81 protein-coding genes, 3 tRNA genes and 3 rRNA genes (1 of these 87 running past the window's edge) are annotated in these 82,692 nt (G+C 54.8%); 61 read left to right on the top strand and 26 right to left on the bottom strand.

Annotated elements, in window-relative coordinates:
• From K8Q93_00730 to K8Q93_00685, 10 genes are all read left to right on the top strand, one after another.
• Nucleotides 1-4,345: hypothetical protein (locus tag K8Q93_00730; protein MCE9643763.1), on the top strand; the 4,345-nt coding region annotated here is incomplete at its 5' end.
• A gap of 40 nt (nucleotides 4,346-4,385) precedes the next feature.
• On the top strand, nucleotides 4,386-5,168 hold the full coding sequence (tatC, locus tag K8Q93_00725) for a twin-arginine translocase subunit TatC (GenBank protein MCE9643762.1): 783 nt from the start codon (nucleotides 4,386-4,388) through the stop codon (nucleotides 5,166-5,168).
• Nucleotides 5,169-5,218: 50 nt separating this feature from the next.
• The gene (locus tag K8Q93_00720; GenBank protein ID MCE9643761.1) at nucleotides 5,219-5,407 is read left to right on the top strand and encodes a twin-arginine translocase TatA/TatE family subunit; all 189 of its coding nucleotides are present in this window, start codon (nucleotides 5,219-5,221) and stop codon (nucleotides 5,405-5,407) included.
• Nucleotides 5,408-5,413: 6 nt separating this feature from the next.
• Nucleotides 5,414-5,677 carry a twin-arginine translocation signal domain-containing protein gene (locus tag K8Q93_00715; GenBank protein MCE9643760.1) on the top strand — a complete coding sequence of 88 codons (264 nt, stop codon included), beginning with the start codon at nucleotides 5,414-5,416 and terminating at the stop codon, nucleotides 5,675-5,677.
• A 14-nt stretch (nucleotides 5,678-5,691) separates the two neighbouring features.
• Nucleotides 5,692-6,084 carry a hypothetical protein gene (locus K8Q93_00710; GenBank protein MCE9643759.1) on the top strand — a complete coding sequence of 131 codons (393 nt, stop codon included), beginning with the start codon at nucleotides 5,692-5,694 and terminating at the stop codon, nucleotides 6,082-6,084.
• A 71-nt stretch (nucleotides 6,085-6,155) separates the two neighbouring features.
• Nucleotides 6,156-8,099: a sulfotransferase gene (locus K8Q93_00705; protein ID MCE9643758.1), complete on the top strand. Its 1,944-nt coding sequence runs from the start codon at nucleotides 6,156-6,158 to the stop codon at nucleotides 8,097-8,099.
• 32 nt (nucleotides 8,100-8,131) lie between these two features.
• Nucleotides 8,132-8,716 carry a hypothetical protein gene (locus K8Q93_00700; GenBank protein ID MCE9643757.1) on the top strand — a complete coding sequence of 195 codons (585 nt, stop codon included), beginning with the start codon at nucleotides 8,132-8,134 and terminating at the stop codon, nucleotides 8,714-8,716.
• Complete coding sequence (locus K8Q93_00695) at nucleotides 8,716-9,315, top strand: sulfite oxidase-like oxidoreductase (protein MCE9643756.1); 600 nt, start codon at nucleotides 8,716-8,718, stop codon at nucleotides 9,313-9,315. Before K8Q93_00700 ends, K8Q93_00695 begins: the two co-directional genes overlap by 1 nt.
• Nucleotides 9,275-10,042, top strand: coding sequence for an oxidoreductase (locus K8Q93_00690; GenBank protein MCE9643755.1), 768 nt, complete (start codon nucleotides 9,275-9,277; stop codon nucleotides 10,040-10,042). The genes K8Q93_00695 and K8Q93_00690 overlap by 41 nt, the downstream gene beginning before the upstream one ends.
• 4 nt (nucleotides 10,043-10,046) lie before the next feature.
• Nucleotides 10,047-10,868 (top strand): A/G-specific adenine glycosylase, encoded by an 822-nt coding sequence (locus tag K8Q93_00685; GenBank protein MCE9643754.1) that lies wholly within the window; start codon nucleotides 10,047-10,049, stop codon nucleotides 10,866-10,868.
• Here the strand turns inward: K8Q93_00685 and K8Q93_00680 are convergent.
• The 4 genes from K8Q93_00680 to secG form a co-directional block, all read right to left on the bottom strand.
• A complete protein-coding gene (locus tag K8Q93_00680; protein MCE9643753.1) occupies nucleotides 10,848-12,014 on the bottom strand; it encodes an MFS transporter in 1,167 nt (388 codons plus the stop codon). The two genes, K8Q93_00685 and K8Q93_00680, sit on opposite strands and share 21 nt — an antisense overlap.
• 73 nt (nucleotides 12,015-12,087) lie before the next feature.
• Complete coding sequence (locus K8Q93_00675; GenBank protein MCE9643752.1) at nucleotides 12,088-14,088, bottom strand: ribonuclease J; 2,001 nt, start codon at nucleotides 14,086-14,088, stop codon at nucleotides 12,088-12,090.
• A gap of 38 nt (nucleotides 14,089-14,126) precedes the next feature.
• Entirely contained in the window at nucleotides 14,127-15,863 is a 1,737-nt protein-coding gene (locus K8Q93_00670; GenBank protein MCE9643751.1) for a hypothetical protein, read from the bottom strand.
• 65 nt (nucleotides 15,864-15,928) lie between these two features.
• Nucleotides 15,929-16,159, bottom strand: a complete 231-nt coding sequence (gene secG, locus K8Q93_00665) for a preprotein translocase subunit SecG (protein MCE9643750.1) — start codon at nucleotides 16,157-16,159, stop codon at nucleotides 15,929-15,931.
• Between the two features lie 110 nt (nucleotides 16,160-16,269).
• On the opposite strand from secG, the gene K8Q93_00660 reads away from it, so the two are divergent.
• From K8Q93_00660 to K8Q93_00635, 6 genes are all read left to right on the top strand, one after another.
• On the top strand, nucleotides 16,270-16,632 hold the full coding sequence (locus K8Q93_00660) for a co-chaperone GroES (protein ID MCE9643749.1): 363 nt from the start codon (nucleotides 16,270-16,272) through the stop codon (nucleotides 16,630-16,632).
• 18 nt (nucleotides 16,633-16,650) lie between these two features.
• The gene (groL, locus tag K8Q93_00655; protein ID MCE9643748.1) at nucleotides 16,651-18,297 is read left to right on the top strand and encodes a chaperonin GroEL; all 1,647 of its coding nucleotides are present in this window, start codon (nucleotides 16,651-16,653) and stop codon (nucleotides 18,295-18,297) included.
• Between the two features lie 121 nt (nucleotides 18,298-18,418).
• The gene (locus tag K8Q93_00650) at nucleotides 18,419-18,973 is read left to right on the top strand and encodes a LemA family protein (protein MCE9643747.1); all 555 of its coding nucleotides are present in this window, start codon (nucleotides 18,419-18,421) and stop codon (nucleotides 18,971-18,973) included.
• 93 nt (nucleotides 18,974-19,066) lie between these two features.
• Entirely contained in the window at nucleotides 19,067-19,906 is an 840-nt protein-coding gene (locus K8Q93_00645; protein MCE9643746.1) for a M48 family metalloprotease, read from the top strand.
• 97 nt (nucleotides 19,907-20,003) lie between these two features.
• Nucleotides 20,004-20,387 carry a hypothetical protein gene (locus K8Q93_00640; protein ID MCE9643745.1) on the top strand — a complete coding sequence of 128 codons (384 nt, stop codon included), beginning with the start codon at nucleotides 20,004-20,006 and terminating at the stop codon, nucleotides 20,385-20,387.
• Between the two features lie 183 nt (nucleotides 20,388-20,570).
• Nucleotides 20,571-20,756: a hypothetical protein gene (locus K8Q93_00635; protein MCE9643744.1), complete on the top strand. Its 186-nt coding sequence runs from the start codon at nucleotides 20,571-20,573 to the stop codon at nucleotides 20,754-20,756.
• Between the two features lie 89 nt (nucleotides 20,757-20,845).
• Here the strand turns inward: K8Q93_00635 and K8Q93_00630 are convergent, their stop codons facing one another.
• Nucleotides 20,846-21,670 (bottom strand): hypothetical protein, encoded by an 825-nt coding sequence (locus K8Q93_00630; protein MCE9643743.1) that lies wholly within the window; start codon nucleotides 21,668-21,670, stop codon nucleotides 20,846-20,848.
• A 58-nt stretch (nucleotides 21,671-21,728) separates the two neighbouring features.
• Here K8Q93_00630 and K8Q93_00625 point away from each other — a divergent pair, with 58 nt between their 5' ends.
• The 5 genes from K8Q93_00625 to K8Q93_00605 all read left to right on the top strand — a co-directional run bounded on the left by K8Q93_00625 (nucleotide 21,729) and on the right by K8Q93_00605 (nucleotide 24,242).
• Nucleotides 21,729-22,469 (top strand): endonuclease/exonuclease/phosphatase family protein, encoded by a 741-nt coding sequence (locus K8Q93_00625; GenBank protein MCE9643742.1) that lies wholly within the window; start codon nucleotides 21,729-21,731, stop codon nucleotides 22,467-22,469.
• A 68-nt stretch (nucleotides 22,470-22,537) separates the two neighbouring features.
• Nucleotides 22,538-22,622 (top strand) — tRNA-Ser (locus K8Q93_00620).
• An 81-nt stretch (nucleotides 22,623-22,703) separates the two neighbouring features.
• Nucleotides 22,704-23,324 (top strand): heme-binding protein, encoded by a 621-nt coding sequence (locus tag K8Q93_00615; protein ID MCE9643741.1) that lies wholly within the window; start codon nucleotides 22,704-22,706, stop codon nucleotides 23,322-23,324.
• Between the two features lie 130 nt (nucleotides 23,325-23,454).
• Nucleotides 23,455-23,823, top strand: coding sequence for a response regulator (locus K8Q93_00610; protein ID MCE9643740.1), 369 nt, complete (start codon nucleotides 23,455-23,457; stop codon nucleotides 23,821-23,823).
• Between the two features lie 29 nt (nucleotides 23,824-23,852).
• Nucleotides 23,853-24,242 (top strand): response regulator, encoded by a 390-nt coding sequence (locus tag K8Q93_00605; protein MCE9643739.1) that lies wholly within the window; start codon nucleotides 23,853-23,855, stop codon nucleotides 24,240-24,242.
• Between the two features lie 56 nt (nucleotides 24,243-24,298).
• Here K8Q93_00605 and K8Q93_00600 read toward each other — a convergent pair whose 3' ends face one another.
• From K8Q93_00600 to K8Q93_00585, 4 genes are all read right to left on the bottom strand, one after another.
• A complete protein-coding gene (locus tag K8Q93_00600; GenBank protein MCE9643738.1) occupies nucleotides 24,299-25,957 on the bottom strand; it encodes a PspC domain-containing protein in 1,659 nt (552 codons plus the stop codon).
• 2 nt (nucleotides 25,958-25,959) lie between these two features.
• A complete protein-coding gene (locus tag K8Q93_00595; protein ID MCE9643737.1) occupies nucleotides 25,960-26,292 on the bottom strand; it encodes a PadR family transcriptional regulator in 333 nt (110 codons plus the stop codon).
• Nucleotides 26,293-26,411: 119 nt separating this feature from the next.
• Nucleotides 26,412-26,888 carry a hypothetical protein gene (locus K8Q93_00590; protein MCE9643736.1) on the bottom strand — a complete coding sequence of 159 codons (477 nt, stop codon included), beginning with the start codon at nucleotides 26,886-26,888 and terminating at the stop codon, nucleotides 26,412-26,414.
• 123 nt (nucleotides 26,889-27,011) lie between these two features.
• Complete coding sequence (locus K8Q93_00585; GenBank protein MCE9643735.1) at nucleotides 27,012-27,173, bottom strand: hypothetical protein; 162 nt, start codon at nucleotides 27,171-27,173, stop codon at nucleotides 27,012-27,014.
• 94 nt (nucleotides 27,174-27,267) lie between these two features.
• On the opposite strand from K8Q93_00585, the gene K8Q93_00580 reads away from it, so the two are divergent.
• Nucleotides 27,268-27,630, top strand: coding sequence for a GFA family protein (locus K8Q93_00580; protein ID MCE9643734.1), 363 nt, complete (start codon nucleotides 27,268-27,270; stop codon nucleotides 27,628-27,630).
• Nucleotides 27,631-27,857: 227 nt separating this feature from the next.
• Here K8Q93_00580 and K8Q93_00575 read toward each other — a convergent pair whose 3' ends face one another.
• The 3 genes from K8Q93_00575 to K8Q93_00565 all read right to left on the bottom strand — a co-directional run bounded on the left by K8Q93_00575 (nucleotide 27,858) and on the right by K8Q93_00565 (nucleotide 29,404).
• Nucleotides 27,858-28,283 (bottom strand): hypothetical protein, encoded by a 426-nt coding sequence (locus K8Q93_00575; GenBank protein MCE9643733.1) that lies wholly within the window; start codon nucleotides 28,281-28,283, stop codon nucleotides 27,858-27,860.
• A gap of 183 nt (nucleotides 28,284-28,466) precedes the next feature.
• Complete coding sequence (locus tag K8Q93_00570; GenBank protein ID MCE9643732.1) at nucleotides 28,467-28,889, bottom strand: hypothetical protein; 423 nt, start codon at nucleotides 28,887-28,889, stop codon at nucleotides 28,467-28,469.
• Between the two features lie 152 nt (nucleotides 28,890-29,041).
• Nucleotides 29,042-29,404, bottom strand: a complete 363-nt coding sequence (locus K8Q93_00565) for a hypothetical protein (protein ID MCE9643731.1) — start codon at nucleotides 29,402-29,404, stop codon at nucleotides 29,042-29,044.
• 98 nt (nucleotides 29,405-29,502) lie between these two features.
• Here K8Q93_00565 and K8Q93_00560 point away from each other — a divergent pair, with 98 nt between their 5' ends.
• The 3 genes from K8Q93_00560 to K8Q93_00550 all read left to right on the top strand — a co-directional run bounded on the left by K8Q93_00560 (nucleotide 29,503) and on the right by K8Q93_00550 (nucleotide 32,468).
• Nucleotides 29,503-30,039, top strand: a complete 537-nt coding sequence (locus tag K8Q93_00560) for a hypothetical protein (GenBank protein ID MCE9643730.1) — start codon at nucleotides 29,503-29,505, stop codon at nucleotides 30,037-30,039.
• Between the two features lie 124 nt (nucleotides 30,040-30,163).
• Nucleotides 30,164-31,333: an adenine-specific methyltransferase EcoRI family protein gene (locus K8Q93_00555; protein MCE9643729.1), complete on the top strand. Its 1,170-nt coding sequence runs from the start codon at nucleotides 30,164-30,166 to the stop codon at nucleotides 31,331-31,333.
• 1 nt (nucleotide 31,334) lies between these two features.
• A complete protein-coding gene (locus K8Q93_00550; protein MCE9643728.1) occupies nucleotides 31,335-32,468 on the top strand; it encodes a DUF262 domain-containing protein in 1,134 nt (377 codons plus the stop codon).
• 98 nt (nucleotides 32,469-32,566) lie between these two features.
• On the opposite strand, the gene K8Q93_00545 is transcribed toward K8Q93_00550, so the two are convergent.
• On the bottom strand, nucleotides 32,567-34,321 hold the full coding sequence (locus K8Q93_00545) for a tetratricopeptide repeat protein (protein MCE9643727.1): 1,755 nt from the start codon (nucleotides 34,319-34,321) through the stop codon (nucleotides 32,567-32,569).
• Nucleotides 34,318-35,235, bottom strand: a complete 918-nt coding sequence (locus K8Q93_00540; protein ID MCE9643726.1) for a protein kinase — start codon at nucleotides 35,233-35,235, stop codon at nucleotides 34,318-34,320. The genes K8Q93_00545 and K8Q93_00540 overlap by 4 nt, the downstream gene beginning before the upstream one ends.
• A 165-nt stretch (nucleotides 35,236-35,400) precedes the next feature.
• Here K8Q93_00540 and K8Q93_00535 point away from each other — a divergent pair, with 165 nt between their 5' ends.
• Nucleotides 35,401-36,270 carry an NAD(P)-dependent oxidoreductase gene (locus K8Q93_00535; protein ID MCE9643725.1) on the top strand — a complete coding sequence of 290 codons (870 nt, stop codon included), beginning with the start codon at nucleotides 35,401-35,403 and terminating at the stop codon, nucleotides 36,268-36,270.
• A gap of 2 nt (nucleotides 36,271-36,272) precedes the next feature.
• Here K8Q93_00535 and K8Q93_00530 read toward each other — a convergent pair whose 3' ends face one another.
• The 3 genes from K8Q93_00530 to K8Q93_00520 are packed head-to-tail and all read right to left on the bottom strand — an operon-like array spanning nucleotide 36,273 to nucleotide 38,586.
• The gene (locus K8Q93_00530) at nucleotides 36,273-36,899 is read right to left on the bottom strand and encodes a hypothetical protein (GenBank protein ID MCE9643724.1); all 627 of its coding nucleotides are present in this window, start codon (nucleotides 36,897-36,899) and stop codon (nucleotides 36,273-36,275) included.
• A 46-nt stretch (nucleotides 36,900-36,945) separates the two neighbouring features.
• Nucleotides 36,946-38,061: a peptidoglycan bridge formation glycyltransferase FemA/FemB family protein gene (locus K8Q93_00525; GenBank protein ID MCE9643723.1), complete on the bottom strand. Its 1,116-nt coding sequence runs from the start codon at nucleotides 38,059-38,061 to the stop codon at nucleotides 36,946-36,948.
• A gap of 3 nt (nucleotides 38,062-38,064) precedes the next feature.
• Entirely contained in the window at nucleotides 38,065-38,586 is a 522-nt protein-coding gene (locus K8Q93_00520; GenBank protein ID MCE9643722.1) for a DUF192 domain-containing protein, read from the bottom strand.
• A 105-nt stretch (nucleotides 38,587-38,691) separates the two neighbouring features.
• Here K8Q93_00520 and K8Q93_00515 point away from each other — a divergent pair, with 105 nt between their 5' ends.
• Entirely contained in the window at nucleotides 38,692-38,889 is a 198-nt protein-coding gene (locus tag K8Q93_00515; protein ID MCE9643721.1) for a DUF1653 domain-containing protein, read from the top strand.
• Nucleotides 38,890-39,164: 275 nt separating this feature from the next.
• Nucleotides 39,165-41,507 carry a ribonucleoside-triphosphate reductase gene (locus tag K8Q93_00510; protein MCE9643720.1) on the top strand — a complete coding sequence of 781 codons (2,343 nt, stop codon included), beginning with the start codon at nucleotides 39,165-39,167 and terminating at the stop codon, nucleotides 41,505-41,507.
• A gap of 46 nt (nucleotides 41,508-41,553) precedes the next feature.
• On the opposite strand, the gene K8Q93_00505 is transcribed toward K8Q93_00510, so the two are convergent.
• Together K8Q93_00505 and K8Q93_00500 are read right to left on the bottom strand one after the other, a co-directional pair.
• Entirely contained in the window at nucleotides 41,554-41,706 is a 153-nt protein-coding gene (locus tag K8Q93_00505) for a lmo0937 family membrane protein (protein MCE9643719.1), read from the bottom strand.
• A gap of 12 nt (nucleotides 41,707-41,718) precedes the next feature.
• Entirely contained in the window at nucleotides 41,719-41,982 is a 264-nt protein-coding gene (locus tag K8Q93_00500; protein MCE9643718.1) for a hypothetical protein, read from the bottom strand.
• A gap of 82 nt (nucleotides 41,983-42,064) precedes the next feature.
• Here K8Q93_00500 and K8Q93_00495 point away from each other — a divergent pair, with 82 nt between their 5' ends.
• Nucleotides 42,065-43,495: a hypothetical protein gene (locus K8Q93_00495; GenBank protein MCE9643717.1), complete on the top strand. Its 1,431-nt coding sequence runs from the start codon at nucleotides 42,065-42,067 to the stop codon at nucleotides 43,493-43,495.
• A 34-nt stretch (nucleotides 43,496-43,529) separates the two neighbouring features.
• Here K8Q93_00495 and recA read toward each other — a convergent pair whose 3' ends face one another.
• From recA to K8Q93_00480, 3 genes are read right to left on the bottom strand one after another with little or no spacing between them, the layout of a single operon-like run.
• Nucleotides 43,530-44,579 carry a recombinase RecA gene (recA, locus tag K8Q93_00490; GenBank protein ID MCE9643716.1) on the bottom strand — a complete coding sequence of 350 codons (1,050 nt, stop codon included), beginning with the start codon at nucleotides 44,577-44,579 and terminating at the stop codon, nucleotides 43,530-43,532.
• A gap of 6 nt (nucleotides 44,580-44,585) precedes the next feature.
• Nucleotides 44,586-44,933, bottom strand: a complete 348-nt coding sequence (locus K8Q93_00485; protein ID MCE9643715.1) for a hypothetical protein — start codon at nucleotides 44,931-44,933, stop codon at nucleotides 44,586-44,588.
• The gene (locus K8Q93_00480; GenBank protein MCE9643714.1) at nucleotides 44,930-47,143 is read right to left on the bottom strand and encodes a DNA translocase FtsK; all 2,214 of its coding nucleotides are present in this window, start codon (nucleotides 47,141-47,143) and stop codon (nucleotides 44,930-44,932) included. Before K8Q93_00480 ends, K8Q93_00485 begins: the two co-directional genes overlap by 4 nt.
• 139 nt (nucleotides 47,144-47,282) lie before the next feature.
• Here K8Q93_00480 and K8Q93_00475 point away from each other — a divergent pair, with 139 nt between their 5' ends.
• The 12 genes from K8Q93_00475 (at nucleotide 47,283) to rodA (ending at nucleotide 62,002) form a co-directional block, all read left to right on the top strand.
• Nucleotides 47,283-48,044 (top strand): hypothetical protein, encoded by a 762-nt coding sequence (locus K8Q93_00475; protein MCE9643713.1) that lies wholly within the window; start codon nucleotides 47,283-47,285, stop codon nucleotides 48,042-48,044.
• A gap of 609 nt (nucleotides 48,045-48,653) precedes the next feature.
• Entirely contained in the window at nucleotides 48,654-52,154 is a 3,501-nt protein-coding gene (locus K8Q93_00470) for a peptidoglycan-binding protein (protein MCE9643712.1), read from the top strand.
• Nucleotides 52,155-52,270: 116 nt separating this feature from the next.
• Nucleotides 52,271-53,074: a tetratricopeptide repeat protein gene (locus tag K8Q93_00465; GenBank protein MCE9643711.1), complete on the top strand. Its 804-nt coding sequence runs from the start codon at nucleotides 52,271-52,273 to the stop codon at nucleotides 53,072-53,074.
• A 15-nt stretch (nucleotides 53,075-53,089) separates the two neighbouring features.
• A complete protein-coding gene (locus K8Q93_00460) occupies nucleotides 53,090-53,245 on the top strand; it encodes a hypothetical protein (GenBank protein MCE9643710.1) in 156 nt (51 codons plus the stop codon).
• Between the two features lie 218 nt (nucleotides 53,246-53,463).
• The gene (gene rplJ / locus K8Q93_00455) at nucleotides 53,464-54,042 is read left to right on the top strand and encodes a 50S ribosomal protein L10 (protein ID MCE9643709.1); all 579 of its coding nucleotides are present in this window, start codon (nucleotides 53,464-53,466) and stop codon (nucleotides 54,040-54,042) included.
• Nucleotides 54,043-54,076: 34 nt separating this feature from the next.
• On the top strand, nucleotides 54,077-54,472 hold the full coding sequence (gene rplL / locus K8Q93_00450; GenBank protein ID MCE9643708.1) for a 50S ribosomal protein L7/L12: 396 nt from the start codon (nucleotides 54,077-54,079) through the stop codon (nucleotides 54,470-54,472).
• A gap of 80 nt (nucleotides 54,473-54,552) precedes the next feature.
• On the top strand, nucleotides 54,553-55,176 hold the full coding sequence (locus tag K8Q93_00445; GenBank protein ID MCE9643707.1) for a hypothetical protein: 624 nt from the start codon (nucleotides 54,553-54,555) through the stop codon (nucleotides 55,174-55,176).
• A gap of 72 nt (nucleotides 55,177-55,248) precedes the next feature.
• Nucleotides 55,249-55,935, top strand: a complete 687-nt coding sequence (locus K8Q93_00440; protein MCE9643706.1) for a hypothetical protein — start codon at nucleotides 55,249-55,251, stop codon at nucleotides 55,933-55,935.
• Between the two features lie 360 nt (nucleotides 55,936-56,295).
• Nucleotides 56,296-59,618 (top strand): 23S ribosomal RNA (locus K8Q93_00435).
• Between the two features lie 293 nt (nucleotides 59,619-59,911).
• Nucleotides 59,912-60,017: ribosomal RNA gene (rrf, locus tag K8Q93_00430) — 5S ribosomal RNA — on the top strand.
• An 86-nt stretch (nucleotides 60,018-60,103) separates the two neighbouring features.
• Nucleotides 60,104-60,856, top strand: a complete 753-nt coding sequence (locus K8Q93_00425; protein ID MCE9643705.1) for a hypothetical protein — start codon at nucleotides 60,104-60,106, stop codon at nucleotides 60,854-60,856.
• 3 nt (nucleotides 60,857-60,859) lie between these two features.
• Nucleotides 60,860-62,002, top strand: a complete 1,143-nt coding sequence (gene rodA, locus K8Q93_00420; protein MCE9643704.1) for a rod shape-determining protein RodA — start codon at nucleotides 60,860-60,862, stop codon at nucleotides 62,000-62,002.
• Here rodA and K8Q93_00415 read toward each other — a convergent pair.
• Nucleotides 61,999-63,117 (bottom strand): glycosyltransferase, encoded by a 1,119-nt coding sequence (locus tag K8Q93_00415; protein ID MCE9643703.1) that lies wholly within the window; start codon nucleotides 63,115-63,117, stop codon nucleotides 61,999-62,001. The genes rodA and K8Q93_00415 overlap by 4 nt on opposite strands.
• Before the next feature lie 116 nt (nucleotides 63,118-63,233).
• On the opposite strand from K8Q93_00415, the gene K8Q93_00410 reads away from it, so the two are divergent.
• Genes K8Q93_00410 through secF form a run of 4 tightly spaced genes read left to right on the top strand, consistent with a single transcriptional unit; the run spans nucleotide 63,234 to nucleotide 67,799 of the window.
• Nucleotides 63,234-64,568 (top strand): sugar transferase, encoded by a 1,335-nt coding sequence (locus K8Q93_00410; GenBank protein MCE9643702.1) that lies wholly within the window; start codon nucleotides 63,234-63,236, stop codon nucleotides 64,566-64,568.
• 15 nt (nucleotides 64,569-64,583) lie between these two features.
• Nucleotides 64,584-65,498, top strand: a complete 915-nt coding sequence (locus K8Q93_00405; protein MCE9643701.1) for an NAD-dependent epimerase/dehydratase family protein — start codon at nucleotides 64,584-64,586, stop codon at nucleotides 65,496-65,498.
• A 53-nt stretch (nucleotides 65,499-65,551) separates the two neighbouring features.
• Nucleotides 65,552-66,889, top strand: a complete 1,338-nt coding sequence (gene secD / locus K8Q93_00400; GenBank protein MCE9643700.1) for a protein translocase subunit SecD — start codon at nucleotides 65,552-65,554, stop codon at nucleotides 66,887-66,889.
• A 1-nt stretch (nucleotide 66,890) separates the two neighbouring features.
• A complete protein-coding gene (gene secF, locus K8Q93_00395) occupies nucleotides 66,891-67,799 on the top strand; it encodes a protein translocase subunit SecF (GenBank protein ID MCE9643699.1) in 909 nt (302 codons plus the stop codon).
• Between the two features lie 59 nt (nucleotides 67,800-67,858).
• On the opposite strand, the gene K8Q93_00390 is transcribed toward secF, so the two are convergent.
• A complete protein-coding gene (locus tag K8Q93_00390) occupies nucleotides 67,859-68,161 on the bottom strand; it encodes a hypothetical protein (GenBank protein ID MCE9643698.1) in 303 nt (100 codons plus the stop codon).
• Nucleotides 68,162-68,542: 381 nt separating this feature from the next.
• On the opposite strand from K8Q93_00390, the gene K8Q93_00385 reads away from it, so the two are divergent.
• Nucleotides 68,543-70,039, top strand: a 16S ribosomal RNA gene (locus K8Q93_00385).
• A 254-nt stretch (nucleotides 70,040-70,293) separates the two neighbouring features.
• The gene (locus tag K8Q93_00380) at nucleotides 70,294-70,524 is read left to right on the top strand and encodes a hypothetical protein (protein ID MCE9643697.1); all 231 of its coding nucleotides are present in this window, start codon (nucleotides 70,294-70,296) and stop codon (nucleotides 70,522-70,524) included.
• 123 nt (nucleotides 70,525-70,647) lie between these two features.
• Here K8Q93_00380 and K8Q93_00375 read toward each other — a convergent pair whose 3' ends face one another.
• The gene (locus K8Q93_00375) at nucleotides 70,648-70,905 is read right to left on the bottom strand and encodes a hypothetical protein (protein ID MCE9643696.1); all 258 of its coding nucleotides are present in this window, start codon (nucleotides 70,903-70,905) and stop codon (nucleotides 70,648-70,650) included.
• An 82-nt stretch (nucleotides 70,906-70,987) separates the two neighbouring features.
• Nucleotides 70,988-72,232: a type III PLP-dependent enzyme gene (locus K8Q93_00370; GenBank protein ID MCE9643695.1), complete on the bottom strand. Its 1,245-nt coding sequence runs from the start codon at nucleotides 72,230-72,232 to the stop codon at nucleotides 70,988-70,990.
• A gap of 194 nt (nucleotides 72,233-72,426) precedes the next feature.
• Between K8Q93_00370 and K8Q93_00365 the strand changes: the two genes are divergently transcribed.
• The 14 genes from K8Q93_00365 to K8Q93_00300 all read left to right on the top strand — a co-directional run.
• Nucleotides 72,427-72,501 (top strand) — tRNA-Ile (locus tag K8Q93_00365).
• A gap of 1 nt (nucleotide 72,502) precedes the next feature.
• A complete protein-coding gene (locus tag K8Q93_00360; GenBank protein MCE9643694.1) occupies nucleotides 72,503-72,916 on the top strand; it encodes an NUDIX hydrolase in 414 nt (137 codons plus the stop codon).
• Between the two features lie 64 nt (nucleotides 72,917-72,980).
• Entirely contained in the window at nucleotides 72,981-74,054 is a 1,074-nt protein-coding gene (locus tag K8Q93_00355) for a hypothetical protein (protein ID MCE9643693.1), read from the top strand.
• A gap of 50 nt (nucleotides 74,055-74,104) precedes the next feature.
• Entirely contained in the window at nucleotides 74,105-74,494 is a 390-nt protein-coding gene (locus tag K8Q93_00350) for a hypothetical protein (GenBank protein ID MCE9643692.1), read from the top strand.
• A 6-nt stretch (nucleotides 74,495-74,500) separates the two neighbouring features.
• Nucleotides 74,501-75,040 carry a disulfide bond formation protein B gene (locus K8Q93_00345; GenBank protein ID MCE9643691.1) on the top strand — a complete coding sequence of 180 codons (540 nt, stop codon included), beginning with the start codon at nucleotides 74,501-74,503 and terminating at the stop codon, nucleotides 75,038-75,040.
• 49 nt (nucleotides 75,041-75,089) lie between these two features.
• A tRNA-Leu gene (locus K8Q93_00340) sits at nucleotides 75,090-75,173 on the top strand.
• Nucleotides 75,174-75,209: 36 nt separating this feature from the next.
• Entirely contained in the window at nucleotides 75,210-76,424 is a 1,215-nt protein-coding gene (locus K8Q93_00335; protein ID MCE9643690.1) for an MFS transporter, read from the top strand.
• Between the two features lie 423 nt (nucleotides 76,425-76,847).
• On the top strand, nucleotides 76,848-78,179 hold the full coding sequence (gene murD, locus K8Q93_00330; GenBank protein ID MCE9643689.1) for a UDP-N-acetylmuramoyl-L-alanine--D-glutamate ligase: 1,332 nt from the start codon (nucleotides 76,848-76,850) through the stop codon (nucleotides 78,177-78,179).
• Nucleotides 78,180-78,202: 23 nt separating this feature from the next.
• Nucleotides 78,203-79,495 carry a UDP-N-acetylmuramate--L-alanine ligase gene (locus K8Q93_00325; protein ID MCE9643688.1) on the top strand — a complete coding sequence of 431 codons (1,293 nt, stop codon included), beginning with the start codon at nucleotides 78,203-78,205 and terminating at the stop codon, nucleotides 79,493-79,495.
• Nucleotides 79,496-79,499: 4 nt separating this feature from the next.
• A complete protein-coding gene (gene rsmI, locus K8Q93_00320; protein ID MCE9643687.1) occupies nucleotides 79,500-80,186 on the top strand; it encodes a 16S rRNA (cytidine(1402)-2'-O)-methyltransferase in 687 nt (228 codons plus the stop codon).
• 32 nt (nucleotides 80,187-80,218) lie between these two features.
• Entirely contained in the window at nucleotides 80,219-80,473 is a 255-nt protein-coding gene (locus tag K8Q93_00315) for a hypothetical protein (protein MCE9643686.1), read from the top strand.
• 3 nt (nucleotides 80,474-80,476) lie between these two features.
• Entirely contained in the window at nucleotides 80,477-81,697 is a 1,221-nt protein-coding gene (locus K8Q93_00310) for a putative glycoside hydrolase (GenBank protein ID MCE9643685.1), read from the top strand.
• A gap of 130 nt (nucleotides 81,698-81,827) precedes the next feature.
• A complete protein-coding gene (locus K8Q93_00305; protein MCE9643684.1) occupies nucleotides 81,828-81,980 on the top strand; it encodes a hypothetical protein in 153 nt (50 codons plus the stop codon).
• Between the two features lie 69 nt (nucleotides 81,981-82,049).
• Nucleotides 82,050-82,692: the start of a type IV secretion system DNA-binding domain-containing protein gene (locus tag K8Q93_00300; protein ID MCE9643683.1), read on the top strand. 1,373 nt of this gene lie beyond the right edge of the window; only the first 643 of its 2,016 coding nucleotides appear in the window; it begins with the start codon at nucleotides 82,050-82,052; the stop codon falls past the right edge of the window.

Here is an 82,692-nt window from a genome sequence, read left to right as displayed (position 1 = left end):
CACGGGCTGGGCAAATCTGCAGGCGAACACGGTCATCCTCGGTAACGGCACGGGTGCGGTAGCCACCACGTCTGCTGGTACTAATGGCCAGGTACTCACGCTCGTCGGGGGAGTGCCTACCTGGCAGTCCACTACTACGCTTGCGAATATTAGCGGGACGCTGGGCGTAACGAGCGGAGGTACCGGGCTCACCTCCTACACTCCGGGAGATATTACGTACGCTTCTTCCCCGAATACTCTCAGTAGGATAGCTTCGAGTACGAACGGCTTTGTTCTCGCTCTCTCAAATGGTATTCCATCGTGGGTTGCTTCTACGACTCTGGCAACGATTTCCGGTACTCTGAATGTCGCTTCCCAAGTGGCGGGCATCCTCTCAACTTCGAACGGAGGTACTGGCTGGGGTGCCTTCCAGGCTAATTCAATTCTGATAGGTAATGGTACTGGAGCTATTGCTACTACTTCTGCTGGTACCAATGGCCAGGTGCTGGCTCTTGTTGGTGGCATACCAACTTGGCAGTCCACTACTACGCTTGCGAATATCAGCGGCACTCTGGGTGTGACGAGTGGAGGTACAGGACTTACTACAGTAACCACGGGCGACACCTTCTATGGATCCGGCACTAACGCAATTTCAAAATTAGCGGCCTCCACTAACGGCTTTGTTCTCGCTCTCTCAAATGGTATTCCATCGTGGGTTGCTTCTACGACTCTCTCTACAATCTCAGGTGTCCTTAATCTTGCCTCGCAGGTGACCGGGGTTCTTCCTGTGGCCAATGGTGGCACTGGCTGGGCTTCGCTTGCGAGTGGGTTCATTCCGTTCGGGAATGGTTCCTCGGCTATAGCAACCTCCTCGAATCTCTTTTGGGATGCGATAACCGGTAGGTTGGGTATCGGCTCTACTACTCCTGGGGCTAAGCTCGCTGTTCATGCTAATAATGGCGAGACTAATACCAAGCTTTTTGAGGTCGCTTCTTCTACGGCAAGCGCGACAACCTCGCTTTTTGTCATCAATAACGTGGGGAACATCGGCGTTGGCACTAGCACTCCTGGGGCTCTGGTCGATATCTACAACGGAGTACTACGTGTCGGAGACACTACCAATACCTTCACCACCTCTCTCACGAGCGGCCCCCGCCTTCTCTTGGGTACTCCTTCCGCCGCTAATAGTTACTTGGAATTAGGTGCGTATGGTTCGACTAATAATATCGATACCAAGACTCGCAACTTCCGCATATTCGGCACTTCGGACACTAACGGCCTCAACTATATGGCGGCCACAGGTCTCTTTGGTGTAGGTACTACCACCCCTTGGGCCAAGCTCGCCGTGAACCCAGTAGCGGGAGATACCAATCAGTTTGTCGTCGGCTCTTCGACGGCGACGGCGTTCCTCATTGACTCTGCTGGTAACGTGGGTATCGGAACTACTTCGCCCCCTGCAAAATTGGCAGTGCAAGGCTCTAATACTGGAAGCGTGCTTCTGGGAGAATGGGGTGGCGGTACTACGTATGGTGCCATATCTCTAAACGGCTCTCTCTCTTCTACCCAAGCTAACTTTTATAGCGGCCCTGCCGATGGGACTTTGTACATCAACAGACCCCTAAACTCGCAAATTAATTTCCGAATAGGGGGAACAGACCAAATGGTCCTTAGGGCCAGTGGTTCTTTCGGTATCGGTTCCACCACTCCTTGGGCCAAACTCGCAGTGAACCCAGTAGCAGGAGACACCAACCAGTTTGTAGTCGGGTCGTCTACTGCAACGAGTTTCTTGATTGATAACGCTGGTAAGGTGGGTATTGGCCTCACCTCTCTCTTTGGTAAATTCAACATAAACAGCAGTGGTATTCCGGCTGTGTCTGGCTCCATAACTAGCGGTTTGGTGATTTCAAACGGACTTACGGGGACAGCTGCAAATCTGGGTACCTATGATTCTGGTTCCACTGCTACCTCCTACTCTTACTTTAAGTCTACTTATGTAAATAGTGCTGGTACCGCTCTGGCGCTCGTATTACAGCCGACAGGCGGTAATGTTGGCGTCGGTTCTACTACTCCTCTTGCTAAGTTTGGGGTACACGCGAATAACGGAGACACTAATACGCTTCTATTTGATGTTGCCTCCTCTACTGCAAGTGCAACTACTTCACTGTTCAACATTTCAAATACAGGTACAGCAACCTTCGCCTTTCCGGGCAACACATCCTCGCTTATCATCGCTGGTTCAAATACGAACCAGGTTCTAATTAGTGGCCCGTCGCACTTACGCTTCTCTGCTCCACTTGTTCCTAATACCACTAATGGCTATGACCTGGGTGCCTCTGGTACGGCGTGGGGCAAACTTTATTTGTATGCCGGTGCTTCTATAGGATCTATCTTCTCTGCTGTTACTCCTCCTACTAATGGCCTTATCGTACAAGGGAACACAGGTGTGGGTAGTTCTTCTCCTTTAGCCAAGCTCTCTGTGCACGGTCTCAATGGGGACACCAACACTCTTCTCTTTAACGTAGCCTCTTCTACTGCGGGCGCCACCACCTCTCTCTTTAGTATTTCTAACACTGGCGTAATCACCTCGGTTGCATCAGCTACTTCCACCTTCTCCGCAGGTATCCAGACCACCGCGCTTAATGTGACCGGCGCCACCTCCACCTTCGCAAACGGCATCCAGCTTGCGGCAGGCTGCTTCCGTGGCTTGGATGGATCGTGTATCGGCGGTGGCTCCTCGCTCACTGGTACGACTGGTCAACTGGCGTACTTCAGCGGTACTAACGTGGCGGCTGGCACCTCCGCCATCTTCCTCTCCGGTAGTCTTGTGGGTATTGGCTCCACCACTCCCTGGGCAAAGCTCGCGGTAAACCCAGTAGCAGGGGATACCAACCAGTTTGTGGTGGGTTCTTCGACCCGAACCAGCTTTATTATCGATAACGCAGGGAAGGTGGGTATTGGTACGACTTCTCCTAGTGGCATCCTGACGGTATCTGCTTCCACTTCTTTGGCCACCTTCTTCTCCTCTTCTACGCCGATAATTAACTCTCAGGGCACGACGCGCTCTGTTATGAATTACGAGAGCTATTCCTTGACGGATACTACGTATCTGCAGGCTCCGAAATATATCGCTGTGTCAAATGATTTTGCCAGCACCGCAACGCCGGCTAATGCGGCTCTTCTATTGGATATGTTTACCCCGTCGACCAATACGACTGCTGTCGGCTCTCTCCGGGGTGGTATGTTCCAATCCATTCATAACGGAACTGGTGCGTTGACAGCTGCGATTGCAATCACTGGCACGTCTCTGAATCGTGGGAATGCCACCGCCACCACCCTTTTAGGAGTTTTTGGTTCTGCGACAAACGGTGTTTCGGGAGGATTGCAGAGTGCGACCACGACTACTGCGGAAGGTGTGCGCGCCGCTATAGCCAACTTGGGGGTGAATGATCTTATCACCTCTGCCTACGGAGTGCGTGTCAATACCCTGTCTAACGCGGGCACCATTACTAATACGTACGGTGTACATGTGGGGGATATTACTACCGGTACGCAGACCAATACCCCATACTCGTTCTATGCCTCTGATACGGGTGCGTATAACTTCTTTGCTACAAGTACCGCTATCGGTAGTGGCCTGGCTCTCGGCAACGGCGTGCCTGACGCACTCCTCCATATTTATTCTGGTAATACTTCTGGTAACACCATTCGTCTTGGCCAGACGTCGGGTAACGAATACTCGGATATTGATTACAACCGCTCGGGCGCGACTACTTTGAATATACGGAATGCCTATGCCGCCGTTGGCTCTCGCTTCAACCTCGGTATCGGCTCATCTCCGGCGCTCGTTATGTACTACGCTGGTATCAGCGGAGTAGATGTGGCGCACGTAGGTATCGGCACAACCACTCCGTGGGCCAAACTCGCAGTGAACCCAATAGCCGGGGATACGAACCAGTTTGTAGTCGGCTCTTCTACTGCCACTTCCTTCATCATCAATCCTGCGGGCAAGGTGGGCCTCGGTCTTACCGCCCCTGCTACCAGACTCGATGTTTTTGAAGCCAACGCTGCTCCTCAGTTGCGCCTCACCAAATCCGCCTCTCTCTACTCTGAGCTCACGGTGGATAGTACGGGCGACCTGACCATGTCTGCTGCGGGCGGAGATATCTATGCGGTCACTGAGAACCTCTGGATCTGTGACGGCGGCTCTTGTCCGGCGCTCACCGCCACCTCGACTGCGGGTAACATCTTCGTAGAGAACGCGGTCACCTTCGGCAACGGCTTCAGCTTCCGCCAGATCTCGGTCAACGAACTCGGTCTCTACAATGCTTCTTCAAGCCTCCTCCTGATCTTTGACCAGGGAAACTAGGGGTGGTGTAGGGAGGGGAGTGTAGTAGTATGCGGTCATCATGGATGGGGTACTGAGGGAGCTTTCCTTGCTTGTTAGGGCGTTAATCGGCTGGCTCTGCCTTTTTGCATTCTTGGCCCTGTTCCTCTTCTCCTTCGGTTTCCAGGATACCCAGATGTGGGGCACGCTCCTTCCGGTACCTTCCCTCCAGAGTACCCCGGCTGCGGTGGAGATATTTGCCCAGATCCGCCAGGATCTCCTTCCCGAGGAAGTGCGTCTCATCTCGCTCAGTCCTTTTGCGGGGTTTGCGACGCGGGTAATGGTGGCACTCCTCGCGTCCTTCATTCTCACTCTTCCGATCCTGCTGTATCGCATCCTCGCCTACCTTTCTCCGGCTCTCCATCAGAGCGAGCGGCGCTTCGCCTTGGTCATACTGCTGCCCGCGATGCTCCTCTTCCTCGGGGGTGCCGCCTTTGCCTACTATATCCTCATCCCGGCGACTTTTAAGATTCTGTACTCCTTTACTCCGGAACTCGGCGCACAGCCCTACTTCCTGGTGGATGAGTTCCTCTCTACTATTGCCTTCCTCATGATCTCGGTCGGGCTCATGTTCCTCCTCCCGGTGATGATGGTCTTCCTCGCTTGGATCGGCCTGGTCCAGGCAGGATTCTGGAGAGCGTGGTGGCGACATGCTCTCTTGGGGTTCTTGGTCTTTGCCGCCTTCGTCACGCCGGATGGGAGCGGGGTCACCATGCTCATGCTCTCTCTCCCTATGGCGGCGCTCTATGGAGGGGGTCTCTTGGTGGCAAATTACATAGAGAGGAGGCGGGTTGGTAGGGGATAGGGTGGGTGGTACACTGGGAGGGTAATTGCTAGACTAGCTGTAATACTTTTATGTTCGGATTAGGCATACCTGAAGTTCTCGTCATCCTCGTCGTCTTTGCGCTTCTCTTCTTCGGAAGCGGCAAGGTGGTGGAGTTCGCTCGCTCTCTCGGCAAGGTGGCCGGGGAGTTCAAGAAGGGGAAGAAGGAGATGGAGGACGAACTGCGTGACTCGGAGAAGTCTTCTGGCCACAAGAGCTAGAGCCATATGCAGGAGAAATTTCTTTCACTATTCAAAGGCGAGTCTAAGATAGACGTCTCTCGCCGTAACGTACTCAAGTTCCTGGCTGTGGGCGGGGCGGCGTTCACCTTGGGTAAGTTCGCAGGTCCCATCACCTCGCTCTTCAGTGGAGAGAAGGTGCTCCATGAGGCGCTTTTTAATAATTTCAAGGTGACGGAGACTAATAAGTCCCTCACCTTCGCGGATCGCGACGGCAACGCCATTTTTATCATCGATAAGGACGCGTTCTGATATAATCGGAGGTAATGGCGATCAAACTCTCTGCTGCCCGATTTGATCTGGGGGGCGCACGTGTCGACAACGCGGTGCTCAAGGTCAAATACGCTACAGTGAATGCCCGCGGCTCCGTCTCGGGTTCACAGGCGATGGACTTCTCTCTGGGGAACGTAGTTTCGATCACAGCGAGCGGCAACCTCACCCTCTCCATCACCAACCCTCCTGTCTCGGGGAAGACTGGTACGCTCACCCTGCTCCTCACCAATGGTGGTGCCGTCTCGGTGGCCTGGCCTTCTGGTACCACCTGGCTTACGGGCTCCGCGCCCTCTCTTACGTCCTCCGGTCTCGACGTGCTCTCTTTTACCACTACTGATGGCGGCACCACCTGGCGGGCCCATCTTTTGATGCTTAATAGCAGCTAGTTTTCATACCGTAACGTCTGAAATCCGCAAGTTCCCTGAGGGGGGTCTCTTTGTTACCATTGCTCCTGCCTATGGAGCCTCATGAGATGACCATTGTCGCCCAGCTTCGCGCCAATCTGCGCGGGGATTTCGAGACCGGTTGGAAGATCGCTCAGCATCTTGAGAAGACTATGCCGCATAACAATCGGGTAGCCTTCAACCGTGGCTGGCACCTCCTGCAGCAGGGCGATCTCCAAGGAGGAATGGCGCTTCTTGATCGCGGACGCTTTGAAAAAGTATTCGGCTCTCCCGCGCTTCCGTGCGGTACACCCATCTGGAATCCGGATCTCGGTACTGCAGGCAAGACTATCCTGCTCCGTAGCGAAGGCGGCCTCGGGGACGAGATGATCAACGTGCGCTTCGCAACGCTTCTCGCCGAGCGCGGAGCGCGCGTCATCGTCGCCTGCGATAAAGGGCTTGCGCCGCTCTTCTCTCGGGTGAAGGGAGTAGCAGAGGTGATCGAACACAAGGATGTGTGCAATACCAAACACGATTCTTGGGTCCCGGCGATGTCCGCAGCGCGACTCCTTGGTCTTACTTATGGCACTCTTTCGGGTAAGTCGTATCTCTCCGCTGATCCAGCCTATGCAGAAAAGTGGAAGGGGATCATCAACGGTCCCGAGCTCAAGATCGGCATCCGTTGGTCGGGCAACCCTCAGTTTGAGCATGAGCAGTACCGTCGCTTTGATCCCTCTCCGCTCATCGCGCTAAGCCAAATCCCGGGAGTGAAAGTGTACAGCCTCCAGCGAGACGCTGATCTGCGCGAGTTGCCACCGGAAGTTGTTGATCTTAAGGATAAGCTCGAGACCTGGGAGGATACGGCGGGAGCGATTGCTAATCTCGATCTGGTCATTACCTCCTGCACCTCCATCACGCACCTTGCTGCAGGGATGGGCAAGGAGACCTGGGTCATCGTGCCCATCCTTCCGTACTATATGTGGGCGCTGCCTGGCGAGCGTTCCCCGTGGTACGAATCCGTGCGCGTCTTCCGACAGGAAGCCTTCGGTGATTGGAGTGCTCCGCTCCAGAGAGTATTCAGAGCGGTTTCAGAACGGGTGGGTGCCGCTTCCTCTGAGACGGTGATGCCGACAGTTGCTCCCACGCCCGCGCCTGATATCTCCTACCTACCTAAAGAGCCTGCTGCTCCCGGACCTTCTTCCTCTCTTCTGGTGGCGGCTCCCTATACGCTCCACTTCATTGCGGGACTTCCGCGCTCCGGCTCTACCATGCTCACGAGCCTCCTTTCTCAGAACCCGCGCCTCCATGGTGCGCCGGTTTCTGGTCTCGTCGATATTCTCACCGGTATCTATTCCAACTGGGACAAGATCGGCTCGCACATGGAGTCTCCTAACAAGGAAGCCAAGCGCGCCGTGCTCCTCTCCGCACTCAACTCATACCATGCTCCTGCAGGGAAGCCGGTAGTGGTGGACAAGAGCCGTGGCTGGATCTCGCACATCCCGCTCCTCGAGGAGCTTCTTGGACGGAAGGTCAAGATCCTGGTGCCAGTGCGCCCGGTGGTGGAGATCCTCGCTTCCTTCGAGAAGCTCCGGAATAGGGATCCTCTCGAGCTTACGGGTGCGGATGAAGCGCTGGGTGCAGGTTCGAACGTAGCGAGTCGCGCACAGTATTTTGCGGGCCCCGGTGGCCCCGTCGGTATTGCTTACAACGCCACTAAGGAGGCAGTGCAGCGCGGCTACATGGACCGGCTCCTCTTCATTGATTACAACAAGCTAGTCACGGACCCGGAGCGGGAGATGCGCCGCATCTATGAGTTCTGGGGAGAGCCGTACTTTGCGCATGATTTTAATAACATAGAGCAGCAGGGTACGTATGATAGCTATCAGCCGCACCGCTTCGTGGGACTTCACGATATCCGCCCCAAGATCGAGCGGCAGTCTGCCTCTCCGGTAGAGATCCTCGGCGGGGAAGTGGTGGCTATCTATGCTCATCCGGAGCCGTGGGAGCCGTGGGTTTGACGGGTTGGAGGGGGGTAGTAAACTGAACTTATATGAACTGGAATTCGCTTACGGTTTCGCAGAAGACGGTTGCCACATTCGGTACGGTGGCAGTCGTCTTTGGACTCGTGGCCCTCGTTGCTTACGCCATGGGTGTGCGCTGTACCACGGAAGGGAGCTTCATCGCCTGCAGCCGTGAGGTAGCCTCGGAGACCCCTATGGTCGAGAATGAAAACACCTCCGCGCCTCTCGAGACTGGCTCGAACGTCTCGCCGCTTTCCGAGTCTGATGATCGGCCGGAACCGATTTCCGTGGACGGGGATGTCATCGTAGTGAATGATCAGCCGGCGGGCCCCATTGTGGAGGTGACTATGCTCACACTCTCGCAGCCTGGCTGGGTAGCGGTCTACGAAGATCGTGATGGTACCCCTGGCAACGTACTCGGTGCGGCGCGATTCGAAGAGGGGATGCATCTCGGCGAGATATCCCTCCTCCGCTCTACCGAGGCGAATCACCCCTATTACGTGATACTCCATGGGGATACCGCAAGCCGGGATTTCGACCTTAAGAAGAACCCGCTCGTCATCGGCATGGATGGAGTCTCCATCCGCTCTACCTTCCGTACCTTCAGCGACTAATGATCATCAACGAAGATTTCGAACCGACGCGAGGTCGCGACAAGCGTCTCCCGCCGGGGCAGTACGAGACGCGCGATTTCCCTGTGCTCTCGCTCGGGCCTACTCCGGAAGTCACGACCGAGGGATGGAAGCTCGAGATTACGGGCTTGGTCCAGAACCAGCTCTCGTTCTCCTGGGAAGAATTCCTGAAGCTTCCTATAGAAAAGGTGAAGAAGGATATTCATTGTGTGACCAAGTGGTCCAAGTTCGATACGGAGTGGGAGGGCGTCTCGCTCGATGAGTTGATGAAGCGCGCAGGAGTGGGCGAGAGTGCGACGCATGTCATCGCGTACTCTCATGACGGATACAGCACCAACCTGCCGATAGAGGATGTGCGGGATGGGAAGGCCTGGGTAGCTGTGCGCTACGAAGGAGAAGATATCTCGGCAGAACACGGGGGCCCGGCGCGCCTTCTGGTGCCGCATCTCTACTTCTGGAAGAGCGCGAAGTGGCTTAAGAGGATAGAATTCATTGATCGCGACGTTCCCGGATTCTGGGAAGTGCGCGGCTATCATAACTATGGAGACCCCTGGCAAGAACAACGCTACACCTTCGACTGATTTGCGCCGTCTCTGGCAAGCTGCAACCTTGGTCCGCTTTGGTTTCGCTGCGGGGAACGTGAAGTCTCTCGTCTTCAAAGTGCCGGAGTGGGTCAAACACCTTCCGGGGCAGCACTACGATATCAGGCTTACCTCTGCTACTGGCTATCAGGCAGAGCGCAGCTACTCAGCTGCTTCCGCGCCTGAGAGCGAAGGGGTGATCGAGCTCGGTGTAGAATTTTTAGAAAAAGGAGAGGTTTCGCCGTATCTTTGGAACCTAAAGGAAGGAGGGAAGATCGAGATTCGCGGTCCTATTGGGGGCCATTTCATCTGGACCAGCGAGATGCCGGGGCCCTTGGTACTCATCGGGGGAGGAAGCGGCATGGTGCCGCTCATGAGCATGTTGCGGCACTATCATCTGACCGATACTTCAAGGCGCCCTATCGTCTTTCTCATCAGTGCGCGCAGCTTGGATCGGGTTTTGTATAAAGAGGAGCTGGAAGAGCTCATGGGTAAGCATCCGAATCTCTCCGTAGTCATCACTCTCACTGACGAAGCGCCATCGGACTGGGTGGGGTATAAGCGGCGCGTGGATAGCGAGATGCTGCAAGAGGTATTGGCCAAGGTGAGCGGAGGGATGCCCATGACCTACATCTGTGGACCTACCGGCTTCGTGGAGGCGGTCTCACGTAATCTGGTAGCTGAGGGCGCAGCGCCCCACCTCATCCGCACGGAGCGCTTCGGCTAGAATCATGGAGAAGTGGGAGATAGGAGCGTTTCAGAAGAAAGTACTCGCGCATTTTCGCACGCACGGTCGCGTCTTGCCCTGGAGAGAGACACGTGATCCGTACCGCATCCTCCTCTCGGAGATCATGCTGCAGCAGACGCAAGTGGAGCGTGTGCGTAGCTATTACACGCGCTTTCTCAAGGCGTTTCCCACGATACAGAAACTTGCTGCCGCACCGCTTCGGGATGTGCTCGTGCTCTGGCAGGGTCTGGGCTACAACCGCAGAGCGAAATATCTGCACGAAGCCGCTATCGCTCTTTCGAAGAATAAAGCTGGGTTTCCTAAAGATGCTGCGGCGCTACGAGCGCTTCCTGGGGTAGGACCGTATACCGCCTCTGCAGTAGCTGCCTTTGCGTATGGCGCTCCAGAGATCCTTATCGAGACCAATATCCGTACGGCATACCTCCATCATTTCTTCGCTGAGAGGAAGGACGTGTCGGATACAGAGATCCTGCCACTCATAGAGCAGACGCTATACAAAAAAGACCCGCGCATCTGGTACTACGCGCTCATGGACTACGGCGCACATCTGAAATCCATTCTCCCGAATCCGAGTCGCCGCAGCGTACATCATAAGAAACAGGCGGCTTTCAAGGGATCGAATAGGGAACTGCGTGGGGCCATTCTCAAGCATCTCGCTTTACAGAAATCTCTCTCGAAAGCCGATCTTTTTAAAAAACTGCTCCCGCTCAAGCGGAGCAGAGCAGAGACAGGAGCTGTGCTCGAAGCTTTGTCCAAGGAGGGGCTTGTGCGGGTTTCAAAGGATTCACTTGCACTTGCCTCCTAAGGCTTCCGGACAGAGAGCGCGCGCGAAGAATATGCCGATAAGCATGATGAAGCCTAGGATCACGAAGAGCCCCTGAAGAGAGACGAAACAGAGGAGCAGAGCTCCCAAGAGAGGTCCTGCGATATAGGAGATGCTGCGAGTGGCTCGGAAGAGCGCCACAAGTGAAGCGTCGCCGCCCTGCACCTGCTTGAAGAAGTAGCTTTCGCTGGCTGCTTCCACGAAAGAAGCGCCGACGCGCGTCATGAAGAGGACACCCGCAAACCAGACGAAGGAATAGGTTGCGGAGAGGCCGAAGAGGAGGCTGAATATGCCGATCAAGCAGAGTCCGACGAGGATGATGCGCCGCTCACTGATCCGGGTGTCTGCAAGCTTCCCCACAGGAAGCTCGAAGAGCAGGAAGGGTATCAGCATGATGCTGAAGATGAGACCAATCTCGCTCCAGCCAAGCCCAAGACTTCGCAAGAAGAGTGGCGCATACACCACCATCCAGGCGTAGAAGAACTGCAGCAGGAGATTCACCACGTAGACGGCTCGCAGAGAAGGGCTTCGCCAGACTCTCTGCAGAGTTTCTTTGAATTGGAGAGCGCCATACGGCGGATCATTGAAGGAGCGGAAGAGGGTGGCAGCAAGTGCTAAGACAGGGAAGATGAAGATGAGCGCGGCCGCATAGACTGCTTGCTCCCCGTAGGCTTCGATGAGGAAGGCAGCTAGAAGCGGAGAGAGGATGAGGGTGGCGTTCGCTATGGTGAGGTAGGTCCCGCGTACGGTACCGGTGGAGCGCTCGCTCACGGTCGCTTTCTCCAGGTAGAGATCAAGAGAGAAGAGGATGAGGGGTCCGAGCGTCTGGTGGGCGAGGAAGCCGAAAATTACCGCAGCAGGATTGGAACTGAAGGCGAGGAGGGCCACCGCAAGTGCATCAAGGAGTCCATAGGAGAGGAGAAGTCGGGCGTTCCCGTAACGGGCGAGCAGCGTACCGGAGCGGAGCAGGAGAAGGAGAGAGACGGCAGAGGCGAGTGCGTAGTAGAAGCCGACGCTGCTCTCCCTTACGAAGAAGGAGAGGTACGCGGAGTTCACGTACGCGGGAATAAAGTAGTGGAAGGAGAGGAACAAGTTCGCGACGTAGGTCGCGATGAGGAGGCCGCGCATCGCCGTATTATAACCTATCCCAAAACGAAGAATCCCCCGCGCTCGGAGAGCGCGGGGGATTCTTCCTAGCTTGCTATACCCCTATAAGCACCGGAATGACCAGCGGTCGCTTGTTGGTCTTCTGGAAGAGGAAGCGTCCGACATTGTCCACGATGACGGTCTTGGTGTAATCGAGGTCCGGAGGATTCTGGCCTGCGGTGGTGTCCTCGATGGTCTTCTTGATGATATTACGGGCGTCCTGGAGGAGGTTCTGCGATTCGCGGAGATACACGAAACCGCGGGAGATGATGTCCGGGCTCTTGCGGAGCTTGCCGGTCTTCGGGTTCACGCTGGCGATGATCACGAACATGCCGTCCTTGGAGAGGAGTGTGCGGTCACGCATGACTACTTCCTGTACGTCGCCTACGGAGAAGCCGTCCACCAGTACGAGATTGGAAGGAGCCTTCTCCTTGAGTACGCGGATCTTCTCGCCCTTGTCGGTGATCTCGATGATCATACCGTTGTCTGGGATGACGATGTTGCTCTCGGGCATGCCCAAGGAGCGCTCGATCTCGCCGTGGACGCGGAGCATGTGGTGGTAGCCGTGGATGGGGATGAAGAAGCGAGGGTTCACCTTCTTGTGGATCCAAGCCATCTCATCGCGATTGGCATGCCCCGAGGCGTGCACGTCCTGCACCTTGTAGTGGATGATCTTGGCTCCCTGGCGCGCGAGGTTGTCCTTCAACTTCTGCACGGCGCGCTCGTTGCCGGGCACGATGGAGGAGGAGAGGAGGATGGTATCGAACTTGGTGATCTTGAAGTACTTGTGCTTCTTGGTGGCCATGCGGGAGAGTGCGGCGAACTCGTCCGCCTGGGCGCCGGTAGAGATGGCGATGATGCGATCCGGAGGATATTGCTCCATCTGCTCGGCGGAGATGAAGGTCTCTTCCTTAGCTTCGAAGAGCTTGAGGTAGCGGGCGATCTCTACGTTCACCTTCATGCTGCGTCCCTCGATGACAACTTTCTTGTTGTACTTCTCAGCGATCTCGATGATGCGGATGATTCGGTCGAGGAGGGAAGCGAAGGTGCCGATGATGAGGCGCCCCTTCACGTTCTTGACGATCTCCTCGATGTTTTTGTGCGCGACGCGCTCCGGCATGGAGAAGCCGGGGTTCTCGGTGTTCGTAGAGTCGGCAAGGAGAGCGAGCACTTTCATATCCTTGAAGCGCGCGTAGATCTCTTCCTCTTCCTTGGTCGGTACGCCGTCGTCATGATCCACCTTGAGGTCGCCGGTGTGCACGATGTTGCCGTGCGGCGTCTCGATGATGAGACCCATGGAGTCAGGGATGGTGTGGGTCACCGCGAAGAAGCTCACTGCGAGGGAGCCGAAGGTGACGCGTTCGTTCTTCTCTACCACGCGAATGTCGAAGGGGGGATTGTTAGGGAACTCCTCTTGGCGCTTCTGGATCATCACTGTGGTGAGCATGCGGGAATAGAGCGGGGGATTGCCGATCTTCGGCATGACGAAGGGGATGGCGCCGATGTGGTCGAGGTGGCCGTGGGTGATGATGACTGCGCGGATCTTGTCCTTGCGGTCCTCGAGGTACTTGGTGTTTGGCAGGATGTAGTCGATGCCCGGCGTCTCTTCCTCGCGGAACTGGAATCCGCAGTCGACGACGATGATGTCGTCCTTGTACTCGAACACGGTCATATTCTTGCCGATCTCCTCTACGCCGCCGATCGGGATGATGCGGATATTGTCTCCTGGGGGTGGAATCTTGCGGCTCTCTGCGTGCGCTTCGGTGATCTGCTCATCGCGCTGCGGGGTCATGTCGGGAGCAGGGTGCGTCTGGCGATCGCGCCCGCGTCCGCCGAAGGGGCGACGCATGCCGCCACGACCACGTCCTCCTCGTCCGCCACGTCCTCCTGTGCTACCTGTGCGCTCAGGGTGTATTCCCTGTGGCTGGTTATGCGCTCCTTGTGGCGCGCCGGCTGCGTGTGCGACCTGCTGGCCGCTTCCGCGGTTGCCCGCGTGTCCTCCGCTGTGCATCGGGCGTCTCGGGGGGTGCTGCTGGTCTCTCGGTTGGTCGTTCATACGGTTACATTAATTATTTTTAATACGAAAATGTGGGACTAGCGCTTCGTCAGGAACTGCCAGACGCTCTCTGTCTCGATGTACCACTTCTCCACCCCGAGGAACCGCTCCGACGGTGTAGTGAGGCGCTCCGTCTCCACTCCCTTCAGTCCTTTCGGCACGAGATATATGAAGTCGGGGGAGTAGAGGAAGACCGCTGGTACATCCTTCTCTACCTCGGTAGCTACGGAGCGGTAGAGCGAGAGGCGCTCGCGCAGATCTGCTGCAGTGCGCGCGGAAGAGAGAAGGCGGTCGGCTTTGATATTGGTGTAGAGCGCGATGTTCAGTCCTGGGTCATTGCGCTGGGAAGAGTGCCAGAAGGCGAAGAGGTCCAGGTCGCGCCCGATGATCTGCCCGAAGAGGAGCGCGTCGTAGCGGCGAGGGCGGATGACGTTCTGGTTGAGATCGCCTGTCTCGAATATCTGCAAGGTGACCTTGGCACCGAGCTCTTCCCAGGCCGCTTTGATCATCTCGGCGCTCTGCTTCAATTCCGGTGCGTTCGAGGTGGAGAGGGAGAGGGCGAGCGTCTCTACCGCTTTCTTGTTGCGCTTCTCCAGAACCTCCTCTGCCGCGTTCCAGGTCCAACCGGCGTCCTCTAAGAGTGCACGAGCTTCGGCGACTCTCGCGGTCGTACTCGCAGCAGTCTTCGCTTTTGTGAGTACGCCGGAAGGAAGCGGCCCCCCGGCTACCACGCCGAAGCCGTGAAGTACGGTGTCGATGATGGCCTGCTTGTCCACTGCTTTGTCGAGCGCTACGCGTACTTCGCGGTTTAAGAGCACCGGGTTCTGGTTCTGGTTGAAGAACACCGCGAAAATACGGGGGAGCGGCGTGCGTATGATCTCGGTGTCCGAGAGCTTCAGCTTGAGCGCCTCATCCGGCGGCAAGCTGTTGGCGCTCGTGATATCTCCCTTCTTCAGAGCATCGATGACTGCTCCCTCGTTGGGGTAGAAGAGGAAGGAGATGGTGGCGACGTAGGGCTCGCCGAGAGCGTAGCCGCTAAAACTTGAGAGGTCGTAGCGCTCGGGAAGACCTGAAGGGTTACGAGCGATACTCTCTACTTGATATGGCCCGCTCCCCACCGGCTCTATATTAAGGAAGGAGAGTGCGAACTCTTCCGGAGAAGCGTTCTTCCAGAGATGCTTCGGCAGAATACCCAAGGTGGCGTTCTCGAGGAAGGGTGCATAGGCCTGCTTGAGGATGAAGCGGATCTCGCGTTCGTTGACTCGCTCTACCTGTACGGAATCCCAGTTGGCGCGCTTCGGGCTCTTGAGAGAAGGATCCTGTGCGCGCAGCACGGTGAACTCAACGTCCTCCGCGGTCACCGGAAAGCCGTCATGGAAATGGATATCCTCACGTAGCTTGAACGTGTAGGTGAGCCCGTCTTCCGAGATGGTGTAGCTCTCTGCGAGGTCGCTCTCCAGGCGTCCCTCGGGAGTCGCACGGAGGAGCCCTGAGTAGACGATGGCCGAGATGTCGCGGTCGGCGTCAGAGACGGCAAGCAGGGGATTGATGAAGCGCGGAGAGCCGATGATCCCTTCCGTGAGCGCTCCGCCTCGTACCGGCACGTCCACCGTGATATATGCATTGATTGCCGCGAGGATGGAGAGCAGCGCACCTATGCAGAGCGCGAAGAGCCCGAGGAAAATGACCCGCTCCGCGAGGGAGAAGTGTTCATAGGCTCGCTTCCAGTCTTCGGCTTTGGGGAGGTGGAAGCGTTTACGGGCAATGGTAAGCAAACGTTCTTTCACAAGGAGATGCCCTGACCCTTACGGGGCGGGCAAGCGGGGAAGACCCGTGTAGATTACTTAATAATGAGTGCGATGAGGGTAGAGGCTACGAAGAAGACCGCTGTAACGATGGATGCGTTAAAGAGGATCTTTTCTGCGCCGCGACGGGTGTTGTACCCGAAGCCATCGCCGCCGCCTAATGCGCCGCCAAGGCCAGCTCCACGCTGTTGGAGAAGTATGAAGCTCGCGAGGAGAACGGCGAGCGCTATCTGTACGTACGGCAAGACCGTAGACACTACCTGCATGCGGAAATGCTAGCAGAAACCTATACCTTTTGCAATTGACACCCCCTAGTGGCTCAATTACTATACAGGCGCTTTTAAGCCATATTTATCAACGAATTCCTTAAAAAATCATGAAGAAAAAAGCTTCAAAGAAGAGCCCGAAGAAACCAGCAGCCAAGGCTGCGAGGGAGGCCATCCAGAGCTTCGGCCTCCGACCGCTTGCGGACCGCGTGATCATCAAGGAACAGGCCAAGGAAGAGACCAAGAAGACCGAGGCCGGCATCATCATCCCGGATAACGGGGAGAAGGACGCAAGCAGCCGCCGCGGAGAGGTGGTCGCGGCAGGTCCCGGCCGCTATGACGACGGGGATCTCCTCCCCATGACCCTTAAGGTGGGGGATACGGTCCTCTTCCAGTGGGGCGAGAAGGTAAAGATCGATGGAGTGGAGTACTTCATCGTCCGCGAAGGCGATATCCTCGGCGTTCTCAGCTAATCCTCTTTATACAAAGCTATGGCCAAGAAAATCCTCTATAACGAAAAGGCACGCGAAGCGCTCCGTAGGGGCGTGGATGCAGTAGCGAACGCGGTCAAGATCACCGTGGGCCCGCGTGGTCGCAATGTGGTGCTCGACAAGGGCTACGGCGCGCCGATGATCACCAACGATGGCGTCTCCATCGCCAAGGACATCTCCCTTTCCGACAAGTTTGAGAATATGGGTGCAGAGATCGCCAAGGAAGTCGCTACCAGAACTAACGACATCGCGGGAGATGGCACCACTACCTCCCTCATCCTCATGCAGGCCATCGTCTCCGAAGGCCTCAAGCAGACGGCTATGGGCATCAACGCCATGGGCATCCGCCAGGGTATCGAGAAGGCAGCGGAGGAAGTGACGGCCGCGCTCAAGGTGATCGCTAAGCCCATCAAGACCAAGGCAGAGACCATGCAGGTGGCCACCATCTCTGCAGAAAACGAAGAGATCGGCCAGAAGATTGCTGAGACTGTGGATCGCGTGGGTAAGGACGGCGTGGTCACGGTGGAGGAATCCCAGTCCTTCGGCATCGAGACTGAATTCGTGGAAGGTCTCGAGTTTAAGGATCGCGGCTACGTCTCACCGTATATGGTCACTAACGGCGAGCGCATGGAGGCGGAGTACAAGGATCCCCTCATCCTCATCACCGACGGGCGCATCTCTTTCGTGAAGGACATGCTGCCCATTCTCGAGAAGGTCGCGGCAAGCGGTAAGAAGGAACTCGTCATCATCGCCGAGGATGTGGATGGCGAAGCGCTCACCACCATCGTGCTCAACAAGCTCCGCGGCGCCTTCAGCGTGCTCGCAGTTAAAGCTCCTGGCTTCGGCGAGCGCCTCAAGGAATTCGCGGGCGATATCGCGGTCACCATCGGTGCCACCGTCATTTCCGAGAGCGCTGCGCTCAAGCTCGAGAATGCGGAACTCTCTCATCTTGGACGCGCGAGCCGCTTCGTCGCCACTAAGGACACCTTCACCATCGTGGGAGGGAAGGGCAAGAAGAGCGAGATCGACGCGCGCATCAAGACCATCCGCAATCAGCGCGAGAAGACCGATTCTAAATATGACAAGGAGAAGCTCGATGAGCGCATCGCCAAGCTCTCTGGCGGCGTCGCCGTCATCAAGGTGGGCGCAGCTACCGAGACAGAGATGAAATACCTCAAGCTCAAGATCGAGGATGCAGTGAACGCTACCAAGGCGGCCATCGACGAAGGTATCGTCGCAGGAGGCGGCGTAGCTCTGGTCAAAGCTGCAGAGAAAGTGCGTGCTAAAGGCATCAAGTCTCAGGGCTACTTCGAGAGCGAGTTCGCGGTGGGCGTGAATATCGTGCTGAAGGCGCTCGAGATGCCGCTCCGCCAGATCGCCATCAATGCCGGTAAAGATGACGGCTCCGTCATCGTGGAGCGTGTGCGTGGAGGGAAGGGCAATGAAGGCTATGACGCACTCAAGGATGTGTTCGTACCCGACATGCTCGCGGCAGGCATCATCGATCCGGTGAAAGTCACCCGCAACTGCGTGCAGAACGCAGCCTCTGCTGCTGCTATCCTCCTTACTACTGAGGTAGCGATTGCGGATGAGCCGGAGAAGAAGGAGGAACCCGCAGCGGGCGGCCGGGGCGGCATGGAATACTAAACGATTTTCTTCGTAGTGGAGAAACACCTCGCCTTTTGGTGAGGTGTTTTCGCTAAAAACCCTTGACTTTCAACGTAAAAACGCTATAATACACGCATTAATCGCTCTCTATTCAACTGATATGTCTGTTACGTATGTCACTCTGGGAATAGTCGCCGCTTTCGGAATCTGGGTGATCTTCGCCTACAACCGTCTGGTCACTCTGGTGAACCGCGCCAAGGAAGCCTGGGCCGACATCGATGTGCAGCTGAAGCGCCGCTACGATCTCATCCCGAACCTGGTGAACACGGTCAAGGGCTACGCCGCGCACGAGCAGGCTACGCTTGATCGCATCACTACCGCGCGCACTGTCGCCATGAATGCGCAGGGCACTGCGGAGAAGGGTGCAGCCGAGAATCAGCTCACCGGCGCGCTCAAGTCTCTCTTTGCTGTCTCTGAAGCGTATCCCGATCTCAAGGCCAACCAGAACTTCCTGGAGCTCCAGCGCGAACTCTCTGATACCGAGAACAAGGTGCAGGCTGCTCGCCGCTTCTATAACCAGAACGTGATGGCACTCAACACCATGGTGGAGTCCGTGCCTTCCAATCTCGTCGCGGGCATCTTTAACTTCGGCAAGATGGAACTCTTCGCACTCACTGAGGCAGCTGCAGCGGAGCCGGTGAAGGTTAACTTCTAAATTCCTCCGCGCGGATAGGGAAAGTCTGCTCATATAACGATGGCCACCCTTTACACCCACAAGGACTCCAATATACGGAAGACTTGGTTCCTCATGCTCACGTTCCTCATCGTGGTCATAGGCCTCGGCTGGTTCCTCTCGGGCTACTTCGGGAACCCCGTCATTCTCTATGGGGCTGTGGCTTTTAGTTTCGTGATGAACTTCGCGAGCTATTGGTACTCCGACAAGATTGCGCTCGCGAGCGCAGGAGCGCATGCAGTCTCTATGCAGACTCATCCCGAGCTCTGGCGGATTGTGGAGAACCTCGCCATCACCGCAGGTATCCCTATGCCGGCGCTCTATGTGATCGAGGATCCTTCTCCGAACGCTTTCGCTACTGGTCGCAATCCCGAGCACGCGGCGGTGGCAGTGACCACTGGCCTCCTGCGGATACTCGAGAAGAACGAACTTGAGGGGGTGATTGCGCACGAGCTCTCCCATATCGGTAATCGCGACACTCTGGTGATGACCGTAGTGGTAGTGCTCTTAGGCTTCGTCACGCTCGTCTCCGATTTCTTCTTCCGCGCGCATCTCTTCGGAGGTAGCCGGGATAATGACAATCGCGGGAATGCGATTGTCATGGTCATCGGCATCGCGCTCGCGATATTGGCTCCCATCATCGCCACCCTCATCCAGCTCGCCATCTCCCGTAAGCGCGAGTTCCTCGCAGATGCTTCCGGCGCGCTCCTTACCCGTTACCCGGAGGGTCTCGCTTCTGCGCTCCAGAAGATCAGTCACTATGGCCGTCCCCTCCAGAGAGCTAATCACGCTACGGCTCATCTCTTCATCGCCAATCCTTTTGGTGGGGAAGAGGAGCAGAAGACCGGCTTCATGGAGAAGCTTTTCATGACGCATCCTCCGGTAGAAGAGAGGATCAAGGCGCTACGGGGCTGATATTCAGGCTTATTGACTTTGCATATAAAAGTGGCATGCTAGAAAAGTAGTCTGGTCTTTAATCAAATCAACATCTAGCTGGCCCTGGGAGGGGACAATGCCTTCGTCTGAGAAAGTCGCCGTCACCGGTTTCTTCGTATACGGAATGTCGCACCCCATGCTCTGCGGGCTCGTCCTCGATCCCCGGTCATTCGGGAAGTATCGGGGGCCTGACCTCGCCAATCGGCCGGAGCCCCGGTCTCCCAAGAAGGGGCAGACCCTCGTCATCGATGAGGAGCTGGCCACGGAGGATCTTCCGCATCAGATCGGCTGCCGTAAGGCAGCTCAGGTCCAGAAGGAGGCTCGCTTCGACGACAAGAAACCTCGGTCGCCGAAGCTCGGCAAGGCTGATCGCCGGAACGCCGGTCGCAGGGGGCTTCGCTTCCGCACCCGTCTTCGGCGGACGATCGCCCAAGCGAAGGCTCCCTATCTGTTCGCCTAGGTCTCCTTAAGGAAGACCGTTTCTAAACCAGACGACATCTAAAACGGATGTCGTCTTCTGCTTTTTAATATTGACCACCCCGTGCTTGCTTTTTGTCCGAGAATTTTGCTATATAAAAAGATCCCGAATGGTTCGGTAAGTTCTTCAATCTCCTAGCTTACTGGGGGCGGCACTATGTCGGATATGATATTCGTCAATGGGATTCTCAGGAAGGTCGGACCTCTGACTCTGGAGCAGGAAGCTCTGCTCCAGAGGCGCAAGAGTGACCAGGAAAAGGCGAATAAGTATTTCGAGAATCTCCCTCCTCCCTCTGCGGCCATGGGCTCCATCGGCAGTCGCAAGATGGGTGCTGGTCTGGGTAAGAAATAGGAAGGGGGCGGCAGACTAGGGCGGCGCTACTTCGGTAGCGACCGCCCTCTCGTTTTCGAGCGGTTTTTTCTCAAAAGAGAACGGCCTAGTCAGAGACTAAGCCGTAGCGATAGCTGTCGTGCTGTTTCGATCGTTTTTGTGAGGCGTTTGCGGAAGGAGATAGAGAACTTCTCTGAGCGCATGACCGCGTCAATGATGGCGGAAGTCTCGAGGGATGGATGCTGCGCGAGGCATGCCTGTACGAAGCTCTTCCACACCTCTTCGAGGCCCTGAGAGAGGTGGCTTGTCGGGTCGTGAACAACCGTACAGGTTAGGAGTTTTCGACCCAAGGCTCCGAGTCGTTCGCCTCGCGGGGAGAAGACGTGGTGGAGGACGACAATTGACTCATCTCCTTCTTCCTTTATCGTGAAGTGATCAAGTTCTGTTGAGATATATTTCCATTCTGGAAGAGACCACTCCACGTCAGCGATGATCCTTGAAGACCCCAGCTTAGCGACGTTCAAGATGCTGCCCTGCATTCCTTGTGGGGAAGAGATGTGGTCGAAGACATCCCGACAGAGAAGACGGAATCCTAGCTTTACGTCTCCCTTCTTTCCATACATTCGGCACATATCCCACTTGCCGGCGAGCATTTGCTCCATGTGCAGGAGGGAGAGGTCGAATTCCGTCTGGAAGACCTCCTTGGCTGCATCCAGGATGTTCTTGGCTGAGAGGACCCTGGGTACAATGAGGAAAAGATCGATGTCGTCGAGCTTTCCGTAATGCAGGCCGTTGAACCCGTAGGACACGCTGCCGTAAGCGAGTATTCCGAAAGGGGCGCTCGTTTCGACCGCGCGTTGTTTGAAGTTCTGGAGCAGCTGGCGCATGCGCTGGAAACGCTTTTTTGGTTCCAGCGAGAGGAAGAGCGTAGACATCTTACCTCCTTCTGGTTGAAGTTTTTTCTGTTGTGTAATAGACTATATTGCACAGATTATGTCAATGATTACCTCGGAATCCTCCCTGCCTTCCCTGACTATAGCGAGCGTCAATCTCTGGTGCTTTTATGAATGGAACGAAAGGTCTCCTCACCTCCTCTCTCTTCTTAAGGAGATGAAACCGGACGTGGTCTTTACTCAGGAGACCCAGCAGAATATGGAGATAGACTCCCGTAATCAGATAGAGATGCTCAATGCCGAGCTCGAATATCCTTATTCGGTCTTTGAGCCTATAGAGATGAGGTCGGAGCAGAAAGGCAAGGTCTATGCCCGGCCAATCGCGCACGGGTTAGGTGTTCTCAGTCGCTACCCCCTAGAGAAGGAAGTGGTATTTCTGACAAAAGCCGAAGGCGACAAGGAAACAAGAGGAATTCTTATTTGCCGGATAAAGATTGGGGAGAAAACTTTCACGGCGGTTAATCTACATTTCTCGAATTCGGATGAATGGGCAGAAGCACATTTCAGAGAGACGCTCGCCCTCTTGAAGCAGAGAAAGATAGAGAATCCTATCCTTATGGGGGATTTCAACATCTTTAACATCGCGAGATACAAGGCTGAGTATGGAGATGAATTTGTGTCTTCGAGCGAACGCTATAATTACATTTCTTACCCCAAGGACAACGATACTCTTGATTATGTGCTTCTCCCTCGCTTATTTGATTTCGAATCCTTCGTTTGTCGGGATGAGTATGTTTCCGACCATCGACTGATCACGGCCCGTATTGGGTTTAAGGAATAACTCCTGGCAGACTGCCTCTTATGGAAGAGTCGGGAGCTCTGTGCTAATCTAGGCCAGTTCTACAAAGAGGAGGGTTCGCATAGTGGTCTAGTGCACAGTCCTGGAAAGACTGCGTGGGGCAACCCACCGAGAGTTCGAATCTCTCACCCTCCGCCCTTAGGAAATAGCCCCTCTCTGGTTTCAGCTGCCACGTCTTTCTGTCGGCCTCGGTTGTAAAATGGTAGACTGCATGTAATGAAAATCTTCCTTGTCGTCCTCGTTGTAGTGATTCTCTGGTCCGTCTGGGGGTATTTCTCTTCTAATGTGGAACAGGCTCAGTACTCGGTCGTTAAGAAGCTTGGTGGATATGAGGTGCGTGAATACGCCGCCCATATTGAAGCTCAAACCACGGTAGAAGGCTCGTATGATGAAGCGCTGAACAAGGGCTTTACGATAATCGCTGGGTATATTTTCGGCGGCAATACCAAAAAAGAAAGCATCGCTATGACCGCGCCGGTGCGAGAGCAAAAGCAGCCGTCGGAGAGGATAGCGATGACCGCGCCGGTCGTTGCGCACACAGAAGGGGATGCGCGCGTGATTGCGTTCGTCATGCCCAAAAGCTACTCGCTTGCGACGCTTCCGACCCCGAACGATTCCCGGGTAAGGCTCGTCGAGGTGCCAGCAAAAAAGATGGCAGTACTCCAGTTCTCCTGGTTTAGGAGCAGCGAGCGCATACAGAAAAGGGAAGAGCAGCTGCTCTCCATGCTTTCTCGCGACAAGGTGGAAGTGATAGGCGGTCCTTCGTATGCCGGGTACAACGCCCCGTGGACTCCGCCGTGGATGGCGCGCAATGAAGTGATGGTGGAGATCCGCTAGAGCGCTAGTGAAAAGAAGAGGCCGGTTCCCGACTGACGTTCTTCTGGGACAGGAGTCGGGAGGTGTATGTTGCAAAAGAGGGGTTTTTGATGGAACATCGGGTAAACGCAATTGTACACAGGGGTTTCTGATGAAAAGGATACTCGTCGTCGAGAGCGAAAAAGCGATCGCTGATCTCTTGAGCTCGCTTCTCCGGGTCCGCTACCGGCTTCTTTTTGCCTCGGATGCAGAGCAGGCTGCTGCCTTGCTTCGGAGCGGCGGGTCGGCGGACCTCATCCTCGCTGATCAGCATATTCCCAAGGGGAGCGGCTACGGGCTCCTCTGTCTGGTCCGGGATGAGCTGAAGATGCCGAATCTTCCATTCGTCCTGTGGGGCGAGGGGGTGGATACGGAGGTCCATATAGCTGCTCAAGGCAGGGGCGCCAGCGTCCTCTTCAAGGGGATGAGCGGCTGGGAGAAGCGGCTCCTCGGGCAGATCGAAAAGGATATTGGACGCTAACGCAACTGTTCTTACCGAGGGAGAGACGAATGGCTCGGATACTGGTCGTCGGGAGTAATCCCGGATCCTTCCGCGTCAGGAAGTGGCTCGAGAGTCGCGGACACGAAGTCGAGGTGGTGGCAGGTGCGCGCGGCGCCTACGCTCATCTCGCCGATCAAAACGTCGATCTGATCATTTCCGGTTACGACCTGGGAGGGGAGAATGGTCTTCAGTTCCTGCGCAAGCTCAAGATGGATCGGGAGAGAAGGGGGCTTCCTTTCATCCTCCGGAGTGGCGCCCTCGCTAAGGAGGTGAGGGAGGAGATCGTAGAATTGGGCGGGCAGTTTCTCCGCGAAGATTCACCCTCTTGGGAGCAGACGCTCGAGCAGAAGATGAGGGCGATGCTCCAAGCGCCGCGAGTGTGCAGGGCGGCGGAATAAAACGGGCAGCGAGGAGATTCTCCTCGCTGCCCGTTCCTACTTCCCAATTCTTATCCCTACATCTCCGTCACTTCTGGCTCCCCTCGGTAGATGACCTGGCTGTCATTCTCCTTGAGGCGGAGCGTTGTCATTTCTCCAAGCTGTACGAAAGAGTCTTCTGCGCGTACCTCGGCCTCCGCGATGGAGAAGCGCTCGCCAGAGAGATTGGAGCGGTAGAAGGAGAGGATGCTTGTGTCTGCGCTACCCTCGAGGTCGAGGTGGGAGTTGGCGCTCTTCACTGTCAGCGATTCTGTCTCAAGGCGGAGGCGCAGGCTGGAGCTCTCCATATCGACAGCGAGAGTTTCTGTGGCCAGCGTCCCGTACGCGTTTCCGCTCCTGATCTTGAGCGCGAGGTCTTTTGCCGCAAACTCGTCGAAGGAGGCGCTGCCATTCTCAAGTGTCACATTGGCTATCTCCGGAGAGGTGACGACCACGGTGGGGAGGGAGTGGTGGCAGAACAGCACGCAGGTGCTGGTAGCGGTCCGGGTAGAGATGCTGAGTACGCCATCTTCTGTCTCTGCGACGATCCTCTCCATATCCATCATCTGGCCTTCAAGGGAGACGCTCTGCTCATCCCCGTGCCGGAAGGTTACGCGGGCGTTCTCTACGCTCACGCTCTGGAATGGTGCGATCTCGAGCGTACGGGTCACGTTCTGGTAGTCGGGGTGGTTCGAAGTGTATTCATAGTAGTCGCCGGCGATACGGGTGGCTGCGGCTCCTGAAGCGATGACTGCGAGGCACCAAATGCCCACCAGGCCGAAGCCTACCCCGCTTCCGATCGTGCTCCGGCCGCGTACCAGGCGGAAGCCTAAGAGGAGGATGAAGAGGAGAGGAATGAGGAGTACCACGTAGCCTGCACCCACTGAGAAGGAGAGGATCGATTCGGGAATCGCCGCTCTTATGGCTGGATCGATATACGGCTTATTCCAATTGGCGATGATGACGGAGAGGAAGCCAGTGAGGCCGAGGATGGCGAAGAAGGAGCCGAAGGCGAAGAGTGCGCCGAAGAGCTTGCCGAGAAGAGGGAAGGCTTTGAAGCGCAGGAAGCGGACCAAGGCGCTGATGATCTCGGCGGGGAAATAGAGGATCTTCTTGAGCGTGCCGCGCTCCTTGGTCTCGCTGAGGCGGTCCTTCACTGTGCGCTTGATGCTCTCCAGGGTCACGCGACTCCCACGCATCTCGAGCTTCTGGCTCGCGGTTTCTGCTTCCGGTATCAGGAGCCAGAGGAGGAGGTAGACGGCGATGCCGGTGCCGCCGAAGAAGATGGAGACGGCGAAGATGGAGCGGATGATGATCGGCTCGATGTTGAAATATGCGGCGATGCCTGAGGCGACGCCTGCGATGATGGCGTCATCGGTATTGCGATAGAGCTTCTTGGTGCCATGCGCCGTGCGCACGGGCTCTTCTGGAGAGTCCGAGGATCCCGCCTCAAAAGCGGAAGCGTCGCCGATCTCCGCGATGACCGCGGTTACGTCCTCTGTGGTGACCAGGCGATGCTTCTTCTCGAGGAGCTTCTCGGCGATGCGCGACTCGATGTCCCGGATGATCTCCTCGCGATCGGCTTCGGCCGCGAAGTGGACCTTCAAGGAAGAGAGATAGGAGGACAGCTTCTCGTAGGCGCTCTCTTCAAGCTGGAAGAGGGTTTTGCCGATATGGATGTGAATCGTTTTTTCCATGATTAATTCGTTAGCGAGCTGAGCGAGGCTGATAATCCCTTCCAGGTCTTCTTGAGTTCCGCGAGTGTCTCTTTTCCTTTCTTGGTGAGTCCGTAGTATTTCCGCGGTGGACCCGATTTGGATTCTTCCCAGTCATACTCCACTAGCCCTTGGCTCTTGAGGCGGGAGAGCAGGGGATAGAGCGTACCCTCCACCACTAGGAGGTCTGTTTCTTTTAGTTTCTTGAGGATGTCCGTCGAGTACGTACGGTCTTCGGAGATGACGAGTAGGATGCAAAACTCCAACAGTCCTTTGCGCATCTGCGAGCGTTTTTGTTCCAGGGATTCTTCGTGCATGAAAGAGAGTATAAGGCATAGTACCTTGCGATACAAGGTACTATGTGGATAAGTTGATGGGCGAGAGGGTAAATGCAAGAGGCCCGCCGGATTCGATCCGGCGGGCCCAGGTTGAGGCTTCAGCTACAAGCTTTGAATTGGCAGATCTTCAGCACCTCTGCCCCAGTGAAGAACGTCCCCTTTCCGCTGCTAAAAGCGTTCTCAGAGTCGAAGAGGCTTTGGGTGCAGCGGGGGATGTATTGATGGAGGATTGCGGTCCATAGCTCGCTACGGACTCCTTCTTCGTATTTCCCGTGCCGCGCTTCGTGTACTCCGAAGCACGCTATGGGCGAGATGCAAAGATTGTCCCCTCGCTCTCCTCCCCAGGCGAGGTAGGCGATCGCAGAGCTTGCGTAATAGCCGCGGATCTCTTTTTTCTTACCCGTGGCACGCTCGCGGCTGACCTGCTCTAGGATATTCGGTAGGTTTCCACCAGGATGGTAGTCTCCTGTGGTCATACACGATGCTGGCGGAACCTCCCTGTTCAGGGGGAGGTTGTGGGCGCATCCGCTGAGAGCGACGAGTGCGATGAGCACGTAAAAGATCTTTGACGGCATTACGTCCTCCCGTCATTAAGTTCGCTCGGCATTATACAATGTAATATTTTTTATGTAAAGAGCGCAGATAGCAAAAGGGTGGACCACGTGGTCCACCCTTTTGCTATCTGCGCATTCCTCTCCTTACTCGCTGGTGCCGAGATTGATCTCCAGGCCGTTGTTCTCTTCGACGGGCATGCCTGGGCCGTAGGTCTTGTACCACCAGACGCCGCCGCCTACCAAAAGGAGAAGTACTACGACGATGAGGATCGTATTTATACCACTACCACTATTGTTGTTATCCATACGTAAAAGGTTACTGATATGGCTGTCTCCTAAGTATACCCCTACCTATGTAGACGTCTGCGGGAAGCCAGACTTACTTTGATATACTGAGGCTATGCAAGGAATACTCTCTACTCACAAAGGAGGCTGCCATTGCGGAGCAGTGCGCTACGAAGTTGAGACAGATCTCGCCACGGTCATCTCCTGCAACTGTTCGCATTGTGCCATCAAGGGACTCCTGCTTGCCTTCGTTACGGCGGAGAGGTTCACCCTGCTCGCGGGAGAAGAGGCGCTCACGGAATATCGTTTTAACAAGAAGAAGATTGCACATCTCTTTTGTAAGATCTGCGGCGTGCAGTCTTTTGGTCGGGGCACCAACAAGGAGGGCGAACCCACTGTAGCTATTAATATACGCTGCTTGGATGGTGTCGAGCTCGAGAAGCTGAACGTCACTCCTGTCGATGGGAAGAGCTGGTAGGGAAAAAGAAAAGCCGACCTGTAAAGAATACGAATGTATTCAGGGTCGGCGGGCAAGAGGGGTGTACACACAGGGGAGGAGTGTACGAGATGAGAGAAAGAGCGAAGGATGGTGGGGCGGAGTGGTCTATCTGAATAACTGCTGGTAGAGGGAAAGGTTACAGAAAAGGAAGACCGCCGACGCTCCAGGAGGGGGAGAGCGTCGGCGGGGCGGCTATGTGCGAGGGGTCACGCGCTGAATTGGACGAGATCTCCTTGTGTGAGTTTTTCTTGGAGGTAGCGCAGGATCGTGGAGGGTGAAGGAGTGGGAATGCGTCCCGGGCTGCTCCGGACCCTCTTGTCCGTCAGACGATTCGAAGCGTTTGCGTAGAACGCCGCTATGAGTGTCTTCAGGATGTAGCGCTCCTCGCCGATGTTCGGAAGGAATTCCCCCTGGAATCCTTCCTTTCGGAACCGGAGGTATAGCGTGCCAAATTGGCCTGGGTTGTCGTTCGCGAATTCCTTGTCGAAGACGACGACCGCGAGCCTGACTCCTTGTTCTCTGAGGAGCTGCAGGCCTTCGCTTCCGGTCTCGCGGTGAACGAAGGTGCGTCTCGGAAATGCTTTTCGCCAGCTTTCCGGAGCCTCGAAACCTAGAGTGAGGATGATCCGCATGAGGGTGTCCTCTCGGGAACTGGTTGGAGAAAGATCGATTGGAGCTCGTGATATCACGTCCAAGCCAGCGAGGCAAGGCGCGCAGTGAGAGCTGCTATTGTACTGAACCCGCAGGAAGCGAAAAGGATACATGCGAAGAAGGAACGGCCGGCGCATCAAGCGCCGGCCGTTAATTTGCTCGCCTCAGGCGCTCATTAGTTCGGGTTGGACTACGGGGGTCCCGCCGATGCGCTGGTGCGCGAGGGCGATGCTTAAGGCAGTGAGAAGCTCCTGTTCGCTCTCGAAGACGCGGTCTCCTTTCCTGGGGTCGAGCTCCTTGAGGAACTCAGGGTCCGTAGCGGTAGTGAAGATGACACCTGTGAATTCCTTGTCGCGGCGGATCCTGCGGGCAAACTCGATTGTGCATCCGTCTGCGCCTCGCCGAGGAAGCACCGCTACCTTGAGGTGCTTGGCGTCCCAGACGAATTGGTTGAATGCATGCACCACCTTCTGGGCAGTGATGACGCCGATGCCTGGGAAGAGTTCCCGCAGCGACCAGGCCCATCCTCCCAAGGTCTGGGAGTCGGCATGGACGAGGAGGACTTCCGGTCCTGACTCCGTATTCATTGCACGCTCCTTTGCTGGGAGTGGAGGAAAGATCAGTCGTTGCGGCTTGTAATGACGCGCAGCTGCTGTAGTAACAGCTCGAGAAGAGGGAAGGTTATAAAAAAGAGCCGGCCAGTGCCCGAAGGGCGCTGGCCGGTGATGATAGGGATGCGCTACGCGTGGGCCCTGATCTCGAGGGTTGCGTCGATGGCTATGAAAGGGTTTTCCCAGTCCGCCTCGATGCACCCCGTGGCGATGAATTCAGCCTGCAGGTTGGGGTTTCTGAAGGCGGTGAACACGGAAATATTGAGCGCAACCCCCTTGAGCCACCGAACCATCTCCCTGGCCTCTTCTTCTTGAGGGTTCTCCAGGATGACCGCGAATATTTTCAGATCCTTGTTGATCCGACGGTCGGCGATTTCATTTTTCGCCGACTCAGCTTCTTCGTGCATGCTGAGTTCCCACCGGTCGTCCTGCCCCTGTGGATTGCTAAACTTCTTCCACAGATTACGCTCTATTACCAAGGTGATCGGCATCGGATCCCTCGCTCGCTGAATGTGCCAGGCTACACCATATCATCGGTTTTTGAGCGGGTCTACGGGAGTAAGAAGGGGAATTCGACTATACTAAGGGGATGAATAAAGTGATCATCCTCTCTGTAACGCTTCTCTTGTTTGTTATCGGCGTCGTGTATCTGACCTACGAGCCTGCTCCAGGCTCCACCACAGGACCTGCCTATGCCGCAGACTACCGTGACGGCACTTACGAGATCTTTGGCGAGAAGGTCAAACTCACAGGAGGACTCTCGGAGATAAAGATAGATACGGATACGGCGGCTACGGTGACTACTCGCTATTTCGGGAATGAGGCGAGAGGAGACCTCAATGGGGATGGTAAGGAAGACGTAGCCTTCCTTATGACCCAGAACGCGGGCGGCTCTGGCACTTTCTATCTCGCCGCAGTAGCGCTCGGCAGCGAGAAGGGCTACCTCGGTACCAACACTATCCTCCTAGGGGATCGCATTGCTCCGCAGACGACGGAGATCAGGGATGGCCAGGTCATTGTGAACTTCGCTGTGCGAAAGGATGGCGAGCCTATGGTTGCTCAGCCTTCCGTTGGTGTTTCTGCTTATCTCAAGGTAGTAGGTGGTCAGCTTGTGGCGGTGGAGTAGGGCCTAACCCCGGCTCCTCGACTCCTCCCCAAAACCCGCTAGAATGGGAGTACTTTTGAGCTGATTGCAAAGTTTACATCTAATCTGCCCCGCTCTGTTTCCAAGTTTGAATCATGTAAAAAACATGGCACACAGTAATCTTTCTAAAGCAAAAAAGGCAAAGAGCGATGAGTTTTATACCCAGATGAGCGACATCGCTAACGAGCTTAATCATTATCGCGACCAGCTCAGAGGCAAAGTCATTTTTTGCAACTGTGACGATCCGTTTGAAAGCAATTTCTTCCGCTTCTTCGCAGAAAACTTCAACGCACTTGGCATCAAGCGACTCATCGCTACGAGCTACAAGCCCTCGCCCATAGCTAACACCCAGCTCGGCCTCTTTGGTGATGACAAGACCCTCGAGCCGAAAAAAGGCCGCCCAAAGGTGAACGCCAACGCCTTTCTTATTAACGAAGTAGAGGATCTCAATGGTGATGGTGCAATTGACCGGCGCGATATCGCCGAGAAGCTGAAAGAAAACAAAAAAAACGAATGGCGGCCGCTCCAGGGCGATGGAGACTTCCGCTCACCCGAGTGCCGTGAACTCCTAAAGCAGGCAGATATCGTTATTACCAACCCGCCGTTCTCACTCTTCATTGAGTACGTTGCCCAGCTCGTTGAACACGACAAGAAGTTTTTGATTATCGGCAACACGAACGCTATTACTTACAAAGAAATTTTCAAACTCATTAAAGAAAATAAATTCCGCACCGGCTATACTAAGTTCAATGTCGGCATGTTTTTCGAAGTTCCGAATTATTTCACGCAGTATCATCATATTGACGAGAAAAGCGGTAAAAAAATCGCGCGTGTTTCTACCTCGTGCTGGTATACAAACATGGATGTGGCGAAACACCACCAAAATATTCCTCTCTACAAAAAATACACGCCGGAAGAGTATCCACACTATGACAATTACGACGCCATTGAGGTCGCCAAAGTTGCGGAGATCCCAGCTGACTACGGCGGTGCTATGGGCGTGCCCATTACTTTCCTGGATAAATACAATCCTCAGCAGTTTCAACTACTAGGCGCATCTCAAAGGGGTTGTCATGATGAACTTCCCGACACAAAGAAATACGATGATTACTGGGAAATGAGGCAGGATGGCACGAGGACTGGATCGTCCGGTGGTAAAACAAATGAAAATGCAAATTTACTTGGCAACGACGGAAAGAAGAACTATTTTATCAATAAGGATGGTCGAGTAATACAATCTGCCTATCAGCGGCTGTTCATTCGACAAAAAAACTAATATGAAAATAAGACTTTCCGGGAAAGATGTGCCGAAAATAACCATTCGCGATTTGGTGGATGGTTACCAAGACGACGGTGAGAACGGTGTCGTCGGGTATGGAAGCAAGCTCAACATTCGTCCTGCGTTTCAGCGCGAGTTTATCTATGGCGACAAGGAGCGCGACGCGGTCATTAAAACCGTGCGGCAAGGTTTTCCGCTTAACACAATGTATTGGTCGGTTGATGAAGATGGTAACTACGAATTGATGGATGGGCAACAGCGCACTGTTTCCATATGCCAATACGTGACGAAAATCATCCCCATTAAGTTTGACGACGATCATGAGCTTGCTTTTACAAGCTTACCCAAAGATCAGCAGGAAGAGATTTTGAACTACGAACTCTCGGTGTATGTGTGCGAAGGGACACCAAGTGAAAAACTCGCCTGGTTTCGTACGATCAATATTGCAGGTAAGCCCTTGACCGATCAAGAGCTTTTGAATGCCCAACATACAGGAAAGTGGCTCACCGACGCGAAACGATGGTTTAGTAAAACGGGTGCCCCCGCGGTGCAAGATGGGCGAGAGAAATTAGTAAGTGGCTCACCTATACGACAGGAGGTTTTGGAAACGGCCTTGAGATGGATTTCAAGCGATCACATTGAGCAATACATGAACGAGCACAAGGACGATACAAACGCACAAGAACTCTGGCAATACTGGCAGGCAGTATTTGACTGGGTGCAGAAGACATTTACGACGTATCGCAAAGATATGAAGGGGGTAGAATGGGGGCTCTTGTACAACAAATATAAGGATGCCAGGTACGACTCTAGGGACATTGAAAAGGAGACTTTGAAGCTGATTGATGACGACGAAGTTCAGAGCCTGAGAGGAATTTATCCATACATCCTTACGCGTGAGGAAAAATACCTCAATTTGCGTGATTTTGATGACAAAACGAAGAGGAAAGCATACGAACACCAAGGCGGTGTATGCTCGTTCTGCAAAAAGGAGAGGCGTGAAAAAATGAAGTGGGAATTTGCCGAAATGGAAGCTGACCACATTACTCCTTGGCACGAAGGAGGGAAAACCACCGCCAAAAATTGTCAGATGTTATGTAAAACACACAACCGAGTAAAGGGTGGTCTCTAGAGGTTATTGTAAGATAGTCAGGTTATCGTGATCTCCACCAGCGTCTCCGGGTCCTCAACGGCCAACTCGTCGCAGTGGGGTAAGGTTTATTGTTAACACTAATGACGGTTATTTGAGCTAGCTACTTGTTCGTTAGCTTCTATCTCCAAGAGTTCTATTTGGGGCGTCAAGTAAGAGGTAATAACATCCTTTGCTTCTCTGAGTAGTTTTTGTGCCTTCCCGGCGCTATTTCTTTTTAAGAAATAGCGAGCTTTTTCTAAGAGATGTATTTGTGTGCAAATTTTTCTATTTTTACCTTCAAAAAGAGATATGGCTTTTGTGTAAAGAGCTTCGGCTTCCTCAAGATTTCCTCTCCGCATTTCCAACAATCCTCTGGTAGCCAAGATGACGGGAATAGGCTCTGTGTACCTTCGCAAGATTCTCTCAGCTTTATCAAGTTGGTTTAATTGGATATATGCAAAAGCCAAATTGTTATTAATAAGAATCTTATCGAACCCTAACGCAATACCTTTTTCAAGTAGATCAGCTGCCGCTTGCGCATTTCCATCGATGCACTCATGGATAAAGGCATAATCAGGATATACATCTGAAATTGTTTCGTCTAATGCAAGTGTTCGAGAGAAAAATTTCTTAGCTTCTTCGTATTCTTCATTAATGACCTTTGATACACCTGCTAAATAAATAGAAAAAGCATCTCCCGGGTTAAGTTCGGAAATTCTATTTGAGATTCTCTCAACCTCTTTGAAATCACTCGCAGCAGCTCTTACTCTACCCAAATTATAATAACCACGAAGGGCGCGCATATCGAAGAGACGAGTTCTTCTGATCTTATCTTCAGAGATTGAAACAGCTTGTTTAAAGCATTTTTCTGATTTTTCCTTTTCTCCAAATGCTCCATAACAAAAGCCTAAATTATTTAAGAGCAACTCGTTCCCTGGTTCACTTTTTATCTTTTCTTCATACCACACAAGCGCACGTTTCAGATCGCGCATTTCCAACAAAATCCACCCCATTAAATGGTGGGCTGAATTTTCTATCGGGACACCTTTCTTAACAGCTTTTTCAAGGACGGAATAAGCTTCTTCAAATCTTTGTTGTATTAGTAACAAAAGAGCTAGGTTTTGATGGGTATGAGGATAATTCGGGGGAGTAATGGCAATACTTTTTGAAAGAATTTCTTCAGCTTCTTTCCATTTTCCCTCTTTAATATAACAAACAGCAAGATTATTTAATGAATGGATATATTCTCCATTAATTTTTAAAGCTTTACTAAAATAGTCTTTAGCTTCACTAAGTTTTTCTGGGAAATGATTAAGAAGTATAAAACCGTAGGTATTGATTAGTTCTACATCCTCGGGCATTAATTTTAATGCTTCATCAAGAATTCTCATTGCGTCGTCTTTACCTTCGTTCTGTGTCAAAAATATGTTAACTCTCAGCGCAGCGTATTTTCGTAGGATATCTACTCTGTTGTTTGTTAACTCTAGGAGTCGGCTAAAATATGGTATCGTCTCATGATATTTGCGGTGTAAGGAGTATGCAAGAATAATTTTTTCGTAAGCCAGTATGAAATCAGGATTCAGTACCAAACTTCTTTGGTAATAATCTATCGCGTTTTTGTAATTATTTTTCAATAGATACAAGTCTCCAGTTTCGACTAAGGTCCTTGGATTTTCATTCTTCTTTAGTTGAGCTTTGACATAATTCCACTGAGCCCGCACAAGTTGTTGCCTAAATGTATCTCCTTGAATAGGGGGAAGCTCAAAAAGAGCATCTGAATAGCTCATTCTTGGCTTTGTCTCGTCACGCATGGTCTGAAAATATTCTTTTTTTTCTAAAGTGGGAGAAATCATAGTCCTAGTAGTATTAGTTCTTCCTGTAACTCAGCTATGTTTTTAAAGCGAATTGAATGGTCGATATGGGTTAGGCGGTCCAATATGGAGTTAATTTTAGCGTTCTCATTAGTGTCAGATAATCGAACGTTTAATGTGTTACTTTTAAAAGATCGACTATGAATCCAGTCACGGTACAATTTATTCTTTTCCTGTATATCAAGATAATCAAGTGAAGGATGGGACCCAAGGAAACCCTTTATTTGATGCCTTAAGGTGTCAAGTTCAACTAGTGGTTTGGCCTGAATAAGTGAAAAAAGCAATATACCAAGAGCATACATGTCTCCTGCAATAGACTCTGGGAGCGAGGGTGAATCCCAAACTTTAAAAAAAACTTCTGGAGGACTGACGAACCACCCCCAACATGGTGACAAAGAGTTTGTACCCCAGGTGCGGTCAAAATCCTTCGCCTTACCAAAGTCTGTCAATTTTACATACACCCCGCTACCGATATTTAAAAGAACATTTTCATAATGTAAATCTCGGTGCGCGATACTTGCTTGATGTGCGTGTGCCAAACCTTCACAAATATCCTTAAAAATTTTAAATGAATCTGAAGGTGAGAAATATCCCTGTAGACTCATGTAATCAGCCAGGTTAGTGTCCACAAGTTCCATTGTGTAATAAAAAGTGTCTGGAGGAACTTGTACAACATTACTAAAGGGCTGTACTACTTTAGGATGAGGCTTGAGCTTGTGCATGATTTCGTTTTCCCCTTGAAAACGAAGTGCGTCCATCGGATCCTTTGAGGATGCAACCTTAAGAGCCATGGCCGTACCTGAATCCTGGTGTATAACCCGATAAACCTTACCGTAGCTCCCACCACCAAGACTTCCTTCAATTAGGTGCTTGTCCAGTACATCCCCCTGGTTCATAGCGCTAGTCTAGTCTATAAAGCATTTTGGCGCACGATGAAGAAGAACGTAAAAACTGATTTTTTTACCTCGCAAAGCTTTATAGGATCTTCTCTTTCCTACCAGCGAGATTCCTATCTCGCTGAAATCTCGTAAGTCCCCACCCCTCCACCCGTCCTGCTATACATGGAGGCACTCCACCCCACCGCTTCTCACACCGGCCATGGCCGTGCCAAGACGGTGGCCATCACTGGCGCTAATGGCTTTCTCGGACGCGCTCTTACCGAAGCTCTTCTCGCGCGTGGTTACGCGGTTCTCCCTCTGACCCGACCTAATTTCCAACTGGAGAGGGCAGGAGAGTGGCAGTTTGAAGAAGTTCCCGACGTGGTCATTCACGCTGCCTGGGATGGTGCCCGCTCGCTCTCCAGAGCGCGCCACATCAACGTAGGCGGCACCCATGCGCTACGTCGCCTCTGCGAGGAGCTCGGAGTGAAGCAGTTCATCTTCATCTCCTCTATGGCCGCCCACGAAGAGGCGCGCTCTGTTTATGGCCGTACCAAGTTAGAGGCGGAGATGGTCCTCAGTCCGGAAAAGGACTGCATCGTGAAGTCGGGGATAATGATTGGGCAGGGCGGACTCTTTACCCGAGTGAAGCGTCTTATAGAAACCATGCCGGTGATTCCGGTATTCTTCGACGGCAAGGCCGCGCTCCAGGTGGTCTACATCGATGACCTCTGTCAGGCCATCGTGCAGGCGGTGGAAGGTAATGCTTCTGGCGTCTTTCCTATCGCGCACGAAAAACCCATCTCCATCCGCGAGCTCTACCGCGGTATTGCGGACGCGGCCAACCGCCGCATGCCGCTCCTGCCCTTACCAGGAGGACTCCTTCTTCCAGAACTGCGTCTCTTTGAAATGCTCGGCTTACGTTTACCTATTACTGCCGACACGCTCCTGGGACTTAAGCATGGCAAGGTCTTTGATACGTATCTGGCCTGTAAGGCGCTCTTCTCTAAACCTCTCTCCTTCGAGCAGTCTTTGAAAAAATTGAAGGCGTAATTTCAAGTCCGCGGATCTTCCTTAGTCCACTCGGAGAGATAAAAGGCATCGCGTTCAATTTTTGACGCAGGGCGCAGCAGGCGCATATTCGCTTTAGGTACGAGAGGGAAGTGCGGCGAGTCATCGAGCTCTTCGACGAGATCCCAGAGCCGCTTCTCGCTGATGATGAATTCGGGAACGTAGGGGAGAAGCGAGAAGGGCTTGGAATAAGCACGCAGCGTCTTCTTCCCGTTATTCACCATGAAGTATTCGTGGAAATAGGTGAGAGCGAGTTCCCTCGGGGTCTTATATATAGGATCACGGTAGCGCAGCACAGGATGATTCGTCTTGCTGATGGCGCCCCAGTAGCCGTTCTGCTGGAAGAGAGCCACTACATGATCCTCGTCCTCGGGCGTGGTCTGGAAATCCATGAGAAGCGGCTTCTCTCCGTGGATGTGGAGGGCGGCGGCGGCGAAGAAGGCGCCCTCCACACAATGTGCTTTCTGCTCGCGCAATACCATGCGTGCGGAGTAGCAGGTCTGGCCTTTCTTCTCGAAATTCCGCGGGAGGGTATCGAGATAATCTTGGATCTTCTGCGGGGTGGAGAGTTTCTTAAATATCGAGAGTTCTGCAGGCGTGAGTCCGAACATGGGGTCAGTATATACAAAAACACTCGCGATTCTTATCGCCGCCAGACTACGCCGGAATCTCCTTCGTTCCAGGCATCGCTCCCGGCTTAGCAGCTTTCTTGTTCTCTTTCTGACGGAGGCTATGGAAAAACCCCTTCACTTTGCGCACTAGGGTGTAGATCGCGTAGAGCGTAGGACGCAATAGGATGTCGATGTTGCCCACATAGGAGAATTCGGTACCTCGGAACTGCCGCTTGAACTCAGTGAGCGTAGGCCAGCGCTCTGGGTCGATACCGCCGATGTCGTAGTAGCGGTAGCCGCGCTGCTGTGCGTCCTCGGCCGCTTTCATATGCAAATAGGTGGAGATCTTGGAATCAAGGTGCTTGGTAAGGGAGGCGCCGAAGAGGTAGGTAGCGGTATCGCCATAGTAGAGGACGAGGTGGGTGCCTGCGGGCTCGCCGTCGCGGTAGCCGCAGAAGACGCTGAGGGAGACGCCGTCCGCGCAGACGCCCCCTTTGCAGTCTTCCGCGAAGTTCTTGAGGAAGGCACGGAAGTAGGCCTCGTCGGGGTAGGCGTTTACTCCGCTGTTTCTTTTAATGGTGTCCTGCACCATCGCCTTGAAGTCGGCGTACTCGCTCTCGCTGAGGTTGTCCTTGATGACCACGGAGGCGCCGCGCCGCTCGGCACGGTTGATATTGGAGCGGGTGGAGGGGTGGATCCCCGCGCGCAGGTCACCGGTGAGCGGCATAGCCAGGTTGTAGCGCGGCTGCACGTAGTGGTCGGGCTCGTGGTAGCGGATATCGATATGAGCGGGCAATTTCTCTACCGGAGGCTCCAGACGGAGGAAGACGCAGTCCGCGAGATATTCCGTGGCCCACGCTTCGATGGCGCAGAGCGCTTGGTTGAAAACCGTATCAAAATCCTCCGGCGTAGCCGCCACTAATGGCCCGCGCGGAAGGTAGGCGTAGCGGAAGCCGAAGGGGAGGGAGTAGTAGACGAGGGTGAAGAGGCCGACGGTTTCTCCCGCATCATTCTCAATAGCGAAGCGATTCGTCTCTCGTCCCAGCTTCTTCTGGAACGCGCCCCATTCCCAGGAGAGCATGAAATTTCCTACCGATGGGTAGTGCCTACGTACGAATTCGTTCCAGTGGTCCTTGTCGTGACGATAGGCGAGTATCTTCATGGTTTAAAAGATATTGCGGAGGACCACGGGGTCTCCGACTTCGATGCCGTGCTCTGCGGCAAAGCCTGCGTTCACCTCGAGCACCTGCTCTACCTTGACGCGGGGGGAGTAGAAGACGGGCTTAGCGGGATCGAACTCGTTGGACACGTTGCGGCTGATGTCCGCCACTACGCCGTCGTGTACCCAGATGATGTCGATCGGGAAATTCATGTCAGGCATCCAGAAACGGTAGATATCGGGAACGGAGAAGATGAAGAGCATGCCCTCATCCTCCTCGAGCCGGGTACGGCCGGAGAGACCTTTGCGCACGGCCGCTGTTGTGGTGGCCACATCCACCCGAATGCGGGTCCCGTGTATGGAGACGGACGGGGTGGGCTTTTCTGTGACTACGGGGATAGGGGAGGTAGCGGCCTTGGGGAGGAGGCTCAGGTTGCCCTCCAGGTTCTTGGCAAATCCGAGATAGAGGAGGAGGGCTATGGCGAGTATGAGAAAGAGGATTGGTCCGGTGTGAAGAGTCCTTTTCATGTTGGGAAACTGCCCGAGCGGCAATCTAGAGGGAACGTCTCCCCATTATGCCCTGTTTGACTCCCTCATGCGACCCTCTTATCCCTCCTCTGGTATCATGGGGCTATGCTCGGGCGCTACAGGCACTACAAGGGGGCGGAGGTAGAGGTGACCGGCCTCGGCAAGCATAGCGAGACCTTGGAGGAGATGGTCATCTATCGCCACCTTGATACAGGGGAGGTCTGGGTGCGTCCTAAGCCTATGTTCCTTGAGGAAATAGAGGTAGAAGGCAAGCGGCAGCCCCGCTTTCGTAAGCTCGATTAGCTTTTTTGTAACTTTATCTACATCTTTTGCAAAAAACTGAGCACAAAAATACATTTTTTAAACTGATTTTCGCCTTTTTAATAAAATTACCTCCACTTAGTCCCGTATAACCCCTGTTTTACGCTAGTTTTCTCCCACCGAGGTTTACACGCCCCCTAAATCGTTCTAAGGAGGGGAATGAGGGGGTTATCCACAAAAAATGCCTGCTCCCGGCGGGGTAGAATAGTCATTACCTTTACCAATTTAATTACTCATTAAGCTCCCCCTCACCACGTATGACCCTCACCAAAACAGCTGTCTCCGCTTCTCTCCCCAAGGCAAAGGTGCCCTTGGCTCGGACGCCCAAGACGAACGAATTCGTCAAACAGATCCAGAAGCGCGACGGCACCATCGCTCCTTTCGACATGGACAAGGTGGAGACGGCCATCTACAAGGCCATGCTCGCCTCCGGCGAGGGTTCGGTGGACGAGGCTGCGCTCGTGGCCAACAAGGTGCTTGCTGACCTGGTGAGGATCAGCAAGAAGTACAAGAACTTCCTGCCGACGGTGGAGGGGATACAGGACACGGTGGAGCGGGAGCTCATCCTCTCGGAGTACGTGCAGACTGCCAAGAACTACATCCTCTATCGCCAGAAGCGCTCAGAGCTTCGCTCTATGGGCGTGGAAGTCCCGGAGCGCGTGCGTCAGCTCGCGGAGGAGAGCGCTAAATATTTCAAGAACAATCCGCTCGGCGAGTTCGTGTATCTCCGCAGCTACTCTTCCTGGATCGAAGCAGAAGGCCGCCGCGAGACCTGGGTGGAGACGGTGGAGCGTTATATAGATTTCATGAAGCAGAACTTGGGAGACAAGCTCACTAAGAAAGAGTACGATGAGGTGCGCGAAGCCATCCGCAAGCAGGAGATCATGCCGTCTATGCGTCTCATGCAGTTCGCAGGCAAGGCAGCCGCCAAGACGAACGTCTGTGCTTACAACTGCTCCTTTATCGCCCCCACCAAGCTTCGGGACTTCGCTGAGGTTATGTACATCTCTATGTGCGGCACTGGCGTCGGCTTCTCTGCAGAGAGCCAGAACATCCAGCAGCTTCCGCAGATTGAGAGGCAGATCGGAGAAAAACTGAAGACCCACGTTGTCGACGACTCCAAGGAGGGCTGGTGCGATGCGCTCACCTTGGGCCTTGAGACATGGTACGCAGGCAAGGATATCGATTTTGATTATTCCCAGATCAGGCCAGCCGGTGCGCGCCTCAAGACCATGGGTGGCAAGGCCTCCGGCCCGGCACCTCTCCAGTCTCTTCTCGCTTTCTCCCGCAGTGCGATCCTCTCCCGCCAGGGACGGCGCCTCCGCAACATCGATGCCCACGACATCCTTTGTAAGATCGGTGAGTGCGTAGTGGCAGGTGGCGTGCGTCGCTCGGCCATGATCTCCCTCTCTGACCTCGATGACGATCTCATCCGTGATGCCAAGAAGGGTCAGTTCTTCCTCACCGACCCACACCGCTCCATCTCCAACAACTCCGCCGTCTACGAGCAGAAGCCTTCTACCGAAGAGCTCATGGATGAGTGGGTGGCTCTCATGAAGAGTAAGAGCGGCGAGCGCGGCATCTTCAATCGTGGATCCTTGGCGAAGACCATGCCGAAGCGCCGTATCGAGCTCCTCGAGAAGAAGTATGGCAAGGGCCGCCTCGGTCAGGTGGGCACCAACCCCTGTGGCGAGATCATCCTCCAGAGCAAGCAGTTCTGTAATCTCACTGAGGTGGTAGCGCGTGCGAGCGACACCAAGGAGTCTCTCCTCAGGAAGACGCGCCTCGCCACCCTCGTCGGTACCTATCAATCAACTCTCACTAATTTCGGCTACCTCTCCAAGGAATGGAAGGACAACTGCGAGAAGGAGCGCCTCCTCGGCGTCTCCATCACCGGCCAGTGGGACTCCCCGGCGGTGCGTAATGCGGACACCATGAAGGCTATGAAGAATGAGTCTATCAAGGTGAACCAGAAGTATGCCAAGCGCTTCGGAGTGAACGTCTCCTCCTCCATCACCTGCGTGAAGCCCTCTGGCACCGTCTCTCAGACCATCAACAGCTCTTCCGGCATGCATCCGCGCCATGCGCCCTACTACATCCGCCGCGTGCGCATCTCTGCGACCGACTCGCTCTTTAAGATGATGAAGGATCAGGGTGTGCCGTATCATCCGGAAGTGGGCCAGACCATGGAGAACGCCAATACCTACGTGCTGGAGTTCCCGATCAAGGCACCGAGCGGCTCTATCTTCAAAGATGATCAGACCGCTATCGAGCAGCTCGAGTACTGGAAGATGGTCAAGCTCAACTTCACCGAGCATAACCCTTCGACCACCATCTCGGTGGGGGACGATGAATGGATCGACGTGGTCAACTGGGTCTACAAGAACTGGGAGATAATTGGCGGCCTCTCCTTCCTCCCGCGCGAGAACCATGTTTATCGTCTGGCGCCCTACGAGAAGTGCACCAAGGAGACGTACGAACTCCTCTCTTCGCGCCTCGGCAGCATCGACTACTCCAAGCTCGTGACCTACGAGATGCAGGATGAGACGGAGCAGAAGAAGGAATTAGCGTGCGCAGGAGGTACGTGCGAGATCGTTTAACTAAGACAAGGGAAAACAAAAAGCTCCCCATACGGGGAGCTTTTTGTTATTTCAACGGATTCTCTCCTTGGATGACCCGGATGAGGAACATGACGATCGCAGCCACGAGGAGGAGGTGCACGAACCAGCCGATGGAGTAGGTGCCAATGACGCCAAGGAACCAGAGGATGAGGAGGAGGGCGGCGATGGTGATAAGCATAAAATTATGTGGCTAGCCTTTAACGTCGAAATCCGGGTTTCCTCCTGCCGGAGCTTCCTCCGTGGGAGCGGGGCAGGCGGCAAAGGCACAGGAGGGAGGGATACGGCTCACGTAGGAGCCATCAGGGCAGAGCTTCACGTCCATGGTGCAGACTCTGGAAGATTGCGGCGCTCCGGTGATGTTGAGGGATTCGCTCCGGAAGAAGAGGAAATAGGCACCTACGGCGAGGATGACGAGGGCGATAAATCCGATGGTCCAGTAGAGAGCTACATTCATAGAGGAGGAGACGGCTCCTTGTGCCTCGTCTTACGCTTTAGGACAAGAGGAGAAGCTATTGAAGTTTGCTATAATTCCTAAAATGGCTATCAAGCTATCTGCCTCCCGTCTCGATTTGAGCAATGCGCGTTTAGACAACGCTGACCTGCGTGGCTACGCGGAGACACAGAATGCCCTCGGCAACGTGAGCGGCGCTACCGCCATAGATCTTTCCCTCGGCACGGTAGTGACGGCTACGGTAACCGCAGCCACCACCTTCTCGATAACTAATATTCCCTCTGCCACTCAATATGTTTCTTTCACCTTAGTCCTCACCAACGGTGGCAGATTCACCACTACCTGGATGAGTGGCACTAAGTGGCAGAACTCTGTTGCGCCGACGCTCTCGGTTATCGGTACTGATGTTCTGACTTTATTTACGACTGACAACGGCACGACCTGGAGAGGGAGCGTAGCGATGCCAAACTCATCAAGCGGAAGTCAGCTCTTTAGTTGGGGCAGTCATGGAGGCGTTGGTGCCGTGGGACAAGGACTTACCACTGTCAACGCCTCTTCTCCTGTCCAATTGGCGGGCACCTGGGTACGCGCCACAGGAGGACGCTATGACGCTTTGGCTTTGCGTACGGACGGCTCTTTGTTTGCTTGGGGTGATAATGGCAACGGACAACTAGGGCTTGGCGATATCGCTAGCCGCTCTTCCCCGACGCAGGTCGCGGGGACCTGGGTGGCCGTGTCTGCGGGGCAGTACCATACTCTCGGTATAAAGGCTGACGGTACGCTCTGGGGGTGGGGGTATAACGCCTCTGGCGCACTTGGCCTCTCTGATACGGCTAAGCGATCCTCTCCCGTCCAGATATCTTCTGGTGTTTGGACGGACGTCTTCGGCGGGAGCGGACGTTCGCATTTTATAAATTCTTCCGGAGAGCTGTTCGGCACCGGCGGGAATACCACTTTCGGGCATCTAGGTTTAGGAGATAAGGTAAACCGCTCCTCCCCAGTACAGATTGGGGGCACCTGGTCTTCTGTTGCTTGCGGCGTACATCTCACCATGGGGGTGCGTAGCAACGGAACCCTCTGGGGGATAGGAGGGTATAACGCCCTTGGGGCTATGGGACTCGGCGATGCGATTAATCGGTCGTCTCCGGTACAGGTGGGGGCCGACACTTCTTGGTCTTCGGTTTTCTCTCATAACACCAGCCACCATTCACTGGCTCTCCGTTCGAATGGCGCTCTGTTCTCTATGGGGTTTGGCTCCCAGGGGGCCCTCGGTCATGGCGATGTCGTCACTCGCTCTTCGCCGACTCAGCTTGCGGGTACATGGTTATCTGTCGGATCCGGCCAATATCATCACGTAGCATCGAGGACCAATGGTCAGATGTTCGCGTGGGGCCTCAACGATACGGGGCAGCTTGGTCTAAGCGATCTCGTCAATCGTTCATCTCCTGTGCAGGTTACGGGCGCTTGGGGACTTATGTCTGGAGGCAGGAATAACAGCTTGGGTCTGAAGCAGTAGAGAGCAGAGTTTTTCGTTCAAGCGAAAAGTTCTCTTAATCCTCCGATCCTCCTGCTGCGGTCGCTCCTTCTTCCTGTAATTTCTTCTTGATCTCTTCCAGAATCTCTTTGCTTATCTTGGGATTCTCCTTGAGGAAGGTGCGTGCAGCATCATAGCCGCGGCCGATGGCTTCATTCCCGTACTTGTAGGAGGCGCCGGACTTCTGGATGATGTTGAACTTCTCACCGAGCGCGAGCATTTCGCCCTCTTTGGAGATACCTTCTCCGTACATGAGGTCGAACTCGGTCTGACGGAATGGAGCAGCCACTTTGTTCTTGACTACCTTCACACGCGCGCGGCCGCCCATGACTTCATCGCCCTTCTTGATCGAGGCGATACGGCGGATATCGAGACGCACGGAGGCGTAGAATTTAAGCGCCTTGCCGCCTGGGGTAGTCTCGGGGTTGCCGAACATTACGCCGATCTGCATGCGGATCTGGTTGATGAAGATGATGATGGTCTTGCTGCGTGCCACGATGGCGGTGAGCTTGCGCAGCGCCTGGGACATGAGGCGAGCCTGCTTGCCCACGTGCTGCGCGCCCATGTCACCCTCGATCTCGTCTTTGGGGGTGAGGGCCGCTACGGAGTCGATGACGATGACGTCGAGCTTGGCCGAGCGTACTAGGCTCTCTACGATCTCGAGCGCCTGCTCGCCGGTGTCCGGCTGGGAGATGAGGAGGTGCTCGATGTTCACGCCGAGCTTCTTAGCGTACTCCGGATCCATGGCGTGCTCTGCGTCGATGTAGGCGCAGATGCCGCCGCGCTTCTGCGCTTCTGCTACCACATGGAGAGCGAGAGTGGTCTTGCCGGAACTCTCGGGGCCAAAGATCTCCACAATGCGTCCGCGGGGGAGACCGCCGATGCCGAGGGCTGCATCGAGCCCGATGGAGCCGGTGGGGACGGCTTCCACGTCTACGCGCGGCTTGTCGCCGAGCTTCATGATGGATTCTTCGCCGAACTTGGTGCGGATAGAGCGTAGGGTGTCCTCGATGCCGGACATTCCTACTGCTTCCTTCTCCTTCTTTTCTTTCTTATTTTTCTGCATAGAAAATTACTTAGTGCGTACCAGCTCGATCTCTCTTTCGGCGCTGTGGCCGAAGCGATCCCGGGCCTTAAGCGTGACTATAGTATAGCCCAGGGGGGCTAAGAGCTGCTCTCGAAAGCGGCCTTCTTCCGTGGTGTAAATCTGCCTCCCATCCAGGCTTATGAACGCGGCGTTCTTGATAGAGCCGGAGACCGTAAAGAGGGGTCCTTCCAAGGGTGTGCCCTCAAGCGGGGACTCCAGGGTGATGACGGGGCCGTCGAGGTAGGCGCGGGCCTGGAAATAGCCATAGGCTACAGCGCCAACCAGGATGACTATTATAAAAAGGGGACGGAGTGACTCTCTGACCGTCCTCATATCTCTTCAGGGACTTCGGAGGAGGAAGTAGCGTTCCCGGACTTGATGAGTACGTCGCGGGGCTTGGAGCCAGAGCCAGGGCCGATGACACCTTTCTCTTCGAGGATATCCATGAGGCGGGCAGCCCTGGCGTAACCCACGCCGAGCTTGCGCTGGAGGTAGGAAGTAGAGGCTTTGCCGGCGGAGATGACCGTCTCTCGAGCGTCCTCGTACATGTCGTCGTCCACGTCGTCATCAGAGACCATGGAGGCGAATATCCCGCCTTCAGTGGCAGCAGCAGGGCCACCGAGATTGATCTCGTTCGGCACTTCATCCTTGTATGTCTCTGCGAGGAACTTCACCACCTTCTTCACCTCGTCCTCAGAAATGTAGGGGGACTGGATACGCTGTGGCTGGGACATCTCGCCCGAGAGGTAGAGCATATCGCCCGCGCCAAGGAGCTTCTCGGCGCCTGCCATATCGAGGATGGTGCGGGAGTCGATCTGGGAGGCTACCTGGAGGGCGATACGAGCGGGGACGTTCGCTTTGATGAGGCCGGTGATGACGTTCACTGAGGGGCGCTGGGTGGAGAGCAGGAGATGGATACCCACCGCACGGCTCATCTGAGCGAGGCGCACGATAGAGGATTCGAGTTCGCGTGGGTAGGCCTGCATGATGTCGGCGAGCTCGTCGATGATGATTACGATGTAGGGCATAGGCTCGGGACCGGCGGATTCTGGGCCATCCTTCTTCATCTTCGTGGTGCCTTTCTGCACGTTCTTATGATAACTCTCGATATCGCGCACGCTCTCTGTTTCCAGGATGTCGTAGCGGCGATCCATCTCCTTGGCTGCCCATTTGAGCGCTTGGATGGCTTTCTTTGCATCCGTGATGACTGGAGTGAGCAGGTGGGGGATCTTGTTGTACAACGTAAGCTCCACGCGCTTCGGGTCAATCATGATGAAGCGCAGGTTCTCTGGGGAATTGCGGAAGAGGAGGGAGGTGACCACTACGTGAATGGTCACGGATTTGCCGGAGCCGGTAGCGCCGGCGATGAGGCCGTGAGGCATCTTGGCGATGTTGGCGTAGTGGAACTTGCCGGAGACGCCTTTGCCGAGGGCTACCAAGAGCGGCTTGTCCGACTTCTGGAACTCTTCGTTAGAGAGGAGACCGGAGAGACCGACGGTCGCCTTTACGCTATTAGGAATCTCTACACCCACCAGAGATTTACCCGGGATCGGCGCTTCGATACGGATGGGGTGTGCGGCGAGCGCGAGTGAGAGGTCGTTCTGGAGCGCGACGATGCGGGAGAGCTTCACGCCCTCTGCGGGCTTCAGCGCATAGCGAGTCACCGATGGACCGATGGAGATCTCATCCATCTCCACCACGATGCCGAAGTTCTGGAGGGTGCGCTTGATGATGTTGCCGTTCGCCTTCACGTCGCCGACTGCTGGCTTGCCGCGATCCTTCTCGAGGAGGGTCAAAGGTGGCGGCACGAAAGGAGTGCCGAAGGAGCTGGTGATCTTAAAATTGTAACCCTCGATCTTGTCGCCCGAGGCTTCGCTCGCGACTACTGGGGTCGGGCGAGCAGCTTCTTCCTGAGGTTCTTCGGTAGCTTCCGGTCGTTCTTCTGGTAGCGGCGCATCCTCATACTGCTCACTTTCAAGAGGAGCGAGGAGTTCGTCTTCGTTCGCTCCTTTTTTCTTGAACGGGTTGCTGAAGCCTGAGAAGGCTACTTCAGGGAAGGAGAGTTCGAAGAGTATGAAAACGGAGACGAGGAGTGCTGCGCCGAGGATTACCGCGCTCGCGTAGAAATCGAAGGCGCTCTGGAGAGGGGAGGCAATGGAGCTGCCCACGATGCCACCGGCTTCCGGGGAGAGGAGGGCGGCAACACCAAGACCTGAGATGACGAAGAGGACGGAGCCGAAGGCCTTGAGGCCGATGGGCTCTTCCCGCTTGGTGCGGGCGTAGGAGACGGTCAGGAAGAGAGAAAGGATGGGGAGGAGGAAGTATCCGTAACCTAAGAGATATGAGAGGAGGGAGTAGGCCTCGTTCCCGGCTACGCCCGCGAGCGAGAGGGCGGCAAGAAGGAAGAAGATGGTCGCGGAGCCGTAGAGCACGGCGGCGATGCCGCGACGAGTACCCTCTTTAAGAGAGCTCCAGGGGTTCTTGAACGGGGGAGCTGCATCGAGCTTCTCCTGCTTATCTTGCTTAGAGTTGGCCCTGGCCATATAGATAGGGCAATTTTAGCACAGGCTGGGGAAAACCTAATGCACAGCCATAAATAAGGCCTTTTTTCTATTGGACAGGCGTTTAGGACGGTGTTACACTTGATTAAAAGACACATACGTGGTATAAAAGACATACAATATGTCCGATACAGAACAAAAGGACAAGATGATTCCGAGCTACCAGAATACCGCCCTGTTCAAGGGGAATGACGGTCTTCTCTTTGCATTCAAGAAGAGCCAGAAGCTCGCGGCCGCTGTCTACCTGGTGACAGATCTTGTCTCTGAGGAGGAGAAGCTTCGTCGTGATTTGCGCGAGCTCTCCGTGGGACTCGTTAAGGACATCCTCTCTTCGGCTACGATGCGCGGGATGCTTCCGTCCGTGAAGATCCTGGAGATTCTCTCGCTCCTCGAGATCGCCTCTGGCGCACGCCTCATCTCTCCTATGAATGCGGAGGTGCTGAAGCATGAGTACGACCAGGTGCTTGAGATTCTCGCTAAGGCGGAGAATCTCTCCTCAGCTCCGGTCATCGCTCTCTCCGAAGAGCTTTTAAAAACTGATGCGATGCCCCCGGTCCCTAGCCTCCTTCCTGTCTCGAGCGTGCTTGATCCGAGCTATGTATCGGCTTCCACCTTTGCTACGCCTGCGAGCAGTCTCCCGCGCCGCACGCCTTCTTCTATGGGACAGAATAAAGGACAAGAACCTGCCGTGACCAAGGAGCGCTCCCTCTCTATTCTCGACCTCATCAAGAGGAGCTCGTTGCCGTTGAGTATAAAAGACATTGCCAGCCATATACGGGGCGTAGGTGAGAAGACCATCCAGCGCGAGCTCGGAAGCTTGGTCGCTCAGGGTGTCCTTAAGCGTGAAGGGGAGCGTCGCTGGAGCCGCTACTCTCTGCGGTAAGTGTCCTTAAAACTACTCTGATAGGGCTTTTGAGCCGGCGCGGGTGCGCCGGCTTTCTCCTTATATAGGAATATCCCTTAATTTCGTTGACTTCGGGGTCTTTTTATGCGAGCATGGCGAGGTGGCTTATTCCCACAAAAAAGAGCCTGATAAAGGCTTTTTTCGGGAGTTATCCACAAAAAACTTTTGCAGGGGAGTGAGGCGAATACTATAATTCGCGCTACGGTTCGACATATTCTATGTCGTGTCCGTCATCACTACTGAACGACCGATATACCGAAGAAGTTTCCGACCGGCCCTCAAAAGAACGATCGTTGACAATTTCATAGAGGTTTGGAAAACCACCAAACTCAAAGCATTCCCGAATGGATGATCAATCCCTCTCTTTTACCGCGTGTCCGAACCACCATTATCATTCCGCAAGCTACCCTGTACGCCCTCTGTCGAAAGATAGAGAAGCGTACGGGATAGTTGTGTAGCGCGTGCGGGTCACTCCGTGTGCGTTGCAGTGTGGATAGTCGGTAAGTCGATTCCGACGTCAAATCCCACACCGAGGGAATATGCGGCACAACGCGTGCTGCATATCTTTCGTTCAGTAATTAATAACGTATGGCATTAAAATCGAAAACTGCGAAAGTAGTCGCCGGTTTTGTGGGCTTCGCAATGGCCCTGTCCTTCGTAGTTGCGCCGTCGTCTGCAAACGCGGCCACTGCTGAAGAGCTTCAGGCGCAGATTGCCAGCCTCTTGGCGATGATTTCCCAGCTTCAGGGTCAGCTCAACACGGGCGGCTCTACTGCTGGCACGGGCTACAACTTCACTACTAACCTTCAGCTCGGCTCGAAGGGCGAGGCAGTGAAGCAGCTCCAGATAGCTCTCAACAGGGATGCAGCGACTCGCGTCGCTCTCTCAGGTGCAGGTTCTCCTGGCATGGAAACCACCACTTTCGGTCCGGCTACCCGGGCTGCAGTGATGAAGCTCCAGGCTAAGTACGGAATCTCCACTACGGGTACTGTCGGTCCGCTCACCCGCGCCAAGCTCAACTCCTTGGTCGTGGTGACGACTCCGACCACCCCTACTACCCCTACCACTCCCACCACTCCTGCCGGTACGGGTCTCTCGATCTCTGCGGCAACTCAGCCTGCGGCTTCCTTGGCTCCTGAGAACGCTTCTCGCGTTCCCTTCACCAAGGTCGTCCTCACCGCGTCTAACGATGGTGATGTGACGGTCAACAGCCTTGTGGTTGAGCGCGGCGGTCTCGCTCAGAACGCCGTCTTCGACGGTATCGTCCTCCTCGATGAGAACGGTACTCAGATCGGCATCGCAAAGACTCTCAACTCGAACAACCAGGCTACTGTAGGCGAGCCGTTCGTCGTCAAGAAGGGAACTTCTAAGACGGTGACTGTCGCTGGTAACATGGCTTCGACGCTTGACTCCTACGCTGGTCAGGTAGCAATGCTCTCGGTCGTCGCAGTGAACACCTCTGCTACGGTCTCTGGCTCGCTCCCGATCGCCGGCGCAGGTCACACCATCAACGCGTCTCTCACAATCGGTACTATCACCAACGCTGTCTCTTCGTTTGACCCGAACACTTCGGCAAGCAAGGAGATCGGCACCACTGGCTACAAGTTTGCCGGCGTCCGCGTCACCGCGGGTTCTGCCGAGAAGCTCCGCCTCTGGTCCGTTCGTTGGAACCAGGCCGGTTCTGCTTCTCTCACGACTGACCTCGCTAACATCAAGGTCTTCGTAGATGGCACGAGCTACGACACCATGGTTTCTGCAGATGGTAAGTATGTCACTGCTTCCTTCGGCTCCGGTCTCGTCATCGACAAGGGTCTCTCCAAGGATATCTACATCCAGGGTGACATCGTCGGTGGCAACGCTGCTGGCCGCACGGTCCGCTTCGACATCGCAAACCGCACTGACGTCTACGCAACTGGCGAGACCTACGGTTACGGCGTGACTCCTCCGGCTGGCGCAAGCTCTGCTTCCGACAGCACGTCTGAGTTCACCGCTGGTACCCCTTGGTTCCACGGTTCTCTCGTGACCGTCACTGGCGGTACTGCAACCACGATCGCCAAGGCCACCTCTGTCGCTTCTCAGAACATCGCTGTCAACGTGCCTAACCAGGTACTCGGCGGCTATGAGACCGACATCAAGGGCGAGGCGATCACTGTCCAGTCTTCTACCTTCTACTTCACCACTTCCGGTGCAGCTTCTTCTGCTCTCCTCACGAACGTTACCCTCGTTGACTCGAACGGTGCGGTCGTCGCAGGTCCGGTAGATGCAACTGCCGTAGGCGGTACGAACCAGAAGGTTGTCTTCTCGGACACCATCACCTACCCGGTTGGCAAGCAGACCTACACCCTCAAGGGTAAGGTCCCGACTGGTGTTGCCTCTAACTCGACCTACATCGCGTCCACTACTCCTTCGGACAACTGGACGACGGTTCGCGGTCAGACTACTGGTAACAGCATCACTCTCTCGAACGGTCAGTTCGCGATGAACACCATGACGGTCAAGGGCGCAGCTCTTGCCATCACGATCTCGTCCGATCCGGCTGCTCAGACCATCGTTCCTGGTGGACAGTCTCGTATCTTCACGAACGTCCAGCTTGACGCGACTCAGTCTGGCGAGGATGTGCGCTTCTCTTCGATCCCGCTTACGCTCACGCTCGGCGGATCGGCTGTAGCCACCTCTCTCTCGTCTTGTCAGCTTTACGACGGCACCACCGCGCTCAACAGCTCGAACGTGGTCAATCCGTCGGCTTCTGGCTCTGCGACTTACACCTTCGACCAGTCCCTCGTGGTTTCGAAGGGCACGATCAAGACTCTTACGCTTAAGTGTAACGTCTCGGCTTCTGCTGTGACGAACAACACCTTCTCGTGGGGTATCGCATCGTCTCCTTCCATCACGGTCACTGGCGTAACGTCCTCTGCTGACGTCTCTGAGACTGTCACGGCTGCTACCGGTCAGACTCAGACCATCGGCGCAGGTTCGTTCACTGTTACCAAGGATTCTTCTAGCCCGTCTTACCAGATCGCGGCTGGCGGAACTTCCGGTGTCACTGCAGGCGTACTCCGCTTCGCAGGCACCAACGAAGCTGTAGACATCACTCGTGTTGCTCTCCAGCTCTCGGGCGTAGCCGCTTCGAGCACCCCGTCTCACCTTACGAAGGTCTCCCTCTGGGATGGCTCCACTAAGGTCGGCGAGGCCACCTTCACCGGTGAGAATCGCACGGCTACCTCGACTCTTACCCAGTCCTTCCGCGTCCCTAAGGACAGCACCAAGCTCATCACCGTCAAGGTTGACCTGAGCACCGTTGGTACTGGCCAGAACGCCACTTCCTCTGGTCACCTCGTGAAGGTTGACTACGATGGCAACGACTCGACGGGTACCCAGGGTACGGGCGTTGAATCCGGCACCACCCTCAACACCGGTTCCTCTTCGGACTCCGACGTTGACGGCATCCGCGTCATGAAGTCCTATCCGGTATTTGCTCGCTTGAGCATCCCGAATAGCGTCCTCAGCACGCAGTCCGGCATGGATCTCTACCGCTTCAGCGTGACCTCTACTGGTCAGGCCGGCAGCGACGGAGTCTCCATCTACAAGTTCACGGTCAACGTCTCGACTTCGTCCACTCCGTCTGGAACTTCTTCCACGACCGTGACGAACCTCAAGATCATGGCCTACACCGATAGCTCGTTCAGCTCGGCAGTCTCTGGCTTCACCACTTCTGGTCAGGTCAACACGACTATCGCCGGACTCGTCTCGAGCGGTGCTAACGATGTGCTTGTAACGGGCGCTTCCTCTGGCTACTTCCGCATCCCGACTGGCAGCACCTACTACTTCAAGGTACAGGGTGATGTCACTCTCACGGGCGGCGTAACCAGCGGTCAGGTCATCACTAAGATCGATGGAGATGCGGCATACCCGTCTCTCGCCGCTCTCATGGATGACGCTGTGGCAATCGATGCGGATGGCAATGACGACTTCGTCTGGTCTCCGAACTCGACCACCACGTCTGCTACGACTGGCAACGACTGGACCAACGGATACTTTGTCTCGGGCCTTCCGTCCGACAACATGGATTCCGTCACCATCTCCAAGTAACACATCGTTACTCTGGATCCCACGGTTAGCTTAGGCTAATCGTCGGGACGGTTAGCAAAAACCCCGCCTCACGGCGGGGTTTTTGCGTTACTTGGAAATATAGCTACAATAGCTCTATGCAGAAAAATATCCTGATAGTTGTCGGTGCAGCAGTACTCATAGGAGTAGCAGGTTTCGGTGTTTGGAAATGGCAGAGTCTTTCTTCTGATACTCCCGCTTCTGGCGCTACTACCACCCCCGAATCTAATTTCCCGGTCAGTGCTTCCACGAGCGCGCCAGTAACCATCACTCCGCTTCCGGTGCCTTCTGAGTCTGGCTCTGGTCTTCCTCCTCATCCGTTCATCAACCGGGAGATCTCTGTTCCTGCGAGCTTCACGGTCCAGGAGAAGGCTATCGTCTTGGCAGATATTGAAGCTGTCCGTGTCCGACTCCGTAATAACCCGAAGGACCTCAATGCTTGGATCGACCTCGGCATCCGGTACAAGACGATTAATGACTACGAGGCGGCGCGCGAAGCCTGGGAGTATGTCTCGCTTATGAGTCCGACCAACATCGTCTCCTACAACAACATCGGCAATCTCTATCACTACGAGCTCAAGGATTACGTGCGCGCGGAGATGAACTTAAAGCAGGCTGTTCATAATGATCCTCAGTACTTGCTTTCCTACCTCAACCTCCACGATCTTTACCGTCTCTCTTATCAGCAGAACACCACTAAGGCGGCTGATATCCTGCAGCAGGGGATAAAGCAGAACCCTAAAGCGGTTGACCTCATGGTGGCGCTTGCGACCTACTATCGCAGTAAGGGCAATCTCGCTGATGCACGCACTTACTATCAGCAGGCGATCGTGGTGGCCACAGAGCTTAAGAATGACGCTCTAGTGATCACTCTCAAGGCCGAACTCAAAGCTATCGAGTAGCAAAAGAAATAGAGAATGTTCAATAAATCCTTCTTCCGGTTCGCAGCGAGCTTCGTGGGGATCATCACCATGGGCATGATCTTCTTCCTGGGACTCTCCCTGTATAGCTATGCTTCGGGTGCAGAGCTTGGTGCCTCTGTAGCTTCCTTCTGGGAATCGGCATTGCGCTAGCCGGGAAGAGCAGGAAGAAACCGGCCCCGCTTTAGCGGGGCCGGTTTCGTTTGACACCAAGCCAGTCTCTCGGTACTATCCTCCTCACAGGCCTCAAGACAGTAGGCGGCTCGCAAGAGCCTTAATCTAGCCTACCGAAGGTCGAATCTACGTCCCAGCTCAGCTGGGTGAGAGCCCTGTAAGGGGCTTTTTGTTTGCCCCTATAAAAAGAAGAAACTATGGCAATCAGCAAGAAAGACAAGCAGGGAATAATGGAGAAGGCGGAGAAAGCCCTCACCGGCATCTCTTCTGCGGTCTTCGTGAATTTCCACGGGCTCAATGTCGCCAACACGACAGCCCTCCGCAAGGAACTCCGCTCCAAGGGCGTGGGCTACTTCGTGGCTAAGAAGACCCTTCTCCGTCGCGTGCTGGAGAAGCTCGGCTTCGAGGGCTCCGTACCGGAGCTTCCAGGCGAGATCGCGATTGCGTACAGCACAGAGGACCTTATGGCTCCTGCGCGCGAAGTCTACAGCTTCGAGAAGAAGCTGAAGGACAACGTCTCTATCGTCGGTGGTATCTTCGAAGGTACTTACGCCGAGCGCGAAAAGATGGTTTCGATCGCATCCATTCCGTCCATGCCGGTGCTCTATGGCCAGCTGTTGAATCTCATCAACTCGCCGATCCAGGGCCTCGTATTGGCGCTGAGTGCAATCGCGGAATCAAAGGGTACTGCGGCTCCCGCAGCTCCCGAAGCAGTCGCTCCTGCGGCAGAAGCAGCTCCGGCTTCGGAGCCTTCAGGCGAAGTAGCTACGGTCTAAGCGAATCACTTAACTTATCAATCATCTCAAACGTATGGACGAAAACACTCAGGTAGAAGTACCGGCGAAGTTCAAGTCGTTCGTGGATTCCATCGAGGCGCTCAGTGTGCTCGACCTCCATGAACTCGTGAAGCTTCTCGAGAAGCGCTTCGGTGTCTCTGCAGCTGCGGTCGCAGTTGCGGCAGCCCCGGGTGCCGGAGCATCGGCGGCCGAAGAGAAGTCCTCTTTCGATGTCGAGCTCAAGGAAGCAGGTGCCAACAAGATCGCCGTCATCAAGGTGGTCAAGGAGGCCCTCGCTCTCGGCCTCAAGGAAGCCAAGGATCTCGTGGATGCCGCTCCTTCCAAGCTCAAGCAAGGCTTGAAGAAGGAAGAGGCAGAAGCTCTCAAGAAGAAGATCGAAGAGGCAGGCGGCAAGGTGGAGCTGAAATAAGCCCTATCTTTCTCGCAGAAAAGTCCCGCCCGAAGGCGGGACTTTTCTTTTTAGACCCCTTTAGTACTATTGAGCCACCTATGGATATCGCCCCTAAGCTCTTCGGTGGAGAACGCATGGCTAAGCTCCTTCGTCTCTTCCTGTTCAATCCGACTACTGCTTTCGATGGGGAACATATCCGCAAGCGCACCGGCGTAGACGCTAAGAAAGCTCGTCGGGAACTCTCCTCCCTCAAGAGCATGGGGCTCGTCATGGAGCGCACCCCGCTCCGCGGCAAGAAGGAGGTCAGGCTCTCTCTCAACCGTCAGTTCCCGCATGCGGATGTCCTCCGCGAGCTGGTACGAGAGATAGCCCCTTTCGGGGATGCCCAGCTTAAGGAGCGCTTCACTAAGGCGGGCACGATGAAGCTCCTGGTTTCCGCTGGCTTCTTCGTGGACAATCCGGAGAGCCGTCTCGATCTCCTTATCGTGGGGGACAAGCTTAAGAGGAAGCATCTGGAGAAGGCGGTGCGCGAACTCGAGCTCGAGTGCACCAGAGAGCTCCGCTATGCGGTGCTCTCTGGTGCGGACTTCGACTATCGTTTGAATATCTATGACAAGCTCGTGCGCGATGTGTTTGATTACCCGCATCGGGTCATCGTTGATCGTTACGACCTCGCTCGGCAGACTGGCTTATCCACACGACGTGCTGCAGCGCGTGTCTAGAGGGTGCTACAATTTCATTGTTCTTTACTAGCATAGTTGCGCCGCTATCATGCGGTCGCGTTTAACATACGTATGGCACTTGAAATGTGGGGCGACGTGCTCTTGCGCTCGTTCCAGGATCTCGGTTTCGGGCTCGTGGCCTTCCTGCCGAAGGTCTTATTAGCAGTCATCATCTTCCTCGCCGGTTGGGTGGTGGGCTCTCTCCTCGCGCGTGCGATCGCTCGAGTGATCGACATGCTCCGCATCGACGAGGTGCTCGAGGGCGCTGGTATCGGCGTGCTCGTCTCTCGTGCGGGCTTTAGGCTCAATTCCGGTAAGTTCTTGGGCCTCCTCGTGGAGTGGTTTGTCATCGTTTCTTTCCTCATCGCATCTTTTGATGTCTTGGGTCTGGTGCAGGTGAACATCTTCCTCCAGCAGGTAGTGCTCCTCTACTTGCCGCAGGTCATCGTAGCCATCCTTGTCCTCCTTGTGGCAGGCGTGGTGGCTGAGACTATGAAGGAAGTGGTGGGTGGCGCTGCGCGCGCGGCCGGCGTCTCCTCGGCCAACTTCCTCGCGGGAGTGACCAAGTGGTCCATCTGGATCTTCGCCATCCTTACCGCGCTCTATCAGCTCGGCGTGGCGGCTCCTTTTGTCCAGACACTCTTCACTGGCTTCGTGGTGGCCATCTCCATCGCGGTGGGCCTCGCCTTCGGCCTCGGCGGCCAGGATGCAGCAGCCAAGCTCATCGACCGCACCCGCAAGGAACTCGCAGACAAGTAGTCTTTTACTCCAAATCCCCACCGCTCTTTGAGCGGTGGGGATTTGCCGTTTATGGCCATATTTAGGCCTCCTTTTGCCCCTCTTCAGGGTTTGTTGACAGCTATCTATATATCCGTATACTTACCCTCATTCTGACTATGGCTACGACAAAAAACCTCACTGTTAACCGGTAGGACGAGCCAGTTGCTCTGCCCGCCGGAAGGCGGGTTTTTTGTTGGGAGAATCGACCGAATCCACGAACGTTGACAACTTCATTCCCTCACGCCGCCTCCTTTTCCCGCGCAAGCGGGGCTTAAGGGTCTTTTAGGGCGATGGAGAGGGGCAGGTAAGTAAGACAACAAAGTAGTGATTCATAGATCTCCTGACGGGAGATTAAGAGCACACGGTGGATGCCTAGGATTTGAGAGGCGATGAAGGACGTAGCATAGCTGCGATAAGCTTCGGGGAGGTGCCTAGCAACCTTTGATCCGAAGATCTCCGAATGGGGAAACCCTATAGCGTGAACCGCTATAGTCCTGCGACTTGATCCAGGACGCGCACCCAGGGAAGTGAAACATCTCAGTACCTGGAGGAAAAGAAACCAAACAGTATTTCCTTAGTAGCGGCGAGCGAAACGGAAAGAGCCCAAACCTAGTCTTACTTTCGGTCCGCATGCAAATGTTGACCGATAGTGAGACTAGGGGTTGTAAGGTGGCATATGAACATTTATGTTCGGAAAGTTAAAAATTGGCGCATTAGGCGAAGCTGCTGGGAAGCAGCGCCCGAGAAGGTAACAGCCCTGTAGCCGAAAATGCAGCCAACTTTCTTTTGCCATTCTTGAGTAACTCAGGACACGAAAAGCTTGAGTGAATCCGCCGGAACTAACCGGCAAGGCTAAATACTCTCAAATACCGATAGTGAACTAGTACCGTGAGGGAAAGGTGAAAAGCAGTCCAGTGAGGACAGTGAAATAGACCTGAAACCGTGTGCTTACAAGGAGTCAGAGCGGTCGCAAGACCGTCATGGCGTGCCTATTGAAGAATGAGCCAACGAGTTGATGCATGCTGCACGGCTAAGGCCGCGAGGCCGGAGCCATAGGGAAACCGAGTGTGAATAGCGCGAAATTAAGTAGTATGCATCAGACCCGAAGCCAGGTGAGCTACCCATGAGCAGGGTGAAGTTTGTCGAAAGACAGATGGAGGCCCGAACCGGTGAGCCGTTCAACACTCTCGGATGACTTGTGGGTTGGAGTGAAAAGCTAACCGAACCTGGTAATAGCTGGTTTTCTCCGAAATATGTTTAGGCATAGCGTCGAGCGTATCTCTTGGGGGTAGAGCACTGGAAGGTCTCGACAGGGCGAAAGCTCGCGAGACCTATCAAACTCCGAATACCAAGAGTAATTACTCGGCAGTAACACCGTGGGGGCTAAGCTTCACAGGTGTAAAGGGAAACAGCCCTGATCTCCGGTTAAGGTCCCTAAATCTACGCTCAGTGCACTAAAGGAGGTGTTATTTCTCCGACAATGAGGATGTTGGCTTAGAAGCAGCCATCATTTAAAGAAAGCGTAACAGCTCACTCATCAAGAGATTTCGCGCCGCAAATAATCGGGGCTTAAGCGTAGTACCGAAACTGAGGGCTTGTGAGTTCCATTGAGGAAGTTTGTTGGGTAGTCGTCCCGTAGCTCAGGATAGAAGAGCACTCGTGCAAACGAGGGGTCGATGGTTCTACTCCATCCGGGGCGACCAACAAATATTGTTCTTTGGCGAAGGTATCACTTCGCCTCCTCAATGGAACTCATGAGCGGTAGGAGAATATTCCACTCTGCGATGAAGGAGAAGGGGTGACCCACTCTGGAGCGTGTGGAAGTAAGAATGTTGGCACAAGTAACCACAATGGCGCTGAGAACGCGCCACGCCGAAAGACCGAGGTTTCCTTGGCGATGACAATCAGCCAAGGGTTAGTCGGGCCTAAGGGGATGGCGAAAGCCGCACCTAATGGACACATGGTTAATATTCCATGACTTCGTGCATATGCGATGGAGGGACGGAGGACACAAGGAAAGGTGCATTATTGGATTTGCATTATGGGTGATGAGAAGCGTATCCCAGGAAAATCCGGGATACTCGCTTAAATGCGAACTTCGTTCATTCGTACGACTCTGCGCAAGCGGGGGAGCCTTCCGAAGAGCCTTCCAAGAAAATCTTCTAAGCTTCAATATGCAGGAAACCGTACCGCAAACCGACACAGGTGGTCAGCTCGAGTAGAGCAAGGCGAACGAGTGAAATTTCCCCAAGGAACTCGGCAAAAAAGCAGCCGTAACTTCGGAATAAGGCTTCCCGTCGCAAGACGGGCGCAGCGAAAGTATCCCTGGCAACTGTTTACCAAAAACACAGCTCCCTGCGAACTCGTAAGAGGATGTATAGGGGGTGACACTTGACCAATGCCAGAAGGTCAAACAACGGCGTTGCCATGTCGCAAGATGTGGTGGTGACTGTTGCAAGCCCTGGTGAATGTCGGCCGTAACTATAACGGTCCTAAGGTTGTGCGAACGAAGTAATTCGTGCGCACAAGGACTGGGACCGTTATAGAAAAAGGTAAACCGTTATAAAACAATAATCATTGCACTTCCAGCTACCTACCGCGTCGAGATACGCGGATAGTCCAACGTGATCAACGAGAGACCAACGTCACGGACCCAAACTTGCAAAAGTGGGTTAAGAGAGAGTCCAACTGAGAGGAATAGTTGAGCGAAATTCCTTGTCTGGTAAGTTCAGACGCGCACGAATAGTGTAATGACTGGGGAACTGTCTCGGGGAATAGCTCGGTGAAAATACAGTACCGGTGAAGATGCCGGTTACCTGCAGTTAGACGAAAAGACCCCAGGAGCTTTACTATAGCTTGATATTGCTGTTGCGTTTGCGCTGCGTAGAATAGATGGGAGAGGTTGAAGGAATGGTTTCGGTCATTCTGGACTCGTCAGTGAAATACCATTCTGCGCGAATGCACCAGCTAACCATAACGGAAAAAACGTTACGGGACCGTATCTGGTGGGTAGTTTTATTGGGGCGATATCCTCCTAAAAAGTAACGGAGGAGTTTATCAAGGTCACCTAGGCGCGAATGGAAACCGTGCCGATAGTGTAATGGCACAAGGTGGCTTGATTGCAAGGCGTACATGCCAAGCAAGCACGAAAGTGGAACATAGTGAACCGACGGTCCGCGTTAGATGCGGCCGGAGATTAACGGATAAAAGCTACCCTGGGGATAACAGGCTAGTTCTGCCCAAGAGTTCATATCGACGGCAGAGTTCGGCACCTCGATGTCGGCTCATCTTATCCTGGAGGTGGAGAAGCTTCCAAGGGTTTGGCTGTTCGCCAATTAAAAAGGTACGTGAGCTGGGTTCAAACCGTCGTGAGACAGGTTGGTCTCCTATCTACTGCAGGCGTTGATTATTGAGGAGAGTTACTTCTAGTACGAGAGGACCGAAGTGAACTGACCTCTGGTCTATCTGCTGTCCTGCCAAGGGCACCGCAGAGTAGCTATGTCGGGAATGGATAACCTCTGAAAGCATCTAAGAGGGAAGCCAGCTCCAAGATTAGTAATCGTTATTAGACCCGTGAGAGATTATCACGTTGATAGGGTTCAGGTGTAAGCGCCGCAAGGCGTTGAGCCGAGAACTACTAATCCGTCGACTCCCGTCAGGGTATCTGTGAAGCACGCATTGTTTGACATACTTACTCGAATTCGTTAAAAAGCAGGGCAGACATGCCGTACCTACCCTTGTTTCTCTCGATGGCGATTGAGGAGCAAGGGAAAGTCTCTCCGGAGAGACGTGGTGCGGCGCAGGGGAGGGTGTGACGGCGAATCCTTGAGAGTGTGGTTTTTTCTTCGGATGACTAGGGTGCCAGACCGCCACCTTTGATCCTTAGGAGATATCCTTAACTCTCGGACTAGCTCCCCCTCCCCGTTCTTCCTGCTTATGACATTGAATCCTTCAATCTGGTGATTTAACGCGGTGGCCACACCTCTTCCCATTCCGAACAGAGCCGTTAAGCACCGTAGTGCCGATGATACTCGCAAGGGGAAAGTAGGTAGTCGCCAGGTTAAAGCATTCAATGACTCATTTTAGATCGTAAAATAAATAGCCCCGCCTCCCGGCGGGGCTATTTATTTTCTGTTACAATATCCGCATGTCTACCTGGGCGACGCGCCGGAAACTCCTCTATTCCTCCTTCGGGATGCTCATCTTGGCGGCCATTCTCGCTCCGCTCTTCTGGTATATCTATCCCAAGCCCTCTTGTTCGGACGGGAAGCGCAATCAGGACGAACAAGGGGTGGATTGCGGCGGCTCTTGCAGCAAGATATGCGCTGCGGCGACACAGCCTCTGCGCGTACTCTGGACTCGCTCCTTCTTCGTCGCTCCGGGAGTAGCTTCGGGCGCTGCTTTTGTACTCAATCCGAATCCCGCTCTCGGTGCTTCAGATGTCAGCTATCGGCTGCGTCTCTATGACACGGAGAATATCCTCATTGCCGAGCGTCGCGGAGTTGCCGACATCCTCCCGAACGCGCAGTTTCCTATCTTCGAAGGTGGTATCCCGGTAGGGAACCGCATCCCTTCTCGCGCTTTCCTTGAGTTCACCAGTGAACCTGCGTGGCGGCCGCAGACGAGCCCGCCGGATCTCTCGATAAGAAATCAGTCCTTTGATGAACAGGCGCTTGTCTTGGAGGCTGATGTGGCTAACCCCGGTGTCAGTACCTTGCGCAACATCGAAGCTATCGGCGTTATCTATGATGAAGAAGACAACGCTATCGGTGCGTCCAAGACGATCATCGATCGTATCGCGGGCGGTGGCACTGCCCACGTGGTCTTCACCTGGCTTGCGCCCTTCACTTCCTCAGCGGTCTCAGAGCGTATTTACTTCTTAGTGCCGCAGGGCGAGTAATCTATGGGACGCGTGCTCGGGGAATACTTCCAGGCGCTGCGCGCTTCGGTGGACTGGGTGCTCTTTGCTGCGCTCGTGCCGATACTCGGCGCAGGGCTTCTCACCATGAACTCCTTCGAGGGGGAGAATTACTTCTTCGAGAAGCAGTTCATTCTCCTTGGTCTAGCGCTTCTCGTATTCTTTTTCGTAGCAGGGATAGACGTGCGGTTCCTACGGCGTACGGGGGTCCTCGTCTTCCTATACCTCGCGACCATCGGCACTCTCCTCGCGCTCTTCGCAGTAGGGTCAGTATTCAAAGGAGCACAGAGCTGGTTCAACCTGGGGCTCTTCGCGGTGCAGCCGTCCGACCCCGCCAAGCTCATCCTGGTGTTGGTTCTCGCCAAGTACTTTTCGCGACGGCATATCGAGATCGCGAACTTTCGCCATATCCTCATCTCCGGCCTCTACGCAGGCCTTCTCTTCGGGCTCGTATTCATACAGCCTGACTTCGGTCAGGCGCTCATCATCGGCTCGGTGTGGTTCGGGATGGTGCTCGTTTCCGGCATCTCAAAAAAACACCTGTTCCTGGTGCTCGGAGGGGCTGCGGTAGCAGCCGTCTGTCTCTGGTTCTTCGTGCTCGCGCCGTATCAGCAGCAGCGCGTGAAGACTTTTCTCCATCCGCTCGCGGACATTCGCGGCGCGGGCTACAACGCGTATCAATCCACCATCGCGGTAGGCTCCGGAGAGCTGTGGGGCAAGGGTATCGGCTACGGCACTCAGTCCAAGCTCCAATTCCTGCCGGAGTATCAGACTGACTTCATCTTCGCCGCTTTTGCGGAGGAATGGGGCTTCCTCGGAGTGCTCGTACTTTTTCTTCTCTACGGTATCGTCATCTTCCGCCTGGTGCGCTCTGCACTCTACGGGGCTACTAATTTTGAAACACTCTTTGCGGCGGGGCTCGCGGTGATCCTGCTCTCGCACTTCCTCATCCATGTCGGTATGAATATCGGGCTGCTTCCGGTGACGGGTGTGACTATGCCGTTCATGAGCTACGGCGGCTCTCATCTCATCACTACCTTTCTCGGGTTAGGTCTCCTCATGAGTATGCGGCGCTACTCCCGCGGGATGCATCGTGAGGACGCCAGCAGGGAATTCCTGGGGATCTAGCGTTCGTATACAGCTACGGTGTCCGTGACGCATCGCTCCAAGGAGAAATCAGCGCGTACTTTTTCTTTTAGGCGTTCGCCAAGGTGAGTTGAATATTCATTGAAAAGCTCGGCAAGCGCATCCGCGATTGAAGCAGTATCTGGCGTGGCAAGAAGAAGGCCAGTCTCTCTCTGTTCGATGATCTCGGGGATACCGCCCGTGGTGGTAGCAATCGTGGGAAGCCCTGCGAACCCTGCTTCAAGGAGGGTGAGAGGCAGGCCTTCTTTGATCGAGGGCAGGAGGAAAGCATCGAAGGCAGAAAGGAGGGAGGTCGCGTTCTTCCGGAAACCGGCGAGGCGGACGAAATCACCTATATTTTTCTCGGCGATGAGGTGTTCCAGTCTCTCTCGTTCTTCTCCGTCGCTGATGATGGTGTACTCGATCTTCTTAGTATGCGTTTCGTTGTATCCAGCCACTGCAAGGATGGCGGCGGAGAGATTCTTGTTGGGATGAAGTTCCGCAATCGTTCCGAGTTGCCAGGCGTCCTTATTCTCTATGCCGAGCTCTTGCTGCGCTTCCTCGCGCGGGAGAAGCATAGGCGCTTCGACTCCGTTGTGGATGGTGACGAGCTTCTTTCTCATGAATGGCCACGCGGATGCTTCTTCCTGATCGGCGCGGGATACCGCGATGACTGTGTGGGCGAAAGCGGCAGTAAGCCAGGAGAAGAATGTGATGAGGAGGCGGGAGAGAAAGAAGCGCTTCTCCCTGGTCGGCCAGCCATGCGCGGTGTAGATGATGCGAGGTACGGAAAGGATGCGTCCGAGGAGGGCGCCCATGCCGCCAGCTTTGGAACTGTTGAGATGGAGGATATCCGGCTTCTCTTCGCGGATGATGCGAGCGAGAGAGAAGAACGCGCGGATATCGGAAGAAAGAGGGCGCATGTCGCGGCCCATGCCGGAGATCGCGCGGAAGGGGATATTAATCTCCCGCAGTCTGTCAGCGAGCAGTCCTGCGGTTCCTGCGGCAACAGATACCTCGTATCCTTTTTCGTGCATGGCGCGAGCCATATTGAAGACGTAGCGCTGGGCGCCGCCCCAATTTGATTTGGTAATCACGAAGAGAATCTTCTTGCTCATAGGTGTGACTTTGGGTGGTCGGGGAGAGTTATCCTTAGGTAACCCTGAAATCGCCCTAAAAGTAACACTTTTTGAACACATTGTCAAAGTGGTGACTCTGTGGGATAATATACCGTATGAAAATTTCTCCGAAGAGCCGCGAGCCCTTCGTACTCCTTGCGGGTGACTTAGCGTGTTTCGCCGTCGGTCTCTGGCTCGCTCTCTATCTCCGCTATCTCGAGGTGCCGAGCGCATCTCTCTGGAGCCTGCACGCCCTCCCGTTCTCCATCCTCTCCGTATTTTGGATCGTGGTTTTCTTCATCGCCGGTCTTTATGAAAAGCACACGCTCTTCTTCAAGAGGAAGCTCGCTCTTCTTCTCGCGAACGCCCAGATCGCGAATGCGGGGATAGCGGTAGCGTTTTTCTATGTGAGCCCTTCCTATGGCATCAACCCTAAGACGAGTCTCTTCCTCTACTTCTTGGTCTCTTCCGGGCTCCTGTTCTTCTGGCGCCTCTATGGTCCGGAACTCCTCGCACTCCGCTCCCGCGAGAAGGCGATACTCATAGGTTCCGGGGAAGATATCGAGGACCTCGCCCGAGAGATTAATCAGAATCCGCGTTACTCGTTCCATTTTCCGGTCATCCTCAAGGACGACCTCTCCGCGCTTCCGGAAGTTCTCGAGAAGAGCGGAGCCTCCCTCATTGTCGCTGACTTTCACGATTCCTCCGTGGCGAGCACTATCTCCTCCGCTCTCTACGGGAAGCCCTCTGTGCGTTTTGTCGATGCGGGTCGCCTCTATGAAGAGATTTTTGACCGCATGCCGCTTACGCTCCTGAAGCCTAACTGGGCGATCGAATATGTGAACGAAGTGTCTCTTTGGTACAGCGCCATGCGCCGTGCCTTCGATATCCTCCTCGCGGCAGTGCTCGGCGCAGTCTCTCTCGTCTTCTATCCCTTCGTCTGGATCGCTTTGAAGCTCCAGGATGGAGGGCCGCTCTTCATTCACCAGGAACGCATCGGCAAGGAGGGAAAATCCGTCCGTCTGATCAAGTTCCGCTCCATGTCCATGTCCGTCGACGACAAGGGCGTGCAGGGTGTGGCTGGCGTAGTGAACAAGGTAACCCCGGTAGGTGCCTTCCTCCGCAAGACCCGTATTGATGAGCTGCCGCAGCTCTGGAATATTCTCTGGGGAGACTATTCGCTCATCGGTCCGCGTCCCGAATTGCCCGCGCTCGTCGCTGAGTATGTCGCCGCCATTCCGTTCTATCACCTCCGTCACCTCATCACTCCGGGCCTCTCCGGCTGGGCGCAGATCTACCATGACGCTCACCCTCATCATGGCGTAGATATCCCCGAGACCCGCCGCAAGCTCTCCTACGATCTCTACTATCTCAAGAACCGCTCCCTCGTCCTCGATCTCAAGATCGCGCTTAAGACCATAAAGACAATCCTCTCTCGCTCGGGCGCGTAGTGTATAATCGGCGACATGGGACAGTCTCAAAAAGCGGTGGTCACTGGAGGTGCTGGATTCATCGGAAGTAATCTCTCCGCCGCCCTCGTCAAAGCCGGATGGGAGGTCTCCATCATCGATAAGGATCCATCGCTTCGCCGAGCGACCTTGCCCAAGGAAGCTGTGCTTCATGAGGTAGATGTGCGCAAGACTGACAAGATCCAGACGATTATGGAAGGTGCGGATGTGGTTTTTCATACCGCCGCTATCCCGCGCGTGCCGTACTCCATCGAGCACCCGGTCGAGACAACCGACGAGAACATCACTGGCACCGTCTCCGTACTTACTGCCGCTGCCCGGGCCAAGGTGCGCCGTGTCGTCTATTCTGCTTCCGGCTCCGCTTATGGATCCCAGGAGACGCTCCCTCTTTCCGAGGGTCTGCCTGCGAACCCGGTGAATCCGTACGGTCTCCAGAAGTATGTCGGCGAACTTTTTGCGCGCATGTGGTCAGAGATCTATGGGATCGAGACCGTCTCTCTTCGCTATTTCAATGTCTATGGTCCTGGACTTGACCCTGAAGGTCCTTATGCGCTCGCCATCGGCAGGTTCCTTTCTGCAAGAAAAAACGGTACACCCATCACTATCTATGGGGATGGTACGGTGACCCGCGACTTTACTCATGTAAGCGACGTGGTGGCAGCAAATCTCCTTGCGGCAGAAAGTCCTCGGGTGGGGAAGGGTGAGGTGGTAAACGTAGGCGCCGGGCGCAACGTTTCCATCAAGGCTTTGGCAGACCTCTTCGGGGGCGAGATCGTCTATGGCCCGGCGCGCATCGAAGCGCATGATTCCATGGCGGACAACAGGAAGGCGCGGGAGCTCCTCGGCTGGGAGCCTAAGGTGAGGCTTGAAGAGGGCATCGCTGAGCTGAAAAGGATCTTCGGGGTGGAGTAGCCTATTTGCATATCGAAGTTGCACAGAGCTGTTTAGCGGCTATACTAGCGCCTATGTGGAAAATACGACTCGGGGCTGCTGCCCTCATCCTTGCTGCCGGCCTCATCGCTGCGTTTGTATATAACTCTGAAACGAAGCCATCCTCCGCTCTCGGCCGGTTCCCCTTCGTCCTTGGTCTCGACCTCAAGGGAGGGGCGCATCTCGTGTATCGCGCGGATACTACCAAGCTCGCGGCAGGGGATGTAGCGAGCTCTATGGAGTCTCTTCGCGGTGTCATCGAGCGCCGGGTCAACCTCTTCGGTGTCTCCGAGCCCTTGGTTCAGGTAGAGCGCTCAGGTCTTCTTACGGGTTCTCCAGAAGAGCGTCTCATCGTGGAGCTCCCGGGAGTCACGGATATCGACAAGGCTATCAAGATGATCGGCGCTACTCCCGAGCTCGAATTCAAGCTCTTGAAGCAGGGAATCTCTCTCGACACGCTCGCAGATCCGGAGGTGTTGAAGAGTGCTTTTGAGGAGACCGGACTCACCGGTCGTCTCCTTGAGCGCACCACACTCGAATTCGATTCGACGAGCGGAGAGCCTCTGGTCGCTCTGCAGTTCAATGATGAAGGTAAGGCGCTGTTCGCCAAGATCACTCGTGAGAACACGGGACGCACTCTCGCCATCTTCCTCGACGGCGCAGCGATATCCACTCCGGTCATCCGCGAATCTATCCCGAACGGACAGGCTCAGATCTTCGGGCAGTTCACTCCGGAGGAAGCGCGTACTCTGGTGCGCGACCTCAACTACGGTGCGCTCCCCGTGCCGATCGAGCTCGTCTCTACCCAGACCATCGGTGCATCCCTTGGTGATGAGGCTACTGCGCGCAGCGTCTACGCGGGTCTCATCGGCTTTGCGCTCATCGCCGCTTTCCTGCTTCTCTGGTATCGTCTCCCTGGTTTTCTCGCGATTATCGCGCTCATCTTCTACGTCTGCCTTAACCTGGCGCTCTTCAAGCTCATCCCGGTGACGCTCACTGCCGCGGGCCTCGCTGCCTTCATCCTCTCCATCGGTATGGCGGTAGATGCCAACATCCTCATCTTCGAGCGCATGAAGGAAGAGCTCCGCAATGGCAGCTTGCTCAATGATGCGGTGCGTGAGGGCTTCGCGCGCGCGTGGCTCTCCATTAGGGATTCAAACCTCTCAAGCATCATCACGGCTGCCATCCTCTTCTGGATGGGTGGCACACCGATCATTAAAGGCTTTGCCCTCGTCTTCGTCATCGGCGTGCTCGTCTCCATGTTCACCGCAATCACTGTGACCCGTACGCTCCTCTTCTCCTTGGGCCTTGGTCTCCGTAAGAACGAGGGCGCGGTCCGCTTCCTCTTCGGTAATGGCTTTTCCAACAAATAATATGTTCATCGTTAAACACCGCGCAGCCTTCTACCTCCTCTCGGTGCTCCTCCTCGTCGCTTCGCTCTCTGCGGTGGCGGTCTTCGGGCTCAACTTCGGCATCGATTTTAAAGGCGGTTCCATCATGGAGGTGGAATATGCCGCCGAGCGTCCGGATATCGAGGTGATCAAGCTCGATCTCGATGTGAACCCCGCTTTCCGCGGCTACTCAGTGCGCCCGACGGGTGAGCAGGGCTTCATCTTGCGCACTCCTTTCCTGGAGGGTAGCGGCCACGCGGATGCCCTGACGGTCCTTTCTCGTGGGGGCACGGTGCCGCTCACGGAGACGCGTTTTGATGCTATCGGGCCTACCGTGGGCAAGGAGCTTCGCACTAAGGCGCTCTTCTCTATCCTGCTCGTGATCCTCGCTATCGTGCTCTTTATCGCTTTCGCCTTCCGCAAGGTCTCTGCACCTGTCTCTTCTTGGAAGTACGGCCTCATGGCGGTGGTGGGCCTCGCGCACGACGTGATCATCCCAGTCGGCCTCTTCGCCGTCCTCGGCCACTACACGGGTGCAGAAGTGGATACACTCTTCGTGACTGCGCTCCTCGTGATCCTCGGTTTCTCCATCCACGACACCATCGTGGTCTTCGACCGCGTGCGTGAGAATCTGCGTCGTAACTCCGAGAAGGGTATCCGGGAGACCTTCGAGGAGACGGTGGGGAAGAGTATCTCCCAGACCTTCGCTCGCTCTATCAATACCTCCCTCACCACCGTCCTTGCACTCGTGGCGCTCTATGTCTTCGGTAGCCACTCTACCCAGCACTTCTCGCTCGCCCTCCTCGTGGGTATCATCGCAGGTACCTACTCTTCGATCTTCATCGCGTCGCCTCTCTTGGTGACTGCGGAAGTGTGGCAGCGGAGGAAGTAGGCGGTGTTCGTATATAAAAAGGGGAGCGCCTGACGATGGGTCGTCAGGCGCTTTCTGCTTCAGCGTTCAATCTTCATCGGCCCTTCTTGTACGCACTTGAAGAAGTACCTTTCTTCTTTGGGCTCGAATTTGATGATGGCGGGGTGGCGGGCGAAGGCTGGAATTGCGGGATCCGCTTGGCAGGGGATCCTGCATACCCGCCTCTTCCTCGTCGTCTCATTGAGTTCGGCCCGCAGTACGCCGGTCCTGCCGACTTCGAAGATACTGCACTCCTCGACCTCTGGGACCGACATCCATCCTGCGGAGCTTGGGGGGAAACCGAGAACCACGAAGGCCAAGATGGCCAGGGAGAAGTGGCGCATGGATCACCTCGGTGGGGGACGGGACTGAGGCATAAAATGCCCTTATTTCAGCCCCTCGTCAAGGGCCCTCCAGGGCTCCTTGACTTAGGGTTCCCCGTGCGTATAATGCATTCCTGCCTCACGAATGGGTGAGGCTTGATGTTTGAAAAAGTTACGACATAGCCCCTCCGCCCTCATCGGCTGCGAGGGGCCAAACAAGACATTGGTCTTGTGCAAGTTGGAGTAGAATTATTCCAAAAAATGATTTCGGATCCTGTCTAATCAACAGGAGTCCTGAGTACCATCGAAACGCATGAGTAAAGACTATCTTTTCTCTTGTTCCGTTCGAACGGATATAGTGTCCCGATACAAGGCGCAAGCTTTGTATCGCGACAACATCTCTTTTATTAGAGTTTGATCCTAGCTCAGGATGAACGCTGGCGGCGTGGATAAGGCATGCAAGTCGAGTGGGTTAGACCCACGGCAGACGAGGTAGTAACACGTAGGAATTTACCCAGAAGTCGGGCATAACCTGCCGAAAGGCAGGATAATTCCCGATAGTCTCGCGAGAGTAAAGATTTATCGCTTCTGGAGAAGCCTGCGCAGTATCAGCTAGTTGGTAGGGTAATGGCCTACCAAGGCGACGACGCTTAGGGGAGCTGAGAGGCTGACCCCCACCGATGGAACTGAGATACGGTCCATACACCTACGGGTGGCCGCAGTCGAGAATCTTCCGCAATGGGCGCAAGCCTGACGGAGCGACGCCGCGTGATTGATGAAGTCCTTCGGGACGTAAAGGTCTTTTATGAGGGAAGAAGTAATTGACGGTACCTCATGAATAAGGGGCTCCTAACTCTGTGCCAGCAGGAGCGGTAATACAGAGGCCCCAAGCGTTATCCGGAATCATTGGGCGTAAAGGGTGTGTAGGTGGTCGTATTAGTCTTCTGTTAAAACCCGGGGCTCAACCCTGGATCTGCGGGGGAAACGGTACGACTAGAGAGTGCGAGAGGCATGCGGAACTCATAGTGTAGGGGTGAAATCCGTTGATATTATGGGGAACACCGAAAGCGAAGGCAGCATGCTGGCGCATTTCTGACACTCAAACACGAAAGCGTGGGTAGCGAATGGGATTAGATACCCCAGTAGTCCACGCCCTAAACTTTGTTTTCTGGCTTTTCGGAGAATCGACCCTCTGAGAGGCGAAGCTAACGCGTTAAGAAAACCGCCTGGGTAGTACGACCGCAAGGTTAAAACTCAAAGGAATAGACGGGGACTTGCACAAGCGGTGGATCATGTGGTTTAATTCGACGTTAAACGAAGAACCTTACCAGGGTTAGAAATCTAGACGAAGCTAAGCCGAAAGATTTAGCGCCTCACAAGGGCGGCTAGACAGGTGGTGCATGGCCGTCGTCAGTTCGTGGTTTGAACTGTTCCCTTCAGTGGGGTAACGAACGCAACCCTCGTTGCCTGTTTCAAGTGTCAGGCGAGACTGCCCCCGCAATTGCGCAGCTTTTCTAAAAAGAAAGGTGCGTAGCTGCGGGGGAGGAAGGAGAGGATGACGCCAGGTCAGCATGCCCTTAGATACCCTGGGCTACACACGTGATACAATGGCCACTACAACGGGACGCAATGGCGCGAGCCGGAGCAAATCCTTAGAAAGGTGGCCCCAATTCAGATTGGAGTCTGCAACTCGACTCCATGAAGCCGGAATCGCTAGTAATCGCGGGTCAGCTATACCGCGGTGAATACGTTCTCAAGTCTTGTACTCACCGCCCGTCAACTCAAGGGAGCCGGGAATACCCGAAGCCCCGCGCAAGCGGGATCACGGTAAGCTCGGTGACAGGGAGTAAGTCGTAACAAGGCACGGGTAGCGGAAGCTGTTCGTGGAATTATTCAAATTGAAATGTCCGGGCGCAAGCCTAGGACTGATCGGCCGATACTTCGCAAGAAGTAGGTAATCGCTCTTAAACCTTAAATTGGAGCGACCGACACCGTACCGGGAAAGGACGGTTAGAACGGAACAAAAGAAAGGATAGTAATACTCGCAAAAACCACCCCAAAAGGGTGGTTTTTGCTTTGTTTGAGAGGGGGTTGACAGATATGTATATTGTGTGTATAGTTAAAACAGCTTAACGTTCCGAAGGGGGAACACCGTGGCAAACTCCGATTCGAAGCTTATCGACTTTGAAGTGGTCAAGAACCACTCACGGGCCTACCTCGAGGGTGAATGCGTTGGTAACGGCAACATTCGCACCTTCCTCGCTCTCCTTCTTCTGCTTTATTTCGCCGCCAGCATCGGTACGTTTCTCGCTGACAGCGAGTACTATCCCTGGCTTCACGGATGGATGAATATCTATCCCTGGCTCCGGTCTCTCCTCGTCTGATCTCGGACCCATCTTGCTCTGCTGCGCGCAACTCCGCGCAGCAGAGCAAGGGGGTCTTTTGTTTTTGTATGTAAACGAATCGCCGCCCGCCGTTCTGAGGAACGGCGGGCGGGGTTGTATCGGTCAGGTGGTGGAGGTTCTGGCAGCAGCTCGCGCAGCAGCCTTCTTGTCGAGGAGATCGCGCGCGGCACGAGCGCTCGCTTGTGCAGAAGGACGGCTGGTCTCTTTTGCAGGCGGCTTGGCCGTCCATGCGACCTTGTCGCTCGGGGTTACCTCTTGGTCTTGCTCTTGGGTCCTAAGGGCCCGGGATGTTCCAGGGCGTGCCTGTCTGGAGCGTCCCTTGTATTGAGTGGTGCGTCCGTTAATCCGTTTGATTGGCATGTGCCCCTGCTCTAAGGTTGAAGGATTGCAAAACTGCCACCAGACCTACTTTGGTCTGGTGGCAGTCTATTCCTGCTATTCTCTAGATGCAATAGGTGGGCAGCGGCGCAAAGCCGTTGAAGCCGACGGAGGAATAGCTCGAGGTATATGCACCGGTCGCATGGATGCGGATGCGGTCACCCACCCTCATCGAGAGCGGCAGCTGATACTGGAACTTCTCGTAGAGGATATCTACGGAATCGCAGGAGGGACCGGCGAGGATCACGGGGGCGGTGGGGCCGCTGCGCCCGATCACTTCGATGCGGTATTTGATGGCTTCGTCGTGCGTCTCGGCGAGACCCCCGAATTTTCCGATATCGAGGTAGACCCAGCGGACATCGTCTGTGTAGGACTTCTTAGATATAAGGACGATCTCTGTCTCGATAGTGCCGGAGTCGCCGACGAGCGAGCGACCTGGCTCGATGATCATCTGCGGCTGCTCTGTCCTGAAAGACTTCGTCATCGCATCAGAGATCGCGGCGGCATAGGCCTCTACTGGTTCGATGTCGTTCTGGTAGTGTGCAGGGAGTCCTCCGCCGATGTTGACCATGGAGAGGGTGATACCAGCCTCTTTGAGCGAGGTGAATAGTTCAGAGGCTTCGCGGAGTGGCGTATCCCACTGATCCAGACGAGTCTGCTGTGAGCCTACGTGGAAGGAAACTCCGTGCGGCTCTAAGCCGAGTTCCTGCGCTTTGATGAGGAGATCGCGGGCCATACTTATCTCGCAGCCGAATTTGCGTGAGAGCGGCCACTCTGCGCCTTCATTGCTGGTGAGTATCCGACAAAAGACTTTGGATCTCGGGGCCACTCGCGCGATCTTCAGGAGTTCCTCTTCGGAATCGAAGGCGAAGAGGCGGACGCCTTGCTCGTAGGCGAAGGCGATATCGCGCTCCTTCTTGATGGTGTTGCCGTAGGAGACCTGGTTCGCCTCTGCGCCGGCTCCGAGGACGAGCTCTATCTCGGCAGGGCTCGCGACGTCGAAGGAGGAGCCGAGTCCTACGAGGAGACGGACCACCTCTGGCTCTGGGTTGGCTTTCACTGCGTAAAAGACCTCCGCTTTCGGCAGGTTGGTGCGGAGGGATCTGTAGTTGGCGGCGATGACATCCAGGTCGACAGCCAGGAAGGGCGTCTGGGGATTCTGCTCTGCGATCAGTCGTGACAGTTTATCCGGCGCGGCGATAGGGGAGCTTTTGAGGCTTTTTTTCTGCTGGCGGTTCTTAGTAGTGCTTGGTATCCAAGGGTACTCGACGACCTCCGTCTCGTATTCCTTCTGTGGGGGGTGATCCATTTCCTCTTAGAGAATTTTCCTCCGCTCGTTCCGTCTCCAGTACGTCGGTGACCGTCTGTTTGAAGGAGGCTAAAAAATTGGTAACGCCGCTTATCATACATTCCGTGGCCCTGAGCACAAGGGGTGGATAACCAAGAATCCCTCCTTGGGTTCAATTGTCACCTACCCTCCTTTCTGTTATATTCCTCCGACAAGCGAGTGTAGCTCAGTGGTAGAGCATTTCACTGATAATGAAAAGGTCGAAGGTCCGATTCCTTCCACTCGCACCATATGAAAGAAGGAGAAGAGCATTTTGTTGGCAAGGTATCGTGCAAAGGGGTCTTGGTTTCTCCGAACGGGAAAGTAGTGGTCTGTCGGAACGCGCATGACCAGGATTTCTGGGATCTTCCTGGGGGAGTCTTGAATGCGGGGGAGACTTTGGAGATTGGCCTAGCTCGGGAGATCCGCGAGGAGATAGGGGTAGAACCCACCATAGGGGAAGTAATCTGGGCAGGGACTTTCATCAAGCGAAAGACCGGTCTTCAAACTGTGGCGATTGCCTTCCGAGGTTCTCTGGATGAAAGCACTCAGTTTTCTTTTGACGATGGGGAGATTGCTGAGGTTCGCTGGATAGGGAAGGAAGATCTTAAGGAAATCACGCTTTTTCCTGAATATCACAAGATCTTGGAGAATTTTTTCGCTTAACTCCTAGGAACCCCTGCCCTTCTCTGGTTGTTGACGTCAGGAAAGGGTGGAATAATTCAGAGACATGCTGTCGGATCGGTTGTCCTTCAATTCTCAGGCTGCCGCTAAGGATATCGGTCCCAATCTTTTTATATGGGGCGCGGGTTCCAGTGGCCGGATGGGTCTTGGAGATACGGCCGACCGCTCCTCTCCAGTGCAACTTGCGGGCACTTGGAGCGCGATAACGCTCGGTAACGCTCACTCCATCGGTTTTCGACCAGATGCTTCCATGTGGCTATGGGGGGCTGCTGCCAACGGGAGGAACGGTCTTGGAGATACTCTTGATCGCTCCTCTCCCACGCAGATCACTGGTACATGGAGTGCCGCTTCTCTTGGTAACACCCATTCAATCGCGCTGAAGCCAGACGGCTCGCTCTGGGGATGGGGTAATGGCACAAGCGGACGACACGGTCTTGGGGTCATAATAGACCACTCTTCTCCGGTGCAGATCGCGGGGACTTGGAAAAGCGTATCTCTTGGCATCGCCTTCGGCTCAAGTGTGAGATCGGACGGAACGTTGTGGGTGTGGGGTGCGGGTACTAACGCGAGACAGGGTCTTGGAAATACTTTGAATCGCTCCTCTCCAGCGCAGCTCGCTGGAACATGGAAAATCGTAGAACTTGGCGGCGCGTTCGGTGCTGCCTTAAGACCTGATAACTCTCTGTGGGTCTGGGGAGCTGGAGCGCTTGGGAAGCTCGGTCTTGCTGATACTGCTGACCGTTCTTCTCCGGTGCAGATATCTGGCTCGTGGAGTATGGTGGCCGCTGGAGCAAATCACACAGCTTCCATTAAAGACGATGGTTCTCTGTGGATCTGGGGCACTGGTGCGAGTGGTCGCTTGGGGCTCGGGGATACTATTGACCGTTCTTCTCCAGTGCAGCTTGCGGGCACCTGGGTTTCTGTTTTTGCAGCGAATTTTCATACATCTGCTTTAAAAGCCGATGGTTCATTGTGGCTTTGGGGGCATGGGTTGAATGGCAAGCTAGGCTTTGGAAATGCCAATTACACCTCCTCTCCTGTACAGCTCCCTGGTACGTGGCTGCCCTCCTTGCCGGTATACGGAACCATTGTCAGCTCATTTTCCAAATGGTCGGCTTGAGTGGAGATGCTCTTTCCTAAGGAGTCATTCGGCATGTTAGGATGTTTCCTATGAACCGAACCGCTAAATGGGTATGGGGCGTTATCACCGTTCTCATCATCGGAGGACTCCTAGCCTGGTACGTCATCGATGCCCGCACGCCGGGACAGTATGACGGCCTTGCCTTGTGTCTCAAGGAGAAAGGGGTGACCTTCTATGGAGCGTTCTGGTGCCCGCACTGCAAGGAGCAGAAGGCGCTCTTCGGTGCCAAGTCGGCCAAGCTTCTCCCGTATGTGGAGTGCTCCACGCCGAACGGCAAGGGGCAGCTCAAGGTCTGCACGGATGCTGGCGTTACCGGCTATCCTACCTGGCAATTCGCGGACGGCACGAGGGATGCTGAGACGCTTACTCCTGCCATCCTTGCCGAGAAGACAGGATGTCCGCTGCCTGCTTCCAATTAAGTCCTTATGGCAGAGAACGCAGCTCTCATCACCACGATCCTCTCTTTCGCTACTGTTGTGGCGGACATCGCGCTTGTCGCAGTATTTGCGGGGATGCTATTCGGGAAATATCCGCAGGATTATCTGCCTGCCTCGCTCGTGCGGCCCATGCTCCTCTGGGGGGCACTCATCGCTCTCTTCTCCTTCGTCTTGAGTCTCTACTATTCAGAGATCGTCGGTTTCGAGCCATGCACGCTCTGCTGGTGGCAGCGCATCTTCATCTATCCGCAGGTGGTCCTCTTCTTCATTGCCTGGCTTCGGAGAGATAACGGGATCTGGCGCTACACGCTCCCGCTCTCCGTTTTCGGCCTCTTCTTCGCTGGGGCGCACTGGCTTCTCCAGACCTTCAATCTCTCTCTGCTTCCGTGTGCTGCGAATGGCCCCGATTGCTCCAAGATCTATTTCCAGGAATTCGGTTACGTGACCTTCCCGGTGATGGCAATCAGCGCGCTTCTGATGTTGCTTGCTGTTTCTCTCGTTTCTCGTTCTTTTGAAAGTCGGGGCTAGTCCGACATCGGGGTTTCCGCTAGTATGGGCGGGTCATTGTGGATTTTGTGGGCGAGTGGCGAAATTGGTAGACGCGCTACGTTCAGGTCGTAGTTCCCGCAAGGGATTGGGAGTTCGAGTCTCCCCTCGCCCACAAAGTGCATAATCAAGAACTTTAGGCTTTTTATTTATGCAAAAAAGAATCCTCCCCGTTATCTTCGGCACGCTGCTTCTCGACATGATCGGTATCGGGATGATCATTCCCATTATTCCGATCATCTTCACCGATCCAGCTTCTTCGCACTTTATTCTGCAGGGCTATTCGCAGAGTGCGCAGTTTCTCATTGCAGGGCTCGTGACTGCTTTGTTCGGATTGATGCAATTCATCGCAGCGCCGCTCTTAGGCGAGCTCTCTGACGTCTATGGCCGCAAGCGACTCCTTATTACCGGCGTCGCGGTCCTTGCGCTTTCTCAGCTTCTCTTTGGTTTCGGCGTCGAGACAGCTTCGCTCGCACTCCTCATCGTGAGCCGTATCGTGGCGGGTATCGCGGGGGCGAACTTCAGCATCGCGCAGGCGACGATCGCGGACGTGACCGAACCCAAGGATCGGGCCAAGAACTTCGGGCTCACCGGGGCTGCTTTCGGCATCGGCTTCATCCTCGGTCCGCTCCTCGGGGGATTGATCGCTGGGTATTTTCATAGCGCGTCTGCGCCGTTCTGGTTTGCAGGAGCGCTCGGCATCCTCAACGTCCTCTTCCTGTATTTCTTCCTGCCGGAGACACGCCGCACTCCTGCTGCTGAGAAGCGCAGTTTCCACATTCTGAAGGGGATTCAGAATATAAAGGCGGCGTTCGATGATCACGATGCCCGGCCAGTATATCTCTCGAGCTTTCTCTATATGGCGGGCTTCGCTTTCTTCACTTCCTTCATCTCCATCCTCTTGGTAAACCGCTTTGGCTTCGATGAGAAAGGTGTCGGCACCTTCTTTGCTGTTACTGGCTTCTGGATCGTCTTCACTCAGCTCGTGATCCTGCGTATCCTCTCCGGAAAATTTGCAGAGAGGAAGATCCTGAAAGTGAGTATTTTCTCAGTAGCGGCTATGCTCGCGCTTTATCCCTTCATGCCCGAAGCACTCTACCTCTTCGTGCTCATGCCGTTCTTCGCTATCCCGCAAGGTCTCACTATGGCCAACATGAGCGCGCTCGTCTCAAAGAGCGTCTCTGCGGACCGGCAGGGAGCAGCACTCGGCATCAATGGCTCCCTCATGGCGCTCGCTCAGGGAGTGATCCCGGTGGCCGCCGGTCTTGGCGGTGGATTCCTCGGCTTGAACGCTCCGTTCCTCGCGGGTTCCGCCCTCATTTTCCTCTCTTGGGGTATCCTCTTCGTGTTCATGCGACGAAATTAAAAAACGGCCGTCCTCATCGGACGCCGTTACCTTCCGGGGCAAGGGTTGCGCTGAACCCTCGCCCCCGGTTGTGTTCCTAGCTCTACGGCTTCTTGGTCTTAGCCAAGAGACAATTTTGGACGACAAGATCATCTCCATAGGGAGGAGGGATCTTTTCGCCTTCGTCTCGTGGCCCGCGTTCTCTTCCGAAGGGAAGAGGTGCGCCGTTATCGCCGAGTTCCAGTGGATGTGCGACCAGAGGTTTGTCCAGACCACTCATCGTTTTAGTCCCCTAAGCTAGAAGTCTATGGTTACACGTTGGCCCCGGTTCACAGAAAAACAGGAAGGCCAAGCTTCACCATAACTCCGCAGCCAGCGCAAAGTCAATCCCGTTTAACGAGGCTGGTCTGGGCAAAGAGCCGTATGGTGGATATAGTGTCTCCTATGAATCCTGCGGACTATAAATCGTTTTTCAAAGGGAAGCGCATTACCCTCATGGGCCTAGGCCTTCTCGGCCGCGGTGCAGGGGATGCTGAGTTCCTGGCCAAGTGCGGAGCTGTGCTCACGGTGACCGATCTCAAGAGCGAGGAGGAACTTCGCCCTTCGCTTACGAAGCTCAAGAAATACAAAGACATCCGCTATGTCCTGGGGAAGCATGATATCGCAGATTTTCATAACGTTGATTTGGTGGTGAAGAATGCCGGTGTGCCGCTCCATTCTCCCTACATCGCGGAAGCGCATGCGCAGGGGATACCAGTGGAGATGAGTGCCTCACTCTTCGCGCGCTTTGCACCAGGGCCGATCGTGGGTGTCACCGGCACTCGCGGAAAATCCACCATCACGCATCTGGTGTATGAGATGCTCAAGGCCTCAGGAAAAAAAGTGCACCTCGGCGGCAATGTCCGTGGCGTCTCTACTCTGGGTCTTTTACCCAAGGTGAAGCCGGGCGATATTACCGTCCTTGAGCTCGACTCCTGGCAGCTCCAGGGCTTTGGCGAAGCCAGGATCTCTCCCCAGGTCGCCGTCTTCAGCAATCTGCTCGAGGATCACCGCAACTACTACAAGAGCGACCCGGAGCAATATTTCAAGGACAAGGCGCAGATCTTCCTGCATCAGGATAAAGGGGGTGTACTGGTGGCGGGCCGCGGGATTGCCAAGCAGATCCGTACCATCGTTAAGGAGCATGAGTGGAAGGGGAAGCTGATCCTTCCTTCGGAGCTACCGCCTTCCTTCAAACTCGCTATTCCCGGGGAGCACAACCGGGAGAACGCAGCGCTTGCTGTGGAAGCTGTCCGCGCGCTCGGCGTGCCGGAGAATGTGATGCGAGAGACGCTGGCTAATTTCATCGGTCTTCCGGGACGCCTCGAATTCGTGCGCGAGGTGCGCGGGGTCAAAGTGTACAACGACACCAACGCCACTACGCCGGATGCGACTCGTGCAGCGCTCGCCGCTCTCGCCCCACAGAAACCCATCCTCATCATGGGCGGGGCGGACAAGGAGCTCGATATGAGTAAGCTCCTCTTGGTCCTGCCGAAGCATACGAAGAAGATAATCCTCCTGCCGGGAACGGGGACGGATAAGCTGGTGCTTTCTGCGGTGCTTGAAAAGAAGGTTGTGCGAGTAACCAATCTCTCGGGGGCGATACGCGAAGCCTTCGATGCCACTGAGAAGGGGGACGTCATCCTCTTCAGTCCGGCTTTTGCGTCCTTCGGTCTCTTCCAGAATGAATACGATAGGGGAGAGAAGTTCCTGAAGCTCATCAGGGCGCTCAAGTAGGGTCATTTGCTATACTCCTTTCCGTGGAAGAATCTCTCACACAGGCGAAGCGGATACACCTCATTGGCATCGGAGGGATCGGTATCTCCGCGCTCGCACGGCTCCTGCATCACGAGGGTCGTGTGATCTCCGGCACGGAGGATAACGAAAGCGCGGCGACGCTTGATGAGCTCCGTGCTCAGGGAGTCTCCATCTCCCTTGACCTAGATCCCAAGGCGCTCCCTTCCGCCGATTGCTACATATATAGCGACGCCTGGCTCACCAAGCATCCGGCGGTGCTTGAAGAAGCGCGCTCGCGCGGCGTGCCCACGCTCTCATATTTCGAAGCCCTTGGGAAAGCGACCCGTGGGTATTACCTCTTTGCCGTCGCGGGTACTCACGGCAAGACGACCACGACTGCCATGCTTACCGATATATTGGAGGAGGCAAAGCTTGATCCTACGGCAGTTGTGGGATCGCTGCGCGTCAAGACCAAGAGTAATTTCCGCCCAGGCGGTGGAAAATATTTCGTGGTGGAGGCGGACGAATACATGAGGCACTTCCTCTACTTCTCTCCGCAGGTGCTGGTCATCACCAACATTGATCGGGATCACCTCGATTACTACAGGGATCTTGAAGATATCCAGAGCGCCTTCCGCGAACTTGCGCTCAAAGTGCCTGAAGACGGCTTCGTCGTCTGCGATACGGCGAACCCCCATCTGTTTCCTGTCATTGAGGGGCTCAGGGCTACGGTCGTCAATTATGCTGAAGCGGGGGAAATCCCGCAGCTCAAGCTCCCAGGCAAACACAATATCGCGAATGCTAAGGCTGCACTCTCTGCCGCGCGAACTGTAGGAGTGAAAGACGATGTGGTATTGCCCGCACTCGCTTCCTTTGAAGGTACCGCACGGCGCTTCGAGTATAAGGGTGAGACTCCTGCGGGAGCCTTTGTCTATGACGATTACGCGCACAACCCTCCTAAGGTACGAGCGGCGCTCGAAGGTACGCGGGAGAAGTATCCGGATCGCCGCATTGTGGCGGTCTTCCAGCCGCACCTCTATAGCCGTACGCGGCTCCTGCTTCCGGAATTCGCGGAGAGCTTCGGGGATGCCAACGAAGTGATTGTGCTCCCGATCTATGCCGCGCGCGAGCAGGATGACGGGTCCACCTCTTCCGAGATGCTCGCTGACGAACTCGGAAAGCGCGGAGTCAAAGTTTCTCCGCTTTCCTTCATTGAAGCGGAAGAATATCTCAAGAGCACGCTTGGTCCCTCTGATCTTGTACTTACGCTTGGCGCTGGCGAGGCGCACAAGGTAGGTGAAGCTATACTTTCATAAATCTATGGCTACTCTCTCCGTCGTTGCGACACCGATCGGGAATTTAGAAGATGTTTCTCCGCGCGCGCTTCGCATATTGAAAGAAGTTGACATGATCCTCTGCGAGGATACGCGGCTCACCCGCAAGCTCCTCTCTCATTACGATATCCATACGCCGACGCTCTCATATCATTCGAATTCCGATGAGGCCAAAGAAGAGAAGATCGTCGAGCTTTTGAAAGAAGGAAAGAATTTAGCGCTCGTCTCGGACGCCGGGACGCCTGCGATCTCGGATCCCGGCGCTAAGCTTGTGGCTGCTATCCGTACCTCGCTTGGCGCGGAAGTTTCCATCATCGCCATCCCCGGACCCTCCGCCCTCACCGCAGCACTCTCTGTCTCCGGTCTTCCGTCTTCTGACTTCCTGTTCTTAGGATTCCTGCCGCACAAGAAGGGGAGGAACACGCTGTTTGCAGAGATCGCCGATTCCACCCGTACGGTGGCCTTCTATGAATCCCCACATCGTCTCGAAAAGACGCTTGATGCGCTCGTAGAGAAGCTCGAGCCCACGCGTACTCTCGTGGTCTCCCGCGAGATATCCAAGATATATGAAGAAGTCGTCTCTGATTCGCCAGAGAAGGTGAGGGCGTATTTCCTCGAGAATCCAGAGAAAGTGCGGGGTGAATTCGTGCTGATGGTGAGCGGTCGCGCCTAGCGCAGAAAAAAGCGCTGTCGTATAATCGTGTGATGTATAGACAGCTTGTTACTACGCTCGGCGTCTTGGTGGCCATCATGCCGTTCCTAGGGCTTCCGGGTTCCTGGAAGACCCCTCTGTATTTCATCCTCGGCGCGGGAATCGCTTCTGCGAGCTACTACTCGGGCGTACCCAAGAAGAAGCACGTGCCAGGGAAGCCCATCATCGTACGTCGTTCTCGCAAGGAGTTCAGCGGATCTTCCCAGAGTAATCAGTCGGCTCCTCTCCATCCGTCTTCGGAAGCGTAAGTCATGCGATTTCTTCCGATCATCGCTTTACCCGCTCTTCTCCTCCTTGCGGGTGTCTCTGCTTTTCCATATCTCACCCCTATTACCTACGAGAATGCTCCGGCGGCTGCAGCTGAAGTATCCGTAGCAAGCTCGACTCCTCTAAAGCCGACTCTTCCTGCCGCCAAGCATCTACCTGCTCCGGAACCTCTCAAGGCCATCTACATGAGCCAGTGTGTTTCTGGTACTCCATCCATCCGCAACGGCCTGGTGAAGCTAGTGGAAGATACAGAGCTTAACGCGATCATCATCGATATCCGCGATTTCACCGGCAAGATCTCCTTTCCTACGGACAATCCGCTATTGAAGGATTCCGTCTCCGACGCCTGTGGCGCCAAGGATATGAAGGAGTTCATCGCTTCGCTCCATGAGAAAGGCATCTTCGTCATTGGTCGCATTACCACGTTCCAGAACCCCTACTACACTTCGCAGTATCCGGAGCAGGCGGTACAGAAGAAGAGCGGGGGAGTCTGGAAGGACAACAAGGGGCTCGCCTTCGTGGATGTCGGTGCTCGTCCGTACTGGGATCACGTAGTGGAGCTCGGCAAGATTTCCTACGAGCTCGGCTTCGACGAGCTCAATTTCGATTACGTACGCTTCCCCTCCGACGGCCCCATGGCGGAGGCGGATTACACTTGGAGCAAGGGTAAGAGCAAGCCAGAGGCGCTCGAGGAGTTTTTCAAATATCTCAGTGAGAAGCTCCGCCCGACGGGCGCAGTCCTCTCCGCGGATCTCTTCGGCATGACCGCCACTAATGTGGATGATCTCAACATCGGCCAGGTTTTGGAGCGCGCGCTGCCGTACTTCGACTACATCTATCCGATGGTCTATCCCTCGCACTATCCCACAGGCTTCAACGGCTACAAGAACGTGAATGCTAATGCCTACAACATCGTGCAGTTTTCCATGAAGAGAGCAGCGGACCGCGCGGCTGGCACTACGACTATTGTGGCAGCCCTCACTCATACCTTAATCGCTTCGACTTCGCCGCAGCTCTACGCTAAGCCTTCATACGATCGTACGAAGATGCGCCCCTGGCTCCAAAGCTTCGATTACCCGGTACCCTACACTCCGGAGATGGTGAAGGCGCAGATACAGGCGACGTATGACGCAGGGCTTACGTCCTGGATCTTCTGGGATGCGGCGAATAAATACACGAGTCTGCGGCAGGTTTTAGAGAAGTAACCGAAGGCTTGCCTATTCGAAGTCGAAGAGGGTAATATCGGCCTCTGCTCTTTCCTGGAGGATTCTGATCGAAATCGATGAATTGCCGCTCGAAGCCCTCCAAGCTATCTGGGGAGGCTACGTCGGACGCATGGATCCCCGCCATGTGGGCGAAATGATAGAGGTGTTGGAGAGTGGAAAGCCGCTTGTCGGCTACTCGCCGGGCCTTGCTCAGATGGAGCCCGTCTACCGAGAGATGGTCAAACAGTACGATCGTACCCACAACCGGTGGAAATTAAGATGATCAGAAGGGACCCCGCTGAAAAGTGGGGTCCCGAATTATTTTTGGTATACTATCTGGGACTTTCTTTCTATGGACGACAATCGCATCACCTATTTCGGCCTGACCGACACGCGCAATAAGAAGGTGCCCTTCGGCATCAAGGCGGTGGACCGTACCAAGCACGTCTACGTCATCGGCAAGACGGGCATGGGTAAATCGACCCTGCTCGAGAACATGGCAATCCAGGACATCCAGAATGGGGATGGTCTCGCCTTCATCGACCCGCACGGCGGCACTGCGGAGAAGCTCCTCGATTACATACCGGAAGATCGCGTGAAGGATGTTTTGTATTTCGCGCCCTTCGACATGGAGTACCCCATCGGCTTCAACGTCATCGAGGATATCGGTGCGGATCGTCGTCATTTAGTGGTCTCCGGTCTCATGAGTGCCTTCCACAAGATCTGGGAGGATGCCTGGTCTGCGCGTATGGAGTACATCCTCCAGAACACGGTGCTGGCTCTTCTTGAATTCCCCGGCGCCACCATGATGGGTATCAACAAGATGCTCACGGACAAAGCGTTCCGCAACAAGGTGGTGGAGTCGGTGAAGGATCCCGGAACCAAATCCTTCTGGGTGGATGAGTTCGCCAAGTATACGGACAAGTTCGCAGCGGAGGCGACCCCTGCCATCCAGAACAAAGTGGGACAGTTCACCTCTAATCCGCTCATCCGCA

The sequence above is a fragment of the Candidatus Parcubacteria bacterium genome, assembly GCA_021414235.1.
In the GTDB taxonomy this organism is placed as follows: Bacteria; Patescibacteriota; Minisyncoccia; order Phycocordibacterales; family JAKFXT01; genus JAIOOV01.
This window is presented reverse-complemented; position numbering and strand designations above follow the sequence as displayed.

Bases quoted from the DNA above. Each gene is read 5' to 3' on its own strand.
- tatC (MCE9643762.1), top strand. From the start codon at position 4,386: ATGGATGGGGTACTGAGGGAGCTTTCCTTGCTTGTTAGGGCGTTAATC.
- K8Q93_00720 (MCE9643761.1), top strand. From the start codon at position 5,219: ATGTTCGGATTAGGCATACCTGAAGTTCTCGTCATCCTCGTCGTCTTT.
- K8Q93_00715 (MCE9643760.1), top strand. From the start codon at position 5,414: ATGCAGGAGAAATTTCTTTCACTATTCAAAGGCGAGTCTAAGATAGAC.
- K8Q93_00710 (MCE9643759.1), top strand. From the start codon at position 5,692: ATGGCGATCAAACTCTCTGCTGCCCGATTTGATCTGGGGGGCGCACGT.
- K8Q93_00705 (MCE9643758.1), top strand. From the start codon at position 6,156: ATGGAGCCTCATGAGATGACCATTGTCGCCCAGCTTCGCGCCAATCTG.
- K8Q93_00700 (MCE9643757.1), top strand. From the start codon at position 8,132: ATGAACTGGAATTCGCTTACGGTTTCGCAGAAGACGGTTGCCACATTC.
- K8Q93_00695 (MCE9643756.1), top strand. From the start codon at position 8,716: ATGATCATCAACGAAGATTTCGAACCGACGCGAGGTCGCGACAAGCGT.
- K8Q93_00690 (MCE9643755.1), top strand. From the start codon at position 9,275: ATGGAGACCCCTGGCAAGAACAACGCTACACCTTCGACTGATTTGCGC.
- K8Q93_00685 (MCE9643754.1), top strand. From the start codon at position 10,047: ATGGAGAAGTGGGAGATAGGAGCGTTTCAGAAGAAAGTACTCGCGCAT.
- K8Q93_00680 (MCE9643753.1), bottom strand. From the start codon at position 12,014: ATGCGCGGCCTCCTCATCGCGACCTACGTCGCGAACTTGTTCCTCTCC.
- K8Q93_00675 (MCE9643752.1), bottom strand. From the start codon at position 14,088: ATGAACGACCAACCGAGAGACCAGCAGCACCCCCCGAGACGCCCGATG.
- secG (MCE9643750.1), bottom strand. From the start codon at position 16,159: ATGCAGGTAGTGTCTACGGTCTTGCCGTACGTACAGATAGCGCTCGCC.
- K8Q93_00660 (MCE9643749.1), top strand. From the start codon at position 16,270: ATGAAGAAAAAAGCTTCAAAGAAGAGCCCGAAGAAACCAGCAGCCAAG.
- groL (MCE9643748.1), top strand. From the start codon at position 16,651: ATGGCCAAGAAAATCCTCTATAACGAAAAGGCACGCGAAGCGCTCCGT.
- K8Q93_00650 (MCE9643747.1), top strand. From the start codon at position 18,419: ATGTCTGTTACGTATGTCACTCTGGGAATAGTCGCCGCTTTCGGAATC.
- K8Q93_00645 (MCE9643746.1), top strand. From the start codon at position 19,067: ATGCTCACGTTCCTCATCGTGGTCATAGGCCTCGGCTGGTTCCTCTCG.
- K8Q93_00640 (MCE9643745.1), top strand. From the start codon at position 20,004: ATGCCTTCGTCTGAGAAAGTCGCCGTCACCGGTTTCTTCGTATACGGA.
- K8Q93_00635 (MCE9643744.1), top strand. From the start codon at position 20,571: ATGATATTCGTCAATGGGATTCTCAGGAAGGTCGGACCTCTGACTCTG.
- K8Q93_00630 (MCE9643743.1), bottom strand. From the start codon at position 21,670: ATGTCTACGCTCTTCCTCTCGCTGGAACCAAAAAAGCGTTTCCAGCGC.
- K8Q93_00625 (MCE9643742.1), top strand. From the start codon at position 21,729: ATGTCAATGATTACCTCGGAATCCTCCCTGCCTTCCCTGACTATAGCG.
- K8Q93_00615 (MCE9643741.1), top strand. From the start codon at position 22,704: ATGAAAATCTTCCTTGTCGTCCTCGTTGTAGTGATTCTCTGGTCCGTC.
- K8Q93_00610 (MCE9643740.1), top strand. From the start codon at position 23,455: ATGAAAAGGATACTCGTCGTCGAGAGCGAAAAAGCGATCGCTGATCTC.
- K8Q93_00605 (MCE9643739.1), top strand. From the start codon at position 23,853: ATGGCTCGGATACTGGTCGTCGGGAGTAATCCCGGATCCTTCCGCGTC.
- K8Q93_00600 (MCE9643738.1), bottom strand. From the start codon at position 25,957: ATGGAAAAAACGATTCACATCCATATCGGCAAAACCCTCTTCCAGCTT.
- K8Q93_00595 (MCE9643737.1), bottom strand. From the start codon at position 26,292: ATGCACGAAGAATCCCTGGAACAAAAACGCTCGCAGATGCGCAAAGGA.
- K8Q93_00590 (MCE9643736.1), bottom strand. From the start codon at position 26,888: ATGCCGTCAAAGATCTTTTACGTGCTCATCGCACTCGTCGCTCTCAGC.
- K8Q93_00585 (MCE9643735.1), bottom strand. From the start codon at position 27,173: ATGGATAACAACAATAGTGGTAGTGGTATAAATACGATCCTCATCGTC.
- K8Q93_00580 (MCE9643734.1), top strand. From the start codon at position 27,268: ATGCAAGGAATACTCTCTACTCACAAAGGAGGCTGCCATTGCGGAGCA.
- K8Q93_00575 (MCE9643733.1), bottom strand. From the start codon at position 28,283: ATGCGGATCATCCTCACTCTAGGTTTCGAGGCTCCGGAAAGCTGGCGA.
- K8Q93_00570 (MCE9643732.1), bottom strand. From the start codon at position 28,889: ATGAATACGGAGTCAGGACCGGAAGTCCTCCTCGTCCATGCCGACTCC.
- K8Q93_00565 (MCE9643731.1), bottom strand. From the start codon at position 29,404: ATGCCGATCACCTTGGTAATAGAGCGTAATCTGTGGAAGAAGTTTAGC.
- K8Q93_00560 (MCE9643730.1), top strand. From the start codon at position 29,503: ATGAATAAAGTGATCATCCTCTCTGTAACGCTTCTCTTGTTTGTTATC.
- K8Q93_00555 (MCE9643729.1), top strand. From the start codon at position 30,164: ATGGCACACAGTAATCTTTCTAAAGCAAAAAAGGCAAAGAGCGATGAG.
- K8Q93_00550 (MCE9643728.1), top strand. From the start codon at position 31,335: ATGAAAATAAGACTTTCCGGGAAAGATGTGCCGAAAATAACCATTCGC.
- K8Q93_00545 (MCE9643727.1), bottom strand. From the start codon at position 34,321: ATGATTTCTCCCACTTTAGAAAAAAAAGAATATTTTCAGACCATGCGT.
- K8Q93_00540 (MCE9643726.1), bottom strand. From the start codon at position 35,235: ATGAACCAGGGGGATGTACTGGACAAGCACCTAATTGAAGGAAGTCTT.
- K8Q93_00535 (MCE9643725.1), top strand. From the start codon at position 35,401: ATGGAGGCACTCCACCCCACCGCTTCTCACACCGGCCATGGCCGTGCC.
- K8Q93_00530 (MCE9643724.1), bottom strand. From the start codon at position 36,899: ATGTTCGGACTCACGCCTGCAGAACTCTCGATATTTAAGAAACTCTCC.
- K8Q93_00525 (MCE9643723.1), bottom strand. From the start codon at position 38,061: ATGAAGATACTCGCCTATCGTCACGACAAGGACCACTGGAACGAATTC.
- K8Q93_00520 (MCE9643722.1), bottom strand. From the start codon at position 38,586: ATGAAAAGGACTCTTCACACCGGACCAATCCTCTTTCTCATACTCGCC.
- K8Q93_00515 (MCE9643721.1), top strand. From the start codon at position 38,692: ATGCTCGGGCGCTACAGGCACTACAAGGGGGCGGAGGTAGAGGTGACC.
- K8Q93_00510 (MCE9643720.1), top strand. From the start codon at position 39,165: ATGACCCTCACCAAAACAGCTGTCTCCGCTTCTCTCCCCAAGGCAAAG.
- K8Q93_00505 (MCE9643719.1), bottom strand. From the start codon at position 41,706: ATGCTTATCACCATCGCCGCCCTCCTCCTCATCCTCTGGTTCCTTGGC.
- K8Q93_00500 (MCE9643718.1), bottom strand. From the start codon at position 41,982: ATGAATGTAGCTCTCTACTGGACCATCGGATTTATCGCCCTCGTCATC.
- K8Q93_00495 (MCE9643717.1), top strand. From the start codon at position 42,065: ATGGCTATCAAGCTATCTGCCTCCCGTCTCGATTTGAGCAATGCGCGT.
- recA (MCE9643716.1), bottom strand. From the start codon at position 44,579: ATGCAGAAAAATAAGAAAGAAAAGAAGGAGAAGGAAGCAGTAGGAATG.
- K8Q93_00485 (MCE9643715.1), bottom strand. From the start codon at position 44,933: ATGAGGACGGTCAGAGAGTCACTCCGTCCCCTTTTTATAATAGTCATC.
- K8Q93_00480 (MCE9643714.1), bottom strand. From the start codon at position 47,143: ATGGCCAGGGCCAACTCTAAGCAAGATAAGCAGGAGAAGCTCGATGCA.
- K8Q93_00475 (MCE9643713.1), top strand. From the start codon at position 47,283: ATGTCCGATACAGAACAAAAGGACAAGATGATTCCGAGCTACCAGAAT.
- K8Q93_00470 (MCE9643712.1), top strand. From the start codon at position 48,654: ATGGCATTAAAATCGAAAACTGCGAAAGTAGTCGCCGGTTTTGTGGGC.
- K8Q93_00465 (MCE9643711.1), top strand. From the start codon at position 52,271: ATGCAGAAAAATATCCTGATAGTTGTCGGTGCAGCAGTACTCATAGGA.
- K8Q93_00460 (MCE9643710.1), top strand. From the start codon at position 53,090: ATGTTCAATAAATCCTTCTTCCGGTTCGCAGCGAGCTTCGTGGGGATC.
- rplJ (MCE9643709.1), top strand. From the start codon at position 53,464: ATGGCAATCAGCAAGAAAGACAAGCAGGGAATAATGGAGAAGGCGGAG.
- rplL (MCE9643708.1), top strand. From the start codon at position 54,077: ATGGACGAAAACACTCAGGTAGAAGTACCGGCGAAGTTCAAGTCGTTC.
- K8Q93_00445 (MCE9643707.1), top strand. From the start codon at position 54,553: ATGGATATCGCCCCTAAGCTCTTCGGTGGAGAACGCATGGCTAAGCTC.
- K8Q93_00440 (MCE9643706.1), top strand. From the start codon at position 55,249: ATGGCACTTGAAATGTGGGGCGACGTGCTCTTGCGCTCGTTCCAGGAT.
- K8Q93_00425 (MCE9643705.1), top strand. From the start codon at position 60,104: ATGTCTACCTGGGCGACGCGCCGGAAACTCCTCTATTCCTCCTTCGGG.
- rodA (MCE9643704.1), top strand. From the start codon at position 60,860: ATGGGACGCGTGCTCGGGGAATACTTCCAGGCGCTGCGCGCTTCGGTG.
- K8Q93_00415 (MCE9643703.1), bottom strand. From the start codon at position 63,117: ATGAGCAAGAAGATTCTCTTCGTGATTACCAAATCAAATTGGGGCGGC.
- K8Q93_00410 (MCE9643702.1), top strand. From the start codon at position 63,234: ATGAAAATTTCTCCGAAGAGCCGCGAGCCCTTCGTACTCCTTGCGGGT.
- K8Q93_00405 (MCE9643701.1), top strand. From the start codon at position 64,584: ATGGGACAGTCTCAAAAAGCGGTGGTCACTGGAGGTGCTGGATTCATC.
- secD (MCE9643700.1), top strand. From the start codon at position 65,552: ATGTGGAAAATACGACTCGGGGCTGCTGCCCTCATCCTTGCTGCCGGC.
- secF (MCE9643699.1), top strand. From the start codon at position 66,891: ATGTTCATCGTTAAACACCGCGCAGCCTTCTACCTCCTCTCGGTGCTC.
- K8Q93_00390 (MCE9643698.1), bottom strand. From the start codon at position 68,161: ATGCGCCACTTCTCCCTGGCCATCTTGGCCTTCGTGGTTCTCGGTTTC.
- K8Q93_00375 (MCE9643696.1), bottom strand. From the start codon at position 70,905: ATGCCAATCAAACGGATTAACGGACGCACCACTCAATACAAGGGACGC.
- K8Q93_00370 (MCE9643695.1), bottom strand. From the start codon at position 72,232: ATGGATCACCCCCCACAGAAGGAATACGAGACGGAGGTCGTCGAGTAC.
- K8Q93_00360 (MCE9643694.1), top strand. From the start codon at position 72,503: ATGAAAGAAGGAGAAGAGCATTTTGTTGGCAAGGTATCGTGCAAAGGG.
- K8Q93_00355 (MCE9643693.1), top strand. From the start codon at position 72,981: ATGCTGTCGGATCGGTTGTCCTTCAATTCTCAGGCTGCCGCTAAGGAT.
- K8Q93_00350 (MCE9643692.1), top strand. From the start codon at position 74,105: ATGAACCGAACCGCTAAATGGGTATGGGGCGTTATCACCGTTCTCATC.
- K8Q93_00345 (MCE9643691.1), top strand. From the start codon at position 74,501: ATGGCAGAGAACGCAGCTCTCATCACCACGATCCTCTCTTTCGCTACT.
- K8Q93_00335 (MCE9643690.1), top strand. From the start codon at position 75,210: ATGCAAAAAAGAATCCTCCCCGTTATCTTCGGCACGCTGCTTCTCGAC.
- murD (MCE9643689.1), top strand. From the start codon at position 76,848: ATGAATCCTGCGGACTATAAATCGTTTTTCAAAGGGAAGCGCATTACC.
- rsmI (MCE9643687.1), top strand. From the start codon at position 79,500: ATGGCTACTCTCTCCGTCGTTGCGACACCGATCGGGAATTTAGAAGAT.
- K8Q93_00315 (MCE9643686.1), top strand. From the start codon at position 80,219: ATGTATAGACAGCTTGTTACTACGCTCGGCGTCTTGGTGGCCATCATG.
- K8Q93_00310 (MCE9643685.1), top strand. From the start codon at position 80,477: ATGCGATTTCTTCCGATCATCGCTTTACCCGCTCTTCTCCTCCTTGCG.
- K8Q93_00305 (MCE9643684.1), top strand. From the start codon at position 81,828: ATGGATCCCCGCCATGTGGGCGAAATGATAGAGGTGTTGGAGAGTGGA.